This window comes from Mycobacterium scrofulaceum (assembly GCF_002086735.1).
Taxonomy (GTDB): domain Bacteria; phylum Actinomycetota; class Actinomycetes; order Mycobacteriales; family Mycobacteriaceae; genus Mycobacterium; species Mycobacterium scrofulaceum.
The window spans coordinates 1-115343 of record NZ_MVIJ01000005.1; the positions used below are offsets into that span (position 1 = coordinate 1).

Here is a 115343-nt window from a genome sequence, read left to right on the forward strand (position 1 = left end):
GGATAGGGCGGGGGCGGCGGATACCGGTTCTCGGTGTAGCTCCACAGCGTTCCGCGGGTCGACAGCGCGACGGCCTCCAAGGTGTCGCTGGCGCAGCCCGGGTTGGGGCAGTTGTTCTCGCGGGGCGGGAAGACGTAGGTGCCGCACGCGGGGCATTTGCCGCCGATCAGGTGGGGCTTGCCGGCTTCATCGGTGGCGAACCATCCGTCGATCGCGGGTTGTTGACTGGTGACCTCTGGCACTTGGCCAGACTACCCAGCCCCGATGCGAAACTGAAACGTGTTGCAGTTCTGCGGCAGCGCCTGGCTCGTCGGTCGGGGTGCCTAGAGTGATAGCCGTGCCCGCTCCGCCCGCTCCGAAGACCGAGGAACACACCAAGCCGACACTGATGTTGCTCGACGGCAATTCGCTGGCGTTTCGGGCCTTCTACGCGCTGCCCGCCGAGAACTTCAAGACCCGCGGCGGCCTGACCACCAACGCGGTGTACGGCTTCACCGCGATGCTGATCAACCTGCTGCGCGACGAGGCGCCGACCCACGTCGCCGCGGCGTTCGACGTGTCCCGGCAGACGTTCCGCTCCGAGCGGTACCCGGAGTACAAGGCGAACCGCTCCTCGACGCCCGACGAGTTCCACGGCCAGATCGACATCACCAAGGAAGTGCTGAACGCGCTGGGCATCACGGTGCTCGCCGAGCAGGGTTTCGAAGCCGACGACCTCATTGCGACGCTGGCCACCCAGGCCGAACACCAGGGCTTCCGCGTGCTGGTGGTCACCGGGGACCGGGACTCGCTGCAGTTGGTCAGCGACGACGTGACCGTCCTCTACCCGCGCAAGGGCGTCAGCGAGCTCACCCGGTTCACGCCCGAGGCCGTCGTCGAGAAGTACGGGCTGACCCCCACGCAGTACCCCGACTTCGCCGCCCTGCGCGGCGATCCCAGCGACAACCTGCCCGGCATCCCCGGCGTCGGGGAGAAGACCGCGTCCAAGTGGATCGCCGAATACGGCTCGCTGCAGGGGCTGGTCGACAACGTCGACTCGGTCCGCGGCAAGGTCGGCGACGCGCTGCGCGCCAACCTCGCCGGCGTGATCCGCAACCGCGAGCTCACCGATCTCGTCAAGGACGTGCCGCTGGCGCAGACCCCGGACACGCTGCGGATGCAGCCGTGGGATCGCGACCAGATCCACCGGCTCTTCGACGACCTGGAGTTCCGGGTCCTGCGCGACCGGCTGTTCGAGACGCTGGCGGCGGTGGAGCCCGAGGTCGACGCCGGGTTCGACGTGCGCGGCGGCGCGCTGCAGCCCGGCGAGCTGGCGGTGTGGTTGGCCGAGCACAGCTCGGGCAAGCGATTCGGGCTGGCCGTCGTCGGCACCCACCTGGCCTACGACGCCGACGCCACCGCCCTGGCCATCGTGTCGGCTGACGGCGAGGGCCGCTACATCGACACCTCGGCGCTGCAACCCGACGACGAGGCGGCGCTGGCGTCCTGGCTGGCCGACCCCGGCCCGCCCAAGGCGCTGCACGAGGCCAAGCTGGCCATGCACGACCTCGCCGGGCGGGGCTGGACGCTGGCCGGCGTCACCTCCGACACCGCGCTGGCCGCCTACCTGGTGCGCCCCGGGCAGCGCAGCTTCTCCCTCGAGGACTTGTCGTTGCGCTACCTGCGTCGCGAACTCCGCGCGGAAACGGCCGAGCAGCAACAGCTTTCGCTGCTCGACGATGACGAGGGGACCGACGACCAAGCGGTGCAGACGCTGATCCTGCGCGCGGTGGCGGTGCTGGATCTGGCCGACGCGCTCGACGAGGAGCTGGCCCGGATCAACTCCACGTCGCTGCTGGGCGGCATGGAGTTGCCGGTGCAGCGGGTGCTGGCCGGGATGGAACACACCGGCATCGCCGTCGATTTGGAGCTGCTCGGCGAGCTGCAGAGCGATTTCGCCCACCAGATCCGCGACGCGGCCGAAGCGGCCTACGCGGTGATCGGCAAGCAGATCAACCTGGGCTCGCCCAAGCAGCTGCAGACGGTGCTCTTCGACGAGCTGGAGATGCCGAAGACCAAGCGCACCAAGACCGGCTACACCACCGACGCCGACGCCCTGCAGTCGCTGTTCGACAAGACCGGCCACCCGTTCCTGCAGCACCTGCTCACCCACCGCGACGTCACCCGGCTCAAGGTCACCGTCGACGGCCTCCTGGCTTCGGTGGCCTCGGACGGGCGGATCCACACCACCTTCAACCAGACCATCGCGGCGACCGGCCGGCTGTCGTCGACCGAGCCGAACCTGCAGAACATTCCGATTCGCACCGAGGCCGGCCGGCGGATCCGCGACGCGTTCGTGGTCGGCGACGGCTACAGCGAGCTGATGACCGCCGACTACAGCCAGATCGAGATGCGCATCATGGCGCACCTGTCCCGCGACGAGGGGCTCATCGAGGCCTTCAACACGGGGGAGGACCTGCACTCGTTCGTCGCGTCGCGGGCGTTCGGGGTGCCGATCGAGGAGGTCACCGCCGAGCTGCGCCGCCGCGTCAAGGCGATGTCGTACGGGCTGGCCTACGGATTGAGCGCCTACGGCCTGTCGCAACAGCTGAAGATCTCCACCGAGGAGGCGAAGGAGCAGATGGACGCCTACTTCGCCCGCTTCGGCGGGGTGCGCGACTACCTGATGAACATCGTGGACCAGGCCCGCAAGGACGGCTACACCTCGACGGTGCTGGGTCGCCGCCGCTACCTCCCCGAGTTGGACAGCAGCAACCGCCAGGTGCGGGAGGCCGCCGAGCGCGCGGCGCTCAACGCGCCCATCCAGGGCAGCGCCGCCGACATCATCAAGGTGGCGATGATCGAGGTCGACAAGGCGATCAAGGAGGCCGGGCTGAAATCCCGCATGCTGCTGCAGGTGCACGACGAACTCCTGTTCGAGGTGGCGCCCGGCGAGCGGGAGCGGCTCGAGGCGCTGGCGCGCGAGAAGATGGGCGGCGCCTACCCGCTGGACGTCCCGCTGGAGGTGTCCGTCGGGTATGGCCGCAGCTGGGATTCCGCCGCCCACTGAGTCGCTCGGCGGCCCCGCGCCGGGGAGGTTTGCAACGGGGCTGCCGGGTCAACGGCTCCGACGCCGTCGGCTCCCCGGACAAGGAGTACAAGGAGTGCCATGAACGCAGGATGGATCATCCCGTTCGTCATCCTGGGCGGCGCGCTGCAGACCTGCGGAGCGGCGATGAACGGCCAGCTCTACAAGCACCTGATCAACCCGTGGCTGGCGTCGGCGGTCTCGTTCGCCGTCATCACGGTCTTCTTCGTCGCGGCGTTCCTGGTCCTCTCGAAGCCGCTGCCGACCACCAAGGACGTCGCGTCGATGCCGTGGTGGGCCGTCATCGGCGGCCTGGTCGGGGCCGTCCAGGTGTACGCGGGCCTCACGCTGGTCAACCGCATCGGCGCTGGCACCTTCATGGGCCTCACGGTCACGTCGGCACTGATCATGTCGCTGGTCGTCGACCATTTCGGCTGGCTGCGGGTCGATCCTCATCCGATCACCCCGCTGCGGGCGCTCGGCGGCGTCCTGATGGTCGGTGGCGTCGTGCTGATCGCCGCGTTCTGACGATCCGCGGCATTCGACGCGCGGGCGCGCCCGCAAAGGTGACCGCCCGGTGAACAATTGGCCCGAAATCGGCGCCCGCGGCACTTTCATCGTGGACAAACAACCGGACGGCGCAGGTGGCGAGGCGCCCGGGTTTGGCCAGCGTGTATGCAGTCGAGTAGCCTCAATGGGTAAATCCCAGATTTATCCCTACGACCCAACCTGTCCGGAGCAACCCACCACATGCCGAGTCCCACCGTCACCTCGCCCCAAGTAGCCGTCAACGACATTGGCTCCAGCGAGGATTTTCTTGCCGCAATAGACAAAACGATCAAGTACTTCAACGATGGCGACATCGTCGAGGGGACGATCGTCAAAGTGGACCGGGACGAGGTGCTCCTCGACATCGGCTACAAGACCGAGGGCGTCATCCCCGCCCGCGAGCTCTCCATCAAGCACGACGTCGACCCCAACGAGGTCGTTTCCGTGGGCGATGAGGTCGAGGCTCTCGTTCTCACCAAGGAGGACAAAGAGGGCCGGCTGATCCTGTCCAAGAAGCGCGCGCAGTACGAGCGCGCCTGGGGCACCATCGAGGCGCTCAAGGAGAAGGACGAGGCCGTCAAGGGCACCGTCATCGAGGTGGTCAAGGGTGGCCTGATCCTCGACATCGGCCTGCGCGGCTTCCTGCCCGCGTCGCTGGTCGAGATGCGCCGGGTCCGCGATCTGCAGCCGTACATCGGCAAGGAGATCGAGGCCAAGATCATCGAACTGGACAAGAACCGCAACAACGTGGTGCTGTCGCGGCGCGCCTGGCTGGAGCAGACCCAGTCCGAGGTCCGCAGCGAGTTCCTCAACCAGCTGCAGAAGGGCGCCATCCGCAAGGGTGTCGTCTCGTCCATCGTCAACTTCGGCGCGTTCGTCGACCTCGGCGGGGTGGACGGCCTGGTACACGTCTCCGAGCTGAGCTGGAAGCACATCGACCACCCGTCGGAGGTCGTCCAGGTGGGCGACGAGGTCACCGTCGAGGTGCTCGACGTCGACATGGACCGCGAGCGGGTTTCGTTGTCGCTCAAGGCGACTCAGGAAGACCCGTGGCGGCACTTCGCCCGCACGCACGCGATCGGGCAGATCGTGCCCGGCAAGGTCACCAAGCTGGTGCCCTTCGGCGCGTTCGTCCGCGTCGAGGAGGGCATCGAGGGCCTGGTGCACATCTCCGAGCTGGCCGAGCGCCACGTCGAGGTGCCCGACCAGGTGGTCGCCGTCGGCGACGACGCGATGGTCAAGGTCATCGACATCGACCTGGAGCGCCGCCGGATCTCGTTGTCGCTCAAGCAGGCCAACGAGGACTACACCGAGGAATTCGACCCGGCGAAGTACGGCATGGCCGACAGCTACGACGAGCAGGGCAACTACATCTTCCCCGAGGGCTTCGACGCCGAGACCAACGAGTGGCTCGAGGGGTTCGAGACTCAGCGCGCCGAGTGGGAGGCCCGCTACGCCGAGGCCGAGCGCCGGCACAAGATGCACACGGCGCAGATGGAGAAGTTCGCCGCGGCCGAGGCGGCCGGGCACGCCGAGCAGTCGTCGGGGAACGGCGGTGCGCGCGAGGAGAAGGCGGCCGGCGGGTCGCTGGCCAGCGACGCCCAGTTGGCCGCGCTGCGGGAGAAACTCGCCGGCAACGCATAACGGTCCCGCATGCTGCGTATCGGGTTGACCGGTGGCATCGGCGCCGGCAAGTCGGCGCTGTCGGCCACCTTCGCGAAACGCGGTGCGGTCATCGTCGACGGCGACGTCATCGCGCGCGAGGTGGTCCAGCCGGGCACCCCGGGACTGGCGGCGCTGGTCGAGGCGTTCGGTGACGACATCCTGCTGCCCGACGGTTCGCTGGATCGTCCGGCGTTGGCCGCCAAGGCTTTCCGTGATGACGAGGCGCGGCAACGGCTGAACGGCATCGTTCATCCGCTGGTCGGCAAGCGCCGCGCCGAGATCATCGCCTCGGTGCCCGGCGATTCGGTTGTCGTCGAAGACATTCCGCTGCTGGTGGAGTCGGGGATGGCGCCGCTGTTCCCGCTTGTCGTCGTGGTGCACGCCGATGTCGAGGTGCGGGTGCGGCGGCTGGTCGACCAGCGCGGCATGCCCGAGGAGGACGCCCGCGCCCGGATCGCCGCGCAGGCCACCGAGGAGCAGCGCCGGGCCGTCGCCGACGTCTGGGTGGACAACTCGGACAGCCCCGAGGAGCTGGTGAAACGGGCTTACGACCTGTGGGACAACCGGATCCTGCCGTTCGCGCACAACCTTGCCCGACGTCGGCCCGCCGAGCCGGCGGCGCGGCTGGTGCTGCCGGATCCCAGCTGGCCGGATCAGGCGCGGCGGATCGTCAACCGGTTGCAGACCGCCTGCGGTCACCGGGCGATCCGCGTGGACCACATCGGTTCGACCGCCGTGCCGGGCCTCGAGGCCAAGGACGTCATCGACATGCAGATCACCGTCGAATCCCTGGCGGTCGCCGACGAACTCGCCGAGCCCCTACTGGCGGCCGGCTACCCCCGCATCGAGCGGATCACCTCCGATGTCGCCAAACCGGATGCCCGCAGCGTCGTCGACCGGTATGACCACAGCGACGAAGAAGCGTTGTGGGACAAGCGGATTCATGCCTCGGCGGATCCCGGCCGGCCGACGAACGTGCACATCCGGGTGGACGGCTGGCCCAACCAGCAGTTCGCGCTGCTGTTCGTGGACTGGCTGACCGCGGAGTCGGACGTGCGGGCCGAATACGTCGCCGTCAAGCGGTCGGCCGAAGGCCGGGCGGGTGGTGACACCGCGTCCTATGCCGACGCCAAGGAGCCGTGGTTCCCCGACGCCTACCGGCGCGCGTGGGCGTGGGCGGACTCCACAGGGTGGCACCCTCGCGGCCCGGCCTAACCCGGGACGGGCGCGCCGCAGGCCAGGGCACCGTTGTTGGGATCGGCGCTGCCGGGTGCCGGCTTGACCAGCTGGTCGGCCTGGGTGAAAACGCTGTCGTCGACGTCCATCTCGCAGTGCACGTTCGCCGAGTACGGGAAGTGCAGCACAATCCGCAGGCCGGCCTGCTGCGGGTCGGGCAGCACCGTGTTGGCCTCGAAGACGTTGCCGGGCATGGACGGAAGGTTGGTGGTGTTCGTCTGGCCGCCGGTGATGACGAACGTGGCCTGGCTGCCGGTGGTCAGCGCGTCGATCCGGGCGCGGTAGGTGATGTTGTGCAGGTCCGCCCGCGCGGTCGGCGGGCTCACCTGGGAGCCGACGGCGACGATCGTCACGGCGGTGATCGGCAGCAGCCTGCGGCCGGTACAGCTCATAGCCGCTGACATTACGCCCGGCGTGAACCGGGGACCAGGTAATCAGGCCCCGGCCTCCCGTACCACCTCGGCGGCGTCCTTGTCCGTGCGGACGCCCAGGTAACGCGGATGGCGCAGCTTTCCGTCGCGGGTCCACTCGGTGAAACCGATCTGGACCACCAGTTCCGGGCGGGCCCAATGGGCGCCGGTCTCCCGCACCAGGCCGCGGGTGAACGGCGGCGCGTCCCGCGCGATGGCCGACAGCCGCTCGTGGAGGCGACGCAGCGCGGCGTCGTCGAAGCCCGTGCCCACCTTGCCCGCGTAGACCAGGTCGGGGCCGTCGTAATAGCCCAGCAGCAGCGCGCCCAACTCGACGCGGCTGCCCTTGGGGCTGGTGTAACCACCGACCACGAACTCCTGGTCCCGCACGCACTTGAACTTCAGCCAATTCTTCGAGCGCCCGCCGTCGTATCGGGAGTCGGCCAGTTTCGCGATCACCCCTTCGTCGCCGCGCTCGCAGGCCGCGCGGTAGGCGGCCAGTCCGTCGGCGACCCGGTGCGGGGTGTACCGCAGCGGACCGCCGAAATCGATCGCCTTGCGCAGCAGCCGCTTACGCCATCTCAGCGGCGCGTCGACCGTCGACTTGCCGTCCAGGTGCAGCAGGTCGAAGACGTAGTAGAAGACGCGGACCGGCGACGCGCGGGCCAGCTCGGGGTCGGTGATGCCCAGCCGGCCCTGCAGCCGGGCGAAGCTGGTGCGCCGCCCGTCGAACGCCACCACCTCGCCGTCCAGCACGAAGCGGCCGCAGGGTTGCGCGGCCAGCGCGTCGACCAGCTCCGGGTAGGTCCCGTTGAGCGGCTGGCGGTTTCGCGACAACAGCCGCAGCCGGTCGCCGTCCCGGAACGCCAGGCAGCGCATCCCGTCGAACTTGCGCTCGAAGATCCACTGGGGATCGGAGAACCGCTCGTCGGTCAGGGTGGCCAGCGTGGGGGCGCGCCAGTCGGGCACCGCCTCGTCGGGCAGCGCGTCCCGCAGGCCGGCCGTTACCTCGGGCGCCACGTCAGCTCCATCCCGTGGCCGGCCAGCCAGCGGGACAGGTCATAGCCGTTGCGGGCCAACCCCGCCACGGCGTCCACGGCGCGGCGCACCGCCCGCTCGGCGGCCTCGGGGGTCAACAAGCCGTGCCGGACGGCATCCAGCAGCTCGTCGACGTCGGCCAGGTCCGCGCCGTCGCCGGTGCGGACCTCGATGTCGAGGTAATGGTCTTCGGAACGCCAGACGTGGGGCCCGGGCGTGTACTCGCCCACGTCGAGGTAGTAGTCGTGATCGCGTTCATGGCCCGGACTGAAGTGAAAGACCGTGGCGCGCAGGCCCAGCGACGGCAGCAGCCACGACTCGAGGTAGTGGAACTGGTCGCGGCCGGGAGTCGGCCGCGCGACGTAGAGGCCCCAGGGGCGGACCGCGTAGTCGTCCACGGCCCGCACGATGCCCTTGGGATCGGTGTTGGTGCGGGCGATCAGGTCGAACGTCTCGTGCTTGGGCGGATGGATGGACCTACTCTAGTTGCCGGGCCGGCCCATCGGGAGGCCATGTCGAAGTCAAGCGGATCACTTGGGAGGGTCACAGTGGGCGACCTCAGCGGAAAGACGGCGCTCGTCACCGGCGGAAACTCGGGCATCGGGCTGGCGGCCGCGCAGCGGTTGGCCGCCGCAGGCGCCCACGTCGTGCTGACCGGTCGCAATCAGGACACCATCGACGCCGCGGTGGCGTCGATCGGTGCACAGGCAACGGGCGTGCGCGCGGACGTGGCCGACCTCGACGACGTCGCGGCGGTGGCCGACGTCATCGAGTCCCGAGGACGGGGCCTCGACGTGATCTTCGCCAATGCCGGGGGCGGCGAATTCGCTGCGTTAGGGGAGATCTCGGTCGAACACTTCACTTCGACGTTCATGACCAACGTGGGAGGCACGCTGTTCACCGTCCAGGCGATGCTGCCGTTACTCAATCGTGGCGCCTCGATCGTGCTGACCGGTTCGACCGCCGCGTACAACGGAACCCCGGCGTTCAGCGTGTATGCGGCGACCAAGGCGGCGATCCGCTCGTTCGGTCGGACCTGGGCCGCCGAGCTCGTCGGGCGCGACATCCGGGTCAACACCGTCGTTCCCGGACCGGTCGAGACGCCGGGCCTCCTGGGACTGGCGCCCGCGGGGCGGGAACAGGAACTACGCGAGGGCGAGGCGGCCAAGGTCCCGATGGGCCGTCTGGGCAGGCCCGAGGAAGTCGCCGCCGCCGTGCTTTTCCTCGCCTCCGGGGAAAGCAGCTTCATGACCGGCGGCGAGGTGTTCGTCGACGGCGGCGCGGAGCAAATCTAGGGCCGCCGGCCTAGCGGCGCAAGCGGATTCGCCACCGCACGAACCCGGCGTAGAACAGCGACAACGCCGCCAGCATGCCCATGTCGAGCAGCCAGACCTTCGGGGTGTGCTGCCAGAACCGGTCCTGGGACAGCAGCGAATCGGGCACCAGGTGGCGCAGGTCGACCGTGGACGCGGCCGCCGCGTAACCCCAGCGCGCGGGCATCGCGAAGGAGAGCTGGTCCAGCCCGAGCCGGCCGGTCACGGGAACCATCCCCCCGCACAGCACCAGCTGCGCCATCACCGTCACCACGAACAGCGGCATGATCTGCTCGCTCGAGCGGACCAGCGACGAAATCGCCAGGCCGAGAACCGCCGACGCCACGCAGGTGGCCGCGACGGTGGCGAACAACTCGATCGTCGCCCCGAGGGCCGAATGGCCGAGCAGGACGGCGCCGCGGGTCGGCGCGCTCTTGCCGATCACCACGATCGAGGTGACGATCGCCGATTGCAGGATCGCGAAACCGCAGAACACCGCCGTCTTCGCGAGGAGGTAGGCCGTGGTGGACAGTCCGACCGCCTGCTCGCGCTGGAAGACGGCGCGCTCGCCGACCAGGTCACGGATCGTCAGCGCGGTGCCCATGAACGCCGCGGCCGGCATCAGCAGCGCCAGGATCTGCGCCGCCTCGTCGGGCGTCCCGGCGGTCGCGCCGGGCAGGTGGAATCCGTTGCCGCCCGGGACGGTCAGGGAAAGCGAGCCCAGGATGAACGGCAGCAGCGCCAGGAAGACGAAGTAGGCGCGGTCGGCGACCACCAGGCGGATCTGCCGCCGGGCGACCGTCGAAATCTGGCGCCGCACACTGGTATGCACCGGCTCACCGAGGGCGCCCGGCTCGTCGGCCTTGCCCGGCACCAGCTTCGGCTTCTGCGCGTCGCGCCGCTCGACGAAGCGCCGGTTGGCCTCCTCGGGGTCGGCGCCCACCTTGGTGAAGATCTTCGCCCAGTTGGTGGTGCCCATCGCCGCACCGATCTGGTCGGGCGGGCCGCAGTACGCCGTCTTCCCGCCCGGGGCCACCAGCAGCAGCTGGTCGCAGGTCTCCAGGTAGGACAGCATGTGCGTCACCACGATCACCACGCGGCCGGCGTCGGCCAACTGCCGCAGCATCGTCATGACCTGGTGGTCGAGGGCCGGGTCGAGGCCGGACGTCGGCTCGTCGAGGATCAGCAGCGATGGGCCGGTGAGCAGCTCGAGCGCCACCGAGGCGCGCTTGCGCTGGCCGCCGGACAGCTTGTCCACCCGGGTGTCGGCGTGCCTGGTCAGGTCGAGCTCGTCGAGGACCCGCGCGACGACGTTCGCGCGGTCGGGTTTGCTGGTGTCGGGTGGCAGGCGCAGTTCGGCGGCGTAGCCAAGGGCCTGGTTGATCGTCAGCTGGCGGTGCACCACGTCGTCCTGCGGGACCATGCCGATGCGGCTGCGCAGCGACGCGTATTCGGCGTGGATGTCGTGGCCCTCGAACGTGACCGAGCCGGCGCTGGGCGTGGTGTAGCCGGCGATCAGCCGGGCCAGCGTGCTCTTCCCGGCGCCCGACCCGCCGATGACGGCGGTCAGCGTTCCGGGCCGCGCGATCAGCGAGATATCGTCCAACAACTGTTTGCCGTTGTCGACGACGTACTTGACGTTGCGCACCTCGAGCCCGCCGGTGCGCGTCGCGGCCTCGCCGCGTTCGGTCAGGGCGCCGTCGCGGAAGACGAGGTCGACGTTGCCGATGGTGACGACGTCGTCGTCGGACAGGATCGCCGACCCCACCCGGGTGCCGTTGACGAACGTCCCGTTGATGCTGTTGTCCCGGATCTCGGTGCCCAGCGGCGTCCGCAGCAGAGTCGCGTGCCGGCGTGAGGCCAGCACATCGGAGACCACGATGTCGTTCTCCGGCGCGCGGCCGATCGTGATGGCGGCCGCCGTGCCCGCGGCCGCCGACGAGCGCGGTGACAGCAATTTCACGAAGCGGGTCGCCAGGTTCGACACGTCGGCCGTCTTGGCGTCGACCACGGTGAGTTCGGCGGGTGGCGTCCCCCCGGCCCGGGGCGGTGCGCCGGCGTGCACGACGGTCCGCTCGTCCGGCGGCGCCCCGCGGGGCGGCGCAGCCGCCTGGCGGGGCACCGGAATCGGCTGCCGTGCGGGCGAATTCGATGGCCCGGCCGGTACGTGGCGCCGGGTGGGATTCGTCCGCTCGGCGGGCGCGGGCCAAACCAGCGTGGGCGGACCGGCTTCCGGATTCTGCCGCGCCCGGCCCGGGCGGTCCGTGTAACCCTGCCGCGGCCCGACGGCGAATGTCAGCCTGGGCCCCTGCGGGTTCCCGACGTGAATGCTCTGGCCGTCGTGGACGTCGATGACCGGCATCCGATAGCCGTTGAGATAGGTCCCGTTCAGTGAGCCGTTGTCGATGGCCAGCCAACGGCCTTGGTCGAAGCGCAGGATCAGGTGCGCGCGCGAGATCCGCGGATCGGCGATGCGCACGTCGGCCCGGACGTCGCGGCCGACGACCACCTCGTGGCCGGCCGCGAAAGACCGATGGGACCCGTCGTGCCGAATTGTCAGGATGGGCGGGGCGGGTCGAGTCACTATTCAAGTATCGGTGCGTCCCGCGTCGTCTCTATTGGGATCGGCTGTGACTTCGCTATGTTTCGACCCGGGCACTCATAACGGTTTCATAGCTTCGAAAGTCGAACCCCCCAACGGGATCCGGCATGATCGGTACGTGAGGGGAGATGCCGGGCGCATCGTCGTGCCGGCCGCAACGCCGTGGCGAGCCGGGCCGGTTACGAGGGGGTGAGGCGATCGATGCACGAACACAAGGGGGCCACCCGGCGCATCGGCGCCGGGCGACGGCTGCTGAGCAATCCGCGCCAGACCGGTGCGGCGCTGCGTGCGGGCCTTCAGTCGCTGCCCGCGGTCACGGTCGCGCACCTGTTCCGCCGCGTCCCGCCGGTCGGCTCGGCCCCGGAGACTTCGGCGGACGGGTCCCGCCCGTCGGTCACCAGCGGGGCGCCCTTTGCGGGTTACACGATCCTGCGGCAGCTGGGCGCGGGCGGGATGGCCGAAGTGTATCTGGCCCTGCATCCCCGGTTGCCGCGGCGCGACGTCATCAAGGTCCTGGCGGAGGCGGTGACCGCCGATCCCGAGTTTCGCGAAAGGTTCAACCGCGAAGCCGATCTCGCCGCGACGCTGTGGCATCCGCACGTCGTCGGCGTGCACGACCGCGGCGAATTCAATGGTCACCTCTGGATTTCCATGGACTACGTCGAGGGCACCGACGCCTCCCGTCTGGTCAAGGAGCGCTACCACGACGGCATGCCGGTCGGCGAGGTGTGCGCGATCGTCGAGGCCGTCGCGGGCGCCCTCGACTACGCGCACGACCGCGGGCTGCTGCACCGCGACGTCAAACCGGCCAACATCCTGCTCACCCATCCGGAGGACGGACAACGCCGGATCCTGTTGGCGGACTTCGGTGTCGCGCGCCACCTCGGTGACATCAGCGGGATCACCGAGACCAACGTGGCGGTGGGCACGGTGGCCTACGCCGCCCCCGAACAACTGACCGGATCCAACATCGACGGACGGGCGGACCAATACGCCTTGGCCGCAACGGCTTTTCACCTGCTCACCGGGGCGCCGCCGTTCCGGCACTCGAATCCGATTGCCGTGATCGGGCAGCACCTGCACGAGGATCCGCCCCGGCTCAGCGATCACCGCCCGGAGCTGGCGCGTCTCGACGGGGTGTTCCGCCGGGCCCTGGCGAAGAACCCCGACGACAGGTTCGATCGGTGCCGCGCGTTTGCGGCGGCCGTCGGCGAGCGGTTGGGCGACGTCGCCGAGGCCGGCCCGCGCGCCCGTCCCGGCGCCGTTGCGGCGCCGCACCGCCGGTTCTCCGCCAGGACGCGGTGGGCGGTCGGGTTGGTGTGCGCGATGCTCGTCGCGGTGGCAGCCACCTGCTCGGTGCTGTACTCGGTCGAGCCGGACACCCCGCAGGCCAGCCCGGCGCTCGCGTCGAAACCGTCCGTCCCGGCGCCGACCAGATCCGGGGGGCCGGCGCTCAACGGGACCTACAAGCTGGACTACGACCAGAGCAAGCGGACCACCAACGGCGTCGCGATCCGCCACAGCGGGCCGGCCACCGGCTGGTGGGCGTTCCGTTCGGTGTGCACCACCAACGGCTGCGCGGCGACCGGGACCCGGCTGGACGACGCGGCGCACCAGACGGCCGACGGCCGGACGGACACGCTGCACTTCGTCGGCGGCTATTGGCAGGGCGCCCCGCAGCAGGACAGGGTGGGCTGCACCCAGGCCGACGGGCAGGCGGGGGCCGGGGTCACCCAGCAGGAGACCGCCGCGTGGTCGCTGGCGCCGCAGGCCGACGGCACGCTGCGCGGCACCGTGACCGAGACCGTGCTCAGCAACGAATGCGGCGCCCAGGGCGCGGTGGTGCGGGTGCCCGTCGTGGGCACCCGGGTCGGTGACGTCCCGCCCGGCGTCAACCTGGGCGACCCCGCCCAGGCCGTCAGCACGTCCGCGGCGGCGTCGACCCCGGCGCCGCCCGTGCTCGGCGGGCTCTGCGGCGACGTGGGCAAGCTGGCCTACGACCCGACCAACAGCGAGCAGATCGTCTGCGAGGGCAACAGCTGGGCCAAGGCCCCGATCACCATGGGCGTGCACGCCTCCGGCAGCTCGTGCGACCGGCCGGGCACGTCGGTGTTCGCGATGACCACCTCGAACGACGGCTATCTGCTGCAGTGCGATCCGGTGACCCGGAGGTGGACGCGTCCGGTGGGATAGCGCTCTTGCGCCACTGGCGCGATCTGGGCCGAAGTGGCTGGTAGGCTGCAGCAAGCCGAATTAGACTTCCGCCCATGCCGCAGCCGCTGCGCGTGAATTCCGCTGCTCTGCAAGCGATGGCTACCCGCTGGGGCGCTTGGGTGGGCGACCTGCATCTGTCAGCGCCTTCGGCCGCGCTCGGCTTGTCATGTCAGGCTAGTGCGGCCGCGGTGCTGACCGCCCACATCGAAGTCGACGCATTCATGGCGGCGTTGTCCGCACAAGTGCGCGCCCGCGCGGCTCACGTCACCGAAGCCGACAGCCGCTATAACGCTACGGAGGTTGCGTCGGCACAGGAGGAGGCCGCTGTGGTGCCTCCGCAGATCCGTCTTTAGCAATGTCCGCAATCGCAGCGGTTCCTGGCCTATCGCAGCTGTTGACTTGGCCCACTGAACATTTGACGCAGGCTGCCGATCACTGGGAGGCCGTCGGCAGCAGTAGCTACGCGCTGGCCAACCAGGTTTGGCGGGATTCATTGTCGTCGATTGGCAAGGCGAAGCCGCCCAAGCGCTGCGCACGGGAACTCACGCCGACATGATGGCAACGAGCCGCGCCGCCGACCAACTTCTTTTAGCGGCCAAAGTAGCCCGCAACGGAGCAACGGATTTGTATGGTGCCCGCTCCCGGCTGCGGTACGCGGTTGAGGACGCCGATGCGGCGGGATTCGCTGTAGGACAGGACCTTTCGGTCGCGGACCGGTTTTACGGCGCGTCCGCAACATTTCGTGCCGCCCGACAAGCTCAGGCACAGGCCTTCGCCGCCGATATCCGCCAACGCGCGGCCCAGCCCGTCGCGCTGGACCAGCAAGTCGCCGGCAAAGTCACCGCCGCTACGACCGGTATTAGTGACACGTTTCCACCGGACCCCGCCGCTGCCACGTCGCCGCACGAACGCGAAGTCCGAGCCGTCGACAATCACACGTTCAAACGTGACCCTCCGCCGCCAGGGTCCACGGATAACCCATTTGTGGGCTGGACCGAAGAGCAGAAGGCTCAAGTCGCGACGGAAATTGCCCACGGTCACGCGTTGGACCATTTTCCGGGGAAGTCGCCGGAGGACCTGGCCAGGTGGATCTTCGACGCGATGAACGACCCCGACACTCGCGTCGGCACCAGCATTAAGTCAGGCGGGTTAGCGCTGCTGCGGGATGGTCAAGTGGTTTTCATCAACCCGAAGGACGGCGACTATGGAACGGCGTTCGTACCCAAGCCGCGTCCCGGAGACTCCTGGCGAACTCCACTGGAATACTTTGAGCAGACCACGCGGGCGCCCGAGCCGCTACCGCCTCCTGCGCCGGGACGGCTGCCTCCAGTCGCTCCCGGCGAGGTGGCGCCCCCTTCGCCCGGGTCAGCGCCTGCACCTGCGCCGCGGCCTGCACCCCCGCTTGAATCGCCGCCCGCACCGAAGGGGCCGCCACCGGTAAAGCCTGGCGGAGGCTTTGGAGGCGGCCCGGCCGTACCCTTCGGCCCCCGGTTGGAGCCGCCACCCCACGCCGGTCATAACCATCCCCCTGTGATCGGAGACATGGACCCTGACCCATGGGACCATGGCGAATGATTTTTGTCCGCCGCCGCAGCGTGTGGCTTGGGCGAGGGTGTAGTCGTAACTATGGCGGTTTGACACCGCTAGGCCTGCTGATGTGCCTAGAGCCCGGACGGGTATTGCCTGCCTTGCTGCTCGTGCCGCACATCCGCCCAATAACGTCTCTCATCCTCAATTTCCTCGGTAGTACGGATCCTCCCACCGTTCGGAAACAGCAACTTGGCACGCATGCGTCCGCCGATTTTGTGGCGGCGCTGCAGGCCACGTAACAGCCGCACAGCTTCGGTGTCGGAGAACCCGGTGACCGTCGCAAAATCTCGACCAGCGCCGACTAGACCACTGGCCCAGGTGATTTCCGTCAGAAAGAGCACACGTGCCCAGTCGAGGTCCGTCAGCGGCTCGCCGTCGGCGACGGCACGCTCAAGGCGGAGGGTGAGGGCACCGAATTCTTCCCAGGTCGACAGCCCAAGCGCTTGATAAGGGAATGGTGCGTCGGCCGCCGACAACGCCCACTGTTCCAGCGCCTGCTGAATGAACTCGCGCTCCCGCTCACTGAGGTTGACGGTCACCAGCTCAGAAGAACTCGTCATCAATTCGATCTTAAAGTCTGGCCCTGACCAGCCTCAGCGACTCTCGAATTTGATATCGCCGGCGCTATCGAATTCGCGGATCGTTGGGTCCCTCCAACTCGGTACTGATGTGACGGATGGGGCTGTGGCTGCGCTGGCCGAGCCGCAGCGCCACGACACGTGTCGGTGCACGCATCTACCCTGGTGGCATGGCTTTCGCCACGGAACATCCCGTAGTCGCACATTCGGAATACCGCGCGGTCGATGAGGTCGTGCGCGTCGGCGGCCGCTTCGAGGTCGTCAGCCCGCACGCGCCCGCGGGCGACCAGCCGGCCGCGATCGACGAGCTGGAACGCCGCATCAGGGCGGGGGAGCGCGACGTGGTGCTGCTCGGAGCCACCGGTACGGGGAAGTCGGCCACCACGGCCTGGCTCATCGAGCGGCTGCAGCGGCCGACGCTGGTCATGGCGCCGAACAAGACGCTGGCCGCCCAGCTCGCCAACGAGCTGCGAGAGATGTTGCCGCACAACGCCGTCGAGTACTTCGTCTCGTACTACGACTACTACCAGCCGGAGGCGTACATCGCGCAGACGGACACCTACATCGAGAAGGACAGCTCGATCAACGACGACGTGGAGCGGTTGCGGCACTCCGCGACGTCGTCGCTGCTCTCGCGGCGCGACGTGGTCGTGGTGGCCTCGGTGTCGTGCATCTACGGCCTGGGCACGCCGCAGTCCTACCTGGACCGGTCCGTGGAGCTGAGCGTGGGCACCGAGGTGCCCCGCGACGCGCTGCTGCGGCTGCTGGTCGACGTGCAATACACCCGCAACGACCTGTCCTTCACCCGCGGCTCGTTCCGGGTGCGCGGCGACACCGTGGAGATCATCCCGTCCTACGAGGAGCTGGCGGTGCGCATCGAGTTCTTCGGTGACGAGGTCGAGGCGCTGTACTACCTGCACCCGCTGACCGGTGACGTGATCCGTCAGGTCGACTCGCTGCGCATCTTCCCGGCCACCCACTACGTCGCCGGCCCGGAGCGGATGGCCCACGCCATCTCCACGATCGAGGAGGAGCTGGCGGCGCGGCTGGCCGAGCTGGAGGGCCAGGGCAAGCTGCTGGAGGCGCAGCGGCTGCGGATGCGCACCAATTACGACATCGAGATGATGCGCCAGGTCGGGTTCTGCTCGGGCATCGAAAACTACTCAAGGCACATAGATGGGAGGCCGGCCGGGTCAGCTCCCGCGACCCTGCTCGACTACTTCCCGGAAGACTTCCTGATGGTCATCGACGAGTCGCACGTCACGGTGCCGCAGATCGGCGGCATGTACGAGGGCGACATGTCCCGCAAACGCAACCTGGTCGAATACGGGTTCCGGCTGCCGTCCGCCTGCGACAACCGCCCGCTGACCTGGGAGGAGTTCGCCGACCGGATCGGCCAGACGGTGTACCTGTCGGCCACCCCGGGCCCCTACGAGCTCAGCCAGGCCGCCGGCGAGTTCGTCGAGCAGGTGATCCGGCCGACCGGCCTGGTCGACCCGAAGGTGGTGGTCAAGCCGACGAAGGGGCAGATCGATGACCTGATCGGGGAGATCCGCAAGCGCACCGACGCCGACGAGCGGGTGCTCGTCACGACCCTGACCAAGAAGATGGCCGAGGACCTCACCGACTACCTGCTGGAGATGGGCATCCGGGTCCGCTACCTGCACTCGGAGGTCGACACGCTGCGCCGCGTGGAGCTACTGCGCCAGCTGCGGCTGGGTGACTACGACGTGCTCGTCGGCATCAACCTGCTGCGTGAGGGCCTGGACCTGCCCGAGGTGTCGCTGGTGGCGATCCTCGACGCCGACAAGGAGGGCTTCCTGCGGTCCTCGCGCAGCCTGATCCAGACCATCGGCCGTGCCGCCCGCAACGTCTCGGGCGAGGTGCACATGTACGCGGACTCGATCACCGACTCGATGAAAGAGGCGATCGACGAGACCGAACGGCGCCGGGCCAAGCAGATCGCCTACAACGAGGCCCACGGCATCGATCCGCAGCCGCTGCGCAAGAAGATCGCCGACATCCTCGACCAGGTCTATCGCGAGGCCGCCGATACCGGGGCCACCGAGGTCGGGGTTGGCGGGTCCGGCCGCAACGCGTCCCGGGGCCGACGCGCCCAGGGCGAGCCGGGTCGCGCCGTCAGCGCCGGCGTCTTCGAGGGCCGCGACACCGCCAGCATGCCGCGCGCCGAACTGGCCGACCTGATCAAGGACCTCACCGAACAGATGATGGCCGCCGCGCGCGACCTGCAGTTCGAGCTGGCCGCGCGCTTCCGCGACGAGATCGCCGACCTGAAGAAGGAACTGCGGGGGATGGACGCCGCCGGCCTCAAGTGACGCTCGTCACACCGGGGGTACCTCATACGGTGGAGGGGTGACGGACATCGCCACCACTCCAGGCAGCTGGCGCGAACTGCTTGGCGGCAGATACCTGCGCACCTCGATCGTGCTCGCCGGGGGCGTCGCGCTGTACGCGACCAACGAGTTTCTGACCAGCAGCCTGCTGCCGAACACCCTCGCCGAGATCGGCGGCAGCCGCCTCTACGCGTGGGTGACGACGCTGTACCTGGTGGGCTCGGTGGTGGCGGCGACCATGGTCAACCCGATGCTGCTGCGCTTCGGCGCGCGGACCTCCTACCTGGTGGGGCTCGCCGTCTTCGGCGCGGCCAGCCTGGTGTGCGGGGCGGCGCCGAGGATGGAGGTGCTGATCGCGGGCCGCGCCCTACAGGGCGTCGCCGGCGGCCTGCTGGCCGGATTGGGGTACGCGGTCATCAACGCGGCGCTGCCGCGCTCCCTGTGGACCCGGGGATCGGCGCTGGTGTCGGCGATGTGGGGGGTGGCCACGGTGGTCGGGCCGGCGACGGGAGGGCTGTTCGCGCAGTTCGGGCTGTGGCGGTGGGCGTTCGGCGCGATGGCGGTGCTGACCGCACTCATGGCCATGCTGGTGCCCGCCGCGCTGGCTTCGACCAGGGTCGACCCGGATCCGGACGCCAGGGTGACGAGGGTGCCGGTGTGGTCGCTGCTGCTGATCGGCGCGGCGGCCCTGGCGGTCAGCGTCGCCGAGGTCCCGTCGAACTTCCTCGCCACGGTCGGGCTGCTCGCCGGAAGCGTCGTGCTGGTCGGCCTGTTCGTGTTCGTCGACTGGCGCATGCACGCGGCCGTGCTGCCACCCAGCGTGTTCGGTGCGGGGCCCCTGAAGTCGATCTACCTGACCATGGGCGTGCTGATGGGCGCGGCGATGGTAACCACCTACGTGCCGTTCTTCGGTCAGCGACTGGCGCATCTGAGCCCGCTTGCGGCCGGCTTCCTGGGCGCGGCGCTGGCCCTCGGTTGGACGGTCAGCGAGATCGTCAGCGCGTCGGTGACGAGTGAGCGCACGATCGGACGGGTGATCTTGGTCTCCCCGATGGTCGTGGCGTCGGGGCTGGCGCTGGGCGTGGCGGCCCGGCACACCGAGTCGTCACTGTGGACGTCGGCGCTGTGGGCGGTGGCACTGCTGGTGGCGGGGACCGGGATCGGGATGGCCTGGCCGCACCTGTCGGTGCGCGCGATGGCCTCCGTCGACGACCCGGCCGAGGGCGGCGCCGCGGCGGCGGCGATCAACACTGTGCAGCTGATCTCCGCGGCGTTCGGCGCGGGCCTCGCGGGCGTCGTGGTCAATTCCTCGATGGGTGACGACCTGCTGGCGGCGCGCTGGTTGTTCACGGCTTTCACCGCGCTGAGCGTCGTCGGCCTCGCGGCGTCGCACGGCGCGACCCGCGGTGCGCGCGAGGCGCAGCCGGTGCGCTAGGGGTCGGAGGCCCTATACCTTGCCGCCCGGCAGCGGCGCGGCGGCCCAGATCTGCAAACCGGTCAACTAGCCAGCAATTGGCGTTCCACGCCACGGTCCGCGCGGCGAATCACCGCGTCGACTTCACCACCTGCGAGTAATGGAACTGCCAGCGTTCGACAATGTGGAATCCGAGATAACTCGGAAATCGGTAAGCGGGGGCGCGCGCGAATGTCGGTCCCGGCGGCAATGACGCTCCGGATTGGTGATCGGGCAGCGACGAGTCTTTATTGGTAATGGTCCAGATTGCCGGGCACTTGTTGATTTTGGCGGTCGTCAGCCACACGGCGACGTGGCCGTCCCACAACGACCCCACCTTCGGCCCGTACGCCCCGCGTTCCACGTCGATCAGCGACCGGAAGGCCGCCGGCCGGGTGGCCAGCAGCGCACGGATCGGTCCCGGCCGCCACGGGACGGTGTTGTCCACCATCAGGCAGTCACCGGGGGCCGCGTGGGAGCTGATCAGGTCGGCGACCTGGCTGTAATCCCAGCCCTCCTTGGCGTAGGGCCAGCGCTGGACGAACAGGTAGTTCGGCACGGCGGCCAGGGCGCAGAGCAGCATCACACCGGCGATGCGCCGCGGCCCGCGGGCGATCGTGACGACGCAAACGGCCAGCACGACGGCCATCGCGGGAGCGGTGAAGATCAGGTAGCGCGGGTAATAGATCGGTTCGTTGGCGGCCGAATAGACGACCACCAGCGCGGTGGGGATGACCAGCCACGCCGCGCAGACGACCAGGAGCGTGCGCATGTCGCCGGGCGGCGGCCGGACGCCGGCCAGCCGCGCCCCGACGGCCGCCACGATCAGGACCGCGGCCAGGATCGCGAAAGGAACGCTGTGGTCGAAGTACTGGCGCAGGATGATGTCGAACGCGTAGTGCCAGCTGACCGGGTAAATCCAGTTGACCTGCCACACCTGGGCGTGGGCGAACACGATGAACGGCACCATGGCCCCGACCGCGACCGTTGAGCTGACCACCCACCAAATGGCGGGAGACCTACGCGCTTTCTCGGGCGCCAGCAGCGGGACCATGACGGCGTAAACCGGCACCAATAGCACCAGGTTCAAATTGAGCAGAATTGCGAGCATCAACGCGAGCGCATAACACACCCACAATCGCGGTCGGTTGCGTTTGGTGGCGGCGACGAGCAACACGGTGAGCCAGGCCGCCGCGGCGGCCGCGAAGGCGTAGGGTCGCGCCTCCATGCCCGCCCAGGTGGTGCGCGGAAGGATGGCGAACATGACGCCGGCGCAGACCGCGGTCGGCCGGGTCGCGAACTGCCGGGCGAACACCGTGACGCCCGCGGCGGCCGCGCCGACCGCCAGCGCGCTGGGCGCCCGCGACCAGAACTCGGTCGGCGGGAACAGGACGAACCAACCGTGCATCAGCAGGTAGTACAACCCGTGAACCGCGTCGATGTGGCTCAGCAGCCGCCACAACTCGGCCAGGGTCCGGCTCGCCGCGGCCGAGATGGTCGCGCCCTCGTCGAACCACAGGGACGGCCTGCAGGCCCAGGCGCCGCTGACCACGGCCGCGAACACGGCGATCGCCCACGGATCGAGCAACCTGCCGGGCCGACGCTCCGGCGCCGGCTCCTCGACTTCATCCGCGACGCGCTGCGCGACGGTGGGCGTGGACATGATGCTTGTCACTGTAAAGCGGAATCGCGGGGGCGGCTCACAAATCGTCCGCAACCTATTCGGCCGCGGCGCTCGCATTCGGCGAAAAGCTGCGTTATGCAACGCTTTCCGGCCCGGCCCCGAGCATTTGATGGATTAGTCATCGGCGATATTGTCCGTTGACTCGGCGGTGGCCCGCAAATTGTCGACACGCCGCGCCGGGCAGTGTCGCTAATCTGTTCCCTCTGCAACCGGCAAACGCGATAGTGTCTTGAGTTGGCTGACCAACCGAATCAGGGAGGGTAAATGGGCGCCTATCGGACTGTGGTGGTGGGAACCGACGGCTCGGACTCGTCAATGCGTGCGGTAGACAAGGCGGCGCAGATCGCCGGGCCGGACGCCAAGCTGATCGTCGCGTCGGCGTACCTGCCCCAGCATGAGGACTCCCGGGCCGCCGACGCCCTGCGCGACGAGAGCTACAAGGTGTCCGGCACCGCGCCGATTTACGCGATCCTGCAAGACGCCAAGGAGCGGGCCCACAAGGCCGGGGCCAAGAACGTCGAGGAGCGCCCAATCGTCGGCGCCCCGGTCGACGCGCTGGTCAAGCTGGCCGAGGACGAAAAGGCCGACCTGCTGGTCGTCGGCAACGTCGGCCTGAGCACCATCGCGGGCCGGCTGCTGGGATCGGTGCCGGCCAACGTCTCGCGGCGGGCCAAGGTCGACGTGCTGATCGTGCACACCACGTCGTAGCTCGGTGGCGGCGACCCGCCTCGCCCGGCTACGCCGCGCTCGCGATCGCCACGAGCCCGGTGGCGGCGACCCGCCTCGCCCGGCTACGCCGCGCTCGCGATCGCCACGAGCCCGATGGTGGCGACCCGCCTCGCCCGGCTACGCCGCGCTCGCGATCGCCACGAGCCCGATGGTGGCGACCCGCCTCGCCCGGCTACGCCGCGCTCGCGATCGCCACGAGCCCGCGCTACCAGCCCCGTTCGCGCCATTCGGCCAGGTGCGGGCGCTCCGCGCCGAGCACGGTGTCGTCGCCGTGGCCGGGGTAGACGACGGTGGAGTCGTCGTACACGTCGAACACCCTTGTGGTGACGTCGTCGAGCAGCTGGTCGAAATCGCCCGCCTTCCAGGTCTTGCCCACGCCGCCCGGGAAGAGGCAGTCGCCCGTGAACAACTGGGTGGTGCCGCCGGTCGCCGGCCCGTCGAGGGCGAGCGCGATCGACCCGGGCGTGTGGCCGCGCAGGTGAATGACGTCGAACCGCAGCTCGCCGATCCGGACGGTGTCGCCGCCCGCCAGCAAACGATCCGGCTTGACGGGCAGCGCTTCGGCGTCGATCTCGTTGGCGGCGGTCGGGGCGCCGGTGGCCGCGGCCACGGCCTCCAGCGCCTGCCAGTGGTCGAAGTGCTGATGGCTGGTGACGATCAGCGACACCTTCGGCGCGTACTCCCGGACCAGGCCGATCAGCACGTCGGCGTCGTTGGCGGCGTCGATCAACAACGTCTCGCCGGTCGCGGAACAAGTCACCAGATACGCATTGTTGTCCATGGGGCCCACCGACGCCTTTAGGATCGTGGCGCCGGGTAGGGTCCGGCGGGCCGCGGTGCCGGGGTCGACGTGTCCGGTGTAGTTGTCGCTCACCTTGTCGGGGGCAGTCATAGCGGCCACGTTACTGGTCAAACGATGCTTGTCGGTATGGGCACATAGCATGGAATGCGCCGTGCGCATCATCGGCACGAGCACGTCAAAGATTCACTGAGAGAGGGCAGCGTGGCTGACCGCCTGATCGTCAAGGGCGCCCGCGAACACAACCTGCGGGGCGTGGACCTCGACCTGCCGCGGGACGCGTTGATCGTGTTCACCGGGCTGTCGGGCTCGGGCAAATCGTCGCTGGCGTTCGACACGATTTTCGCCGAGGGGCAGCGCCGGTATGTGGAGTCGCTGTCGGCCTACGCGCGTCAGTTCCTGGGGCAGATGGACAAGCCCGACGTCGACTTCATCGAGGGCCTGTCCCCGGCGGTGTCCATCGATCAGAAGTCGACCAACCGCAACCCGCGGTCGACCGTCGGGACCATCACCGAGGTGTACGACTACCTCCGGTTGCTCTACGCCCGGGCGGGCACACCGCACTGCCCGGTCTGCGGCGAGCGGATCGCCCGCCAGACGCCCCAGCAAATCGTGGACCAGGTGCTGGCGATGCCGGAGGGCACCCGTTTCCAGGTGCTGGCCCCGGTGGTGCGCACCCGCAAGGGCGAGTTCGCCGACCTGTTCGAGAAGCTCAACGCCCAGGGGTACAGCCGGGTGCGGGTGGACGGCGTGGTGCACTCGCTGACCGACCCGCCGAAGCTGAAGAAGCAGGAGAAGCACGACATCGAGGTGGTGGTGGACCGCCTCACCGTCAAGGCCAGCGCCAAGCAGCGGCTCACCGACTCGGTGGAGACCGCGCTGAACCTGGCCGACGGCATCGTGGTGCTGGAATTCGTCGACCACGAACACGACGCGCACAACCGCGAGCAGCGGTTCTCCGAGAAGCTGGCCTGCCCCAACGGGCACGCGCTGGCGGTCGACGACCTGGAGCCGCGGTCGTTCTCGTTCAACTCGCCCTACGGCGCGTGCCCCGAGTGCACCGGCCTGGGCATCCGCAAGGAGGTCGACCCGGACCTGGTGGTGCCCGACCCCGAGCGCACCCTGGCCGAGGGCGCGGTGGCGCCGTGGTCGACGGGACACACCGCGGAGTATTTCACCCGCATGATGGCCGGGCTCGGCGACGAGATGGGCTTCGACGTGGATACGCCGTGGCGCAAGCTGCCGGCCAAGGCGCGCAAGGCGATCCTCGAGGGCTCCGACCATCAGGTGCACGTGCGCTACCGCAACCGGTACGGCCGAACCCGTTCGTACTACGCGGATTTCGAGGGGGTGCTGGCGTTCCTGCAACGCAAGATGGCCCAGACCGAATCCGAGCAGATGAAGGAACGCTACGAGGGCTTCATGCGCGACGTGCCCTGCCCGGAGTGCGACGGCACGCGGCTCAAGCCGGAGATCCTGGCGGTGACCCTGTCCGCGGGGGACCGGGGCGCGAAGTCCATCGCCGAGGTGTCCGAGCTGTCGATCGCCGACTGTTCGGACTTCCTGAACGCGCTCACCCTGGGGCCCCGCGAGCAGGCGATCGCCGGGCAGGTGCTCAAGGAGATCCAGTCGCGGCTGGGCTTTTTGCTCGACGTGGGGCTGGACTACCTGTCGTTGTCGCGGGCGGCGGCCACGCTGTCCGGGGGTGAGGCGCAACGCATCCGGCTGGCCACCCAGATCGGGTCCGGCCTGGTGGGCGTGCTCTACGTGCTCGACGAGCCGTCTATCGGCCTGCACCAGCGCGACAACCGCCGGCTCATCGAAACCCTCACCCGCTTAAGGGATTTGGGTAACACGCTGATCGTGGTCGAGCACGACGAGGACACCATCGCCCACGCCGACTGGATCGTCGACATCGGCCCGCGGGCCGGCGAGCACGGCGGCGAGATCGTGCACAGCGGAACGTACGCCGACCTGCTGGCCAACCCGGACTCGATCACCGGCGCCTTCCTGTCGGGCAAGGAGGCCATCGCGATGCCGGCGATCCGGCGTGCGATAGACCGCAAGCGTCAGCTCACCGTCGTCGGCGCGCGCGAGCACAACCTGCGCGGCATCGACGTCTCGTTCCCGCTGGGCGTGCTCACCTCGGTGACCGGCGTGTCCGGCTCCGGCAAGTCCACGCTGGTCAACGACATCCTGGCCACGGTGCTGGCCAACCGGCTCAACGGCGCCCGGCTGGTGCCGGGGCGGCACACCCGGGTGACGGGCCTGGACCACCTGGACAAGCTGGTGCGGGTGGACCAGTCGCCGATCGGCCGCACGCCGCGGTCCAACCCGGCCACCTACACCGGCGTGTTCGACAAGATCCGCACCCTGTTCGCGGCGACCACGGAGGCCAAGGTCCGTGGCTACCAACCGGGCCGGTTCTCCTTCAACGTCAAGGGCGGCCGCTGCGAGGCGTGCACGGGCGACGGCACGATCAAGATCGAGATGAACTTCCTGCCCGACGTGTACGTGCCGTGCGAGGTCTGCCACGGCGCTCGCTACAACCGCGAAACCCTGGAAGTGCACTACAAGGGCAAGACCATCTCCGAAGTGCTGGACATGTCGATCGAGGAGGCGGCGGAGTTCTTCGAGCCGATCACCGGCATCCACCGCTACCTGCGCACGCTGGTCGACGTCGGACTGGGTTACGTCCGGCTGGGCCAGCCCGCCCCGACGCTGTCCGGGGGCGAGGCCCAGCGCGTCAAGCTGGCCGCCGAGCTGCAGAAGCGCTCGACGGGGCGGACGATCTACATCCTCGACGAGCCCACCACGGGCCTGCACTTCGACGACATCCGCAAGCTGCTGACCGTCATCAACGGGCTGGTCGACAAGGGCAACACGGTCATCGTGATCGAGCACAACCTGGACGTCATCAAGACGTCGGACTGGATCGTCGACATGGGGCCCGAGGGCGGCGCGGAGGGCGGGACCGTTGTCGCCGAGGGCACCCCGGAGGACATCGCCGCGGTGCCGGAGAGCTACACCGGGAAGTTCCTGGCCGAGGTCATCGGCCGCGCCACCCCGCCGCCGCGGCGGTCCACCCGGCGGCGCAAAGCCACCGCCTGAACCGGCCTACGGCGCCCCGGCGCCCCACGACACATAAACGGCTGCGCCGACACGCCGAAAGACGCCGCAGCCGTTTATGTTTCGTGACTGTCGCGCCGCATGGATTCGCGGATCTGCGCCAACCGCTCGGCGGCCGCGCGTTCGCGCTCCTCGTACTGTTCCTCGACCGACCGGCCCTCCGCGGAATCGGCATCGAGTTCCGCGGCGCCCTGCGCCGTCGCGTAGCGGCCTTCGATCTTCTCGCGGACCGATTCGAAGGTCGGCACACCCGTGCCGTCGTACCCCGTGTCGGGTGGGGTTGGTTCCTCAGGCATCGCCACGCTCCCGTTCCAGATACCTCACCATCTGCTCCCAATACACCAGCGTCAACGCCATTTGCACCGCGGCGGCGCCCGCCGCGGGCAGCGGCCGGCGCCTGTGGGCGGCGACGACGGCACCGACCGCGGCGGCCGACGTCAGCGCGCTGACCGCCATGGCCGCGTCCCGGGGACGACGGCTGATCCACAACTCCTCGCCGAGCATCGCCCGTGTCGACCACGCCCGCCGGTGCGCCGGCTCGCCGAAGACGAACGGATTCACGGCCAGCCACAGCGCAATCCACGCCGCATGGCTCCAGCGCCGCGTCCACGGCGGCACCAGGATCAGCGGGGTGCTCGCCCAGCGCGTCCAGGCGCTCCACGGATTGCAGTGCCGCGCGAAGACGGCACGCCGAATCCTCGCCACCGAAAGCACCGGCGGCTATCGGGAATGGTTGGCCGGAACGACGACCGGGGTGGCGGCGGGCGGGGCGGCGCCGGGCAGCGCGCTGCGCGGGATCCCCGGGGTGCCCAGCCGGCCGGCCAGCCACGGCAGTGCGGCGGCGAAGACGCGGTCGGCGAACGGCCAGTCGTGCTTGCCGGGCTGCGCCAGCACCGCGCAGTCGATCCCGTTGGCACGCCCGAGGGCGCACAGCGAATACGCGGCCGCCGTCTGGTTGCCGGGGTCGGCGGCCGCCTCCAGGCCGGCCAGCCGGATCGCGCCGCCGTCGGTCGTCGGCGGGTCGTGGCGCGGCGTCCGCGGCCCGTCGGAGGAGATCGCGAACCAGCCGGCCACGTCGCGGTACGGTCCGTGCCTGCTGATCACCGTGGTCGGGTCGAAAGCCGCCCACGCGTCGGCGTTGCCGCCGAATAGCCGGGCGATGGTCTGGGCCTTGTTCCCGGCGTTCGGAAAGAAGTCGCCGGCGACGTCGACGAACGCGCTGAACATGTCCGGGTGCATCACGGTCAGGTCCAGGGCGCAGGTGCCGCCCATGGACCAGCCGGCGACGCCCCAATTGGACCGGTCGGCGCTGACGCCGAACTTGGAAACCAGGTACGGCACCACGTCTTTGGTGAGATGGTCGGCGGCGTTGCCGCGCACGCCGTTGACGCATTCGGTGTCGTTGTTGAACGCCCCGCCGGAGTCGACGAACACCAGCACCGGCGCCTTGCCGTCGTGGGCGGCGGCGAAATCGTCGATCGTCTTGACCGCGTTGCCCGCGCGGGTCCAGTCCGCGGGGGTGTTGAACTGCCCCCCGATCATCATGACCGTCGGCAGCGCCGGCGGCGGGCTGCTGGCGAACCATTCGGGCGGCAGGTAAACCAGCTCGCCGCGGTGCTTGAAATGCGAGGCGTCGGAGGGGATCACGACGGGGACGACGCTGCCGTGCGGCGGTCGCGCCCGCTTGGCGGCCAGCGCGGTGACGGTGGCCTGGTCGGCCTGGTCGGGCAGCGGGCCGGAGGTGAGCTGGCTCCAGGCTTCCTGCACGGTCGGGAAGTAGCCCACCCACAGGTTGAGCACCAGCGCGGCGCACAGCGCGCACAACGGCACCGCGAGCAGCCCGGCGCCGCGCCGCCAGAAGCGGGCCCCGCGCCACCCCAGCACCAGGACCGCCGCCGCCGTGCCGGTCAACGTGATCCACAGCCACAGCGCGGCCGGGGCGGGTTCGTCGGACAGGCCGCGGTCCACGATGTACCAGTGCGTCAGGTAGGCCGCGGCGGCCCCGGCCAGCGCGGCCGCGGGCAGCCACACTGTCCGCCACCGGCGCGACCGCCACCCGACGGCGAGCGTGAGCACCACCGCGGTGACCACCTGGATCGTGGAGGGCAGCCAGCCGTGCATCAGGGACGTGTGACTACTTGCCAGCAACTGCGTCGTGGCATTAGTCGTCGCCGCGGTCACGGCTTTCATTGTGAGCCATTGTTAACCGCCCTGGAACACATTCACCGAATGTTCGCTGTCGGCGGACCACCCCTGCGCGGGCCGGCTAGTGCGGCTTGGCCAGCGGAAACGGCAGGGTCTCGCGGATGCTGCGGCCGGTTATGAGCATGACGAGCCGATCGATGCCCATGCCGAGCCCGCCGGTCGGCGGCATCGCGTATTCCATCGCCTGCAGGAAATCCTCGTCGAGTTCCATCGCCTCCGGATCGCCGCCGGCGGCCAGCAGCGACTGCTCCCGCAACCGGCGCCGCTGCTCCACCGGGTCGGTCAGCTCGCTGTAGGCGGTCCCCAGCTCGACCCCCCACGCCACCAGGTCCCACCGCTCGGCGACGCCGCGCCGGGTGCGGTGCGGCCGGGTCAGCGGCGAGACGGAGGTGGGGAAGTCGATGTAGAAGGTCGGTCGCTCGGTCCGGTCCTCCACCAGGTGCTCGTAGAGCTCCAGCACCACGGCGCCGGCGTCCCACTGCGCCCGGTACGGAATGTGGGCGGCGTCGGAGAATTTGCGCAAGACGGACAGGGGAGTGTCGGGGTCGATGTGCTCGCCGAGCGCCTCGGACACCGCGTCGTGCACGGTCTTGACCGGCCAGTCCCCGGAGATGTCGACCGGTTGGAGGTGGCTGCCGTCGGCGGGCCGCAGCACGGTCTGTTCCCCATGGGCGGCCTGCGCGGCGTTCTGGATGAGCTCCCGGCAGCCGTCGATCCAGACTCGGTAGTCGGCGTGCGCCTGGTAAGCCTCCAGCAGCGTGAACTCCGGGTTGTGGCTGAAGTCCACCCCCTCGTTGCGGAAGGCCCGGCCGAGCTCGAACACCCGCTCCACGCCGCCGACGCACAGCCGTTTGAGGTACAGCTCCGGCGCGATGCGCAGGAACAGGTCCATGTCATAGGTGTTGATGTGGGTCACGAACGGCCGGGCGGTGGCCCCGCCGTGGATCTGCTGCAGGATCGGCGTCTCGACCTCGATGAAACCCTTGGCGAACAACGTTTCCCGGACGGAGCGCAGGACGCTGCTGCGCGCCGTGATCAGCTCGCGGGACTCCGGATTGACCGCCAGGTCGACGTAGCGGGTCCGCACCCGGGCCTCGGGGTCGGTCAGGCCCTTCCACTTGTTCGGCAACGGCCGCAGGCACTTTCCGATCATCCGCCAGTCGCGCACGATCAGCGACCGGGTGCCGTTCTTGGAAAAACCCATGTGCCCGCTCATCTCGACCAGGTCACCGAGGTCGATGGCCGCGGTGAAATCCGCGGTGCGGCTGTGCTCCAGGCGTGAGTTCTCCAGCAGCACCTGCAATTCGCCCGACCAGTCCCGCAGCTGGGCGAACAACACCCCGCCGTAGTCGCGTATGCGCAAGATGCGGCCCGACACCGAGACGGCTTCCTGGTCGTCGGCGTCCAGCGCCCCGGCCACGGTGTGGCTGGGTGGGCTGCCCACCGGATAGGCGTCGACTCCGTTGCGCCGCAGTATCTTCAGCTTGGCCAGGCGCACCCGCACCTGCTCGGGCAGGCGGGCCCTGGACTCTTCGAGCTCCGCGTCGTCGCGTCGTTGTTGCAGCTCGCTGACGTCGGGCGCCGAGCCGTCGTGGTGCAGCAGACCCGACTCCACCAGCTGCGACGGCACCGCGGGGTGATGGCCGGTGTGCACCCGTTCCCGCCGGGTGAACGGGAGCACCAGGAAGCCCTCCGCGATCACCGAGGCGACGCCGACCCGCGGGATCAGCCGCGCATCCTCGTAGCAGGCGTAGCGCGGAACCCACTCGGGCTGGTACTTCATGTTCGAGCGGTACAGCGTCTCCAGCTGCCACCACCGCGAGAAGAACAGGAGCAGGCCCCGCCACAACCGGGCAACGGGGCCGGCGCCGAGTTGGGCGCCCTGCTCGAAGGCCGAGCGGAACATCGCGAAGTTCAGCGAAATACGGCTGATGCCAAGCTTTTCGGCGGTCAGGGCGAGCTCGCTGACCATCAGCTCGATGGTGCCGTTGGGGGACTGCGGGGAGCGGCGCATCAAGTCGAGGGAAACGCCCGTGGTGCCCCACGGGACCAGCGACAGCATCGCCACGACGGCGCCTTCGCGGTCCAGCGCCTCGACCAGCAGGCAGTCCCCGTCGGCGGGGTCGCCGAGCCGGCCCAGCGCCATGGAGAAGCCGCGCTCGGTCTGGGTGTCGCGCCAGGCGTCGGCGCGGCTGATGGTCTCGGCCATCTCGTCGGCCGAGATGTCGCGGTGGCGCCGAATGCGCAAGGTCAGTCCGGCGCGGCGGGCCCGGGTCACGGCCTGGCGCACTCCGCGCATGTCGGGGCCGGACAACCGGAAGTCGGCGGTCCGCAGGATCGCCTCGTCGCCCAACTCCAGCGCGTTGAGCCCGGCTTCCCGATAGACGCGGGCCCCCTGCGTGCTGGCGCCCATCACGCCCGGCGCCCATCCGTAGGTCTGGCACAGCCCGAGCCACGCGTCGATGGCTTGCGGCCACGCGCGCGGGTCGCCGATCGGGTCGCCACTGGCCAGGCAGACCCCGACTTCGACGCGGTAGGTGATGGCGGCGCGGCCACTCTGCGCGAACACCACCGACTTGTCGCGGCGGGTCGCGAAGTACCCGAGCGAGTCGTTCTTGCCCCACAATTCGAGGAGCCCGCGGATCGCCGACTCGTCCTCGCCCGTCAAGGCGTTCTCGGCGCGCTGTGACTGGAAGAGCACGATGGTCGCCATGATCAGCGCCAACGCGCCGAACAGGCCGAAGATCGCGTTGAGGAACACGTGCGGCCTGCCGGTGAACAGGTCCGGGTCGGCCAGGGCGAATCCGACCACCCGGTTGGCCACGTAGGGCAGGCGGTCCGGGCGCGCCAGCGTGCCGGGCCACAGCTCAACCAGGCCCCAGGACAGCAGGATCCCGATCACGTCGCCGGCGACCAGCACCGCGGCGGCTTTGACCAGCGCGCCCCTGCGCACCTTGGCCCAGAACTCCCGGTAGGCCAGCACCAGCAGGACGATCGCGACGATGTGCACCGCGAAGCCCAGGTTCTCGCCGAACGTCTCGGCCGCGGTGTTGTCGCCCGCGGCCATGTCGGCGACGTTCACCCCGGCGGCCAGGATCATCTGGCCCAGCAACACCAGCCAGGCGACCCGCTTCCGCGCGGTCAGCGCCGCGGCCAGCAATGCCAGCACGAACGACCACGCGATGCTGGTGTCCGGGAAGTTGAACAGGTAGTCGTTGATGAACTCGCGGGGAACCTTGATCAGCCACCGGATCGCCGGGGACACGCTGGCCAGCAACGACACGGTGGCGATGACGCCCACGATCCACCCGGCCGCCGCCGGCACCCAGCGATACCGGGAATGCGACCGACCGCGGGATCCCGAACGGGACCCCGACCGAGATGAAGCGAGTGTCACAGACCGCGAGGATATGCCCTCAGTCCGTGAAAAGCTTGACGAAGCGCTAAGAGTGGCCGGCAATAGTTCGGTCCGGTTGCGTCCGCGTGCCTGCGTGCCCGACGGGGCTCGGGGGCGAAGTACGAAAAGCCGCCCCGTGGCTGCTAAACTGGCGTTCGCGACCATCCCGGCGAAGGCCAGGAACAGTTAAGTGGAGTCCCACTCCCACCGCGGGCCACGAGATTTCTCAAGGCTCCGTGGTCCGGTCACAGACATCGCGCGTGTCTGTCCCCGCGAGCGACGCGGGCGGCTTGGCCAATGGCAAGCCGTGATCGGTCGGCATTGGGCCCTGCTATGGCAGGGCTTTTCTGCTGGTGGTGTGGTGTTTCCGCCGCTGAATCCGAATCGGACCCAGGCCCTGGCCGGCGATGCAGGACACGTATAAGCCCAACAAGGGAGGCCCCATCAGCACTGAGACCCGCGTCAATGAGCGCATCCGCGTACCTGAAGTCAGATTGATCGGCCCAGGGGGAGAGCAGGTAGGCATAGTGCGCATCGAAGACGCACTGCGCGTCGCTGCGGACGCCGATCTCGACCTTGTCGAAGTTGCCCCGAACGCCAGACCCCCCGTCTGCAAGATCATGGACTACGGCAAGTTCAAATACGAGGCGGCGCAAAAGGCGCGCGAATCCCGCCGGAACCAGCAGCAGACCGTCGTCAAAGAGCAGAAGCTCCGACCGAAGATCGACGATCACGATTACGAGACCAAGAAGGGCCACGTGATCCGCTTCCTGGAGGCGGGTTCGAAGGTGAAGGTCACCATCATGTTCCGCGGACGTGAGCAGTCGCGGCCTGAACTGGGCTACCGGCTGCTGCAGCGGCTGGGCGCGGACGTGGCCGAATACGGCTTCGTCGAGACGTCCGCCAAGCAGGACGGCCGCAACATGACGATGGTGCTGGCCCCGCACCGCGGCGCGAAGACTCGCGCCAGGGCGCGGCACCCCGAGGGACACGGGGACGGCACCGCGCCGGACACCGAGGCCTCCGCCGAGCCCAACCCTTCACCCAACTGACCGGCACGACACAGAACCGAAGAAGCAGAAGTAGAGGAAACATGCCCAAGGCCAAGACCCATAGCGGGGCTTCGAAGCGGTTCCGGCGCACCGGAACCGGCAAGATCGTCCGCCAGAAAGCCAATCGTCGGCACCTGCTGGAGCACAAGTCGTCGACCCGGACCCGTCGGCTCGAAGGCCGCACCACCGTGTCGGCCAACGACACCAAGCGAATCAACGCGCTGCTGAACGGCTGATCATCGCGCCGGGGCCCGTCGGCGCCGGCACCCACCATTTACTTAGCAACGAGAGTAGGAACTTCCCATGGCACGCGTGAAGCGGGCGGTCAACGCCCACAAGAAGAGGCGCAGCATTCTCAAGGCCTCGAAGGGCTATCGCGGCCAGCGATCACGCCTCTACCGCAAAGCCAAAGAGCAGCAGCTGCATTCGCTGAACTACGCCTACCGTGACCGGCGCGCGCGCAAGGGCGAGTTCCGCAAGCTGTGGATCTCGCGGATCAACGCGGCGGCGCGCGCCAACGACATCACCTACAACCGGCTGATCCAGGGTCTGAAGGCCGCCGGTGTCGAGGTGGACCGCAAGAACCTCGCCGACATCGCGATCACCGATCCCGCGGCCTTCACCGCGCTGGTCGACGTCGCCCGGGCCGCACTGCCCGACGACGTCAACGCCCCGTCGGATTCCGGAGAGGCCGCCTAGCCCGGCTTCCGATGTGCAGGTGCTGACCGAACGTTCGGCCCGGGTCGCCGCGGCGGTCAAACTGCATCGCCACGTCGGTCGCCGGCGGGCGGGGCGATTCCTCGCCGAAGGCGCCAACCTGGTTGAGGCCGCGGCCGCCCGCGGCCTGGTCCGCGACGTCTTCGTCACCGCGGCCGCCGAGCAGCGGTACGCGGCTTTGCTTGGCGCGCAGCGCTGCCCGGTCCATCTGGTCAACGAGCGCGCCGCAAGGGCGCTGTCCGACACCGTCACCCCGGCCGGACTGGTGGCCGTCTGCGACATGCCGGCCACCGGGCTGGCGGACGTGCTGGCCGGTTCGCCGCGGCTGATCGCGGTCGCCGTCGAGATCGGGGAACCGGGCAACGCCGGCACGGTCATTCGCCTCGCCCACGCCCTGGGCGCCCACGGCGTGATCCTCGGCGGCCACACCGTCGATCCGTACAACGGCAAGTGCCTGCGCGCCTCGACCGGCAGCATCTTCTCGATTCCGGTGGTCACCGAGCCCGACGTGCCCGCCGCGCTGGACGCGCTGCGCGGCGCGGGGCTGCAGCTGCTGGCGACCACCGTGGACGGCGAGGCGCGCCTCGACGAGGCCGCGGACCTGCTCGGCCGACCGACGGCGTGGTTGTTCGGGCCCGAATCCCGGGGATTGCCAAGCGACGTCGCGGGGGCTGCCGATCACCGTATGCGCATCCCGATGTCCGGCGGTGCGGAGAGCCTGAACGTGGCCTCCGCGGCGGCCATCTGCCTTTACCAGAGCGCGCAGGCGCTGGGTTTGCTCACGCGGCCCTGACGCGGGCCCGGGCCGGCCGCAGGCCGGCCAGCGACAGCGTCCCGTGCACCAGCGAACCCGCGCGCTCCATCAGCGCCTTCGCCGGGTCGAGGGGCGAACGCGGAGCGTAGCGGGAACGGGGAGGGAAGTAATGCATCGGCAGTCCGCGGCGGTCGCGGGGCGGCGCCATGAACGGCGGCGCCTCCACCAGGGGCGCGTCGCTGGGCAGCCGTCCCTCGGCGCGGCGGTAGGCGGCCAGTGCGCGCGGGTGCAGCCGGATCTCATCGGGAACCGCCAGGAAGGCCAGCTCCACCAGCTTGCCGAACAGCCGCAGCAGCACCTCGTCGCCCGGGGTCCAGCGCATGCCGGCTTTCTCGCGCACCGCGGGCTCGAACAGCCCCGCCGCGATCCAGCGCTGACCGGCGACCAGCGGCTTGAACATCTGGTCCCAGATCGGCGTCGGCATCAGCACGAATTTCGGTTTGGGGATCCGGATTTGGAAGATGTCCAGCGTCGCCTGGTTGACTTCCAGCTGCTCGCGGCAGACCCGATCCCAGTACTCCTGAAACTCCTCCCACGAGCCGGGCACCGGCCGCATGCTCATCCCGTACATCCGGTACCAGCGCACGTGTTCGTCGAACAGTTGCCGCTTCTCGGCCTCCGTGAGGCCCCCGCAGAAATATTCGGCCACCTTGATCACGAGCATGAAGAAGGTGGCGTGCGCCCAGTAGAACGTCTCCGGGTTCAGCGCGTGATAGCGCCGGCCGGACGCGTCGACGCCCTTGATGGTGTGGTGGTAGCTCTTGATCTGCCGCCCGGTCGTCGCGGCGCGGTCCCCGTCGTAGACGACGCCCATGATCGGGTAGACCGAGCGCGCCACCCGCTGCAGCGGCTCGCGCAGCAGAATCGAGTGCTCCTCGACGCCCGCGCCCAGCTCGGGGTACATGTTCTGGATCGCGCCGATCCAGACCCCCATCATCCCCGTGCGCAGATCGCCAAAGTACTTCCAGGTCAGGGAATCTGGTCCGAGCGGATCGTCGGGCGCGGTGGGAATGGCAGTCATCTCGGCCTCCTGGGCTCACGATAAACTTGACAACGAGCGTTGTCTACGATTTCGGCCGCGCGCGCCACCGGTGTTATCGAGCTTCCATTGCGGTGTGGCGCCGCTGTGATCAGCCCGGACGTTGCGAGCTGTGACACAACCGCCGGGGCTTCATTGCCCGCCTCCGGCGGAAGGAAATAACCTGGCCACGTGGAACTCGCGCGTCACGATTCGGATTCGGGCGAGCCCGAACAGCCAACCGTGACGCCATCCGATCCGCCACGGCGGTCCCCGGTTTCGGTTCAGGGCGCCTCGCAGTGGCTGCACAGCCGCAACCACAGCCCCGGTGCCGTCGCCTTCATCCGCCGCGCGCGGCGGCTGCTGCCCGGTGACCCCGAGTTCGGCGACCCGCTCTCCACGGCCGGCGACGGTGGCCCCCGCGCCGCCGCGCGGGCCGCCGATCGGCTGCTGGGCGACCGCGACGCGGTGTCGCGCGAAGTCAGCCTCGGGGTGTTGCAGCTATGGCAGGCGCTGACCGAGTCGGTGTCCCGGCGCCCGGCCAACCCCGAGGTGACGCTGGTGTTCACCGATCTGGTCGGGTTTTCCTCCTGGTCCCTGCAGGCCGGTGACGAGGCGGCGCTCTCGCTGCTGCGCCAGGTCGCACGGGCCGTCGAGCCGCCGCTGCTCGACGCGGGCGGTCACATCGTCAAACGGATGGGCGACGGGCTGATGGCCGTCTTCGGCGATCCCACCGTCGCGGTGCGGGCCGTGCTGGCGGCCAAGGAGGCGTTGAAGGCCGTCGAGGTGGCCGGCTACACGCCGCGGATGCGGGTCGGGATCCACACCGGCCGGCCCCAGCGGTTGGCGGCGGACTGGCTCGGCGTCGACGTGAACATCGCCGCGCGGGTGATGGAACGGGCCACCAAGGGCGGGATCATGGTGTCGAGTTCGACACTCGACCTGATCGCCCAGAGCGAACTGGACGCGATGGGCGTCGTCGCCAAACGCGCACGTAAATCGGTTTTCGCCGGCAAAACCACGGGAGTGCCTGCCGACTTGGCGATATATCGTTTGCGGACTCAAAGGGAGTTGACAGCGCCGGATCACAGCTCCGAAACGAATCAACCGACATAATGGATGCAATGTTTGGGGGCATCCTCGCCCGGCTCGCCCGGGTCCAGTTCACGGTGGGGTACGTGGCGGCGCTGCTTGCCGTCAGCGTGGCCATCTTGGCCCTCGGCCCGCACGCGCACGACGTGTTGGTCGAGCGGGCCAGCACCAACCTGCACAACCTGGCCCACGGCCACGTCGGCACGTTGCTGGGCAGCGCGCTGGTCGTCGACGCCGGCCCGCTCTACTTCTGGTTGCCCTTCCTCACCTGCCTGCTCGCCCTGGGCGAGCTGCACCTGCGCACCATCAGGCTGGTGGTCGCGTTCCTGGTCGGGCACATCGGCGCGACGCTGGTCGTGGCCGCCGCCCTGGCCGCGGCGGTCGAGTTCGGCTGGCTGCCGCTGTCGATCACCCGCGCCAGCGACGTCGGGATGAGCTACGGGGCGCTCGCCGTGCTCGGCGCGATGACGGCGGTGATCCCCCAGCGCTGGCGCGCCGCCTGGGTCGGCTGGTGGGTGTCGGCCGGTTTGGCCTCGGCGATCATCGGCGGCGATTTCACCGACGCCGGTCACACCGTCGCCGTGGTGCTTGGCGTGCTGGTGTCGGCCCGGTTCCGGCAACCCGTCCGGTGGACGCCCGTGCGCTCGTTGATGCTGGCGGCGTCGTCCGGGTTCGGATTCCTGATGCTGGCGCATCACTGGGGAACGATGGCCGCGGCGCCCGCTTTCGGCCTCCTGGGCGCGCTCGCCGCGCACAAGCTCATGCGGTTCGCCACCCGGCGCGGCGCCCTGCCGGCGCTGGACGACGCCGCCCTCGCCGGCGCCCAGCCGGCCGCGGCGGGCTAGGCACCGGGCCGCCCGCACTCCCAAGCGCGCTGCCGGGCCGCGCGCAGCGGATCACTATGATCGGCACTTGCCGCTGGGCAACTTCCACCCCAGCCCCCCTCAGCAAGGAGAGTGTCGCCGCGTGGGTGCTCAGCCCGTCGACCTGTCACCGGACGCCCTGGCCCAGGCCGTCGGCGCCGCCCGCGACGCGATCGCGCGCGCCGGGGATCTGGACGCGCTGGCACGGGTGAAGACCGACCACCTCGGTGACCGTTCGCCCCTGGCGCTGGCGCGGCAGGCGCTGGGCAGCGTCCCCAAGGAGGAGCGCGCCGACGCGGGCAAGCGGGTCAACGCCGCGCGCACCGAGGCCCAGCGCAGCTACGACGAGCGGCTGGCGGCGCTGCGTGCCGAACGCGACGCGGCCGTACTGGTCGCCGAAAGCATCGACGTCACGCTGCCGTCCACCCGGCAGCCACCCGGCGCCCGGCACCCGATCACCATCCTGGCCGAGCACATCGCCGACACCTTCGTCGCGATGGGATGGGAGCTGGCCGAGGGGCCGGAGGTCGAGACCGAGCAGTTCAACTTCGACGCGCTCAACTTCCCCGCGGACCACCCCGCGCGCAGCGAGCAGGACACCTTCTACATCGCGCCGGACGACTCCCGGCAGCTGCTGCGCACCCACACGTCGCCGGTGCAGGTCCGCACCCTGCTGGCGCACGAGCTGCCCGTCTACATCGTGTCGATCGGCCGCACCTTCCGCACCGACGAGCTCGACGCCACCCACACGCCCGTCTTCCACCAGGTCGAGGGGCTGGCCGTGGACCGCGGCCTGTCCATGGCGCACCTGCGGGGCACCCTGGACGCGTTCGCGCGCGCCGAGTTCGGGCCCGAGGCGCGCACCCGGATCCGCCCGCACTTCTTCCCGTTCACCGAACCCTCCGCCGAGGTCGACGTCTGGTTCGTCGGCAAGAAGGGCGGCCCCGGCTGGGTGGAGTGGGGCGGCTGCGGCATGGTCCACCCGAACGTGTTGCGCGCCGCCGGGATCGACCCCGAGCAGTACTCCGGCTTCGCGTTCGGCATGGGCCTGGAACGCACCCTGCAGTTCCGCAACGGCATCCCCGACATGCGTGACATGGTCGAGGGCGACGTCCGGTTCTCGCTGCCGTTCGGGGTGGGTGCCTGATGCGGATCCCCTACAGCTGGTTGCGGGAGGTCGTGAACCTCGGCGCCCCGGACTGGGACGTCGCCCCGGACGATCTCGAGCAGACGCTGATCCGGATCGGCCACGAGGTCGAGGAGGTCGTCACGCTCGGCCCGGTCGACGGGCCGCTGACCGTGGGGCGGGTGAGCAGCATCGAGGAGCTCACCGGTTTCAAGAAGCCGATCCGGGCCTGCCGGGTCGACGTCGGCGACGGCGAGGACCGCGACATCGTCTGCGGGGCGACCAATTTCGCCGTCGGTGACCTGGTGGTCGTGGCGCTGCCGGGCACCACGTTGCCCGGCGGGTTCGCCATCACGGCGCGCAAGACCTATGGCCGCGACTCCGACGGCATGATCTGCTCGGCGGCCGAATTGGGTTTGGGCGCCGACCATTCCGGCATCCTGGTGCTGCCGCCGGGCACCGCCGAGCCGGGCGCCGCCGGCGCGGCGGTGCTGGGGCTGGACGACGTGGTCTTCCACCTGGCGATCACCCCCGACCGCGGCTACTGCATGTCGGTGCGCGGGCTGGCCCGCGAGATCGCGTGCGCCTACGACCTGGACTTCGTCGACCCCGCGGATGTCAAGCCATTGCCGGCCGTGGGGCAGGCCTGGCCGCTGACCGTGCAGCCCGAGACCGGCGTCCGCCGGTTCGCCCTGCGGCCGGTGACCGGCATCGACCCCGCGGCCGTGTCGCCGTGGTGGCTGCAGCGCCGGCTGCTGCTCGCCGGCATCCGCGCGACGTCCCCGGCGGTGGACGTCACCAACTACGTGATGCTCGAGCTCGGCCACCCCATGCACGCGCACGACCGCAACCGCATCTCCGGGGGCCTCGCCGTGCGGTTCGCCCGGCCCGGCGAGACCGTCGTCACCCTCGACGACATCGAGCGCCGCCTCGATCCCGCCGACGTGCTCATCGTCGACGACCGGGCGACCGCCGCGATCGGCGGCGTAATGGGCGCCGCGAGCACCGAGGTGCGGGCCGACTCCGCCGACGTGCTGCTCGAGGCCGCCGTCTGGGACCCCGCCGCCGTCTCGCGCACCCAGCGCCGGCTGCACCTGCCCAGCGAGGCCGCCCGGCGCTACGAGCGCGGGGTGGACCCCGCCGTCTCGGTCGCCGCGCTGGACCGCTGCGCCACCCTGCTCGTCGACATCGCCGGGGGAGCGGTGTCCGATGAACTGACCGACTGGCGGGGCGACCCGCCGCGCGACGACTGGTCGCCCCCGCCGATCCGGATCCCCGCCGACCTGCCCGACCGGGTGGCCGGGGTCGCCTACCCGCCGGGCGCCGCCGCGCGCCGCCTGGCGCAGATCGGCGCGCTGGTCAGCGACGAGGGCGACACCCTGACCGTGACGCCGCCGAGCTGGCGGCCCGACCTGGTGCAGCCCGCCGACCTGGTCGAGGAGGTGCTGCGGTTGGAGGGGCTGGAGGCCATCCCGTCGGTGCTGCCCGCGGCGCCCGCGGGCCGGGGCCTCACGGCCGGGCAGAAGCGTCGCCGCGCCATCGGCATATCGCTCGCCCAGTCCGGGTACGTCGAGATCCTGCCGACGCCGTTCCTGCCCGCGGGCGTGTTCGACCTGTGGGGCCTGCCCGCCGACGACCCGCGGCGCACCACCACCCAAGTGCTCAACCCGCTGGAGGCCGACCGCCCGCACCTGGCCACCACGCTGCTGCCCGCGCTGCTGGAGGCGTTGGTGCGCAACGTGTCCCGCGGGCTGGTGGACGTCGCCCTCTACGCCCAGGCGCAGGTGGTGCAGCCCACCGAGGAGACCCGCGGCGTGCAGCCCATCCCGGTGCACCGCCGGCCGACCGACACCGAGATCGCCCAACTGGACGCCTCGTTGCCGCGGCAGCCGCAGCACGTCGCGGCGGTGCTGGCCGGCCTGCGCGAGCGCCGCGGCCCATGGGGCCCCGGCCGCCGGGCCGAGGCCGCCGACGCGTTCGAGGCGGCCCGCATCATCGCCCGCGCCAGCGGGGTCGAGGTGCGCCTGCGGGCGGCCCAGCACCTGCCCTGGCACCCTGGCCGGTGCGCCGAGGTGCTGGTCGGGGACACCGTCGTCGGGCACGCCGGGCAGCTGCACCCGAGCGTCGTCGAGCGCTCCGGGCTGCCGAAGGGCACCTGCGCCGTCGAGCTCGACCTCGACGCGATTCCCATCGCCACGGCGTTGCCGGCGCCCAGGGTGTCGCCCTTCCCGGCCGTCTTCCAGGACGTCAGCCTGGTGGTGCCCGCGCACGTGCCGGCCCAGGCGGTGGCCGACGCCGTCCGGGAGGGAGCCGGCGAGCTGCTGGAAGATTTGCAGTTGTTCGACGTCTTCACCGGCCCGCAGGTCGGGGAGGGCCGCAAATCGCTGACGTTCGCGCTGCGTTTCCGCGCACCGGACCGCACCCTGACCGAGGACGACGCCAGCGCGGCCCGCGACGCCGCTGTCCGGCGCGCCACCGAGGCGGTCGGCGCCGAGCTGCGCGCCTGACCAGCGTTGGGAATGGATTTGCAAACCAATGCATAACCATGCAGAATCGGCGGAATGGCCGACGTATTGAGGGTGGCGGTTGCCGGCGCCAGCGGATATGCGGGCGGTGAGATCCTGCGGCTGCTGCTGGGGCATCCCGGCTACGCCGACGGCCGGCTCGCCGTCGGGGCGCTGACCGCCGCGGCCAGCGCCGGCAGCACGCTCGGCGAGCACCACCCGCACCTGATGCCGCTGGCCCAGCGGGTGGTCGAGCCCACCGAGCTCGCCGTGCTCGCCGGCCACGACGTGGTCTTTCTCGCACTGCCGCACGGGCATTCGGCGGCGCTGGCCGAACAGCTGGGGCCGGACACCCTGATCGTCGACTGCGGCGCCGACTTCCGGCTCACCGACGCCACCGCCTGGGAAAGGTTCTACGGTTCCGCGCACGCCGGGAGCTGGCCGTACGGGCTGCCGGAGCTGCCCGGCGCGCGCGAGCGGCTGCGCGGCGCGCGGCGCATCGCCGTCCCGGGCTGCTACCCGACAGCGGCGCTGCTGGCGTTGCTGCCCGCGGTGGCCGAGGACCTGGTCGAGCCCGCCGTCACGGTCGTCGCCGTCAGCGGCACCTCGGGGGCGGGACGCGCCGCCAAGACCGACCTGCTCGGCTCCGAGGTCATCGGGTCCGCCCGGGCCTACAACATCGCCGGGGCCCACCGGCACACCCCCGAGATCGCCCAGGGACTGCGGGCCGTCGCCGGGCGTGACGTCACGGTGTCGTTCACCCCGGTGTTGATCCCGACGTCGCGCGGCATCCTGGCCACCTGCACGGCGCGCACCAGCGCCCCGCTGTCGCAGCTGCGGGCGGCCTACGAAAAGGCGTACGACGCCGAGCCGTTCGTCTACCTGCTGCCCGAGGGCCAACTTCCCCGCACCGGTTCGGTGATCGGCAGCAACGCGGCGCACATCGCCGTCGCGGTGGACGAGGCCGCGCACACGTTCGTGGCCGTCGCCGCCATCGACAACCTGGTCAAGGGCACCGGCGGCGCGGCGGTGCAGGCGATGAACCTGGCGCTGGGCTGGCCGGAGACCGAAGGCCTTTCGGTGGTCGGGGTCGCGCCGTGACCCGCACCGGCGCGCGTTTGGTGCGCGAGCAGGGCGTCACCGCGCCGGCCGGGTTCCGCGCCGCGGGCATCGCCGCCGGCATCAAGGCGTCCGGTAACCGCGACCTCGCCCTGGTGTTCAACGAGGGGCCCGACTACGCGGCCGCCGGCCTGTTCACCCGCAACAAGGTCAAGGCCGCGCCGGTGCTGTGGACCCAGCAGGTGCTGACCACCGGCGCCTTGCGCGCGGTGATCCTCAACTCCGGCGGCGCCAACGCCTGCACCGGTCCCGGCGGCTTCCAGGACGCACACGCCACCGCCGAGGCCGTCGCGGCCGCGCTGTCCGACTGGGGGACCGAGACCGGCGCCGTCGAGGTCGCGGTGTGCTCCACCGGCCTGATCGGCGACCGGCTGCCGATGGACACGGTGCTGGCCGGGGTCCGCGCGATCGTGCAGGACATGGCGGGCGGGCTGAGCGGCGGCGACGAGGCCGCGCGCGCGATCATGACCACCGATACCGTGCCCAAACAGGTTGCGCTGCACCACCCGGGCAACTGGACGGTCGGCGGGATGGCCAAGGGCGCGGGCATGCTGGCGCCGTCGCTGGCGACGATGCTCTGCGTGCTCACCACCGACGCGGCCGCCCCCGCCGCCGCGCTCGACAGCGCGCTGCGCCGCGCCGCCGCCCGCACCTTCGACCGGCTCGACATCGACGGCAGCTGCTCGACCAACGACACCGTGCTGCTGCTGGCGTCGGGGGCCAGCGAAATCGCCCCGTCCCAGGCCGATCTCGACGACGCGGTGCTGCGGGTGTGCGACGACCTGTGCGCGCAGCTGCAGGCCGACGCCGAGGGCGTCACCAAGCGCGTCACCGTGACCGTCACCGGGGCCGCTTCCGAGGCCGACGCGCTGACCGCCGCCCGGGTGGTCGCCCGCGACAGCCTGGTCAAGACCGCGGTGTTCGGGTCCGACCCCAACTGGGGGCGGGTGCTGGCGGCGGTCGGCATGGCGCCGGTGGACCTCGATCCGGACCGGATCACGGTGTCCTTCAACGGGTTTGCGGTGTGCGTCGACGGGGTCGGCGCGCCGGGGGCGCGCGAGGTGGACCTGTCCGGCGCCGACATCGACATCACCGTCGACCTCGCTGTGGGGGACGGCGCCGCCGCCGTGCGCACCACCGACCTTTCGCACGCCTACGTCGAAGAGAACTCGGCGTACAGCTCATGACGTTCACGACGGATGAGCTCTCGACCGGGGTCAAGGCGCAGGTGCTGGCCGAAGCGCTGCCCTGGCTGAAGCAGCTGCACGGCAAGATCGTCGTGATCAAGTACGGCGGCAACGCCATGACCGACGACACGCTGCGGCGCGCCTTTGCCGCCGACATGGCCTTCCTGCGCAACTGCGGCATCCACCCCGTCGTCGTGCACGGCGGCGGCCCGCAGATCTCCGCCATGCTGCGGCGCCTGGGGATCGAGGGCGACTTCAAGGGCGGCTTCCGCGTCACCACACCCGAAGTCCTCGACGTGGCGCGGATGGTGCTGTTCGGTCAGGTGGGCCGCGAACTGGTCAACCTGATCAACGCGCACGGACCGTATGCCGTCGGCATCACCGGCGAGGACGCGCAGCTGTTCACCGCCGTGCGGCGCAGCGTCACCGTGGACGGCGTGGCCACCGACATCGGGCTGGTCGGCGACGTCGAACGGGTCAACACCGCGGCGGTACTGGATCTTATTGCGGCGGGCCGCATTCCGGTGGTGTCGACGCTGGCCCCGGACGCCGAGGGCGTGGTGCACAACATCAACGCCGACACCGCCGCGGCCGCGCTCGCCGAGGCGCTGCGGGCCGAAAAGTTGTTGATGCTCACCGATGTCGAGGGCCTCTACACCAGTTGGCCGGATCGTGGTTCGCTGGTCAGCGAAATCGACACGGCCACGCTGTCGCAACTGCTACCCAACCTGGAGGCGGGCATGATTCCCAAGGTCGAGGCGTGCCTGCGGGCCGTCACGGCGGGGGTGCCGAGCGCGCACGTCATCGACGGCAGGGTCGAACACTGCGTGCTGGTGGAGCTTTTCACCGACGCGGGCACCGGCACCAAGGTGGTGCGCGCGTGAGCGAAGGGGAATTGATGCAGCAGCGCTGGGAAGCCGTGATGATGAACAACTACGGCACCCCACCGCTGGCCCTGGCCAGCGGCGACGGCGCCGTGGTCACCGACGTGGACGGCAACACCTACCTGGACCTGCTCGGCGGCATCGCGGTCAACGTCCTCGGGCATCGCCACCCCGCGATCATCGAGGCGGTCACCCACCAGATGGCGACGCTGGGCCACACCTCCAACCTGTACGCCAGCGAACCGGGCATCGCGCTGGCCGAGGAGCTGGTCACCCTGCTGGCGGTCGACGCGAAGGCCCGGGTGTTCTTCTGCAACTCCGGAACCGAGGCCAACGAGGTGGCGTTCAAGCTGTCGCGGCTGACCGGGCGCACGAAACTGGTTGCGGCGCAAGGTGGATTCCATGGCCGCACGATGGGGTCGCTGGCGCTGACCGGTCAGCCGAGTAAGCAGGCGCCGTTCGAGCCGCTCCCGGGGTACGTCACGCACGTGCCCTACGGCGACGCCGACGCGCTGGCCGCCGCGGTCGACGACGCCACCGCCGCGGTGTTCCTGGAACCGATCATGGGGGAGGGCGGCGTCGTCGTCCCACCGGAGGGGTATCTGAGCGCAGCCCGCGACGTCACCTCGCGGCACGGCGCGCTGCTGGTGCTCGACGAGGTGCAGACGGGGATGGGCCGCACCGGGGCCTTTTTCGCCCACCAGCACGACGGCGTCACCCCCGACGTCGTGACCATGGCCAAGGGCCTGGGCGGCGGGCTGCCCATCGGAGCGTGCCTGGCCGTCGGGCCGGCCGCCGAGCTGATGACCCCCGGCCTGCACGGCAGCACCTTCGGCGGCAACCCGGTCTGCGCCGCGGCGGCGCGGGCGGTGCTGCGGGTGATCGCCGACGAGGACCTGGTCCGGCATGCCGAGGTGCTGGGCAAGTCGCTGCGCCACGGCATCGAGTCGCTGAACCACCCGCTGGTCGACCACGTGCGCGGGCGCGGCCTGCTGCAGGGCGTGGCGCTGACCGCGCCGCGGGCCAAGGACGCCGAAAACGCCGCGCGCGCAGCCGGATTCCTGGTCAACGCCGCAGCGCCCGACGTGATCCGCCTGGCGCCGCCGCTGATCGTCACCGAGGCCCAGCTGGAGACCTTCGTCGAAGCCTTGCCCGCCGTCCTGGACAGGGCTGCCGCGTGACCCCCCGCCACTTCCTGCGCGACGACGACCTGTCGCCCTCCGAGCAGGCCGAGGTGCTGCGGCTGGCCGCCGATCTGAAGAAGGACCCGTTCAGCCGCCGGCCGCTGGAGGGACCGCGCGGCGTCGCGGTGCTCTTCGACAAGAACTCCACCCGCACCCGGTTCTCCTTCGAGGTGGGCATCGCCCAGCTCGGCGGGCACGCCGTCGTCGTCGACGCCCGCAGCACCCAGCTGGGCCGCGACGAGACGCTGGGCGACACCGCTCGGGTGCTGTCCCGCTACGTCGAGGCCATCGTCTGGCGCACCTTCGGGCAGGACCGGCTCGAGGCGATGGCCGAAGCGGCGACGGTGCCGGTGGTCAACGCGCTCTCCGACGAGTTCCACCCCTGTCAGGTGCTCGCCGACCTGCAGACCATCGCCGAGCGCAAGGGATCGCTTGCCGGACTGCGGATGTCCTACTTCGGCGACGGCGCCAACAACATGGCTCACTCGCTGCTGCTGGGCGGGGTGACCGCGGGCATCCACGTCACCGTCGCCGCGCCGGACGGCTTCGCCCCGGACCCCGCGTACCTGGCCGCGGCCCGGAGCCGCGCCGAAGCCGCCGGCGGGTCGGTCACCGTCACCGCCGACGCCGACGCCGCCGCCAAGGGCGCCGACGTCCTGGTGACCGACACCTGGGTCTCGATGGGGCAGGAGGGCGACGGGCTGGACCGGGTGGGGCCGTTCCGGCCGTTCCAGGTCAACCAGCGGCTGCTCGGCCTTGCCGACCCGGAAGCCATTGTGCTGCACTGCCTTCCGGCCCACCGCGGCGACGAGATCACCGACGAGGTGATGGACGGGCCGGCCAGCGTGGTGTGGGACGAGGCCGAGAACCGGCTGCACGCCCAGAAGGCGTTGCTGGTGTGGCTCTTGGAGCGCAGCTCGTGACCCGGTCGAAGACCACACCCGAGACCACCCGGGCCGGGCGACAGGACCGCATCGTGGCGATCCTGTCGTCGGCGTCGATCAGCAGCCAAAGCGAGCTGGCGGCCCGGCTGGCCGACGAGGGCATCGAGGTCACCCAGGCCACGCTGTCGCGCGACCTCGAGGAACTCGGCGCCGTCAAGCTGCGCGGCGCCGACGGCGGCGTCGGCGTCTACATCGTCCCCGAGGACGGCAGCCCGGTGCGCGGCGTCTCCGGCGGCACCGCGCGGCTGTCCCGGCTGCTCGGCGAGCTGCTGGTGTCCGTCGACGCCAGCGCCAACCTTGCTGTGCTGCGCACCCCGCCCGGCGGCGCCAACTACCTGGCCAGCGCCATCGACCGCGCGGCGCTACCGTACGTCGTCGGCACCATCGCCGGCGACGACACCGTCTTCGTGGCCGCCCGAGAGCCGATGACCGGCGCCGAGCTGGCCCACACGCTGGAAAGCCTCACCTAGAAGGAGATTGACACATGTCCGAACGCGTCATCCTGGCGTACTCCGGCGGTCTGGACACCTCGGTCGCGATCAGCTGGATCGGCAAGGAGACCGGCCGCGAGGTGGTGGCGGTGGCCATCGACCTCGGCCAGGGCGGCGAGGACATGGAGGTCGTCCGCCAGCGCGCCCTGGACTGCGGCGCGGTGGAGGCCGTCGTCGTCGACGCCCGCGACGAGTTCGCCGAGGGCTTCTGCCTGCCCACCATCTTGAACAACGCCCTCTACATGGACCGCTACCCGCTGGTGTCGGCGATCAGCCGGCCGCTGATCGCCAAGCACCTGGTGGCCGCCGCCCGCGAGCACGGCGGCAGCATCGTCGCGCACGGCTGCACCGGCAAGGGCAACGACCAGGTCCGCTTCGAGGTCGGATTCGCCTCGCTCGCACCGGATTTGGAGGTGCTGGCGCCGGTCCGCGACTACGCGTGGACGCGGGAGAAGGCGATCGCGTTCGCCGAGGAGAACGCCATCCCGATCAACGTCACCAAGCGCTCGCCGTTCTCCATCGACCAGAACGTGTGGGGCCGCGCGGTGGAAACCGGCTTCCTGGAACACCTGTGGAACGCGCCCACCAAGGACATCTACGCCTACACCGAGGATCCCACCATCAACTGGAACACGCCCGACGAGGTGATCGTCGGGTTCGAGCGCGGGGTCCCGGTGTCCATCGACGGCAAACCGGTGTCCGTGCTGGAGGCCATCGAGGAACTCAACCGCCGCGCCGGCAGCCAGGGGGTCGGGCGGCTGGACGTGGTCGAGGACCGGCTGGTGGGCATCAAGAGCCGCGAGATCTACGAGGCCCCCGGGGCGATGGTGCTGATCACCGCCCACACCGAGCTCGAACACGTCACGCTGGAGCGCGAACTGGGCCGCTTCAAGCGGCACACCGACCAGCGCTGGGCCGAGCTGGTCTACGACGGGCTCTGGTACTCGCCGCTGAAGACCGCGCTGGAAGCGTTCGTCGCCAAGACCCAGGAGCACGTCACCGGCGAGATCCGGATGGTGTTGCACGGCGGCCACATCGCCGTCAACGGCCGGCGCAGCGCGCAGTCGCTCTACGACTTCAACCTGGCCACCTACGACGAGGGCGACAGCTTCGACCAGTCGGCCGCCAAGGGCTTCGTCTACGTGCACGGGCTGTCATCGAAGATCGCGTCCCGCCGGGACCTGCGGTGACCTCCTCTGGGCGAGCAGACGCAAAATCGCATAAATTGGTCCGTCTGCGTGCGAGTTTATGTCTGTTCGCGGGGGGAAAGTGAGCACGCGCGAGGGGTCGCTGTGGGGCGGGCGGTTCGCCGACGGCCCGTCGGACGCGTTGGCCGCGCTGAGCAAGTCCACGCACTTCGACTGGGTGCTGGCCCCCTACGACATCGTCGCCTCGCGGGCCCACACCGTGATCCTGTTTCACGCCGGCCTGCTCACCGCCGAGCAGCGCGACGGCCTGCTGGCCGGGCTGGACAGCCTGGCCGAGGACGTGGCCGACGGCAGTTTCACGCCGCTGGTGACCGACGAGGACGTGCACGCCGCGCTGGAGCGCGGCCTGATCGACCGGGTCGGCCCCGACCTGGGCGGCCGGTTGCGGGCCGGGCGGTCGCGCAACGACCAGGTCGCCACCCTGTTCCGGATGTGGCTGCGCGACGCGGTGCGCCGGGTCGCGGACGCGGCGCTTCAGGTGGTGGCCGCGCTGGCCGACCAGGCGGCCGCGCACCCGACGGCGATCATGCCGGGCAAGACGCACCTGCAATCCGCCCAGCCGGTCCTGCTGGCCCACCACCTGCTCGCGCACGCGCACCCGCTGCTGCGCGACGTCGACCGCATCGTCGACTTCGACCGGCGCGCCGCGGTGTCCCCGTACGGGTCCGGCGCGCTGGCCGGCTCGTCGCTCGGGCTCGACCCGGACGCGATCGCCGCCAAGCTGGGTTTCGCCGGGGCCGCCGACAATTCCATCGACGCGACCGCCGCGCGCGATTTCGCCGCCGAGGCCGCGTTCATCTTCGCGATGATCGCCGTGGACACCTCACGGCTGGCCGAGGACATCATCCTGTGGAGTTCGACGGAGTTCGGCTACGTCAGGTTGCACGATTCGTGGTCCACCGGCAGCTCGATCATGCCGCAGAAGAAGAACCCCGACATCGCCGAGCTGGCCCGCGGCAAGTCGGGGCGGCTGATCGGCAACCTGGCCGGGCTGCTCGCGACGCTGAAGGCCCAGCCGCTGGCCTACAACCGCGACCTGCAGGAGGACAAGGAACCGGTGTTCGACTCGGTGGCCCAGCTGGAGCTGGTGTTGCCCGCGATGGCCGGCCTGGTGGCCAGCCTGACGTTCGACGTCGAGCGGATGGCGGCCCTGGCCCCGGCGGGGTACACGCTGGCCACCGACATCGCCGAGTGGCTGGTGCGCCGGGGCGTGCCGTTCCGGTCCGCGCACGAGGCCGCCGGGGCCGCGGTGCGCGCGGCGGAGGGGCGCGCCGTCGGGCTCGACGAGCTGACCGACGACGAGCTGGCCGCCATCAGCCCGGAGCTGACGCCCGAGGTGCGGGAGGTGTTGACCATCGAGGGCTCGGTGTCCTCGCGCGACGGCCGGGGCGGGACGGCGCCGGTCCGGGTCGCCGAGCAGCTCGCAGCCGTCCTGGCGGACTGCGAGGAGCTCAAGGCGCGGCTCCGGCGGGCATGAGATGACGCCGTTTACGTGCCGGTCAATTCCAAGCCGACTAGAATTCCGGCTCAAAGCGATGCGGCTGAACCTGTCGAGCCATATCTTCGTCACCAAGGGGTGGGACCAATGAGCGTCGTCGCGGGCGTATTCGGCGCGTTGCCGCCGCATCGCTACTCCCAGCGAGAGCTCACCGACTTCTTCGTCAGCATCCCGGAGTTCGAGGGCTACGAAGACATCCTCCGGCAGCTGCACGCCAGCGCCAAGGTCAACAGCCGCCACCTGGTGCTGCCGCTCGAGCAATATCCCGCCCTGACCGACTTCGGGCTGGCGAACCGGATCTTCATCGAGAACGCGGTGAACCTGGGCTGTGAGGCGCTGTCGGGCGCGCTCGAGGAGGCCGGCCTGCGCCCACAGGACCTGGACGTGCTGATCACCACGACGGTGACCGGGCTCGCGGCCCCGTCACTCGACGCCCGGATCGCCGGGCGGCTGGGCCTGCGCGACGACGTGCGACGGGTGCCGCTGTTCGGGCTGGGCTGCGTGGCCGGGGCCGCGGGCGTGGCCCGGCTGCACGACTACCTGCGCGGGGCGCCGGACGCCGCCGCGGCGCTCATCTCGGTCGAGCTCTGCTCGTTGACCTACCCCGGATACAAGCCGTCGCTGCCCGGCCTGGTCGGCAGCGCGCTGTTCGCCGACGGCGCCGCGGCGGTGGTGGCCGTCGGCGACCGCCGCGCCGAGCAGCTGGCGGCCGCCGGGCCCACCGTTCTCGACTCGCGCAGCCACCTCTATCCCGACTCGCTGCGCACCATGGGCTATGACGTGGGCGCCGCGGGATTCGAGCTGGTGCTGTCCAAGGACGTGGCCGCTGTGGTCGAGCAATACATCGAAGACGATGTCACCCAGTTCCTCGCTTCGCACGGCCTGACCCCGGATGACATCGGCGCCTTCGTCAGCCACCCGGGGGGTCCCAAGGTGATCGAGGCGATCAATGCCAGCCTGAGCCTGCCTCCCGAGGCCCTCGAACTGACCTGGCGTTCACTGGGCGAGATCGGCAACCTGTCGTCGGCCTCGGTGCTGCACGTGCTGCGCGACACCATCGCCAAACCCCCGCCCAGCGGCAGCCCCGGCCTGATGCTCGCGATGGGTCCCGGTTTTTGTTCCGAACTCGTGTTGCTGCGCTGGCACTGATGCGGAGCGGGTGCAGCAAAGGGCCACGCCGGATGAACAGCACGCAGGACGAGCTCATCGCGGCGCTCCGCGCCGCGCTGAAGGAGAACGACCGGCTCAAGCGGGAGACCCGCGAATACCTCGCCGCGGCAACCGAACCCGTGGCGGTGGTCGGGATGGGCTGCCGGTACCCGGGCGGGATCGATTCGCCGGAGGCCCTGTGGCGGATGGTGGCCGAGGGCCGCGACGTGGTCTCGGATTTCCCGACCGACCGGGGCTGGAACCTGGCGGGCCTGTTCGACCCCGACCCCGACGCGGTGGGAAAGTCCTACGCCCGCTGCGGCGGCTTCCTGCCCGACGCGCCCGACTTCGACGCCGCGTTCTTCGGCATCGCGCCCAGCGAGGCGCTGGCGATGGACCCACAGCAGCGCCTGTTGCTCGAGGTGTCCTGGGAGGCGTTGGAGCGCGCGGGGATCGACCCCGCGGGCCTGCGCGGCTCGGCGACGGGGGTGTTCGCCGGGATCTTTCACGGGTCGTACGGCGGCCAGGGTCGGGTGCCGGGCCACCTGGAGCGCTACGGGCTGCGCGGGTCGACGCTGAGCGTGGCGTCGGGCCGGGTCGCCTACTCGCTGGGTCTGGAGGGTCCGGCCGTTTCGGTCGACACGGCCTGTTCCTCGTCGTTGGTGGCCATGCACCTGGCGCTGCGGTCGCTGCGCGCCGGCGAATGCGACCTGGCGCTGGCCGGCGGGGTGACGGTGATGGCGACCCCGGCGATGTTCGTCGAGTTCAGCCGGCAGCGCGCGCTCGCCGCCGACGGGCGGTGCAAGGCCTACGCCGGCGCCGCCGACGGCACCGGCTTCTCCGAAGGCGTCGGGGTGCTGGTGCTCGAACGGCTTTCCGACGCGCGCCGGCTGGGGCATCCGGTGCTGGCGCTGCTGCGCGGATCGGCGGTGAACCAGGACGGCGCCTCGAACGGCCTGGCGACGCCCAACGGGCCGTCGCAGCAGCGGGTGATCCGCGCCGCGCTGGCCGACGCGCGGCTGACCGCGGCGGACGTGGACCTGGTGGAGGGGCACGGAACGGGCACCACCCTCGGCGATCCCATCGAGGCGCAAGCGGTTCTGGCGACCTACGGGCAGGACCGGCCGGCGGACCGGCCGCTGTGGCTGGGGTCGATCAAGTCCAACATGGGCCACACCTCGGCGGCGGCGGGCGCCGGCGGGGTCATCAAGATGGTGCAGGCGATCCGGCACGGGCTGATGCCCAAGACGCTGCACGTGGATGTGCCCACGCCGCACGTGGATTGGTCGGCGGGCGCGGTGTCGCTGCTGACCGAGGCGCGGCAGTGGCCGGCCCTGGACCGGCCGCGTCGCGCCGGGGTGTCGTCGTTCGGGATCAGCGGCACCAACGCGCACGTCATCGTCGAGCAGCCGCCGCAGCAGCCCGAAACGCCCGCGCCGGCGGGCGAGGACGCGCCCGCGCCGTGGGTGTTGTCGGCGCGGTCGGCCGACGCGCTGGCCAACCAGGCGTCCCGGCTGCTGGCCCGGGTGGGCGCCGACCCGGATCTCCGGGTGGTCGACGTGGCCTGGTCGCTGGCCTCGACGCGGTCGCTGTTCGAGCGCCGCGCCGTGCTGGTGGGCGCCGACCGCGAGCGCCTGCTGGCCGGGCTGGCCGAGGTGGCCGCGGGCGCGCCGGGCGCCGGCGCCGTGCTGGGCCGGGCCCGGCCCGTGGGCAAGACGGTGTTCGTGTTCCCCGGGCAGGGCTCCCAGTGGGTCGGCATGGGCGCCGAATTGCTGGAGACCTCACCGGTTTTCGCCGAACACCTGCAGCGCTGCGAGAAGGCGCTCGCCGAACACGTCGAGTGGTCGTTGGTCGACGTCATCCGCGGCGCGCCCGGGGCCCCCGGGCTGGACCGCGTGGACGTGGTGCAGCCCGCGCTGTGGGCGGTGATGGTGTCGCTGGCCGAGTTGTGGCGCTCGGTGGGCGTGGTCCCGGACGCGGTGATCGGCCATTCCCAAGGCGAGATCGCCGCGGCGTATGTGGCGGGGGCGCTGTCGCTTCAGGACGCCGCGCGGGTGGTGGCGCTGCGCAGCCGGCTGCTGGTGCGCCTGTCGGGCGCGGGCGGCATGGTCTCGCTGGCCTGCGGCCTGGCCCGGGCCGAGGAGTTGCTCGCGCCGTGGGGCGACCGGTTGAACGTCGCCGCCGTCAACGGTGTTTCGGCGGTCGTGGTGTCCGGCGAGGTGGCCGCCCTCGACGAGTTGACGGCCCACTGCGAGGCCGCCGACGTCCGCGCGCGCAGGATCGACGTCGACTACGCCTCACACTCCGCGCACGTGGACGCGATCCGTCCGGCGCTGGCCGGGGCGCTGGCCGGCATCGCGCCGCGGTCGTCCCCGGTCGCGCTGTTCTCCACCGTGACCGGCGAACTGCTGGACACCGCGGACCTGGACGCCGACTACTGGTACCGCAGCATCCGGCGGACCGTCCAGTTCGAACGGGCGGTGCGCACCGCGTGCGGCGCCGGCTATGGCGTGTTCGTCGAATGCAGCCCGCACCCGGTGCTGCTCGCCGCCGTCGAGGAGACGGTGACCGACTGCGGCAGCGACGCGTTCGTGGCCCCCTCGCTGGGCCGCGACGACGGTTCACTGCAGCGGTTCTGGCTTTCCGCGGGCCAGGCCCACGTGGCCGGCCTGCCGGTGGACTGGCGCGCCGCCATCGCGGGCCTGGGCGGGCGGCGCGTGGACCTGCCGACGTACGGCTTTGCGCGGGAGCGGTTCTGGCTGCCGGGCGGGTCGACGGGGTCGGGGGACGTGGCCACCCTGGGGCTGGCGGGCGCGCGGCACGCGCTGCTGGGCGCGGTGGTGGCGCGGCCCGATTCCGGCGGGGTCGTGCTGACGGGCCGGCTGTCGACGGCCGCGCAGCCGTGGCTGGCCGACCACGCGGTGGCCGGCACGGTGTTGTTCCCCGGCGCCGGGTTCGTGGAGCTGGCCATCCGGGCCGGCGACGAGGTCGGCTGCGGCGCCCTCGAGGAGCTGACGTTGTCCGCGCCGTTGGTGCTGCCGGCCGCCGACGGGGTGCGGGTGCAGGTGGTGGTGGGCGCCGCCACCGAGTCCGGGCAGCGCGAGGTGTCGGTGTATTCGGCGGGCGCGCAGTCGGAGTGGGCGCTGCACGCCCAGGGCGTGCTGCGCGCGGCGCCGGTGTCACCGGCCACCGACCTGTCGGTGTGGCCGCCGGTGGGGGCGGAGCCGGCGGACGTGGCCGACGCCTACGCGCGGCTGGCCGGGCGCGGCTACGAGTACGGCCGGGCCTTCCGCGGGCTGCGGGCGATGTGGCGGCGGGGCGAGGAGATCTTCGCCGAGGTCGCGCTGCCCGACGAGGCCGGCGCGCAGGACGGGGGCTTCGGGATCCATCCGGTGTTGTTGGACGCGGCGCTGCATGCGATCGGTGTGGCCGGCGAGCAGGGCCAGACGGTGTTGCCGTTCTCCTGGCAGGGAGTGTCGCTGCACGCGGCGGGCGCGTCGCGGGCGCGGGTCCGGATAGCGCCGTCCGGCGCCGGGTCCGTCTCGGTGGAATTGGCCGACGGTTCCGGGCTGCCGGTGTTGTCGGCGCGCTCGCTGGCGATGCGCCCCGTCTCGGCCGGGCAGTTGTCGGCCGCCGCAGCGCCCGCCGAGGGGTTGTTCGAGGTGGCGTGGTCGCCAATATCGTTCAGCGGCAACGATTGCGAAGCCACGGTGTGGGAGCCGGGCGCGCACGGGGCCGATGCGGTCCGGTCGGTGCACGCGGCCACCACCGAGGCGCTGGGCGTGCTGCAATCGTGGTTGACCGGCCCCGAAGAGACGTTGGTGGTGCAGACGCGCGGGGCCGTCGCGCTCCCCGGTGAGGACGTCGCCGATCTGGCCGGTGCGGCGGTGTGGGGACTGGTGCGGTCGGCACAGGCCGAGCACCCGGGCCGGGTGGTGCTTGTCGACTCCGACGGATCGGTGGATGCGCGGGCCGTGATCGGTTGCGGCGAGCCGCAACTCGCGATCCGCGCGGGCGTGGCCCATGCGGCCCGGATGCGGCCGGCGCGCGGCGGGTCGGTGCTGCGGCTGCCGCCCGGGGGCTGGCGGCTGGACGCCGGCACCGCCGGCACGCTGGAAGACCTGGTGGTGGGCCCGTGCCCGCGGGCGGAACTGGAAGAGGGGCAGGTCCGGGTGGCGGTGGCCGCGGTCGGGGTGAACTTCCGAGACGTGTTGGTGGCCTTGGGCATGTATCCCGGCGGCGGCCGGCTGGGCGCCGAGGGCGCCGGCGTGGTCGTCGAGGTCGGTCCCGGCGTGGCCGCGCTGGCGGTCGGCGACGCGGTGACGGGGCTGCTGGGCGTCGTCGGCTCCGAGGCGGTGGTGGACCAGCGGTTGGTCACGCCGGTGCCGCGGGGCTGGTCGTTCGCCGAGGCGGCGAGCGTGCCGGTGGTATTCCTCACCGCGCTCTACGGTCTGTCGGTGCTGGGCGGGCTGCGCGCCGGCGAGCGGGTGCTGGTGCACGCCGCCACCGGCGGGGTGGGCATGGCCGCGGTCCAGCTGGCGCGGCACTGGGGTGCGGAGGTGTTCGCCACCGCGAGCCGCGGCAAGTGGGACACGTTGCGCGCGATGGGATTCGACGACGATCACATCGGCGACACGCGGACGCTGGATTTCGAGGGCAAATTCGCGGCGGCCACCGGCGGGGCCGGGGTCGACGTGGTGCTCAATTCCCTGGCCGGTGAGTTCACCGACGCGTCGCTGCGGCTGCTGGCGCCCGGCGGGCGGTTCATCGAGATGGGCAAGACCGACATCCGGGAGCCGGACGTCGTCGCCGAACGGTACGGCGGCGCGCAGTACCGGGCCTTCGACCTGCTGGAGGCCGGCGCCGACCGCACCGCGGCGATGCTGGCCCAGATTCAGGGATTGCTGCGGGACGGTGCTGTAAACACGTTGCCGCTCAAGGCTTTCGACGTCCGCTGCGCCGCTGCGGCATACCGGTTCGTCAGCCAGGCCCGCCACATCGGCAAGGTCGTGCTGACCCTGCCGGCCGGGCCGGGCGGCGCGCTCAGCGGGTGCGGCGGGCTGGCCGGCGGCAGCGTGGTGATCACCGGCGGCACCGGCATGGCCGGCTCGGCGCTGGCCCGCCACCTCGTCGACCGCTACGGCGTGGCGCACGTGGTGCTGGCCAGCCGCGCCGGGGCGGCGGCGCCCGGGGTCGCGGAGCTGGTGGATCGCCTGGAGGAGGCCGGCGCCCGCGTGTCGGTGGTGGCCTGCGACGTCGCCGACCGCGACGCGGTCGCCGCGATGCTGGCGCAGATACCGGAGGAATACCCGCTGCGCGGTGTGGTGCACGCCGCGGGCGTCCTCGACGACGGGCTGGTGCTGTCGCTGACCCCGGACCGGGTGGACGCGGTGTTGCGGGCCAAGGTCGACGGGGCGTGGCACCTGCACGAGCTGACGCGGCACCTGGATCTGTCGGCGTTCGTGGTGTTTTCGTCGATGGCCGGCATCGTCGGCACCCCCGGTCAGGCCAATTACGCGGCGGCCAACAGTTTCCTGGACGGGCTGGTCGCCCACCGGCGCGCGCACGGGCTGGCGGGCGTGTCGCTGGCCTGGGGGCTGTGGGAGCAGGCCTCGGCGATGACGGCCCACCTGGGCGAGCGCGACAAGGCGCGGATGAGCCGGCTCGGGATCGCGCCGCTGTCCACCGAGGAGGCGCTGGAGTCGTTCGACGCCGCCATGCTGGTGGACGCCCCGGTGCTGATGGCCGCCCGCGTGGACCGGGTCGCCCTGTCCGACAACGCCGCCGCGCTGCCGCCGCTGTTGAGCGAACTGGCCGCCCGCACCACGCGGCGCGTCGTCGACGACGCCGACACGGCCGCCCTGATGACCGGTCTCACCGCCCGCCTGCACGGCCTGACCCCCGAGGCGCGCCGGCGCGAGCTGGTCGACCTGGTCCGCGCCAACGCGGCGACGGTGCTGGGACTGCCGAACCCCGCAGACATCGACGCCGGCCGCGCGTTCGGTGACCTCGGTTTCGATTCGCTCACCGCCGTCGAGCTGCGCAACCGGCTGAAAATGGCGACGGGTCTGACCCTTTCGCCCACGCTGATCTTCGACTATCCCACCCCGGCGACCCTGGCCGAGCACCTCGACGGCCAGCTGTCCGCCGGTCCGGGCGGCGAGCCGGACCTGATGGCGCGCTTCACCGACATCAGCCGCGAATTACAGGCCCTGCTCGCCCGGCCGGGCTGGGACGCCGGAGACAGGTCGGCGCTGCGGGCCCGCCTGCACGGCCTGCTCGCCACCCTGGGCCCCGCCGACCACCCCGACCTCGAAGGCCTCGACGCCGACCTGGACGCCGCCACCGAAAGCCAACTCTTTGCCATCCTCGATGAAGAACTCGGCCGCTGAGACACCGATGCCGGATACCACGCAGCACGTCGACTACCTGAAGCGCCTGACCGCGGATCTCCGGCGGGCCCGCCGGCGCGTCTCGGAGCTGGAAGGCAAGCTGTCCGAACCGATCGCGGTGGTGGGCATGGCCTGCCGCTACGCGGGCGGGGTGGACTCACCGGAAGCCCTGTGGCAGCTGGTCAACGGCGGCCGCGACACCGTATCGGACTTCCCGGCCGACCGCGGCTGGGACGTCGAGGGGCTCTACGACCCGGACCCCGACGCGGCGGGGAAGATGTACACCCGCCAGGGCAGCTTCCTGCGCGACGCAGGGGATTTCGACGCCGGGTTCTTCGGGATCGGGCCCAGCGAGGCGCTGGCGATGGATCCCCAGCAGCGGGTGATGCTGGAGATCTGCTGGGAGGCGTTGGAGCGGGCGGGGATTGACCCGCTCGGGTTGCGCGGCTCGGCGACCGGGGTGTTCGCCGGCGTCATCCACGCCGGGTACGGCGGCGAGGTGAAGGGCGAGCTGGAGGGGTACGGGCTGACCGGTTCCACCCTGAGCGTGGCATCCGGGCGGGTGTCGTACGTGCTGGGGCTGGAAGGCCCCGCGGTGTCGGTGGACACGGCGTGCTCGTCGTCGCTGGTGGCGATGCACCTGGCGGCGCAATCGCTGCGCTCCGGCGAGTGCGACCTGGCGCTGGCCGGCGGCGTGACGGTGATGGCCACGCCCGCGGCCTTCGTGGAGTTCAGCCGGCAGCGGGCGCTGGCCCCCGACGGCCGGTGCAAGGTGTACGCCGGCGCCGCGGACGGGACGTCGTGGTCGGAGGGCGCGGGTGTGCTGGTGCTGGAGCGGCTGGCCGACGCGCGGCGGCTCGGGCATCCGGTGCTGGCGCTGTTGCGCGGCTCGGCGGTGAACCAGGACGGCGCCTCCAACGGGCTGACCGCGCCCAACGGGCCGTCGCAGCAGCGGGTGATCCGCGCCGCGCTGGCCAACGCCGGGTTGACCGCGGCGGATGTCGACGTGGTCGAGGGGCACGGCACGGGAACGGTTCTGGGCGATCCCATCGAGGCCCAGGCGCTGTTGGCGACCTACGGGCAGGACCGGCCGGCCGGCCGGCCGCTGTGGTTGGGATCGATCAAGTCCAACATCGGTCACACCTCGGCCGCCGCCGGGGTGGCCGGCGTGATCAAGATGGTGCAGGCGATGCGGCACGGGATGATCCCCAGGACCCTGCACGTGGATGTGCCCTCGCCCCACGTGGATTGGTCGGCGGGCGCGGTGTCGTTGCTCACCGAGCCGCAGCCGTGGCCGGCGCGGGAAGGCCATCGCCGGGCGGGTGTGTCGTCGTTCGGGATCAGCGGGACGAACGCCCACGTCATCGTCGAGGAGCCGCCCGCGGAGGCGGAAACCGTTGCCGCGCAGAGCCATGACTCCCAATCCGTGGTGCCCTGGGTGGTGTCGGCGCGCTCGACCGACGCGTTGGCGGCGCAGGCCGGGCGGCTCTCGGCGTACCTCGACACCGAGCTGGGCCTGCGTCCCCTGGACGTGGGCTGGTCGCTGGCCACCACCCGGGCGGCGCTGGAACACCGCGCCGTCCTCGTGGGCGGCGACCGCGACACGCTGCTCGCGGGGCTGTCGGGCGTGGCGTCCGGGGAGCCCGGCCCGGGCGTAGTGGTCGGGCGCAGCCGCCCGACCGGCAAGCGCGCGTTCGTGTTTCCCGGCCAGGGCGCGCAGCGGCTGGGGATGGGACGGGAACTGCACCAGCGCTTTCCGGCCTTCGCCGAGGCGTTCGACGAGGCGGTGGCGGCGGTGGACGCGCACGCCCGGCGGCCGCTGCGCGAGGTGATGTGGGGCGCCGACCCGGAGTTGTTGCAGAGCACGGAGTTCGCCCAGCCGGCGTTGTTCGTGCTGGAGGTTGCCCTGGCTGCGCTGTGGCGGTCCTGGGGGGTGACGCCCGACGTGGTGATCGGCCACTCGGTGGGGGAGATCGCCGCCGCGCACGTGGCGGGGGTGCTGTCGTTGCGGGACGCGGCGCGGCTGGTGGCGGCCCGGGGCCGGTTGATGGCGGCGCTGCCGCCGGGCGGGGTGATGGTGGCGGTCGCCGCCACCGAGGCCGAGGTCGCGCCGCTGCTCGACGGCGGCGTGAGCGTCGCGGCGGTCAATGGTCCCGCCGCGGTGGTGCTCTCGGGCGAGCGGGCCGCGGTGACGGCCGCCGCCGATCGGCTGGCCGACTGCGGGCGGCGGGTGCGGCAGCTGGCCGTCTCGCACGCCTTCCACTCGCCGCTGATGGAGCCGATGATCGGGGAGTTCTCCGCGGTGGCGGCCGGGGTGTCGCCCGGTTCGCCGCGAATCGACCTGGTGTCCAACGTGACCGGGCGGCCGGCCGGCCCGGGATACGGGTCGGCCGACTACTGGGTCGAGCACGTGCGCCGCCCGGTGCGATTCGCCGACGGGGTGCGCTGCGCCGAGGCGCTGGGCGCCGGCGCGTTCGTCGAGGTGGGCCCGGGCGCCGCGTTGGCGGCCGCGGTGGAGCAGTCGTTGGGGACCGAGCCGGCCGTTGCGGCGGTCTCGATGGCCAAGGACCGCCCCGAGGTCGACTCGCTGCTGCTGGCGGCCGGGCAGTTGTTCGCGTCGGGCGCCGACGTGGACTGGGCCGCGGCGTTCGACGGGCTGGCCGCCCACCGCGTCGACCTGCCGACGTATGCCTTTGCGCGGCGCAGGTTCTGGCTGTCGCCCGAGTCCGTGGGTGGCCGCGACACCGCCGGCCTGGGTCTGGCCGCGGCCGAGCACGCGCTGCTGGGCGCGGTGGTCGAGCGGCCCGATTCGGGCGGCGTGGTGTTGACCGGCCGGTTGTCGACGGCGGCCCAGCCCTGGCTGGCCGATCACGCGGTGACCGGGACGGTGCTGTTCCCGGGCGCGGGGTTCGTGGAGCTGATGCTGCGGGCCGGCGACGAGGTGGGCTGTCCGGTGATCGAAGAGCTGACGCTGTCGGCCCCGCTGCCCCTGCCGGCCGCCGGCGCGGTGCGCGTCCAGGTGGTCGTCGACGGCGCCGGCGAGGGCGGATCCCGCGCGGCGGCGGTGTATTCGCAGGCCGGTTCGCAGTGGACGCTGCACGCCCGGGGCGTGCTGGGCGAGGGCTCGCCCGCGCCGGACGCGGACCTGTCGGTGTGGCCGCCCGTGGGCGCGACGGCGGTCGATGTGGCCGGCGCCTACGAGGATCTGGCCGGGCGGGGCTACGGGTACGGCCCGGCGTTTCGGGGCCTGCGCGCGGCGTGGCGGCGGGGCGCCGAGATCTTCGCCGAGGTCGAGGCCCCGCAGGACGCCGGTGTTGTGGTGGGCGGCTTCGGGATTCATCCGGTGGTGCTCGACGCGGCCCTGCACGCCCTCGGGGTGGCCGACGAGGGGGGCGAGACCGTCCTGCCGTTCTCCTGGCAGGGCGTGTGCCTGCATGCGGCCGGGGCGTCGCGCGTCCGGGTCCGGCTGGCGCCGGTGGGCAAGGACGCCGTGTCGGTCGAGCTGACCGATTCGTCGGGCCTGCCGGTGCTTTCGGTGCGCGAGTTGGTGACGCGCCCGGTTTCGGCCGCCCAGCTGTCGGCGGCCGCGGCGGCGCGATCCGGTGGCGGGGAACTCCTCGAGGCCGTGTGGACCCCGGTGACGTCGGCGGACGACCCCGATGGGCCCGCTCCGGAGGTGTGGCAGCCGCCGTCGAACGGCGAAGGCGTGGTCGCGGCGGTCCACGCGGCCACCCATGAGGCGTTGGGCCTGTTGCAGGCCCGCGGTGACGGGTCGGGCCCGCTGGTGGTGCTGACCCGCGGGGCGGTCGCGCTGCCCGGCGAGGACGTCGCCGATCTGGCCGGTGCGGCGGTGTGGGGGCTGGTGCGGTCGGCGCAGGCCGAGAACCCCGGCCGGATCGTGCTGATGGACTCCGACGGATCCCTCGACCCGCATGCGGTCATCGGCTGCGGCGAACCGCAATTGCTGGTGCGCGGCGGCGTCGCCTACCGTGCCCGGCTGGCGCCGGTCAAGGCGCACCCCGTGTTGCGGTTGCCCGAGCCGCCGTCGGTGTGGCGGCTGGCCGCCGGCGACGCCGGGACGCTGGAGGACCTGGCGGTGCAGTCCGGGCCGCCGGCGGAACTGCTCGCCGGCCAGGTGCGGGTGGCGGTGGCCGCGGCCGGGGTGAACTTCCGCGACGTGTTGGTGGCGCTCGGCATGTATCCGGGCGCCGCGCAGCTCGGCGCCGAGGGCGCGGGGCTGGTGACCGAGATCGGCCCCGGGGTCACGGATTTGGCCGTCGGCGACGCGGTCATGGGAATCCTGGGACTGACCGGGTCGGAGGCGGCGGTCGACCGGCGGTTGGTCACCCAGGTGCCGCCGGGCTGGTCGTTCGCCGAGGCCGCGGGTGTGCCGGTGGTGTTCCTGACGGCGTTGTACGGGTTGTCGGTGCTGGGTGGCCTGCGGGCCGGCGAGCGGGTGCTGGTGCATGCCGCCGCGGGCGGGGTGGGCATGGCGGCGGTGCAGCTCGCGCGGCACTGGGGCGCCGAGGTTTTCGCGACCGCCAGCCGCGGCAAGTGGGACACCCTGCGCGCCATGGGTTTCGACGACGGGCACATCGCGGATTCGCGCACGCTGGAGTTCGAGAAGAAGTTCTCCACCGCCACGGGCGGCGCCGGCATGGACGTCGTGCTCAACTCGCTGGCCGGCGAGTTCACCGACGCCTCACTGCGGCTGCTGGCGCCCGGCGGGCGGTTCATCGAGATGGGCAAGACCGACCTGCGTGACCCGGGGTCCCTCGCCGGCATCAGCTACCGCGCGTTCGATCTGATGGAGGCCGGGCCCGACCGCATCGCGGAGATGCTGGCCGGGTTGATGCGGCTGTTCGCGGCCGGCGTGCTGGCGCCGCTGCCGGTGAAGGCCTTCGACATCCGTTGCGCCGCGGACGCTTACCGGTTCGTCAGCCAGGCCCGCCACATCGGCAAGGTCGTCCTGACCATGCCCGGCGGGCCGGCCGGGCTGGCCGGCGGCACCGCGTTGATCACCGGCGGGACCGGGATGGCCGGCTCCGCGGTGGCCCGTCACCTGGTCGACCGCTACCGGGTGCCCCACGTCATGCTGGTCAGCCGCAGAGGTGAGCGGGCCGAGGGCCTGCCCGGCCTGGCGGAGGAGCTGCGCGCGGCCGGCGCCGAGGTGTCGGTGGTGGCCTGCGACGTCGGCGACCCGGACGCCGTGGCGGGGCTGCTGGCGGGGGTCCCCGCGCGCTTCCCGCTGCGCGGGGTGTTCCACGCGGCGGGGGTGCTCGACGACGCGGTGATCGCCTCCCTGACGCCGCAGCGCGTCGACACGGTGCTGCGCTCCAAGGCCGACGGGGCGTGGCACCTGCACGAGCTGACCCGAGGCCTGGATCTCTCGGCGTTCGTGATGTTTTCGTCGATGGCGGGCATCGTGGGCGCCCCGGGCCAGGGCAACTACGCGGCCGCCAACAGCTTCCTCGACGGCCTGGCGGGGTACCGCCGCGCCCACGGGCTGCCCGGCCTGTCGGTCGCGTGGGGCATGTGGGCCGAGGAGTCGGCCATGACCGGGCACCTGGGCGATCGGGACAAGGCGCGGATGAGCCGCGCCGGGCTGGCCGCCCTGTCCACCCGGCAGGCCCTCGACCTGCTCGACGCGGCGCTGCTCGCCGAGCCGCCCGTCGTCGTGGCCACCCGCCTCGACGCCGCGGCGCTGGCGCACGCCGGGGCCGCGCTGCCGCCGCTGCTGAGCCAGCTGGCCGCTCGCCCCGCCCGGCGGGTCCTCGATCCCACCGACATGGTGTCGTTGACGGGCCTGCGGGCGCGGCTGGACGGGCTGGACCCCGAGCGGCGGCGGCGCGAGCTGGTGGAGCTGGTGTGCGGCAACGCCGCCACGGTGCTGGGTCACAGCACCGCGGACGTCGACGCCGAGCAGGCCTTCGCGGACCTCGGCTTCGACTCGCTGACGGCGGTGGAACTGCGCAACCGGCTGAAAATCGCCACCGGGCTGACCCTTTCGCCGACGCTGATCTTCGATCACCCCACGCCGGCCGCCCTGGCCGAGCACCTCGACGGGCAGCTCGCCGCCGGGACCAGTGCCCGGCCGCCCGACCGCATGGCCCGCTTCGGCGACGTGGCCCGCGAATTGCAGGCGCTGCTGGACCAACCGGACTGGAGCCCCGGCGACAAGGCCCAGCTCGTCGCCCGGCTGGAAGGCCTGCTGAGCACCCTGGCCGGCCCGGCCCAACCGCCGCACCCCGACGACCCCGGCGACCCGTTCGACGACGACATCACCACCGCCACCGAAAGCCAGCTCTTCGCGATTCTGGACGAAGAGATCGGCCCCTAGCATGACGGACGTCGCAGTCATCGGTCTGGCATGCCGGTTCCCCGGTGCGGCCGGTCCGGGCGACTTCTGGAGTCTCATCCGCGACGGGCGCGAGGCCACCGAGTTGCCCTGGGACCCCGCGGAATTCGACGCCGACTTCTTCAACGTCTCGCCGCGCGAGGCGTGCGCGATGGACCCCCGGCAACGCCTGGCGCTCGAACTGGCCTGGGAGGCCTTCGAGGACGCGTTCGTGGTGCCGGAAACGGTGCGGGGAACGGCCGTTTCGGTGTACGTCGGCGCGATGGGCGACGACTACGCCGTCCTCGCGCTGCGCGACATCGCCGACCACCTCGACCACCACTCGTTCGCCGGCATCAGCCGGGGGATGATCGCCAACAGGGTCTCGTACGCCCTCGGGTTGCGCGGGCCCAGCCTGACCGTCGACTCGGGCCAGTCGTCGTCGCTGCTCGCCGTGCACCTCGCGTGCGAAAGCCTGCGGTCCGGCGAGTCGGAGCTGGCGGTAGCCGGCGGCGTGCACCTCAACCTGGCCGACGAAACGGCAATCCTGGAGCGCGAATTCGGCGCGCTGTCCACGTCGGGCCACACCTACGCGTTCGACCGGCGCGCCGACGGCTACGTGCGCGGCGAGGGCGGGGGACTGGTGCTGCTCAAGCCGGTGCCGGCGGCGCTGCGCGACGGCGACCGCATCCACGCGGTCATCCGGGGCAGCGCCGCGGGCCATGCCGGGCACACCGCCGCCGGCCAGACGGCGCCCTCGCTGTCCGGCGAGGCCGACGTGATCCGGCGTGCGCTCGCCGCCGCCGGCCTGGGCGTCGGCGACATCGACTACGTCGAGGCCCACGGCACCGGCACGAAGGCGGGCGACGCGGTGGAGGCCCAGGCGCTGGGCGAGGTGTTCGGCGCGCGCGAGCGTCCGGTGGACGTGGGCTCGGTGAAGACCAACATCGGCCACGCCGGCGCCGCCGCGGGAATCGCCGGTCTGCTCAAGGCCCTACTGGCCGTGCGACATTCGGTGCTGCCGCCGAGCCTCAACTACTCCGACGGCAATTCCGGGCCTGCGGGGCTGCGCGTCAACACCGCCGCGCTGCCCTGGCCGGAGGCCGGCCGCCCGCGCCGCGCCGGGGTGTCGTCGTTCGGCATGGGCGGCACCAACGCGCACGTCGTCGTGGAACAGGCCCCGGCGCAACCGGTTCCGTCCGCGGACGTGCGCGACGAGCCGGTCGCCTGGGTGCTGTCGGGCCGCTCGGGGCGGGCGCTGGCCAACCAGGCGCGCCGGCTGGCCGAGCGGGTCGCCGACGCGGAGATGAGCGCGGCGGACATCGGGTGGTCGTTGGTGACGACGCGCTCGGTGTTCGAGCACCGGGCGGTGCTGGTGGGCCGCGATCGCGGGGCGCTGACGCGGGGCCTGGCCGGTCTGGCGGCCGGGGAGCCGACCCCGGGTGTGGTGGTCGGCCGCGCCGGGCCGGCGGGCCAGACGGCGTTCGTGTTCCCCGGCCAGGGCTCGCAGTGGCCGGGAATGGGTCGCGAACTGCATCAACGATTTCCGGCCTTCGCCGACGCCTTCGACGAGGCCGCGGCGGCGATGGACGCCCACCTGCGGTCCCCGTTGCGCGAGGTGATGTGGGGCACCGACGCGGAGTCGCTGCGGCGCACCGAGTTCGCGCAACCGACGCTGTTCGTGCTGGAGGTCGCCCTGGCCTCGCTGTGGCGGTCCTGGGGGGTGACGCCCGACGTGGTGCTGGGCCATTCGGTGGGGGAGATCGCGGCGGCATATCTGGCGGGCGTGTTGTCGCTTCCGGACGCCTCGCGCGTCGTGGCGGCGCGCGGGGAGTTGATGGGCCGGTTGCCGGCGGGCGGAACGATGGTGGCCGTGAGCGCCGGCGAGGCCGAGGTGTCCCCGATGCTGACCGACGGTGTCGGCATCGCGGCCGTCAACGGGCCCAATGCCGTCGTGCTGTCCGGTGAACGAGCCGCGGTGGCCGCGCTGGCGGACCACCTGGCCGGCACCGGTCGGCGCACGCACCGGCTGGCGGTCTCGCACGCGTTCCACTCGTCGCTGATGGAGCCGATGCTCGACGAGTTCGCCCGCCGGATCAGCGACATCGAGCCGCGGCAGCCACGAATCTGTCTGATTTCCAACGTGTCCGGAGATCCGGCCGGTGCCGGTTACGGGTCCGCGCGGTACTGGGTCGAGCACGTGCGCCGGCCCGTGCGCTTCCTCGACGGCGTGCGCGCCGCCGAGGCCGTGGGGGTGACGGCGTTCGTCGAGGTGGGACCGGACGGCGGATTGACTGCGGCGGTGGACCAGTCGCTGACAACCGAGCGGCCGACGTCGACGGTCACCCTGCCCAAAGGGGGGCCCGAGGCCGAGTCGGCGCTGACGGCGGCCGGCCGGCTGTTCGCCTCCGGAAGGGACATCGACTGGCCGGCCGCGTTGGCCGGCTCCGGAGGCCGCCGCGTTGAGCTGCCGACGTACGGCTTTGCCCGCGAACGGTTCTGGCTGGGCGACGCGCGTGATGCGCTGCCCGCCAAAGCGACCCGGTCCCCGCACCTGGCAGAGCAGTTGCACGCCCTGCCGCCCGCCGAGCAACAGCGGCGGCTGGTCGAGCTGGTCTGCGAACACGCGGCCGCCGTCGCGGGGCATGCGGACGGCCGTGCCGTCGGCCGCGACCGCGCGTTCGCCGACCTCGGGTTCGACTCGCTGACCGGCGTCGAGCTGCGCAACCGGCTGACGGCGGCAACCGGGCTCGCCCTGTCGCGGACGATGATCTTCGACTATCCCACCCCGGCGGCCCTGGCCGACCGGCTGCGGCAGCAACTGTTCCGCGTGGACGGCGACGAATCGGACGAGGACAAGCTGTGGTCGTCGCTGCGCAGGATCCCGCTCGCGGAGCTCCGCAGAACCGGGCTGCTGGACAAACTTCTCCTGCTCGCCGGTGAGCCGGAAAGCGTTGCCAATGAACCGGTTACGGGTGACGACGCGATCGACTCGTTGAGCGCCGACGCCCTGATCGCGATGGCCCTGCACTCGACTGAAGAGGAGGGGAGACGATGAAATCCGCAGTCAATACAACACATGTCGAATACGTCAAACTTTTGCCCGCCCACTCCGAAGCGCTTAAACTCCGGGAATTGGCGAAAGTCCCGTTCGGGCCGGGATGCAAGCACGAGGGTTGGGCATGAGCGTCGTCGCGGGTGTGTTCGGAGCGTTGCCACCGCATCGCTATAGCCAGGGCGAGATCACCGACCAACTCGTCGAGTTCCCCGCGCTCAAGGAGCACGAGGCGATCGTTCGCCGGCTGCACGCCGCCGCCAAGGTCAACAGCCGCCACCTCGTCCTGCCGCTCGAGCGGTACCCGTCGCTCACCGATTTCGGCGAGGCCAACGAGATCTTCATCGATCACGCCGTCGAACTCGGCTGCCAAGCGTTGCTGGGCGCGCTCGACGAGGCGGGCCTGCGGCCCCAGGACATCGACATGATCGCCACCACCACGGTCACCGGCGTCGCGGTGCCGTCGCTGGACGCGCGGATCGCCGGACGGCTCGGCCTGCGCCCGGACGTGCGCCGCATGCCGCTGTTCGGGCTGGGCTGCGCCGCGGGCGCGGCGGGGGTGGGCAGGCTGCACGACTACCTGCGCGGCGCCCCGGACGGCGTCGCGGCCCTGGTCTCGGTCGAGCTGTGCTCGCTGACCTTCCCGGCGGTCAAGCCGACCGTCTCCGGCCTGGTGGGGACCGCCATGTTCGGCGACGGCGCCGCGGCCGTGGTCGCCGCCGGCGACCGTCGCGCCGAGCGGCTGAGCCCCGGCGGGCCCGACATCGTCGACTCCCGCAGCCGCCTGTATCCCGAATCGCTGCACATCATGGCCTGGAACGTCAGCCCGGCCGGGCTGCATCTGGTGATGTCCCCGGAGCTGACGAACCTCATCGACCGCCACCTGGCCGACGACGTCAGCCGCTTCCTGGGCGCCCACGGCCTGACGAAGGACGACATCGGTGCCTGGGTGGCGCATCCCGGCGGTCCCAAGGTCATCAACGCGATCGGCGACAGCCTCGAGTTGCCGCCCGACGCCCTCGAGCTGACCTGGCGCTCGCTGGGCGAGATCGCGAACCTCTCGTCGGCGTCCGTGCTGCACATCCTGCGTGACACCATCGCCAAGCCGCCACCCGGCGGCAGCCCCGGACTGATCGTCGCGATGGGCCCGGGCTTCAGCTCGGAGCTGGTGCTGTTGCGCTGGCGCTGAGCCGGCCCCTCATTCCAGCGCCTCCGACAATTGCAGCCAGCGACCCTCGTTTGAGGCGACCTCCTCTTCGAGCTCGCGCAACTCCTGGGTGAGTCGTGTGATCCCGACATGGTCGGACTGGTCGTGCCCGGCCAGTTCGCGGTGTTTGTCGGCGATCCGATCGGCCAGGCGCGCGAGCTGGCGGTCGACACCCGCCAGCTCCTTCTCCGCCGCCCGCCGCCGCGCCCCCGACATCCCCGCGGCCTCGGGGCGTGCCGGCGGGCCGGACGCGGGGGCCTCCGCGCCGGCCTCGCGGTTGGCCGCCAGCCGCAGGTACTCGTCGACGCCGCCGGGCAGGTGCCGCAACCGGCCGTCGAGGATCGCGTGCTGCTGGTCGGTGATTCGCTCGAGCAGGTAGCGGTCGTGGGAGACGACGATCAGGGTGCCCGGCCAGGAGTCGAGCAGGTCCTCCATGGCGGTCAGCATGTCGGTGTCGACGTCGTTGGTCGGCTCGTCCAGGAGCAACACGTTGGGCTCGGACAGCAGCGTGAGCATCAGCTGCAAGCGCCGTCGCTGCCCGCCGGACAGCTCGCCGACGCGCGCGGAGAGCTGGCCACGACCGAACCCCAGCCGCTCCAGCAGCTGGGCGGGCGTCACCTCGCGGCCCTCGACCTGGTACCCGCCGGGCAGCCTGCCCAGCACGTCGGCGATGCGGTCGCCGGCGAGGCCGGCCAGGGCGTCGCCCTGCTGGTCGAGCACCGCGAGCGCAACGGTCTTGCCGCGCTTGACCCGCCCGGTGTCCGGCGCGATGGTTCCGGCGATCAACCCCAGCAGCGTCGACTTTCCGGCCCCGTTGGCACCGACGATGCCGGTGCGCTCGCCCGGCGCGATCCGCCACTCGACGTCGCGCAGCACCGGGCGGCCGTCAAACGCGACCGACACGTCGAGCAGGTCGATGACGTCCTTGCCGAGCCGGGCGGTCGCCAGCTTGGCGAGTTCGACGGTGTTCCGCAGCGGCGGCACGTCGGCGATCAGCTGGTTGGCGGCCTCGATGCGGAACTTCGGCTTCGAGGTGCGCGCCGGCGCGCCGCGTCGCAGCCAGGCCAGCTCCTTGCGCATCAGGTTCTGCCGCTTGGCCTCGCTGGCGGCGGCCATCCGGTCCCGCTCGACGCGCTGCAGCACATAGGCCGCGTAACCGCCCTCGAACGGCTCCACGATCCCGTCGTGCACCTCCCACGTCGTGGTGGCCACCTCGTCGAGAAACCAGCGGTCGTGCGTCACCAGCAGCAGTCCGCCGGTGTTGCGCGCCCAGCGTTGCTTCAGGTGCTCGGCCAGCCAGGTGATGCCCTCGATGTCCAGGTGGTTGGTCGGCTCGTCGAGCGCGATCACGTCCCACTCGCCGACCAGCAACCGGGCCAGCTGGACGCGCCGGCGCTGGCCGCCGCTGAGCGTGGCTATCGTTGCTTCCCAACCGATGTCGGACACCAGCCCGGCGACCACGTCCCGCACCCGCGCGTCGCGTGCCCACTGGTGTTCGGCCGCCTCGCCGACCAGGGTCCAGCCCACGGTGCGGTCGGGCTCCAGGGTGTCCGCCTGGCTCAGCGCGCCGACCCGCAGGCCGCCGCGGCGGGTGACGCGGCCGGAGTCCGGCCGCAGCTGGCCGGTCAGCAGCCGCAGCAGGCTGGACTTGCCGTCGCCGTTGCGCCCCACGATCCCGATGCGCGCGCCGTCGTTCACGCCGAGCGTGACCGATTCGAATACCAGCTGGGTCGGATACTCGAGGCGGACGGCCTCGGCTCCCAATAGGTGCGCCACTGGCCCGACCCTACTGCCGCTATTCCAGGTTCAGCAGCGCCCGGTCGACTTCGCTTCGAGTGTCCGCCGACGCCTTGCTGGCCACCGCGTCCAGGAAGCGGCCGGCGAGGTCGCGCAGCTTCAGGTTGGTTTCCTGGGAGCGCCACACCAGGATGTCGAACGCCCGCCTTGCGGAGATCCCGTAGGCGGCCATCAGGACGCCCTTCGCCTGCTCGATCGTCGCGCGCGCGTCGGCGGCCGCCGACAGCACATTCTTGATGTCGGACTCCAGCGAGTCGGTGACGTCGACGTAGAAGCCGGACGTGCCGATCAGCTCTCCGTCGTCGTCGAGCATCCGGTCGCCCACGACGACCACGCACCGGGTGCGCCCGGCCGTGTCGATGATGCGATGCCGGCTGCTGAACGGCTTGCCCCGCAGGATCTGATCCAGGACGGCCGCCACGTGTTCGCGGTCTTCGGGATGCTTGTGTTGGAGCAGCAGGCCGGTGCTCGGCCGCACTTCTCCCGGCCGGTAGCCGTGCATGCGGGCGACGGCGTCCGACCACTCCCAGCGCTCGCTTTCCATGAAGAACTGGAACCTGCCGACCTTCTGCGGGTCGCCGAGACCGAGGACGAGGTCGACCGCGCTGCGCTCCTCCTCCTCGACGTCGGACATCATCGCCTCGGACGCCTCCGGCGAACCGTCCCGCGCGGAGTCCCCACCGCGTCGTCGCAAAGCCTCGTTTTCAGAGTTCACGGTCATCGCGCGCTGTCCTTCAGATCCGTAACTATTTCCTCCGCATACCAATGCCCACTTTCGCGCGAATCCATTCACGGCTCAGGATTTCCGGTAGCGCTCCGCGTCCGCCGCTTTGAGCTCGAGGCCCAGGCCCGGCCGGTGCTGATCCGGACGCAACGCGCCGCCCTCGGGCGAAAGGGCGCCGTCGAACAGCATGTGCTCGATGCGGTGATGATCGTGGAAGTACTCCAGGTGCCGCAGGTTGGGGATGGCGGTCGCCACGTGGGCGTGCAGGTTCGGCGCGCAGTGACCGGAAACGTCGACGTTGTTGGCGGCGGCCACGGCGGCGGCCCGCAGCCAGTCGGTGATCCCGCCGCAGCGGGTGACGTCGACCTGCAGGCAGTCGACCGCCCCGGCGGCGAGCATCCGGTTGAAGTAGGCCAGGTCGTAGCCGTACTCGCCGGCGGTGACGTCCGGCGTCACCTGGTCGCGGACCTCGTGCAGCCCGGCGAGGTCGTCCGACGAGACCGGTTCTTCGAACCACGTGACGTCATGATCGGCCATGGCATGCGCCACCCGGATCGCCTGTTTGCGCCCGTAGGCGCCGTTGGCGTCGACGTAGAGTTCGACGTCGGGCCCGATTACCCTGCGCGACAGCGCGATTCGATCGAGGTCGCGGCGTTCGTCGGAGCCCCACGATTCACCGATCTTGATCTTGACACGCGGGATCTTCCACTCGTCCACCCAGCGTTCGAGTTGGGTGCGGGTCTGGCGCTCGTCGTAGGTGGTGAAGCCGCCGCTGCCGTAGATCGGTACCGCGTCGTGCGCCATGCCCAGCAACCGGCACACCGGTAGGCCCAGCAGCTTGCCCTTGAGATCCCACAGCGCGGTGTCCACCGCCGAGATGGCGCAGGACACCAGCCCCGGTCTTCCGTTGTTGCGCATCGCCCGGACCATCCCCTGCCACCGCGCGGTGATGTCCAGCGCGCGGTGCCCGGTGAGCGTGCCGGCGAGCTTGCCGGTGATCAACTGCGCGCAGGCGCCGTCGGCGTAGGTGTAGCCGATCCCGCGCCGCCCGCCGCCGCTGACCTCGGCCAGCACCATCGTGGTCGACGACCAGGGCAGCGTGCCATCGGCTTCCGGTGCGTCGGTGGGGATTTCGTAGACCTGCGCGGTGACGTCGTCGATGGGTGCGTCGACGCTCATCGTGCCCACCGGCGCGCGGCGAGCCACGCGCCCAGCCCCGCGGCGCCGAGCGCGCCGGTGCCGCTGACGACCGGGTGCTGCGACGCCCACAGTTGCGGGCTCAGCGTGTGGGATTCGTCGTCGAAGCCGCCGTGCGCGCCGTGGTCGCTGCCGGCCTCCTGGTCGAGCGGGTGCCACAGGTTGTGCGGCCGTCCCGGGCTGACGTGCTCCCCGGTCTGCTGCGAGTCGTATCCGGTGCGGCCCAAGTAGCGGTCCAGCAGCGGCGCGACGAACTTCTGCGCCAGCAGCGTCACCATGGTGCTGTCGCCGACCCAATATTGTTTGCGCTCGGGATGATCGGCGGCATACACGACGCCGCGGGCGGCGACCTCCGGCTGGTAGATCGGCGGTACGGGTTGGGGATGGCGCGGCAGCCGGGACAGCACCCAGGAGAACTGCGGCGTGTTCACCGCGGGCATCTGGGCGACGGTGATCCGCACGTTCGAATGCTCGTGCAGCAGCTCGCAACGCACCGACTCGGTGAAGCCGTTGATCGCGTGCTTGGCGCCGCAGTAGGCGGACTGCAGCGGGATGGATCGCTGGCTGAGCGCGGAACCGACCTGCACGATGGTGCCGCGGTCGCGCGGCCGCATCTTGGCCAGCGCCGCCATGGTGCCGTGCACGTACCCGAGGTAGGAGACCTCGGTCACGCGCTTGAACTCCTCGGCGCTGATCTCGCTGAACGGTGCGAACACCGAAGTGAACGCGACGTTCACCCAGACGTCTATGGGGCCGAACGTCGCCTCGGTCTCGTCGGCGGCGGCGACGACGGCCTCGTGGTCGGCCACGTCGGTGGGGATGGTCAGCGCCTTGCCACCGCCGGATTCGACGTCACGGGCCGCGCCGTCCAGGCCGGCGGCCCCGCGGGCGAGCAGGGCCACGTTCGCCCCGCGCTGCCCGAACAGTTGGGCGGTGGCGCGGCCGATGCCGGCGCTGGCTCCGGTGATTACCACTGTCTGCGTCATCGCGGCTATCTCCTTTCGTTTCAGCAGTGATGGGCGTCGTCGGCGAGGGTGGCCGTGCATTCCAGCATCAGCGCGTGTGTGAAGGCCTGCGGCAGGTTGCCGCGGAGCTGGCGCTGCCTGATGTCGTATTCCTCGCAGAACAGTCCGGGCGGTCCGCACGCCGCGCGGTTGCGTTCGAACCAGCGCATCGCGCAATGGGCATGTCCGAGTTGGTGTTCGGCGAGCGCCATCATGAATCCGCAAAGCAGGAAGGCCCCCTCGGCGTCGCCGAGGTCGCGCTCGTCGTGCCGGAAGCGGTAGACGAACCCGTCGTGGCAGAGCTGATCGCGGACGGCGTCCAACGTGGCCCGGGTGCGCGGATCGTCGACGGGTAGGGCCCCGCGCACGGGCGCCAGCAGCAGCGACGCGTCGACCCCGGTCAGCCGCGGGCTGCGTTGCCAGTAGCCGCCCTGCGGGTGCAGGCTGCTGGCGGCGGTGTCGGCCAGGATGGTGTCGGCCAGCGACGCGCAGGCGGTGATCTCTGGGCCACCGCCGGCAACCTTGGCGATGGCCCGCAGCCCGGCCACACACGCCAGGCGGGACTGCGTCCAGTGTTCGTTGTCGATCTCCCAGATCCCCGCATCCGGCTCGCGCCAACGCTTTTCGATCGCGCCGATGGCGGCCTGCGCGGCGCGCCACCCTTCGACGTCCAGCCGGCCGACGTTGCCTGCCCACGCCAGCAGCTGCAGCGCCTCGCCGAAGACGTCGAGCTGGAATTGCTGGTTGACCCAGTTGCCCACCTTGTCGGTGCCCCCGGGGTAGCCGGGCAGGTCGAGGGTTTCCTCGCTGGGCACGCTGGCGCCGGTGATGGTGTAGGCGGGCTTGAGGTCGGGGCCGTGTTCGAGCAGCCGGGCGCCGACGAATTCGACCGCGCGGTCCAGCAATTCGTTCGCGCCGACGGTGGCGGCGGCGATGCCTGCGTACACCTGGTCGCGGATCCACGCGTAGCGGTAGTCGTAGTTCTGGTTGGTGTGCGCGCGCTCGGGCAGGCTCATCGTGGCGGCGGCGACCATGCCGCCGCCGCTGCTGGTCAGGCCGCGCAGCACCGCGTAGGAGTGCCGCGCGTCGCGGGGCGCGATGGTGCCGTTGAGCTCGGGCATGCTGCGGTGCCAGGAGGCTTCCGTTGCGTCCCAGGTGATGTCGGGATCGGGCGGTTGGCCGGGGAGTCCGCGTTCGGAGAGCTCCAGCACGAAGTCGTGCTGACCGCCCTCGTCGACGGTGACCTCACAGGTGAGCAGGTCACCGTGTCCGTGCGCCGATTTGACGACGCGCGCGTCGCAGCCGCCGCGCCACCGCCACCGCAACCGCCCCGATTTGCCGGTCCATATTCCGTCGTCGAAATTCAGGTCGCCCGCGCCGTGCCGGCCGAACGCGGCGCTCGGCTGCAGCAGCACCCGCACCCGCGCGGTCCCGCGGCAGCCCATGAGGCGGCGCAGCAGCACCACGCGGTCGGGGTCACCGGGGAAGGCCAGCGCCTCGCGACATTCGATGATGCCGTCGCGGGTGATCCACCGGTCGCGCCAGATCAGGCTGCCCGGCTCGTAGAATCCGCCCCACACGTGCCGCACGTCGGTCGGAGTGATCGCGTACACCCCGTCGCCCCCGATGAGATTCGAGAACACGGCGTCGGAATCCCACCGCGGCGCGCACATCCACGCGACGTCGCCCTGCGGCCCGATCAGCGCGCCCCGCTCGCCGTCGGCGAGCAGCGCGTACTCGCGCAGCACCCGGGGCGAGAACGTGGCGTCGAGGTCGATCCTGCGGTCAGCCACGGATCCCGGCCTCCGATCGCCGCGGCGCCGGGACGTCGCTGCGGATCTTCCCGGTCGCCATCCGCTCGGCCAGCCGCGAGGCCAGCGCCATGATCGTCAGCGCCGGGTTCGCCGAGCCCTGCGTGGGGCACACCGAGCCGTCGGCGAGGAACAGGTTCGGCACGCCCCACACCCGGTGGTCGGAGTCGACCACCGAGTTGTCCGGCCGGGTACCCATCCGGGCGCCGCCGATCAGGTGGGCGAACCGCTGGATGGTGAGCACATCCTGGGCGCCGGCGGCGTGCAGGATGTCGCCGATCACCTTGGTGGAGTAGGCCATGTTGGCCTTGTCGTTGTCGCACAGCGTGTAGTCGAACCGGGCGATCGGGAGGCCGTACGGGTCGGTCTCGTCGGCGACGGTGACCCGATTGTCGGGACGCGGCAGCAGCTCGTTGAGCACGCCGATGGTCGCCCAGTGGTTGTAGTCGCGCATGTACTCGCGCAACGCGCGGCCCCAGTGCCCGTCGGCCATCACGTGCTCGGCCCATCCGATGGGCATGGGCGACACGGTCTGGATCGAGAACCCGCGGGCGAACCCCCGCGACGGGTCGGTCTCGTAGAACTGCTCCGAGGACACCTCCGGGGGCGGGGCCTTGTACATGCGGATCTCGTCCGACCACCGGCCCGCGGACTGCGTGGCACCCTGCACCATCACGTAGCGGCCGACCTGATCGTCGTTGTTGCCCAAGCCGTTCGGGAAGCGGTCGTCCGCCGAATTCAACAGCAGGCGCGGCGTTTCGATGGAATACCCCGCGATCGCGACGACCTTCGCCCGTTGCAACCGTTCGGTGCCGCCGATCTCGTCGTAGTAGACGACCCCGCGCGCGGCGCCGCTCTCGTCGAGCTCGACGCGGGCGGCCATGCAGTTGGCGCGGATCTCCACCGCGTGCGCGAGCGCGTCGGGCAGGTGCGTGACGTACGGGCTGGCCTTGGCGTTGACCTTGCAGCCCTGCAGGCAGTAACCGCGGTAGATGCAGTGCGGCCGGTTGCCGAAGGTGCCGTTGACGATGCCGACGGGCCCGACCCGCATCTCGATGCCGAGCTGCATCGCCCCGCGCCACAGCTTGGCGGCGGCGCCGGAAATCGGGTGCGGGGAGAAGGGATAGCGGTGGGGATGGCCCCACGGCCAGTTCTGCCCGGCCACCGGCAACTCGAGCTCGATGCGCTCGTAGTGGGGGCGGACGTCTTCGTAGCGGATCGGCCAGTCCGTTCCGACCCCGTCGAGGGTGTAGGTGTGAAAATCGCTGGGATGGAATCGCGGGGTGTAGCCGGCGTAGTGGACCATCGAGCCCCCCACGCCTCGCCCGGAGTTGTTCTTGCCCAGCTCGATTGGGTCGTCGCCGCCGATGATGCGCTTCTGGGTCCAGTACAGGGAGTGGGAGCCGGCCTCGTCGGACACCCAGTCCTCGTCCGGGTGCCAGAACGGGCCCGCCTCGAGGATCACCACCCGCCAGCCGGCGCGCGCCAGCCGTTGCGCGAGCACCGACCCGCCGGCGCCCGCGCCGACGACCACCAGGTCGACCTCGTCGCCGTCGTCGTAGCGCCGCATGGTCTTTTCACCGGGCAGGTCGCGGGAATGCACGTCGAGCAGGAACCGTGATTCGTTGTCCTTCGGCCCGACCGCACCCTTGAGCAGTCCGCGGAGTCGGTCGCCCATCACAGTTCACCGTTTCGGACCACGCGGACCGGGTCCTCGTCCGTGGCGCCCGGGGTCTCGAACGGTTCGCGCGCGGAGGCGGGGCCGGTGGCGCCGCCGAGGCGCATGAAGCCGCGCGGATAGGCGGGGCCGCCGAACCCGATCTCGTTCCACGCCCAAGGGTGGGAGTAGAAGCCGGACAACGTCATTCGCATGCACACCGACCACGCGCGTTTGACGTTCAGACGCTCCCAGGCGCCGCCGTCCAGGTCGCCCTGCGCGAACTGGTCGACGATCGCCTCGCGGGTCTCGGGGTCGGCGTCGGCGAATGACGACTTCCCGTACCGGCGGGACGCGGTCTCGTCGAGGCCACGCAGCACCAGCCGCCAGGTGTCGCGGTCGTCAGGCATGCCGGCGTACTGGTAGCCGTCGAGGCGCCCGTCGGCGAGCTTGGAGTCGACCGACTCGGGCACGGGCACCCGCGGCTCACGGTCCTGGGCCAGCACCGTGTCGCAGAACGCGCGCAGGCACGGCTCCTCGTCCGGGCCGAAGAACCGCAGCGGGCCGGGCGGTTCCAGCCGCGCCAGCACCACCTTCTTAGTGGCCTCGTCCCACGAGTCGGTGGTTTCCAGAACGTCGTAATCCGGGTAACGGCCGATCATTTGGGGTGTGATGCCCCGGCGTTGCTTGGGAAGCCAGGACGGGTGCGGGGGCTGGCGATCGGGGCGTAGGTTGGGCAGGTGGTCGGGGCGAGAGGTGTCGGCCATCGCGCTCAGCCCCGGAATCGCTCGCGCCGCAGGATCGATGCGAGCAGGCCCATCCCGCCGACCATGCACATCAGCCCGGGCGCCGCGATGGGCGGCCCCATGGGCACGTTGTAGGACGCGTTCTTCCACCCGCCCGGCTTGCGCGCGACCCCGCGGGCGTGCAGGTATTCACCCATCAGGCCGTTGGCGGTGTAGATGCCCGCGGTGATCGGCAGCCAGAGCTTGGCCCAGCGCCGCGAGAACACCCCGCCGATCCCGGCGACCACCACGGGCGGCGTCACCACGATCGGACTCCACATCCACTTGTTGCCGAAGCTGGCCTTGTAGTGCTCGAAATAGATCTCCGCCGTCGTGACGACGGCGGCGATGGCCGTCAGGCCGGACAGCGAGCGTTCGAAGCGGCCGTGGGCCACGTCGTACAGCGCCCGCTCGGTGAGCTGTTGTGCCTCGCCGGTTCGCCGTCCTCCGTTGCCTAACAACAACATTGGTTTCCCTTCCTGGCTCGTTGGTTCACCGAGCTACCGGCTCGGTCTCGATTTCTTCGCGAACTGCCTGGCCGCGGCCATGGGGCCGGGAATGCCTTGATGAGTCGTCCGCACCAAACGGGGCCGGTCCTCGTAGCCCATGCGTCACCTCACTTTTGGACCGAAACACACTCTGGCGACCACCGCGCGATGACGAATCGCGCTGACTGCCCAGAGAACTGGAAGCGCCCAGCTGTGTGTTTCAACCGAGGTGGTCCCGACGACGCGTCGTGACCGAAGCGCATCCGGTGCGTACCCGATTCCCGTCGGGGTAAACAGTCCGATCGGTGTCGGGTCGGGGCGTCGAGGTCTCCGCTCGGTTGGTCGGTGGCGCGTGGCATACTCGAACACATGTTCGAATATGCCGAGGCGTCGCGGTGGTCGCCGGAATCGGCGGTGCTGCTGGATCGGGTGCGCGAGGCCGGGCGTGCGGAGGCGCGGTCGGCCGCGCAGCGTTTGGTGGCGGTCGGGGATTTGTTGGTGTTGCGCTGCCGGGATTCGGGGGAACAGGCGGACTGGGCGGCCGATGCGTGGCAGGCGGTCGCCGCGCAGGTCGGTGCGGCGCTGGGATGCAGTGTGGCGATGGCGCACAGCTATCTGCGGTATGCGATGGCGCTGCGTGAGCGGCTGCCGCGGGTGGGTGAGGTGTTTCGGGCCGGCGATATCGACTATCGGGCGTTTCAGACGATCGTGTTTCGCACCGATCTGATCACCGACGCCGACGCGTTGGCGCGGGTGGATGCGCGGCTTGCGGCGTTGCTGTCGCGGCGCCCGTCGCTGACCCGGGGCGGGTTGAGCGCGGCGGTGGATCGGGTGGTGGCGTTGGTGGACGCCGACGCGGTGCGCCGGGCCAAGGACGCGATCGCCGAGCGGTTTGTGGACGTGCAGGCCAACGAGTCGGGGATGGCCTGGCTGACCGGCAGCGTGTTCGGCGCCGACGGGGAGGCGCTGGATCGGCGCCTCGATGAGCTGGCGCGCGGCGTGTGTGGCGCCGATCCGCGTAACCATCGCCAGCGGCGCGCCGATGCGCTGGCGGCGTTGGCGGCCGGGGCGGACCGGTTGCGCTGCCAGTGCGCCACGCCGGGGTGCGCGGCGGCTGAGCGCGCTCCCGGCCATGTGGTGATCCATGTGGTCGCCGAGCAGGCCACCGTCGCCGGCCACGGCGCGGTCCCGGGCGTGGTGCCCGGCTACGAGGGACTCCTGCCCGCCGAGGTCGTCGCCGAGTTGGCCGGCTCGGCCAAGCTGGTGCCGCTGAACCCGCCGACGCAGGCCGAGCCGCGCTACACCCCTTCGGCCGGGCTCGCCGATTTCGTGCGGTGCCGGGATCTGACGTGTCGGGCGCCGGGGTGTGATCGCCCGGCCGTCGACTGCGATATCGACCATACGATCCCCTATGCCGAGGGTGGTTCGACGCATCCGTCGAACCTGAAAGCCTTGTGCCGCCAACATCATTTGCTCAAGACGTTCTGGGGGTGGCGCGACGAACAGCTGCCCGACGGCACGCTGATCTGGCGGCTGCCCGACGGGCACACCTACGTCACCACCCCGGGCAGCGCGTTGCTGTTCCCCACGCTGTGCGCGCCCACCGGCGACCCGCCGGTCACCCCCGTGCCCGCCGAGCGCTGCGGGCAGCGCACCGCGATGATGCCGCTGCGCACCCGCACCCGCGCCCAGAACCGGGCCCAGCGCATCGCCACCGAACGCCACCACAACCGCCAGGCCCGGCTGGCCACCCCACCCGCAACCACCCAAGCCGCACCCCCCGGACCCGCGCCCCCCGACGACGAACCGCCGCCCTTCTGATCGCGGGTCAGACGGTCTTGGTGACGCCGACGTAGGACAGCACGACGTCGGATTCGTCGGTCATCTGGGTCAGCGTCGCGTAGGACCGGATGAACGACTGGCCCACGCACCCGTCGATCTTGACGTGGAAGCCGGTGACGATGACCCGCGGATTCGCGCCCTTGAAATCCTTCCTGGCCACCGGAACGACGACTACGACGCCGGGCTTGAGGCCCACGGTGACCACCCCGTTGAGGGGCACGGTGACCAATGGCACCGCTATGGGCGTACCGGCGCCCAGGCCCGCGATGCCAATCCCCGGGCTGACGCCGGCGCTGCCCGCGATGGTGACGCCGTTGGACGTGCTCATGTCGATTCCGCAGCCGATCTCGTAACCCACCTCGAGGAGGCCGTGAGGCTCTTCGAGTCCCTCCAGCGAGGCGAAGAAGGTGCCGCGGGAGAGGTATTCGCGGGAGGAGACCGCGGTGGTCAGCGGCGCGATCGGGACCTGCGACTCGTCCCTCGCCCCCAGCGTCAGGTCCCAGCCTTCGGGCGTCGTGTACGTGACCGGATCGGACGAGGGCACCACCCCCTCGTCCGGCGCGGCCGCAGCGGTGGCGGCGGCGTTTTCCGTGTCGGGATCGGCGGCCGCCCGGGGCGCCATGACCGCCGACATGACGGCACACAACGCGAGGATCGAAGCGCGACGAACGACCACTGCTACCGGCCACACGTGCGACACCGTATGTACCGCCCGATTCCGCTCGCGAAATTTGCTGGCCCACTCGGCAAAGTCGTTGTTTGTTCGTAACCGTTACGGGATGTAGGTGCGGAATTCGAGGGATGGCCGCTGCGCTGGTCCTGCCGGTAGAATCGGCGCATCGGTAACCAGAGCCCGGGGAGGGCGGCGATGAAGACCCACCTGCGCGCTCGTGGACTCCTCGCCGGCGCGGTCACTGTCTTTGCCCTCACGGGCGGCACCGGCGTAGCCCACGCGGATCCCGACCCCGTCCTGCCGCCGGCGCCGGGCATCATCAATCAATTGGTGACGTCGACCCCGGCGTTGTCTCCCGACACGGCCGACGAAAACGGTCCCGCAATGGGCTCCAACGCGGTCGGGATGGTCTGCGAGAACCAGTTCGCCCACTGCCGGTAGGCCCGTCTCGCACCCTCGATGATCGTGTCGCTCGTCCGGCCGCGGGCAAATCACCTGGCCAGGACCGCCGGGGCCCCCCGGTGTGCCATGATGTCGGAGCTGTCAAGACATAGGGGAGCGGCCGTGGATCTCAACTTGTCGATTGTCACGCGACCGGTCGAGCGCCTGATCGCTACGGCGCAGAACGGGCTGGAGGTCGTCCGGCTGGGGGGCTTGGAAACGGGCAGCGTCCCATCGCCGTCGCAGATCGTCGAGAGCGTACCGATGTACAAGCTCCGGCGGTACTTCCCGCCGGACGTCCGGGGGGACAAGCCGCCGGTCGGCCCGCCGGTGCTGATGGTGCACCCGATGATGATGTCGGCGAACATGTGGGACGTCACCCGCGAGGAAGGCGCGGTGGGCATCCTGCACGCCAACGGGCTGGACCCCTGGGTCATCGACTTCGGCGAACCCGACAAGGTCGAGGGCGGCATGCGCCGCACCCTGGCCGACCACATCGTCGCGCTCAGCCAGGCCATCGACACGGTCAAAGAGGTCACCGGCAGCGACATCCACCTGGTCGGCTATTCGCAGGGCGGCATGTGGTGCTACCAGGTCGCCGCCTACCGCCGCTCGAAGAGCCTGGCCAGCATCGTCACCTTCGGTTCGCCGGTGGACACCCTGGCCGCCCTGCCCATGGGCATCCCGCCCAACTTCGCCGCTCCCGCCGCCAACTTCATGGCCGACCACGTCTTCAGCCGGCTGGCGATCCCCAGCTGGATGGCGCGCACCGGCTTTCAGATGCTCGACCCGCTCAAGACGGCCAAGGCGCGGGTGGATTTCGTGCGCCAGCTGCACGACCGCGAGGCGCTGCTCCCGCGCGAACAGCAGCGCCGATTCCTCGAGCGCGAGGGCTGGATCGCGTGGTCGGGCCCGGCGATCTCCGAACTGCTCAAACAGTTCATCGCGCACAACCGGATGATGACGGGCGGGTTCGCCGTCAACGGCCAGATGGTCACGCTCACCGACATCACCTGCCCGGTGCTGGCCTTCGTCGGCGAGGTGGACGACATCGGCCAACCGGCCTCGGTGCGCGGCATCCGGCGGGCCGCCCCGGACGCCGAGGTTTACGAATCCACCATCCGCACAGGGCATTTCGGCCTGGTGGTGGGATCGAAAGCGGCGCAACAGAGCTGGCCGACCGTCGCCGCCTGGGTGAAATGGCTGTCGACCGGCGGCGACAAGCCGGACGGCATCGACCTGATGGCCGACCAGCCCGGGGAGCACACCGACAGCGGCGTCGCGCTGAGCTCGCGGATCACCCACGGCATCGGTGAGGTCTCCGAGGCGGCGCTGGGCATGGTGCGTGGCGCCGCCAACACGGTGGTCGCGGCCAACAAGTCGATGCGCACCCTGGCCGTCGAAACGGCCCGCACGCTGCCGCGTCTGGTCCGGCTGGGACAGATCAACGACCACACTCGCATCTCCCTGGGCCGCATCATCGACGAACAGGCCCGCGACGCCCCGCAGGGCGAGTTCCTGCTGTTCGACGGCCGCGTGCACACCTACGAGGCCGTCAACCGCCGCATCAACAACGTCGTCCGCGGCCTGATCGAGGTCGGCGTGAGGCAGGGCGACCGGGTGGGCGTCCTGATGGAGACGCGGCCCAGCGCGCTGGTGGCCATCGCCGCGCTGTCCCGGTTGGGCGCGATCGCGGTCGTGATGCGGCCGGACGCCGACCTGGCCGCGTCGGTCCGGCTCGGGGGAGTGACCGAGTTGCTGACCGACCCCACGAACCTGGGGGCGGTGCTGGCGTCCGACCGCCAGGGGCTGCGGCAAGTGCTGGTCCTCGGCGGCGGCGAGGCGCGGGACCTGCACCTGCCCGACGACAGCGACGTCATCGACATGGAACGGATCGACCCGGACGCCGTCGCGCTGCCCGGGTGGTACCGGCCCAACCCGGGACTGGCCCGGGACCTGGCGTTCATCGCGTTCAGCGCGGCCGGTGGCGAGCTGGTGGCCAGGCAGATCACCAACTACCGCTGGGCGGTGTCGGCCTTCGGGACCGCCTCGACGGCCGCGCTGGACCGGCGGGACACCGTGTACTGCCTGACCCCGCTGCACCACGAGTCGGCGTTGTTGGTGAGCCTGGGCGGCGCGGTGGTCGGCGGCACCCGCATCGCGCTGTCCCGCGGCCTGGACCGCGACCGGTTCGTCCAGGAGGTCCGGCAGTACGGCGTCACGGTGGTGTCCTACACCTGGGCCATGCTGCGCGAGATCGTCGACGACCCCGCGTTCGTGCTGCACGGCAACCACCCGGTGCGGCTGTTCATCGGTTCGGGCATGCCGACGGGGCTGTGGGGCCGGGTCGTGGACGCGTTCGCGCCCGCCCATGTCGTCGAGTTCTTCGCCACCACCGACGGACAGGCGGTGCTGGCCAACGTGTCCGGTGCCAAGGTCGGCAGCAAGGGCCGTCCGCTGCCCGGCGCGGGGCGCATCGAGCTGGGGGCCTACGACGTCGAGCACGACCTGATCCTGGAGAACGAACGCGGCTTCGTCCAGGTCGCCGAGCCGAAGCAGGTCGGGGTGTTGCTCGCGGCGTCCAACGGCCCGATCGACCCGTCGGCGTCGGTCAAGCGGGGGGTCTTCGCCGCCGGCGACACCTGGATCTCCACCGAGTACCTGTTCTACCGAGACGACGACGGCGACTACTGGCTGGCGGGCCGGCGCGGCTCGGTGGTCCACACCGCGCGCGGCCCGGTGTTCGACGAGCCGGTCACCAACGTGCTGGGCGGCATCAACGGCGTCGACCTCGCGGTCACCTACAACGTGCCGCTGGGCGACCGGGAGGTCGCGGTCTCGGCGGTTACGCTGCTTCCCGGGGCCAGCATCACGGCCGCCGACCTGACCGACGCCGTGGCCAAGATCCCGATCGGCGTGGGTCCCGACATCGTCCAAGTCTGTCCGGAGATGACATTGAGCGCGACATACCGTCCGACCGTCAGCGCGCTGCGCGCGGCCGGCATCCCCAAGCCGGGCCGCCAGGTCTGGTACTTCGACGCCGAGGGCAATCAGTTCCGGAAGCTGACCTCCGGCGTCCGGTCCGAGCTGAGCGGTCGCGCCGATGGTTGACGACGCCCTGCTGAGCATCCTGGTCTGCCCGGCCGACCGGGGTCCGTTGCTGCTCGTGGATGACGAGTTGCTGTACAACCCGCGGTTGCGGCGCGCCTACCGCATCGAGGACGGCATCCCGGTGCTGCTCGTCGACGAGGCGCGCGACGTCGACGACGACGAGCACGCGCGGCTCATGGCACGAGGCCGTCCGGCAGATCCCCGGTGAGGTAGCGCTGCAGGTTCGGTGCGATGGTCTGCGCGACCTGCTCGGCGGGCAGCGACGCGAACGGCTCCAACTGCAGGATGTAGCGCGCCATCACCACGCCTACCAACTGCGACGCCACGAACTGGACGCGGATGAACCCGCTGCCGGGTGGATTGTCAACGCGCGGGCCAACTTCAACCGCGATGACGTCCTCGATGAACGTGCGGAACAGGTCGACCTCCGAGCCGGCCAGAATGGACCGCAGGGTGGCGATGAACCCGGTGCCGAGGTCGGAATCCCACAGCGGCAACAACATCGACGGCAGCCGGTAGCCGACCTCCTCGATGGGCACGTCGCGCAGCGGGCCGATGATGTCCATCGGGTCGATCGGGACGTGGACGGCGGCGGCGAACAGTTTCTCCTTGGTGCCGAAGTAGTGATGCACCAAAGCCGAGTCCACGCCGGCGGCCGCCGCCACCGCGCGGATCGACGTGTTGGCGATGCCGTTGGTGGCGAACAGCTCCCGGGCGCTGGCCAGGATGCGGTTGCGGGTGTCGGAGCTGCCGGCGGGGCGCCCGCGCCGCCGCCCGGTGTTGGTCGACGCCACTAGGACCCTCCGTGGCGACCCGCCGCGCCCGGTCCCCCGCAAGCGGGAGGTGCCCCCATCGCCGCGCTTGCGATCGCCACTAGGGAGTCCGTCGCCGCAGCGTGGCGGCGGCCAGGCACAGCGACGCGAGCGCGAACGCCAGCACGACGACGATGTCCCGCACCGCGACGTGGGTCAGCTGCGGGTGCGCGCCCACCTGCTGCAGGGCCTCCAGCGCGTAGCTGGCCGGCATCGCGTTGCTCACCCACTCCAGCCAGTGCGGCATCAGCGCCCGGGGCACGATGATGCCGGCCAACAGCAGCTGCGGCACCATCACCAGCGGGATGAACTGCACGGCCTGGAACTCGGTGCGCGCGAAGGCGCTACACAGCAGGCCGAGGCCCACACCGAGGACGGCGTTGACGATCGCGATCACGAACACCCACGCCGGGCTACCCGCGGTGTCGAAGCCGAGCAACCAAAACGACACGACGCACGCCAGGATGGCCTGTGCCGCGGCGGCCGTCGAGAAGGCGGTGCCGTAGGCGATCAGCAGGTCGAACCGGCGCAGGGGAGTGGTCAGGATGCGCTCCAGCGTGCCGGATGCGCGCTCCCGCTGCATCGTGATCGCCGTGATGATGAACATCACGAACAACGGGAAGAGACCCAGCAGGATCAGGCAGGCGTTGTTGAACGGCGCCGGCGTGCCCGGCCGGTGCGGCGCGTTCTGAAACATGAAGTACATCAACGTGATCACCAGGACCGGGACGAACAAGATCATCGCGACGCTGCGGTGGTCGGCCGCGAGCTGGCGCAGGATCCGCGTCGTGGTGGCGGCGTATCCCTTGAGCCCTAGCCGGCCTGGCGCATGGTGTTGCGCTTGATGATGGACAGAAACGCGTCCTCGAGTGACGTGCATCCGGTGTCCTCTCGTAGTCGGGCCGGGGTGGTATGCGCGAGCAGGTGACCGTCGCGCATCAGCATCAGGTCGGCGCAGTGATCGGCCTCGTCCATGACGTGGCTGGACACCAGCAGCGTGGTTCCGGCGCGGGCGAGGTCGGTGAACTGCTCCCACAGGTCCGCGCGCAACACGGGGTCCAGGCCGACCGTCGGCTCGTCGAGCACCAGCAGGTCGGGGCGGCAGACCAGCGCGCACGCGAGCGACACCCGGGTACGCTGCCCGCCGGAAAGGTTGCCGCAGAAGGCGGTCCGGTGATCGGCCAGCCCGACCCGCTCGATCGCGGCGTCGGCGGCCTGGCGGCCGAAACCGTACAGCGACGCGAAGTACCGAACGTTGTCGACGACGCGCAGGTCGTTGTAGATGGTCGGGTCCTGCGGCAGGTACCCGACCCGGCGGTGCAGCGACGCCGACCCGGCCGGATGGCCGAGCACGCTCACGGTGCCGGAGGTCACGAGCTGAGTCCCGACGATGCACCGCATCAGCGTCGTCTTGCCGCAACCGGACGGGCCGAGCAGGCCGGTGATGCTGCCCCGCCCGATCTGCACCGAGAAGTCGTGCAGGGCGGGGCGTTTACCGCGGATGACACGCAGGTGATCGATCCGGACGGCAGGCGCTGCGATTAATTCATCACACGATGAAGTCATCATGTGATGAATATCGTCCCCCCGGGTGGGCGCTGTCAAGGGGTCTACGGGGAGCGTTCGTCCGGTCCGGGGCGGCGCAACGGCAGGTGTCCGTGCACACCCTCGGCGTAGGCGGTCTCGGCGTGCTGCGTGAGGTCGACGCCGGTGGTCTCGTCCTCCGCGCTGAGCCGGAAGCCCATCACCCGGTCGATCACCTTCGCGAGCACGAACGACACCGTGAACGCGTACACGGCGACGACGACGATCGCGATCGACTGCTTGCCCAGCTGGCCCAGGCCGCCCCCATAGAAAAGGCCCCGCGGACCCGACGTCATGACCGCCGTGGCGAGCAGCCCGATGAGCGACACCCCGACGACGCCGCCGACGAAGTGCACGCCGACCACGTCGAGCGAATCGTCGTAGTTGAGCCGAAACTTGGCGCTGATCGCGAACGAACACACGACGCCGGCCGCCAGTCCGACGACGGCCGCGCCGAGGGTGTTGACGGTCCCGCACGACGGCGTGATGGCGACCAGCCCGGCCACCACGCCCGACGCCGCGCCGAACGTCGTGGGCCTGCCGTCACGGATCTGTTCGACCGTAAGCCAGCCGAGCATGCCGAGGCAGCCGGCGACGAGCGTGTTGAGGAAGATCGCCGCGGCGGTCCCGTTGGCGGCCAGGGCCGAACCGGCGTTGAACCCGAACCAGCCGAACCAGAGCAGGCCGACACCCAGCAAGACCAGCGGCAGGTTGTGCGGCCGCATGGCGTCCTTCTTGAAGCCGATGCGGGGGCCGAGCACCAGCGCCAGGGCCAGCGCGGAGGAGCCGGAGACGATCTCGACGACGAGGCCGCCGGCGTAGTCGAGCACGCCCAATTTGGCCAGCCAACCGGCGGGCCCCCATACCCAGTGGGCGACAACCGAATACACGACGATCGTCCACACCGGGACGAACACCATCCAGGCGGCGAACTTGGCGCGGTCGGCGATGGCGCCGCTGACCAGCGCCGCGGTGATGATCGCGAACGTGACCTGGAACGTCGCGTACAGCAGTTCGGGGACCGCGCCGTGGGCGGTGTCCGGGGTGATGCCCAGCATCCCGACATGCCTGAGGTTGCCCAGGAACCCGCCGGCCCCATCCTCGGAGAACGCGATCGTGTAGCCGACCAGCAGCCACGCGACCGTGACCAGCGGGATGGAGATGAAGCTCATCATGATCATGTTGAGCACCCCGGTGGTGCGGACCATCCCGCCGTAGAAGATCGCCAGGCCCGGGGTCATCAGCAGCACCAACGCGGTGCTGGCCAACAGCCACGCGGTGGCGGCGGGGTCGATCGGATGCATGACGTGCTCCTTTGCTGCTGCCAAGACACCGGGATACTGCCATGAAAGTGCTGCCGGTACGTTCGGTGGGTGGCCGCAAGCCAGCTGCTCGTCGACCCCGTCGCGGCGGCGCATCGGCTACTCGGCGCCACCCTCACCGGGCGCGGCGTGCGCGCCGTCGTCGTCGAGGTCGAGGCGTACGGCGGCGTTCCCGACGGTCCCTGGCCGGACGCGGCGGCCCACTCCTACCGCGGCATCAGCGGCCGCAACGCGGTGATGTTCGGGCCGCCCGGCCGGCTCTACACCTACCGCAGCCACGGGATCCATGTCTGCGCCAACGTCTCGTGCGGGCCGGACGGGACCGCCGCGGCCGTCTTGCTGCGGGCCGCCACCCTCGAGGACGGCACCGACGCGGCGCGCGCCCGGCGCGGCGAGCTGGTTCGCGCCGCCGCGCTGGCGCGCGGCCCGGGCAACCTGTGTTCGGCCCTGGGAATAACGATGGACGACAACGGAATTGACCTCTTCGACCCGGCCAGCCCGGTGACCCTGGAACTCAGCGAGCCCCTGACCGCCGTGTCCGGTCCCCGCGTCGGGGTCAGCCAGGCCGCCGACCGGCCGTGGCGGCTCTGGCTTGCCGGCCGCCCGGAAGTGTCGGCCTACCGGCGCAGCCCGCGCGCGCCCGCCCCCGGGGCCAGCGACTAGCGAGCGGCGACCTACACCCGCGCGGGGGCGACCGCGCGAAACGCGGGGTCCACCCGGCGCGCCAGCAGGATGAAACTCACCGCCAGCAGCGGCGCGACGGCGCTGTAGATGGCTGCCGGCGTGGCCATTTCGACGCTGTTGAGCAGCTGGGGGCTCAACGCGACGCCCATCGCCACCACGGCGTTGTGCATCCCGACCTCCAGGCTGACCGCGACGGCCTGTGGCGGGGCCAGCCGCATCAGGCGCGGCGCCAGATAACCGACGGTCAGGCTCACCGCGCAGAACGCGACCACGGCTCCGCTGAGCACGCCGAGGTTGTGCCACAGCGTCTTTCGTCCCCCAACGACGGCCGCGGCCACGGCGAGCACCAGCAACGTGATCGCGGCGATCCGGACCGGCTTCTGCAGCCGGCGGGCCAGCTCGGGAAAGCGGTGGCGGATGGCCACCCCGATCGCGATCGGAACGAGGATGAGGCCGATCACCGCGAGGAACTTGTCCGGCTGCAGCGGGAGGAACCGCCCCTCGCCGAGGAACCAGGTCATCGCCACCGCCAGGATCGCGGGGATGGCGACGATCGACAGCACGGCGTTGATCGCGGTCAGCGTGAGGTTGAGCGCCAGGTCGCCGTTGAACAGGTGGCTGAGCAGGTTCGACATCGTGCCGCCGGGGGTCGCCGCCATCAGCATCAGCCCGACCGCCAGGTGGGGCTCGAGGTGGAAGGTCTCCGCGATCACCAGGCACAGCGCCGGCAGCAGCAACGCCTGGCAGGCGAGCGCGACGACCAGCGGTTTGCGCAGCGTGGCGGCCCGCTTGAAGTCGTCGACGGTGAGCGTCAGCCCGAGGGCGAGCATGATGACCACGACGACCAGCGGCCAGTATCGGTTGTCCATGACGCTCCGCGTGGTAGGTGCGGGTACGGGGGAAGGCGAGGGCGCGACGATGCGCCGCGCCGTTAGCTTGCCTTATCCGGCGGCGCAGGAGCGAATCGCCGCCGCCCGAGCGACTAAAGTCGGCGGCGATGTCTTCCGGAATCCTTGACGAGCTGGGCTGGCGCGGGCTGATCGCGCAGTCCACCGACCTCGGCGCGCTCGCCGCCGAGGCGCAGCGCGGGCCGGTGACCGTGTACGCCGGCTTCGACCCCACGGCGGCCAGCCTGCACGCCGGCCACCTGGTGCCGCTGCTGGCGCTGCGTCGGTTCCAGCGCGCCGGCCACCGCCCGATCGTGCTCGCCGGCGGCGCCACCGGCATGATCGGGGACCCGCGCGACGTCGGCGAGCGCACCCTGAACGAGGCGGACACCGTCGCCGAATGGACGGAGCGAATCCGCGGCCAGCTGGAGCGCTTCGTCGACTTCGACGAGTCGCCGACCGGCGCGGTCGTCGTCAACAACCTCGACTGGACGGCGCCGTTGTCGGCCATCGAGTTCCTGCGCGACCTCGGCAAGCACTTCTCCGTCAACGTGATGCTGGACCGCGACACCGTCCGGCGGCGGCTGGAGGGCGAGGGCATCTCCTACACGGAGTTCAGCTACATGCTGCTGCAGGCCAACGACTACGTCGAGCTGCACCGCCGGTACGGCTGCGCGCTGCAAATCGGCGGCTCCGACCAGTGGGGCAACATCATCGCCGGCGTGCGCCTGGTCCGCCAGAAGCTGGGTGCGACGGTGCACGCGCTCACCGTTCCGCTGGTGACCGCGGCCGACGGCACCAAGTTCGGCAAGTCCACCGGCGGCGGCAGCCTATGGCTGGACCCGGCGATGACCACCCCGTACGCCTGGTACCAGTACTTCTTCAACACCGCCGACGCCGACGTGATCCGGTACCTGCGCTGGTTCACCTTCCTGTCGGCCGACGAGCTCGGCGAGCTGGAACAGGCCACCCGAGAGCGCCCGCAGCAGCGGGCCGCCCAGCGGCGGCTGGCCCGCGAACTGACCGTCCTGGTGCACGGAGAGGCGGCCACCGAGGCGGTCGAGCACGCCAGCCGGGCGCTGTTCGGGCAGGGCGAACTGGACCGCCTGGACGAGGCCACGCTGGCGGCGGCGCTGCGCGAGGCGTCGGTCGCCGAGCTGAAACCCGGTGGCGCGGACGGGATCGTCGACCTGCTGGTGTCCAGCGGCCTGTCCGAGAGCCGCAAGGCGGCGCGCCGCACCATCGGCGAGGGCGGGGTCTCGGTCAACAACGTCCGGATCGACAGCGAGGAATGGGCGCCGCAGCCCTCGGACTTCCTGCACGGCCGGTGGCTGGTGCTGCGCCGTGGCAAGCGCACCATCGCCGGGATCGAAAAGGTCTAGCGATCGCACCCGCAAAACGCGTTGGTGCGCAAATCTTTACCGCACCGTGCCGCGCCTGTGATCCCCATTGGCCAGGGTGGTCACGGTGATATCCCTGAGGCGTGCGGAATGGGCCCTGCTGCGTGTCCTGGGGGTGAGCGCCTGTCTGGCGGGGTTGGCCGCCCCGCTGGCCGCGCCCGTCCGCGCCGACATGCGGGGGAACGCCTTCCTGATGGCGCTCACCAACGCCGGCGTCAGCTATCCGCATCCGGCCGGCGCCCTGGCGCTGGGCCAGTCGGTGTGCCCGATGCTCGTCGAACCGGGCCAGTCCTTCGATTCGGTCGCCGCCGAAATGGAACAGCGCAGCGGCCTGGGCTACGAGTCGGCCGGCCTGTTCACCATCGTCGCCGTCGCGAACTTCTGCCCGGCGGTGATAGCGCCGCTGCTGCAGAACCGGCTCACGGCGTACTAGCGCTCGGGGTCCCCGTATCCTCGGCTGCGTGGTCGACGACAGGCAGCGGCAGCGGGGCGAACGGCGCCCGCGCCCATCCGGCAGCTGGTCGGGCCCCGGCCGCGCGCGGCCGGCCCAGCCGCAGAAGCCCGTCGACGACGGCCGCCGCACGCCGCAGCCCGGTCCGCCGATACCGCCGGGCGTCGAGGCCCGCCAGCTGGCGCCCGAGATCCGGGGCGAGCTGAGCACGCTGGACCGCGCCACCGCCGACGCGGTGGCCCGCCACCTGGTCGCCGCCGGCGAGCTGCTCGACGAGGACCCTGAGGCGGCGCTGAGCCACGCCCGCGCGGCGCGCGCCCGGTCCAGCAGGATCGCCGCGATCCGTGAGGCGGTCGGCATCGCCGCCTACCACTGCGGCGACTGGACCCAAGCGCTGGCGGAGTTGCGCGCCGCCCGCAGGATGGGCAGCAAGTCCAACCTGCTCGCGCTGATCGCGGATTGCGAACGTGGACTGGGCCGCCCGGAGCGGGCGATCGAGCTGGCGCGCGGGCCGGAGGCGGCCCAGCTCACCGGTGACGACGCCGACGAGCTGCGCATCGTCGCGGCCGGCGCGCGCGCGGACCTGGGACAGCTCGAGCAGGCGCTGACGGTGCTGTCCACGCCGCAGCTGGATCCGGGCCGCCAGGGTTCGACGGCGGCCCGGTTGTACTACGCCTACGCCGACACCCTGTTGGCGCTGGGCCGCAACGACGAAGCGCTGCAATGGTTTTTGCGCTCGGCGGCCGCCGACGTCGAAGGCGTCACCGACGCCGAGGACCGGGTCAGCGAGCTCGGCTGAGATGACCAGCATTGCGCGCCAATATGATTGCCTGCTGCTCGACCTCGACGGGACGTTGTTCCGCGGGCGGCGGCCCACCGAGGGTGCCGTGCAGGCGCTGGCCGAGGTGCGCAGCCGGGCGTTCTTCGTCACCAACAACGCGTCGCGCAGCGCCGCCGAGGTGGCGGCGCACCTGAACGAACTCGGCTTCGCCGCCACCGCCGACGACGTCGCCACCAGCGCCCAGAGCGCGGCCCGCCTACTGGCCGGACAGCTGCCGGCGGGGTCGCCGGTGCTGATCGTCGGCACCGACGCCCTGGCCGACGAGGTCGCCGCCGTCGGGCTGCGCCCGGTGCGGCGGTACGACGACGACCCGGTCGCCGTCGTCCAGGGCCTGTCCATGACCATCGGCTGGCCGGACCTCGCCGAGGCCGCGCTGGCCATCCGGTCCGGCGCGCTGTGGGTGGCGGCCAACGTCGACCCGACGCTGCCGACCGAGCGGGGCCTGCTGCCGGGCAACGGGTCGATGGTCGCGGCGCTGCGCGCGGCCACCAGCGCCGAGCCCCAGGTCGCGGGCAAACCGGCGCCCGCGCTGCTCACGGACGCGGCGGCCCGGGGCGACTTCCGCGCGCCGCTGGTGGTCGGCGACCGGCTGGACACCGACATCGAGGGGGCCAACGCGGCCCAGCTGCCCAGCCTGATGGTGCTCACCGGGGTCAGCTCCGCGCGGGACGCGGTGTACGCCGACCCGGCGCACCGGCCCACCTACATCGGCCACGACCTGCGCGCGCTGCACGCCGACGGCGAGCGCCTCGCGGTCGGGCCCCAGCCGGGCTGGCGCGTCGAGGTCGGGGAGCGGGCCGTGACCGTCAGCGCCGACGGGCCCGACGACGGTGATGGCCTCGCGGTCGTGCGGGCGGTCGCTGGCGCGGTGTGGAACGCCGGTTCGGACGGGGAACCGATCGGCATCGAGGCCGGCGACGCGCGCGCCCGCGAGGCGCTGCAGCGCTGGTCTCTGGGCTAGCGTAGGAGCGCAATGACTATCGATCCAGAACAGATTCGCGGCGAAATCGACGCGCTGCTCGCCCGGCTGCCCGAGCCCGGGACCCCGGAAAGCCCCGACAACCAGCCCTCGCTCGCCGAGCTCGAAGAGATCGCGCGCCGCCTTTCCGAGGCGCACGACGTGCTGCTGGCCGCGCTGGAGTCGGCGGAGAAGGGCTGAGTGCCCGCATGTCACGCCGCGCTCGCGTCGACGCCGAGCTGGTCCGCCGCGGCCTCGCGCGGTCGCGCCAGCAGGCCGCCGAGTTGATCGGCGCCGGGCGGGTCAGCATCGACGGGCTGCCGGCGCGCAAGCCGGGCACCGCCGTCGCCGTCACCGCGGCCCTGACGGTCGCCGACGACGGCGAACGGGGCTGGGTGTCCCGCGGCGCCCACAAGCTCATCGGCGCCCTGGACGCCTTCGGGATTCCGGTCGCCGCCCGGCGCTGCCTGGACGCCGGGGCGTCGACGGGTGGGTTCACCGAGGTGCTGCTGGACCGCGGGGCCGCCGAGGTGGTCGCCGTGGACGTCGGCTACGGCCAGCTGGCGTGGTCGCTGCGCTGCGACCCGCGCGTCGCGGTCGTCGAGCGGACGAACGCCCGCGACCTGTCGCCGGAGGCGATCGGCGGGCCGGTCGACCTCATCGTGGCCGACCTGTCGTTCATTTCGCTCGCCAGCGTGTTGCCCGCGTTGGCTGGATGTGCTTCGCCCACCGCGGATATCGTTCCCATGGTGAAGCCGCAGTTCGAGGTGGGCAAGGGCCTGGTGGGGGCCGGCGGCGTGGTGCACGACCCCGGCCTGCGCGCCGATGCCGTGCTGGCCGTGGCGCGGCGCGCGGGCGAGCTCGGCTGGCACACCGTCGGGGCCACCGCCAGTCCGCTGCCCGGCCCGTCGGGCAACGTCGAATACTTCCTGTGGTTGCGCGCCCAGACCGATCGGGGATTGGCGGATGAGGAGTTGGTGGCGGCCGTGCGGCGCGCGGTGAACGAGGGGCCCCAGTGATCGAACATCGCACGGTGCTGATGGTGGTGCACACCGGTCGGGAAGAGGCCACCGAGACCGCGGCCCGCGTGCAGAAAACGCTGGGCGACAACGACATCGCCCTTCGCGTCCTGTCCGCCGAGGCGGTTGACCGCGGCTCGCTGCACGTGGCCCCCGACGACATCCGGGCGATGGGCGTCGAAATCGAGGTGGTCGACGCGGACCCACAGGCCGCCGACGGCTGCGAGCTGGTCCTGGTGCTCGGCGGGGACGGCACGTTCCTGCGCGCGGCCGAACTGGCCCGCAACGCCGGGATCCCGGTGCTGGGCGTCAACCTGGGCCGCATCGGGTTCCTGGCCGAGGCCGAGGCGGAGCACATCGACCGGGTGCTCGACCACGTCGTCGCGAAGGACTACCGGGTGGAGGACCGCCTGACGCTGGACGTGTCCGTGCGAGCGGGCGGCCGCGAGATCGAACACGGCTGGGCGCTCAACGAAGTCAGCCTGGAGAAGGGCCCGCGGCTGGGCGTGCTGGGCGTGGTCGTCGAGATCGACGGCCGGCCGGTGTCGGCGTTCGGGTGCGACGGGGTGCTGGTCTCGACGCCCACCGGGTCCACCGCCTACGCGTTCTCCGCGGGCGGCCCGGTGTTGTGGCCCGACCTCGAGGCAATCCTGGTGGTGCCCAACAACGCTCACGCGCTGTTCGGCCGGCCGATGGTCACCAGCCCCAACGCCACCATCGCGATCGAGATCGAGGCGGACGGGCACGACGCCCTGGTGTTCTGCGACGGTCGCCGGGAGATGCTGATCCCGGCGGGCAGTCGGATCGAGGTGCGGCGGTGCGACACACCGGTGAAGTGGGCGCGGCTGGACAGCGCGCCGTTCACCGACCGGTTGGTGCGCAAATTCCGGTTGCCGGTCACCGGGTGGCGCGGGAAGTAGATGCTCACCGAAATCCGCATCGAGTCGCTGGGCGCGATCAGCGCGGCGGTCGGTGAGTTCGACCGCGGCCTGACCGTGCTGACCGGGGAGACCGGCACCGGCAAGACCATGGTGGTGACGGGGCTGCACCTGCTCGGCGGTGCCCGCGCCGACGCCACCCGGGTGCGGTCGGGAGCCGACCGCGCCGTCGTCGAAGGTCGTTTCACCACAACCGATCTCGACGACGCTGCGGTGGCGCACCTGGACGAGATGCTGGACGCCTCGGGGGCCGAGCGCGACGAGGACGGCAGCGTCATCGCGTTGCGCTCGGTCAGCCGCGACGGGCCCTCGCGGGCCTACCTCGGCGGCCGCAGCGTGCCCGCCAAGTCGCTGGGCGACTTCACCGCCGAGCTGCTCACCCTGCACGGGCAGAACGACCAGCTGCGGCTAATGCGGCCCGAGGAGCAACGGGGTGCGCTGGACCGGTTCGCCAAGGCGGGCCCCGCCCTCGAGCGCTACCGCAAACTGCGCGACGCCTGGCTCACCGCGCGGCACGACCTCAGCGACCGCCGCAACCGAATGCGGGAACTCGCCCTGGAATCCGATCGACTCACCTTCGCGCTCAACGAGATCGACACCGTCGACCCGCAACCGGGCGAGGACGACGCCCTGGTCGCCGACATCCTGCGGCTCTCCGAATTGGACACGCTGCGCGAGGCCGCGGTCACCGCGCACGCGGGGCTCTCCGGGGCGCCCGATGACGCCGACGCCTCCGGGCACAGCGCCGCCGACAGCCTGGGGCGGGCCCGGGCCGCCCTGGAGTCGACCGACGACCCCAAGCTGCGGGCGCTGGCCGGGCAGGTCGGCGAGGCGCTGACGGTGGTCGCCGACGTGGCCGGCGAACTGAGCGGCTTCCTGGACGACCTGCCGGTCGACGCCAGCGCCCTGGAGGCCAGGCTGGCCCGGCAAGCCGAGCTGCGCACGCTGACCCGCAAGTACGCCGCGGACGTCGACGGGGTGCTGCTGTGGGCCCGCGAGTCGCGGGAACGCCTGGCCCAACTCGACGTCTCCGAGGAGGGCCTGACCGCGCTGGCGGCCCGGGTCGACGAGCTCGCGCGTGAATTGGGCCAAGCCGCAGCCGATCTCAGCGGTATTCGGCGCAAGGCCGCCAAGCGGCTCGCCAAGGAGGTCACCGCCGAGCTGTCCGGGCTGGCGATGGCCGACGCGCAGTTCAGCATCGACGTGAGCAACGACGCCGTCACCGACAACGACCCCGCCGCGCTCGCGCTCGGGTCGGGCGAGCTGGCCCGGGCCGGCGCCGACGGCGTCGACCAGGTCGAGTTCGGGTTCGCGGCGCACCGCGGTATGGACCAGCTGCCGCTGGCGAAGAGCGCCTCGGGCGGCGAGCTGTCCCGGGTGATGCTGGCGCTGGAAGTGGTGCTGTCCGCATCGGCGGCGGGCACCACGATGGTGTTCGACGAGGTCGACGCCGGCGTAGGCGGCCGGGCCGCGGTGCAGATCGGGCGCCGGCTGGCGCGGCTGGCGCGCACGCATCAGGTCATCGTCGTCACGCACCTGCCGCAGGTTGCGGCGTACGCCGACGTGCAACTGGTGGTGCACGGCGCCGGGCCCAAGGGGACCAGCGTGGTGCGGCGGGTCACCGGCGACGAGCGCGTCGCCGAGCTGGCGCGGATGATGGCCGGGCTGGGCGAGTCCGACAGCGGCCGCGCGCACGCCCGCGAGCTGCTCGACGCGGCCCAGCGCGACGAGATCTAGCCCGGCTTCCCTCGCGAGCGACCGTGTTTGCACACCGACACGCCGCATAACCCGTACATATGGGGACCCTCGCGCGACGCGGCCGCAGCCAAGCCGTGACGAGCCTGTTACTGCTGGGACACTAGATAACTTCTGAGGCTGATGTTACGGCGCGCCTCCACCCCTCCTTCGGGCATCACGGACAGAATCGCCCCCATGAAGATGTCAGGCCTGTTAACCCGCAACACCGCCCGGCCGGGTCTTGTCGGCACCGCCAGGGTGGACCGGAACATCGACCGATTGCTGCGCAGGGTGTGCCCCGGCGACATCGTGGTGCTCGACGTCCTGGATCTGGACCGCATCACGGCGGACGCCCTGGTGGAGGCGGATATCGCCGCGGTCGTCAACGCCTCGCCGTCGGTGTCGGGCCGCTACCCGAACATGGGTCCGGAGGTGCTGGTCAACAACGGGGTCACCCTGATCGACGAGACCGGGCCCGACATCTTCAAGAAGGTCAAGGACGGCGCCAAGATCCGGCTGTACGAGGGCGGGGTGTACTCGGGTGACCGCAGGCTGGTCCGCGGCACCGAGCGCACCGACCACGACATCGCGGACCTGATGCGGGAGGCCAAGACCGGGCTGTCCGCGCACCTGGAGGCGTTCGCTGGCAACACGATCGAGTTCATCAAGAGCGAGAGCCCGCTGTTGATCGACGGCATCGGCATCCCCGACATCGACGTCGACCTGCGGCGCCGGCACGTGGTGATCGTCGCCGACGAGCCCAGCGCCGAGGAGGACCTGAAGTCCCTCAAGCCGTTCATCAAGGAGTACCAGCCGGTGCTCTTCGGCGTGGGTAGCGGCGCGGATGTGCTGCGCAAGGCGGGGTATCGGCCCCAAGTCATCGTGGGCGACCCCGACCACATCAGCGCCGACGCCCTCAAGTGCGGCGCCCAGGTCGTCCTGCCCGCCGACGCCGACGGCCACGCCCCCGGCCTGGAGCGCATCCAGGATCTCGGCGTCGGGGCGATGACCTTTCCGGCCGCGGGCTCGGCGATCGACCTGGCCCTGCTGCTGGCCGACCATCACGGCGCCGCTCTGCTGGTGACCGCGGGCCACACCGCCAACATCGAGACGTTCTTCGACCGCACCCGCGCGCACAGCAACCCGTCGACCTTCCTGACCAGGCTGCGGGTGGGGGAGAAGGTGGTGGACGCCAAGGCCGTGGCCACCCTGTACCGCAACCACATCTCCGCGGGCGCCATCGCGCTGCTTGCGCTGACGATGTTGATCGCCGTCATCGTCGCCCTGTGGGTGTCGCGCAGCGACGGCGTGGTTCTGCACTGGGTGAGCGACTACTGGAACCACTTCTCCCTCTGGGTTCAGCACTTGGTGACGTAGGGCCCACGATGATCTCGCTACGTCAACACGCGTTATCGCTGGCCGCCGTCTTCCTGGCGCTGGCCGTGGGGGTCGTGCTCGGTTCCGGCTTGCTGTCCGACACCCTGCTGTCCAGCCTGCGTGACGAGAAGCGGGACCTGCACACCCAGATCGACGGGCTCAACGACCAGAAGAATGTGCTGAACGAAAAGCTCAGTGCAGCAAACAGTTTCGACACCCAACTGGCCGGCCGGATGGTGCACGACGCGCTGGGCGGCAAGTCGGTCGTGGTGTTTCGCACCCCGGACGCCCAAGACGACGACGTCGCCGCGGTGACCAAGGTCATCGGTCAGGCCGGTGGCGCGGTGACCGGGACCGTGTCGCTGACGAACGAGTTCGTCGAGGCCAACTCCGCGGAGAAGCTGCAGACCGTGGTGAACTCCTCGATCCTGCCGGCCGGTCAGCAATTGAGCACCAAGCTCGTCGACCAGGGTTCGCAGGCCGGCGACCTGATGGGCATCGCCCTGCTGATCAACGCCAACCCCGCGGTGCCGCCGGTCGAGGAGGCCCAGCGCGACACGGTGCTGGCCGCGCTGCGCGACACGGGATTCATCACCTATCAGCCCACCGAGCACATGGCCGCGGCCAACGCCGCGCTGGTCGTCACCGGCGGGTCGTTGCCCCAGGACGCCGGCAACCGGGGCGTCAGCGTCGCCCGGTTCGCCGCGGCCATGGCGCCGCACGGTTCGGGCACCCTGCTCGCCGGGCGGGACGGTTCGGCGACGGGGGCCGCGGCCGTCGCCGTGACCCGCGCCGACGCGGCGATGAACTCCGCGGTCAGCACCGTCGACGACGTCGACACCGCGCCCGGGCGGATCACCGCCGTGCTGGGATTGCACGACCTGCTGGGCGGCGGACACGCCGGTCAGTACGGCACCGGTCACGGCGCCACGTCGATCACGGTGCCCCAGTAGCGGGCGTGTTTCCACGGCGCCGCGGTCGTGGATGTTAGGGTGGGTTTCCGTGGGTCGGCAGGCCCAACTAGTTATTCGCTAGCAACATTTGACGCCCTGCCCGTCTTCACGGAGGCCGCCTGTGCGAAAGCACCCGCAAACCGCCACCAAGCACCTCTTCGTCAGCGGGGGCGTCGCCTCCTCCCTGGGTAAGGGTCTCACCGCCAGCAGCCTCGGTCAGCTTCTGACGGCCCGCGGCTTGTACGTGACGATGCAGAAGCTCGACCCGTACCTCAACGTGGACCCGGGCACGATGAACCCGTTCCAGCACGGCGAGGTCTTCGTCACCGAGGACGGCGCCGAGACCGACCTCGACGTCGGCCACTACGAGCGGTTCCTGGATCGCGACCTGTCCGGGTCGGCGAATGTCACGACGGGGCAAGTGTATTCGACCGTCATCGCCAAGGAGCGGCGCGGCGAATACCTCGGCGACACGGTTCAGGTGATCCCGCACATCACCGACGAGATCAAGCGCCGGATCATGGCGATGGCCGAGCCGGACGCGCAGGGCAACCGCCCCGACGTGGTCATCACCGAAATCGGCGGCACCGTCGGCGATATCGAGTCGCAGCCGTTCCTGGAGGCGGCCCGCCAGGTCCGCCACGACCTGGGCCGGGAGAACGTTTTCTTCCTGCACGTCTCGCTGGTGCCCTACCTGGCGCCGTCGGGCGAACTCAAGACCAAGCCCACCCAGCACTCGGTGGCCGCGCTGCGCAGCATCGGTATCACCCCGGACGCGCTGATCCTGCGTTGCGACCGGGACGTCCCCGAGGCGCTGAAGAACAAGATCGCGCTGATGTGTGACGTCGACATCGACGGCGTCATCTCCACCCCGGACGCCCCGTCGATCTATGACATCCCGAAGCGGCTGCATCGCGAGGAACTCGACGCCTATGTGGTGCGCCGGCTCAACCTGCCGTTCCGCGACGTCGACTGGACCGAGTGGGACGACCTGCTGCGCAGGGTGCACGAGCCGCACGAGACCGTGCGAATCGCGTTGGTGGGCAAGTACGTTGAGCTCTCTGACGCCTACCTGTCGGTCACCGAGGCGCTGCGCGCCGGCGGGTTCAAGCACCACGCCAAGGTGGAGATGCAGTGGGTGGCCTCCGACGGCTGCGAGACCGCGGCGGGCGCGGCGGCCGCGCTGGGCGACGTGCACGGCATCCTGATCCCGGGCGGCTTCGGCATCCGCGGGATCGAGGGCAAGATCGGCGCCATCCGGTACGCGCGCTCGCGCGGGCTGCCGGTGCTGGGCCTGTGCCTGGGACTGCAATGCATCGTGATCGAAGCGGCCCGCTCGGCGGGGCTCGACCAGGCGAACTCGGCCGAATTCGATCCGGACACACCGGATCCCGTCATTTCCACGATGGCCGACCAGGTCGACGCGGTGGCGGGGCAGGCCGATCTGGGCGGCACCATGCGGCTGGGCGCGTATCCCGCCGTGCTGCAACCCGATTCGATCGTGGCCCGCGCGTACGACACCACCGGGGTGTCGGAGCGGCACCGGCACCGCTACGAGGTGAACAACGCCTACCGCGACAAGATCGCCGAGAGCGGCCTGCGATTCTCCGGAACGTCGCCCGACGGGCACCTGGTGGAGTTCGTCGAATACCCGCCGGAGGTGCACCCGTTCATCGTGGGGACCCAGGCCCACCCGGAACTCAAGAGCCGGCCCACCCGGCCGCACCCGCTGTTCGTCGCGTTCGTGGGGGCGGCGCTGGACTACCAGTCGGGTGAGCTGCTTCCGGTGGAGATCCCCGAGCACGGCTCCAACGGCAACCAGCAGCGGGACAGCGTCGGCCAGTCGTTCCCTGAGCCCGCGGCCCGTGGCTGAGCACGTTTTCGAGACGGCGTCGTCCGAAACGCTGTACACCGGCAAGATTTTCGCGCTGCGCAGCGACCACGTCCGGATGCCGGGCGGGGCCACCGCGGTTCGCGAGGTCGTCGAGCACTACGGCGCTGTCGCCATCGTGGCCGTGAACGAGCACAACGACATCGCGATGGTCTACCAATACCGCCACGCCTTCGGCCGGCGGTTGTGGGAGCTGCCGGCCGGGCTGCTCGACGTGGCGGGGGAGCCGCCGCAGCAGACGGCGGCCCGCGAGCTGCAGGAGGAGGTCGGGTTGCGGGCCGGCACCTGGCGGGTGCTGGTCGACCTGAACTCCGCCCCGGGCTTCAGCGACGAGTCCGTGCGGGTGTACCTGGCCACCGAGCTGACCGAAGTGGCGCGGCCGGAGGCGCACCACGAGGAAGCCGACATGACGATGCGCTGGATTCCGGTCGCCGAGGCGGTCCGCCGGGTGTTCACCGGCGAGATCGTGAATTCGATTGCCATCGCCGGGATCCTGGCCGCGCACGCCGTCACGGAAGGGGTGGCGGAACCGCGGCCGGTGGACAGCCCCTGGCCCGACAAGCCCACGGCGTTCGCCGCCCGGAAGGCCGCCCGATGACAACGGCGGTCCTGGACACCCAACTGCAGGGCTACCTGGATCACCTCACCATCGAACGGGGCGTCGCGGCGAACACCCTGAGCTCCTATCGCCGCGACCTGCGCCGCTACACCAAGCACCTGTCGGACCGCGGAATTCACGACCTGGCGAAGGTCGGCGAGGACGACGTGAGCGAGTTCCTGGTGGCGCTGCGCCGCGGCGACCCCGACGCGGGAACCGCCGCGCTGTCCGCGGTGTCGGCGGCGCGGGCCCTGATCGCGGTGCGCGGCCTGCACCGGTTCGCCGCCGCCGAGGGGCTCGCCGAGCTGGACGTGGCGCGGGCCGTGCGGCCCCCGGCACCGGGCCGCCGGCTGCCCAAGAGCCTGACCATCGACCAGGTGCTGGCCCTGCTGGAAGGGGCGGGCGGCGACAGCGCGTCGGACGGCCCGCTCACGTTGCGCAACCGGGCGCTGCTCGAGCTGCTGTACTCCACCGGCGCGCGGATCTCCGAGGCGGTCGGCCTCGACGTCGACGACATCGACAGCCGGGCCCGCTCGGTGCTATTGCGCGGCAAGGGCGGCAAGCAGCGACTGGTGCCGATCGGGCGGCCCGCCGTGCAGGCGCTGGACGCCTACCTGGTGCGTGGCCGCCCGGACCTGGCCCGCCGCGGCCGCGGGACACCGGCCATCTTCCTCAACGTGCGCGGCGGGCGGCTGTCGCGGCAGAGCGCCTGGCAGGTGCTGCAGGACGCCGCCGAGCGCGCCGGGATCACGTCGGGCGTCTCGCCGCACATGCTGCGGCACTCGTTCGCCACCCACCTGCTCGAGGGCGGCGCCGACGTCCGGGTGGTGCAGGAGTTGCTGGGACACGCCTCGGTGACGACGACGCAGATCTACACGATGGTCACCGTGCACGCGCTGCGCGAGGTATGGGCCGGCGCCCACCCGCGCGCGCAGTAAGCGCGTCAGCCCACGAACTCGGACACCAGCACGAGGTCGGACACCAGCGACTGGTATTCCAGGTGCGCCTTGTGCTCGACCGTGTTGAATTGCGTGCCCTGCTGCTGTCGCATGTAGGCACGGTACTTCGGCGCGCCCGGCACCCGGACGTTGTCGGCGACCACGATCGCGCCCGGGCGCAACCAGCCGCGCGCCGTGATGCTGTGCAGGTCGTCCAGGTAGGCGTCCTTGTCGTGGTCGAGGAACAGAAAGTCGAGGGCGCCGGCCGCGAACCCGTGCTCGCCGGCCAGCAGGTCCAGCGTGCGTCCGTCGTCGCCGATCGTGCCGACGACGCAGGTCACCCGGTCGGCGACGCCGGCGTGGGCCCAGATCCGCCGGGCGTTGGCGGCGTTGGCCTCGGCGAGTTCGACCGAATACACCTTGGCGTTCGGGGCGGCGCGGGCGATGCGCAGCGCGCCGTATCCCACGTAGGTGCCCAGCTCGAGTGCGACAGCCGGGGCGGCGCGGCGCACCGCTGCGTCGAGGATCTGCCCCTTCTCGTCGCCGACGTTGATCAGCATCGACTTCTCGTAGGCGAACTTGTCGATGGTGGCCAGCACGTCGTCGATGTCGCCGGCCTTGGCGTTGCGCAGTACGTAGTCGACCGCGGCGGCCTCGCGTCCGTCGCCGATCTGACCGGTCGTGGTGATGTTGCGCGCCCCGGTCGCCATCCGCCAGACCGACCAGCGCAGCAGGGGAATCCGTCGCTTGAGATCCATGACGACACAGTAGTGCGGACAGGTGTCGGGCCGCGGGCTCCGAGATGGCCACCAGGGTCGTCGCGGGGCCGGCGACCGCGACCCTCGCGGCAATCTCGGCGCGGCGCCGGCGCCCCGAGATCGCCCGCGGCATCGACTGTGAAACCCGCCCACCAGCTTCCTGGTGATGCTGCTGTGACAGCTGTTAACGATCACCGCCGCCAGCCGCGCTACCAGCGCAAATCCGGCGAAATTGGCTGGTGAATTGCCTGCGGGTCGCCCGGCTTCCGCGCGCGCACCCGTTAGACTTTCGGTCGATGTTCACCTCCCGAACACCCCCGCCATGATGACCGAGCAGCCGGACAGCGGCGTCGAGCTCGGTCTGACCGGGCGGCCGCCGCGGGCGATCCCGGAACCGCAGCCGCGCACCTCGCACGGCCCGGCCAAGGTCGTCGCGATGTGCAACCAGAAGGGTGGCGTCGGGAAGACCACGTCGACCATCAACCTGGGCGCGGCGCTCGCCGAATACGGCCGGCGGGTGTTGCTGGTGGACATGGACCCGCAGGGCGCACTGTCCGCGGGGCTCGGCGTCCCGCACTACGAGTTGGAGAAGACCATCCACAACGTGCTGGTCGAGCCGCGGGTGTCGATCGACGACGTGCTGCTGCAGACCCGGATCAAGCACATGGACCTGGTGCCCAGCAACATCGACCTGTCCGCCGCCGAGATCCAGCTGGTCAACGAGGTCGGGCGGGAACAGACCTTGGGCAGGGCGCTGCACCCGGTGCTGGACCGCTACGACTACGTGCTGATCGACTGCCAGCCGTCGCTCGGCCTGCTCACGGTCAACGGGCTGGCCTGCGCCGACGGCGTGGTGATCCCCACCGAATGCGAGTTCTTCTCGCTGCGCGGCCTGGCGCTGCTGACCGACACCGTCGACAAGGTGCGCGACCGGCTCAACCCGAAGCTGGACATCAGCGGCATCTTGCTCACCCGCTACGACCCGCGCACCGTCAACGCCCGCGAGGTGATGGCCCGGGTGGTGGAGCGGTTCGGCGACCTGGTGTTCGACACCGTGATCACCCGGACCGTCCGCTTCCCGGAGACCAGCGTGGCCGGCGAACCGATCACCACGTGGGCCCCGAAGTCGACGGGCGCCATCGCTTACCGCGCCCTGGCCCGCGAGTTCATCGACCGATTCGGCGCGTGACGGCCAGCGCGAACGGTGAGGCGCCAGCCAAGAACGGTTTTCAAGTCCGCCTGACCAACTTCGAGGGGCCGTTCGATCTGCTGCTGCAGCTGATCTTCGCCCATCGCCTCGACGTCACCGAGGTGGCGCTGCACCAGGTCACCGACGACTTCATCGCCTACACCCGCGAGATCGGCTCGCAGCTCGACCTGGAGGAGACCACGGCGTTCCTGGTGGTCGCCGCGACGCTGCTCGACCTCAAGGCCGCGCGGCTGTTGCCGGCCGGTCAGGTCGACGACGAAGAGGACCTGGCGCTGCTCGAGGTGCGCGACCTGCTGTTCGCCAGGCTGCTGCAGTACCGCGCGTTCAAGCACGTCGCGGAGATGTTCGCCGAGCTGGAGGCCACGGCGCTGCGCAGCTATCCGCGCGCCGTGGCGCTCGAGGACCGGTTCACCGAGCTGCTGCCGGAGGTGATGCTCGGCGTCGACGCCGAGCGGTTCGCCCAGATCGCCGCGATCGCGTTCAGCCCGCGCCCCGTGCCCACGGTGTCCATCGGTCACCTGCACGAGGTGTCGGTCTCGGTCCCCGAGCAGGCCAAGAAGCTGCTGGAGATCCTGGAGGGCCGCGGCAGCGGCCACTGGGCCACGTTCTCCGAGCTGGTCGCCGACTGCCAGGCGCCGATGGAGGTCGTCGGGCGCTTCCTGGCGCTGCTCGAGCTGTATCGGAGCCGGGCGGTAGCATTCGACCAGTCGGAGCCGCTGGGCGTGCTCCAGATTTCATGGACCGGGGAACGTCCGGCCAACGAAGCCTTGGTAGAAGTGCGGGACGAATAATGAGCGACGAGCTGCCCGAGGGAGACCTCGACGTGGGCATCCCGGACATCGCCGAGGCGGCGCCGATGGACGCCGAGGAACTCGGCTCCGTGCTGGAGGCCCTGCTGCTGGTCGTCGACACCCCCGCCACCGCCGAGGCGCTGGGCGCCGCCACGCAGCAACCCGTGTACCGGGTCGCCGCCCGACTGCAGCAGATGGCCGACGAGCTCAACGAGCGCGACAGCGGCATCGACCTGCGCCAGACCGGCGAGGGCTGGCGGCTGTACACCCGCGCCCGGTTCGCGCCGTACGTGGAGAAGCTGTTGCTGGACGGCGCGCGATCCAAACTCACCCGCGCCGCGCTGGAGACGCTGGCCGTGGTCGCCTATCGCCAGCCGGTGACCCGCGCGCGGGTCAGCGCGGTGCGCGGCGTCAACGTGGACGCCGTCATGCGCACGCTCCTGGCGCGCGGCCTGATCACCGAGGCCGGCGTCGACGACGACACCGGTGCGGTGACGTTCGCGACCACCGAGCTGTTCTTGGAGCGGTTGGGGCTGACGTCGCTGGCCGACCTGCCCGACATCGCCCCGCTGCTTCCCGACGTCGACACGATCGAGGACCTGAGCGAATCTTTGGACAACGAACCGCGTTTCATCAAACTCGCGGGCGGCCAGCCGTCCGAGCAGGCGCTGACATTCGACGTGGACCAGGATTGATGGTCGAGACCGAGGGGATCCGCCTGCAAAAGGTGTTGTCCCAGGCCGGAATTGCGTCGCGGCGGGCCGCCGAGAAGTTGATCATCGACGGCCGCGTCGAGGTCGACGGGCAGGTCGTGACGGAGCTGGGCACCCGGGTGGACCCCGACGCGTCGGTGATCCGCGTGGACGGCGCCCGGGTCGTCCTCGACGAGTCGCTGGTGTACCTGGCGCTGAACAAGCCACGGGGCATGCATTCCACCATGTCGGACGACCGGGGCCGGCCGTGCATCGGCGACCTGGTGGAGCGCAAGGTGCGGGGCAACAAGAACCTGTTTCACGTGGGGCGGCTGGACGCCGACACCGAGGGGCTGATCCTGCTGACCAACGACGGCGAGCTGGCGCACCGGCTGATGCATCCCTCCCATGAGGTGCCCAAGACGTACCTGGCGACGGTCACGGGGTCGGTGCCGCGGGGGGTGGGCAAGAAGCTCAAGGCGGGAATCGAATTGGACGACGGCCCGGCTCGCGTCGACGATTTCGCGGTGGTGGACGCCATTCCGGGCAAGACGCTGGTGCGGGTGGTGTTGCACGAGGGGCGCAATCGCATCGTGCGCAGGCTGCTGGGTGCCGCCGGCTTCCCGGTGGAGGCGCTGGTGCGCACCGACATCGGACCGGTGTCGCTGGGCAAGCAGCGGCCGGGCAGCATCCGGGCACTCAACCGGGGTGAAGTCGGGCAGCTGTACAAGGCGGTGGGCCTGTGAGCGGAACGAGCGGAACGAACGCAGTGAGTGACGGGAGTGAAGCGAACCATCGGCCTGTGAGCGGAACGAGCGGAACGAACGCAGTGAGTGACGGGAGTGAAGCGAACCATCGGCCTGTGACCGCGGTGGTGGTGGCCATCGACGGGCCGGCGGGCACCGGAAAGTCCTCGGTGTCAAGGGGATTGGCCCGCGCGCTGGGTGCCCGCTACCTGGACACCGGGGCGATGTACCGGATGGTGACGCTGGCGGTGTTGCGCGCAGGCGTCGACCCGGCGGACGCCGAAGCCGTCGGGCGGATCGGCGCGACCGCGCCGCTTTCGGTCGACTACCACGTCGATGGCGACCGGTATGTCCTTGGTGGAGAAGATGTTTCGACCGAGATTCGCGGTGACGAGGTGACTCGCGCCGTCTCGGCGGTGTCGTCGGTGCCCGCCGTGCGCGCCCGCCTCGTCGGGCTGCAGCGCGAAATGGCCGAGGGGCCCGGCAGCGTCGTCGTCGAGGGTCGCGACATCGGGACCGTCGTCCTGCCCGACGCTCCGCTGAAGATCTTCTTGACCGCCTCGGCCGAAACCCGCGCCCGGCGCCGCAACGACCAGAACGTCGCGGCCGGGCTCACCGACGACTACGACGCGGTGCTGACCGACGTCCGGCGGCGCGACCACCTGGATTCCACCCGGGCGGTGTCGCCGCTGCGCGCCGCGTCGGACGCGGTGGTCGTCGACACCAGCGAGATGACCGAGGCGCAGGTGCTCGACCACCTGCTGGAGCTGGTCGAGCAGCGAAGCGGGGCGGTGCGATGACTTCCGATGGCACCTGGTCCGACGAAAGCGATTGGGAAACAGTCGAATCCGAGCTCGAAGAGCTGGCCGAGGCCGGTCCCGCGCCGGTGGTGGCGGTGGTCGGTCGGCCCAACGTCGGCAAGTCGACCCTGGTCAATCGGATCCTGGGCCGGCGCGAGGCCGTCGTGCAGGACGTTCCCGGGGTGACCCGCGACCGGGTGTCCTACGACGCGCTGTGGACCGGACGCCGGTTCGTGGTGCAGGACACCGGCGGGTGGGAGCCCGACGCCAAGGGCCTGCAACAGTTGGTGGCCGAACAGGCGTCGGTGGCCATGCGCACCGCCGACGCGGTGATCCTGGTGGTCGACGCCACGGTCGGCGCCACCGCCGCCGACGAGGCGGCCGCCCGGATCCTGCTGCGGTCGGGCAAGCCGGTCTTCTTGGCCGCCAACAAGGTTGACAGCGAGAAGGGCGAGGCCGACGCGGCGGCGTTGTGGTCGTTGGGGCTCGGCGAGCCGCATGCCGTCAGCGCGATCCACGGTCGCGGCGTCGCCGACCTGCTCGACCAGGTGCTGGCCGCGGTGCCGGAGGTGTCCGAGGCGGCGCCCGCGCCCGGCGGCCCGCGGCGGGTGGCGCTGGTCGGCAAGCCGAACGTGGGCAAGAGCTCGCTGCTGAACAAGCTGGCCGGCGATCAGCGCTCGGTGGTGCACGACGTCGCGGGGACGACGGTGGACCCGGTGGACTCGCTGATCGAGCTGGGCGGCAAGGTGTGGCGGTTCGTCGACACCGCGGGCCTGCGGCGGAAGGTCGGGCAGGCCAGCGGGCACGAGTTCTACGCGTCCGTGCGCACCCACTCGGCCATCGACTCGGCCGAGGTGGTGGTGGTGCTGATCGACGGCTCGCAGCCGCTGACCGAACAGGATCAGCGGGTGCTGTCCATGGTCACCGAGGCCGGCCGGGCGCTGGTGCTGGCCTTCAACAAGTGGGACCTGGTCGACGAGGACCGACGCGAACTGCTGGAGCGCGAGATCGACCGCGAGCTGGTGCAGCTGCGGTGGGCGCAGCGGGTCAACATCTCCGCCCGGACGGGCCGGGCCGTGCAAAAGCTGGTGCCTGCGATGGAGACGGCCCTGGCGTCGTGGGACATGCGCATCCCGACGGGTCCGCTCAATTCGTGGCTCAAGGAGGTGGTGGCGGCGACGCCGCCGCCGGTGCGCGGGGGCAAGCAGCCGCGCATCCTCTTCGCCACCCAGGCGACCGCTCGGCCGCCGACGTTCGTGCTGTTCACCACGGGGTTTCTGGAAGCCGGCTACCGGCGCTTCCTGGAGCGCCGCCTGCGCGAGGCGTTCGGCTTCGAGGGTTCGCCGATCCGGATCAACGTGCGGGTGCGCGAGAAGCGGGGAGCCAAGCGGCGCTGAGCTGCGGAGCGCCCGGGCGCTTTGAGGGTGAGCTCACGGCTTTCCGTGTGCATCCACGGCGGAAATCCAGCGATTTTGCCGCCCTTATCGCACGCTGCAGGCCCAGGATTCACACTCGACAATCCACGATGCGGGTAATGAAAGCTACATCACAGGCCAGAGCGTTGACTTGCGGCTGCTCCCTCCCTAACGTAACCCGTATCTCGGGTTGGTATACCCGCATCGTAGGAATTACGGAGACAGCGATGAAGCTGTTCAGCGTCGAGGGCAAGTCGATCCTGATCACCGGCGCGACCGGCGCGCTGGGCGGCGTCGCGGCCCGGGCGCTCGCCGACGCGGGGGCGCGGCTGACGCTGGCCGGGGGCAATGCCGCCCGGCTGGACGGCCTCGGCATCGACGGCGCCGCGGTCGTCGCCCGCCGCCCCGACACGCCGGCCGATGCCCGGGCGATGGTGGAAGCGGCGGTCGTCCGGCACGGCCGACTGGACGGGGTTCTGGTGGCCTCCGGGATGAACCGCGTGGCACCCATCACCGAGATGGCGGTCGAGGACTTCGACGACGTGATGGGCGCCAACGCGCGGGGCGCCTGGCTGGTCTGCCAAGCGGCCGGGCGCGTGCTGCTCGAACAGGGGAGCGGCGGCAGCGTCGTGCTGGTCTCGTCGGTGCGCGGCTCGCTTGGCCACCCCGCCGGATACAGCGCCTACTGCCCGTCGAAGGGCGCCACCGACCTGCTGGCCAAAAGCCTGGCGGCCGAATGGGGCCCGGCCGGCATTCGGGTGAACGCGCTCGCCCCAACGGTTTTCCGGTCCGAGCTCACCGAGTGGATGTACGCCGACGACGAGAAGGGTCGCACCACCCGCGAAGCGATGTTCGCCCGAATCCCGTTGCGCCGCTTCGCCGAACCCGAAGATTTCGTCGGCGCGCTGATCTACCTGCTCAGCGACGCGTCGAGCTTCTACACCGGCCAGGTGATGTACCTGGACGGCGGATACACCGCTTGCTGAAAGGAAACACCATGAGCGTCACCTGGCCGCTCGGCGAGGCCGAAGCGGGGTTGGAGTTCTACGACCTGTCCCACCCGTGGGGGCACGGGGTGCCGGCCTGGCCGTACTTCGAGGACGTCAAGATCGAGCGCCTGCACAACATGGCCCGAAGCCGGGTGCTCACCCAAAAGATCACCACCGTCATGCATTCCGGCACCCATATCGACGCGCCCGCGCACGTCGTCGAGGGCACGCCGTTCCTGCACGAGATCCCGCTGAGCGCCTTCTTCGGCACCGGCGTCGTCGTGTCGATCCCCAAAGAGAAGTGGGGAGTGGTCACCGCCGAGGACCTGGAGGAGGCGACCCCCGAAATCCGCCCCGGCGACATCGTCGTCGTCAACACCGGCTGGCACCACAAGTACGCCGACAGCGCCGAGTACTACGCCTACTCCCCGGGCTTCTACAAGGAGGCCGGCGAATGGTTCGCGGCCAGGGGCGTCAAGGCCGTCGGCACCGACACCCAGGCGCTGGACCATCCGCTGGCGACCTCGATCGCGCCCCACGGGCCCGCCGCACACACCGGCGGCCTGTTGCCCTGGGCGGTAAGGGAATACGAGGAGGAGACCGGCCGCCGGGTGCTCGACGACTTCCCGGAGTGGGAGCCGTGCCACCGGGCGATCCTGTCGAAGGGCATCTACGGTTTCGAGAACGTGGGCGGCGACCTGGACAAGGTCACCGGCAAACGCGTCACCTTCGCCGCGTTCCCGTGGCGCTGGGTCGGCGGCGACGGCTGCATCGTGCGGCTGGTGGCGATCGTCGACCCCACCGGGAGTTACCGCATCGAGACGGGCGCATGAGCTCCGACGGCGCCGGCATTCAGGTCATCGCGCGCGCGGCCGAGATCATGCGGCTGCTGCAGGCGCATCCGGGCGGGCTCAGCCAGGCCGAGATCGGCGACCGGCTGGGGTTGGCGCGCTCCACGGTCAGCCGGATCCTGGGAGCACTGGACGACGAGGGACTGGTCGCGTCGCCCCGGGGCCGTGGCGGCTACCGGCTGGGGCCGGAGATCGCGCGCATGGCCGGCACCGTGCGCCTCGGTGTCGTGATGGATGTGCATCCGTTCATGGAGGAGCTGTCGCGGGAGCTGGGGGAGACGGTCGACCTGTCCATCCTGGACGGCGACCGCGCGACCTTCGTCGATCAGGTGGTCTCGCCGCACCGGCTGCGGGCGATCAGCGCGGTGGGCGAGTCGTTTCCGTTGCACTGCTGCGCGAACGGTAAGGCGCTGCTGGCCGGGCTGCCGGCTTCGCAGATGCCGAGCCGGCTCGCCCGGCTGACTCCCAACACCATCACCAGCCCCGCGGCGCTGCGCGAGGAGCTCGAGCGGGTTCGCGCCGAGGGTGTCGCCTATGACCGCGAGGAGCAGACCGAGGGCATCTGCGCGGTGGGCGCGGCGCTCCAGGGCGTGGCCGGGCACGCGGTGGCCGTCAGCGTGCCGGTGCCGGCCCAGCGGTTCTACGGCCGCGAGGGGGAGCTTGCTCAGGCGGTCTTGGCCTGGGTCGACCAGGTCGCCGCCGAGTTGGGGAAGGTCGATTAACGGGGTGGCGGGTCGGCTGCGGTAGGCTTTCGACCTGCTGCCGGTCATCGAGCCGGCACCGGGCTGTGGCGCAGTTTGGTAGCGCACTTGACTGGGGGTCAAGTGGTCGCAGGTTCAAATCCTGTCAGCCCGACCAAGTCGAAACGGCTGGGGTGTTGTCGGCCTCTGCGACTATCACCTCGCCCTCCAGCGGACCCGGCGAGACGTTGAAGCTGCTGACGAGTTCCTGAATCGGCAAGCAGCCGCCCGCATCGCTCACCTGACTGAGAACTTCGACATCGCTCGCGTGATTGCCCATCGACCGAAATGAGCACACCCGGGGGCATAGCCGCCGGCATCGGTGCGGTTGCGAGCGATCCGGATCAGCCGCCCAACGCCAGCTCTGCCGCGACGGCGGCCGCGCACGCCGCCGAGACGATCGAGAGTGCAATCCAATCAGCAATTTTCGGCCGCGATGGGGCCGCCGAGATCTGACCGGCGCCGCCACGAGCGGTGATCGCGTCGCCCATCTCGTCCGCGCGCCGCAGTGTCACGGTGATGACCGCGACGATCAGGTCGATCACGTCTGCGGTCATGCGCCTGAGCTGGGCTCTGCGGGTCCGCACTGCCTGCTTGGGCCGCAACCGGCGGGCGGCGTAGAGCACCCGGAATTCGTCGATGAGCATCGGGAACGTGCGCAGGGCGAGCGCCAACGCGACCGCCCAATCGTCGACGGGTATCCGCAACGGTCGCAGTGGGCGACCCAGACTGGCGACCGCGGGCGCGATTTCGGCGATATTCGTGGTCCACGACACCAGCGCACTCAGACCGAGCAGCACGACCGACAGCGCGGTGAAGCGCAGGAAGTTCAACAGGCCGCCGAGGCCGAGCCAGACCGTACCGATCTGGACGTGCGGACGACCGCCGGCCAATGTCGCGGCGATACCGACGATGACCAGCAGGATCGGAAGCCAGCGTGGCGCTGACGGCAGCGCACCCCGGGGAATGTGTGCCATCCCCGCTCCGGCCAGAACCAGCGCGGCCACCAGCCCGATCGCCGGCCATTCCGGGAAGAGCGTCAACAAAGCCGAAAGGGCAAAAACGACAAGCAGTTTGGTGCCGGCCCACAGCCGGTGGATGGCGGAGCGTCCGGGCACCGGGCGAAGCAGCACAACGGGCCGACGTGGGCGGCGGGTCGGGTGTCTGGCCGGCGAGGTCGCGGTCACGTCGTTCGGCCGGGCCGCCGGTTCCAGCAGACCGTCGCGCAGGTGCAGGGTGCGCGGGCACAGCTCCTCCAGCCCGGCGAAGTCATGCGAGATGACCACCAGGGTCAGACCGGTGTCACGGCGCCGATCCACGAGCAGTCGCACAAGACCGCGCTGGCTGGCGGCGTCCAGCCCGGCCAATGGCTCGTCGAGGATCAATACGCGCGGCGACCGCGCCAGCAATCCGGCCAGCACCACGCGACGCATTTGGCCGCCGCTGAGTTGATCGATGCGCCGCTTCGCCAGTCCCGCGTCCAGCCCCACGACGGCCAGCGCCGCGGTCACCCGGGCATGGTCGTCGGGCGAAAAGCCCGCTGCCGAGGCCACTTCCAGGTCGACACGGCTGCGCATCAACTGCAGCCGGGCCGCCTGGAACTGAAGCGCGACCGCGCCGACCTGCCCAGCGACGGGGCGCTTATCAAGCAGACAGGTGCCGCTGGTCGGTGTCGTCAATCCGGCCATGATCCAGGCCAGCGTCGACTTGCCGGAGCCGTTGCCGCCATGGATCAGCAGCCCGTCGCCCTCACGCACCACGAAGCTGATGCCGCACAGCGCGGTCTTCGCCCACGGGCTGCCGCTGCCGTATTCGTGACCGACACCCGCGAGTTCGAGCACCGGCAGGTGGGATTTGTGGCCGGCCGCAACCGTCGGCGCGGGCGCGGGCGCCGTCTCGACCATCGCCGTGTTATCCAGCGACCCGCTGAGGTTGATGGTGCGCTCGGCGAAATCAGCTTCGTTGGTGTAGTGGGTCATGTGCACCAGGGCAGTTCGATGACGCTCGGTCAAACGCGAGAGCACAGCCAGTAGTGCGTCTCGGCCTTGCTGGTCGACCATGCTGGTGACCTCATCCGCGATGAGCAGAGCCGGTTCCCGGGCCAGCGCCGCGGCCACGGCCAAGCGCTGCAGTTCACCGCCGGACAGGCCGCCGGTGTCGCGTTCGGCGAGGCCCGCCAGCCCGACCTCACAAAGTAGGCGGTCGATATCGGTGGTCTCGCCGGGCGGCAGTCCCCAGACCACGTCGTCGGCGACGCGCGTGCCCAGCACCTGGCTTTCCGGGTGCTGCATGATGACGGCGGTGCCGCCACGCCGACCGAGGCCCACCGCGCCGGGCCGTTCGACGGTGCCCGAGGTCGGTTCGCGGCCGGCCAGTACCAGCATCAGCGTGCTTTTCCCCGAGCCGTTGGCGCCGGTCACCGCGATGTGTTCGCCGGCTCCCACGTCCAGGGTCACCGCGCGCAGCGCGTCGTGATCGGTATGCGGGTAGCGGAGGCGCACCTTGTCCAGCCGCACGGGGACGGGCTGGATCGGCCCGATGTCAGCCGGCGCGTCCAATTTGTGCACATCGGGAACGTCGCGCAGCCGCTTGAGCACCCGCGACAGCGCCCACCCGCCGATCACCGAGACACCCATGATCGCGACGACGGCGTACCCGAGGACGATCCATTGCCAGTAATCCAGTGCATCGGCGAAGAACCGCTGGAGCTCTTGTGCGGCCCCCTGCAGGCTGTCCGCGCGCGCCATGAACGTCACGATTCCGTCGACTGCGGCGGTGATCGTCTGCATAACCAGCAGCCGCAGCGGAGTCAGGACGCTCAGCGCGATGATCACCGCGGCACCGACCAAAATACCGGCGCCAAAGGACGCCGCGACCACGGTCGGCGTGCCGCGGCCACGGCGTCTCACGATTCCAGCCAGCCCGCCTACGTAGGCGCAGAGCACGACCGCCCCTAAGCCGCTGATACCAACTACCAGGAACCCGATCACACCGGCGGCGAATGTCGCGGTGATCACGACGCGGATCCGGTAGCGGTAGGCCAGCAGCGCTATCGGTATCGCGCCCAGCAGTCCTAGTGCCCCGAAGTGGGGGAGGACTACCGCAATAATCGCGATCGCGGCGCACAGAGCGCCCATCACCGATGCCTGCGCCAGTTCGCTGGGTCCTAGCGATCGAGCCCGTTCCGGCGGGATCGCCGCACCGGGCGATGTCACGTCCCGATTATGCCAGTCTCGGCGCACCGCCCCACCGACGACGCGGCCGCTACGAAGCGCGCTTCGCTGTCCGGATTGCCGTCATCGATCACCCTCAACGCAAACAGCCGACGGGGCCCGCGTCGCCTCCGCGCGCGATGATCGGCCCGGCAACGAGACGTCGCCGAGCCGACCCGAACATCGGCAGGGGCCAAATCATGACGCGACCCCAATCTGACTGATATGCCGCGTAATGCGGTGCAGGGTTGATGTTGTTTGCATGCGAAAGACTCCGCGCGACTGCTTGTTTCGTTACCTAAGTCAAAGGATGCAATTCACAATCTCAAACGGCCGCCACCAAGAAAATCTGGGACCGCCCCATTGTGTTCGAGCACCGGCCGCAGAATGCGCGGTGTCCCGGCCTGCCGGGTGCGCGTTCGACGATCTGCCCTCAATACCTGTCCGGTACCGTTCGTAGAGTGCATGGCTTCCGCCTGGACGAAGTCGCTGTGACTCGCGGCCCGGCCACCCTCCTTGCGCGGATCAATGCGTGTATTCCGGCTGGCCGCTGCACCGCGGTCATGGGTGCGAGCGGCGCCGGAAAAACGACAATGCTGCGGCTACTGAACCGGCTCGCCGAACCCACGACCGGACGCGTCTTGCTCGACGGCGTGCCCATTGCCGAGCTGGACGTGCTGGCACTGCGACGGCGCGTCGGACTTGTAGCGCAGGCCCCGGTATTGCTTGCCGATCGGGTACTCGACGAGATCCGTGTCGGCCGCCCCGACCTTCCCGACGACCGAGCGGGCGAGTTGCTCGCGCGGGTGGGACTGGCGCCACGATTCGCCACCCGCAATACCGCCGAGTTGTCCGGGGGAGAGGCGCAACGATTGTGTCTGGCCCGGTCGTTGGCCGTCGAACCGGAGATCTTGCTACTAGATGAGCCGACCTCGGCGCTGGACGGCCCCACGGCCACTGTCATCGGCGCACTAGTCCGCGAGCATGTCAGCACGGGCGGCACTGTGGTGCTCGCCAGCCACGACCACGATTTGGTCGGAAGTGTCGCCGAGCGAGTGTTGCTCCTTGAGCACGGCCATCTCGTCGCGGACGGCACGGCATGACTGCGGGATGTGGCGTCCGGGCTGTGACATGACAATGATGGGAAGAACGATGCGAAGGGAGTGTCCGCGATTATGTGGCATGGACTTTTAGTGAAGGCGGCGCCGACGGTAGTGACCGGCGTGGTGGGCGTTGCCGCATATGAGGCGCTTCGCAAAGCGGTGGCGAAGGCTCCGTTGCGGGAGGCATCCGTTTCGGCTACGGCCTGGGCGCTGCGCGTTGCGCGCGACGCCGAGCGCAGGGCCGAGGAAGGTACCGAGCGGGC

At 70.8% G+C, this 115343-nt stretch carries 91 protein-coding genes, 1 tRNA gene and 3 pseudogenes (1 of these 95 running past the window's edge); 62 read left to right on the plus strand and 33 right to left on the minus strand.

Going from position 1 to position 115343, the window contains the following annotated elements; translation table 11 throughout:
* On the minus strand, positions 1–242 hold a 242-nt coding region (locus BST44_RS05090), incomplete at its 3' end, for a Zn-ribbon domain-containing OB-fold protein (protein ID WP_244184729.1).
* A 146-nt stretch (positions 243–388) separates the two neighbouring features.
* Between BST44_RS05090 and polA the strand changes: the two genes are divergently transcribed.
* The 4 genes from polA to coaE all read left to right on the plus strand — a co-directional run bounded on the left by polA (position 389) and on the right by coaE (position 6496).
* The gene (gene polA, locus BST44_RS05095; protein WP_167380156.1) at positions 389–3049 is read left to right on the plus strand and encodes a DNA polymerase I; all 2661 of its coding nucleotides are present in this window, start codon (positions 389–391) and stop codon (positions 3047–3049) included.
* A gap of 99 nt (positions 3050–3148) precedes the next feature.
* Positions 3149–3595: a DMT family transporter gene (locus BST44_RS05100; protein WP_083175435.1), complete on the plus strand. Its 447-nt coding sequence runs from the start codon at positions 3149–3151 to the stop codon at positions 3593–3595.
* A gap of 222 nt (positions 3596–3817) precedes the next feature.
* Complete coding sequence (gene rpsA / locus BST44_RS05105) at positions 3818–5260, plus strand: 30S ribosomal protein S1 (RefSeq protein ID WP_065446072.1); 1443 nt, start codon at positions 3818–3820, stop codon at positions 5258–5260.
* Positions 5261–5269: 9 nt separating this feature from the next.
* Positions 5270–6496: a dephospho-CoA kinase gene (gene coaE, locus BST44_RS05110; protein WP_083175437.1), complete on the plus strand. Its 1227-nt coding sequence runs from the start codon at positions 5270–5272 to the stop codon at positions 6494–6496.
* On the opposite strand, the gene BST44_RS05115 is transcribed toward coaE, so the two are convergent.
* The 3 genes from BST44_RS05115 to BST44_RS05125 are packed head-to-tail and all read right to left on the minus strand — an operon-like array spanning position 6493 to position 8372.
* Positions 6493–6909 (minus strand): hypothetical protein, encoded by a 417-nt coding sequence (locus BST44_RS05115; protein WP_083175438.1) that lies wholly within the window; start codon positions 6907–6909, stop codon positions 6493–6495. The two genes, coaE and BST44_RS05115, sit on opposite strands and share 4 nt — an antisense overlap.
* Positions 6910–6951: 42 nt before the next feature.
* The gene (gene ligD / locus BST44_RS05120; RefSeq protein ID WP_083175440.1) at positions 6952–7947 is read right to left on the minus strand and encodes a non-homologous end-joining DNA ligase; all 996 of its coding nucleotides are present in this window, start codon (positions 7945–7947) and stop codon (positions 6952–6954) included.
* Positions 7932–8372: a ribonuclease FAU-1 family protein gene (locus tag BST44_RS05125; protein ID WP_142274357.1), complete on the minus strand. Its 441-nt coding sequence runs from the start codon at positions 8370–8372 to the stop codon at positions 7932–7934. The genes ligD and BST44_RS05125 overlap by 16 nt, the downstream gene beginning before the upstream one ends.
* 141 nt (positions 8373–8513) lie before the next feature.
* On the opposite strand from BST44_RS05125, the gene BST44_RS05130 reads away from it, so the two are divergent.
* Entirely contained in the window at positions 8514–9260 is a 747-nt protein-coding gene (locus BST44_RS05130) for an SDR family oxidoreductase (protein WP_083175443.1), read from the plus strand.
* Between the two features lie 10 nt (positions 9261–9270).
* Here BST44_RS05130 and BST44_RS31645 read toward each other — a convergent pair whose 3' ends face one another.
* The 3 genes and pseudogenes from BST44_RS31645 to BST44_RS31655 form a co-directional block, all read right to left on the minus strand.
* Positions 9271–10410: an ABC transporter permease gene (locus BST44_RS31645; protein WP_439330696.1), complete on the minus strand. Its 1140-nt coding sequence runs from the start codon at positions 10408–10410 to the stop codon at positions 9271–9273.
* Between the two features lie 90 nt (positions 10411–10500).
* A pseudogene (locus tag BST44_RS31650) lies at positions 10501–10863 on the minus strand (ATP-binding cassette domain-containing protein); the annotation flags it as partial.
* Positions 10864–10989: 126 nt separating this feature from the next.
* Positions 10990–11862 (minus strand): annotated as a pseudogene (locus tag BST44_RS31655) (FHA domain-containing protein); the annotation flags it as partial.
* A gap of 219 nt (positions 11863–12081) precedes the next feature.
* On the opposite strand from BST44_RS31655, the gene BST44_RS05140 reads away from it, so the two are divergent.
* Positions 12082–14073 carry a serine/threonine-protein kinase gene (locus BST44_RS05140; RefSeq protein ID WP_083175578.1) on the plus strand — a complete coding sequence of 664 codons (1992 nt, stop codon included), beginning with the start codon at positions 12082–12084 and terminating at the stop codon, positions 14071–14073.
* A 74-nt stretch (positions 14074–14147) separates the two neighbouring features.
* Positions 14148–14447, plus strand: a complete 300-nt coding sequence (locus BST44_RS05145) for a hypothetical protein (protein WP_007169720.1) — start codon at positions 14148–14150, stop codon at positions 14445–14447.
* A 235-nt stretch (positions 14448–14682) separates the two neighbouring features.
* Here BST44_RS05145 and BST44_RS05150 read toward each other — a convergent pair whose 3' ends face one another.
* Both BST44_RS05150 and BST44_RS05155 read right to left on the minus strand, forming a co-directional pair.
* Positions 14683–15030, minus strand: a complete 348-nt coding sequence (locus tag BST44_RS05150) for a hypothetical protein (RefSeq protein ID WP_083175444.1) — start codon at positions 15028–15030, stop codon at positions 14683–14685.
* Between the two features lie 725 nt (positions 15031–15755).
* Entirely contained in the window at positions 15756–16244 is a 489-nt protein-coding gene (locus BST44_RS05155; RefSeq protein ID WP_083175446.1) for a hypothetical protein, read from the minus strand.
* A gap of 188 nt (positions 16245–16432) precedes the next feature.
* On the opposite strand from BST44_RS05155, the gene uvrB reads away from it, so the two are divergent.
* Both uvrB and BST44_RS05165 read left to right on the plus strand, forming a co-directional pair.
* On the plus strand, positions 16433–18598 hold the full coding sequence (gene uvrB / locus BST44_RS05160; protein ID WP_083175579.1) for an excinuclease ABC subunit UvrB: 2166 nt from the start codon (positions 16433–16435) through the stop codon (positions 18596–18598).
* Positions 18599–18635: 37 nt separating this feature from the next.
* Positions 18636–20051, plus strand: coding sequence for an MFS transporter (locus BST44_RS05165; RefSeq protein ID WP_083175447.1), 1416 nt, complete (start codon positions 18636–18638; stop codon positions 20049–20051).
* Positions 20052–20160: 109 nt separating this feature from the next.
* On the opposite strand, the gene BST44_RS05170 is transcribed toward BST44_RS05165, so the two are convergent.
* The gene (locus BST44_RS05170; RefSeq protein ID WP_083175582.1) at positions 20161–21732 is read right to left on the minus strand and encodes a mannosyltransferase; all 1572 of its coding nucleotides are present in this window, start codon (positions 21730–21732) and stop codon (positions 20161–20163) included.
* A 285-nt stretch (positions 21733–22017) separates the two neighbouring features.
* On the opposite strand from BST44_RS05170, the gene BST44_RS05180 reads away from it, so the two are divergent.
* Entirely contained in the window at positions 22018–22461 is a 444-nt protein-coding gene (locus BST44_RS05180) for a universal stress protein (RefSeq protein WP_083175449.1), read from the plus strand.
* A 226-nt stretch (positions 22462–22687) separates the two neighbouring features.
* Here the strand turns inward: BST44_RS05180 and BST44_RS05185 are convergent, their stop codons facing one another.
* Positions 22688–23374, minus strand: a complete 687-nt coding sequence (locus BST44_RS05185; protein WP_083175451.1) for an MBL fold metallo-hydrolase — start codon at positions 23372–23374, stop codon at positions 22688–22690.
* Positions 23375–23485: 111 nt separating this feature from the next.
* Here BST44_RS05185 and uvrA point away from each other — a divergent pair, with 111 nt between their 5' ends.
* Entirely contained in the window at positions 23486–26392 is a 2907-nt protein-coding gene (gene uvrA, locus BST44_RS05190) for an excinuclease ABC subunit UvrA (protein WP_083175581.1), read from the plus strand.
* A 74-nt stretch (positions 26393–26466) separates the two neighbouring features.
* On the opposite strand, the gene BST44_RS05195 is transcribed toward uvrA, so the two are convergent.
* The 4 genes from BST44_RS05195 to lysX form a co-directional block, all read right to left on the minus strand.
* Positions 26467–26706: a PspA/IM30 family protein gene (locus BST44_RS05195; protein ID WP_083175584.1), complete on the minus strand. Its 240-nt coding sequence runs from the start codon at positions 26704–26706 to the stop codon at positions 26467–26469.
* The gene (locus tag BST44_RS05200) at positions 26699–27124 is read right to left on the minus strand and encodes a DUF6653 family protein (protein WP_341865312.1); all 426 of its coding nucleotides are present in this window, start codon (positions 27122–27124) and stop codon (positions 26699–26701) included. Before BST44_RS05200 ends, BST44_RS05195 begins: the two co-directional genes overlap by 8 nt.
* A 6-nt stretch (positions 27125–27130) precedes the next feature.
* Entirely contained in the window at positions 27131–28600 is a 1470-nt protein-coding gene (locus tag BST44_RS05205) for an alpha/beta hydrolase (protein ID WP_208619728.1), read from the minus strand.
* A 76-nt stretch (positions 28601–28676) separates the two neighbouring features.
* Positions 28677–32012, minus strand: coding sequence for a bifunctional lysylphosphatidylglycerol synthetase/lysine--tRNA ligase LysX (gene lysX, locus BST44_RS05210; protein WP_083175454.1), 3336 nt, complete (start codon positions 32010–32012; stop codon positions 28677–28679).
* 443 nt (positions 32013–32455) lie between these two features.
* Here lysX and infC point away from each other — a divergent pair, with 443 nt between their 5' ends.
* From infC to BST44_RS05230, 4 genes are all read left to right on the plus strand, one after another.
* Positions 32456–33064, plus strand: coding sequence for a translation initiation factor IF-3 (gene infC, locus BST44_RS05215; RefSeq protein WP_244184733.1), 609 nt, complete (start codon positions 32456–32458; stop codon positions 33062–33064).
* Between the two features lie 41 nt (positions 33065–33105).
* Entirely contained in the window at positions 33106–33300 is a 195-nt protein-coding gene (gene rpmI, locus BST44_RS05220) for a 50S ribosomal protein L35 (RefSeq protein ID WP_083175457.1), read from the plus strand.
* Between the two features lie 67 nt (positions 33301–33367).
* Positions 33368–33763, plus strand: coding sequence for a 50S ribosomal protein L20 (gene rplT, locus BST44_RS05225; RefSeq protein WP_083175458.1), 396 nt, complete (start codon positions 33368–33370; stop codon positions 33761–33763).
* A gap of 19 nt (positions 33764–33782) precedes the next feature.
* Positions 33783–34574, plus strand: coding sequence for a TrmH family RNA methyltransferase (locus BST44_RS05230; protein WP_083175587.1), 792 nt, complete (start codon positions 33783–33785; stop codon positions 34572–34574).
* Here BST44_RS05230 and BST44_RS05235 read toward each other — a convergent pair.
* Positions 34561–35616, minus strand: coding sequence for an oxygenase MpaB family protein (locus BST44_RS05235; RefSeq protein ID WP_083175460.1), 1056 nt, complete (start codon positions 35614–35616; stop codon positions 34561–34563). The two genes, BST44_RS05230 and BST44_RS05235, sit on opposite strands and share 14 nt — an antisense overlap.
* 189 nt (positions 35617–35805) lie before the next feature.
* Between BST44_RS05235 and BST44_RS05240 the strand changes: the two genes are divergently transcribed.
* The 17 genes and pseudogenes from BST44_RS05240 (at position 35806) to BST44_RS05320 (ending at position 67835) form a co-directional block, all read left to right on the plus strand.
* On the plus strand, positions 35806–36729 hold the full coding sequence (locus tag BST44_RS05240) for an adenylate/guanylate cyclase domain-containing protein (RefSeq protein WP_083175461.1): 924 nt from the start codon (positions 35806–35808) through the stop codon (positions 36727–36729).
* A gap of 8 nt (positions 36730–36737) precedes the next feature.
* A complete protein-coding gene (locus BST44_RS05245; protein WP_083175589.1) occupies positions 36738–37550 on the plus strand; it encodes a rhomboid-like protein in 813 nt (270 codons plus the stop codon).
* Between the two features lie 121 nt (positions 37551–37671).
* Positions 37672–38715 carry a phenylalanine--tRNA ligase subunit alpha gene (gene pheS, locus BST44_RS05250; protein WP_083175463.1) on the plus strand — a complete coding sequence of 348 codons (1044 nt, stop codon included), beginning with the start codon at positions 37672–37674 and terminating at the stop codon, positions 38713–38715.
* Complete coding sequence (gene pheT / locus BST44_RS05255) at positions 38715–41201, plus strand: phenylalanine--tRNA ligase subunit beta (RefSeq protein ID WP_083175464.1); 2487 nt, start codon at positions 38715–38717, stop codon at positions 41199–41201. The genes pheS and pheT overlap by 1 nt, the downstream gene beginning before the upstream one ends.
* 38 nt (positions 41202–41239) lie before the next feature.
* Positions 41240–42299, plus strand: a pseudogene (argC, locus tag BST44_RS05260) (N-acetyl-gamma-glutamyl-phosphate reductase).
* The gene (gene argJ, locus BST44_RS05265) at positions 42296–43504 is read left to right on the plus strand and encodes a bifunctional glutamate N-acetyltransferase/amino-acid acetyltransferase ArgJ (RefSeq protein ID WP_083175467.1); all 1209 of its coding nucleotides are present in this window, start codon (positions 42296–42298) and stop codon (positions 43502–43504) included. Before argC ends, argJ begins: the two are co-directional and overlap by 4 nt.
* A complete protein-coding gene (argB, locus tag BST44_RS05270; RefSeq protein ID WP_083175469.1) occupies positions 43501–44388 on the plus strand; it encodes an acetylglutamate kinase in 888 nt (295 codons plus the stop codon). Before argJ ends, argB begins: the two co-directional genes overlap by 4 nt.
* A gap of 14 nt (positions 44389–44402) precedes the next feature.
* Positions 44403–45569: an acetylornithine transaminase gene (locus BST44_RS05275; protein WP_083175590.1), complete on the plus strand. Its 1167-nt coding sequence runs from the start codon at positions 44403–44405 to the stop codon at positions 45567–45569.
* On the plus strand, positions 45566–46495 hold the full coding sequence (gene argF / locus BST44_RS05280) for an ornithine carbamoyltransferase (RefSeq protein ID WP_083175470.1): 930 nt from the start codon (positions 45566–45568) through the stop codon (positions 46493–46495). The genes BST44_RS05275 and argF overlap by 4 nt, the downstream gene beginning before the upstream one ends.
* A complete protein-coding gene (locus BST44_RS05285) occupies positions 46492–46986 on the plus strand; it encodes an arginine repressor (protein ID WP_083175472.1) in 495 nt (164 codons plus the stop codon). Before argF ends, BST44_RS05285 begins: the two co-directional genes overlap by 4 nt.
* A 14-nt stretch (positions 46987–47000) precedes the next feature.
* Positions 47001–48197 (plus strand): argininosuccinate synthase, encoded by a 1197-nt coding sequence (locus tag BST44_RS05290; protein WP_083175473.1) that lies wholly within the window; start codon positions 47001–47003, stop codon positions 48195–48197.
* A 79-nt stretch (positions 48198–48276) separates the two neighbouring features.
* Positions 48277–49692, plus strand: a complete 1416-nt coding sequence (gene argH, locus BST44_RS05295) for an argininosuccinate lyase (RefSeq protein ID WP_083175475.1) — start codon at positions 48277–48279, stop codon at positions 49690–49692.
* A gap of 108 nt (positions 49693–49800) precedes the next feature.
* A complete protein-coding gene (locus BST44_RS05300) occupies positions 49801–50862 on the plus strand; it encodes a type III polyketide synthase (protein ID WP_083175476.1) in 1062 nt (353 codons plus the stop codon).
* Positions 50863–50894: 32 nt separating this feature from the next.
* Complete coding sequence (locus tag BST44_RS05305; RefSeq protein WP_083175478.1) at positions 50895–57254, plus strand: type I polyketide synthase; 6360 nt, start codon at positions 50895–50897, stop codon at positions 57252–57254.
* A 7-nt stretch (positions 57255–57261) separates the two neighbouring features.
* Positions 57262–63594, plus strand: a complete 6333-nt coding sequence (locus tag BST44_RS05310) for an SDR family NAD(P)-dependent oxidoreductase (RefSeq protein WP_439330694.1) — start codon at positions 57262–57264, stop codon at positions 63592–63594.
* Between the two features lies 1 nt (position 63595).
* Positions 63596–66649, plus strand: a complete 3054-nt coding sequence (locus BST44_RS05315; RefSeq protein WP_083175481.1) for a type I polyketide synthase — start codon at positions 63596–63598, stop codon at positions 66647–66649.
* A gap of 124 nt (positions 66650–66773) precedes the next feature.
* Positions 66774–67835, plus strand: a complete 1062-nt coding sequence (locus tag BST44_RS05320; protein ID WP_083175482.1) for a type III polyketide synthase — start codon at positions 66774–66776, stop codon at positions 67833–67835.
* Positions 67836–67844: 9 nt separating this feature from the next.
* Here the strand turns inward: BST44_RS05320 and BST44_RS05325 are convergent, their stop codons facing one another.
* The 8 genes from BST44_RS05325 to BST44_RS05360 all read right to left on the minus strand — a co-directional run bounded on the left by BST44_RS05325 (position 67845) and on the right by BST44_RS05360 (position 77295).
* The gene (locus BST44_RS05325; protein ID WP_083175484.1) at positions 67845–69629 is read right to left on the minus strand and encodes an ABC-F family ATP-binding cassette domain-containing protein; all 1785 of its coding nucleotides are present in this window, start codon (positions 69627–69629) and stop codon (positions 67845–67847) included.
* A gap of 19 nt (positions 69630–69648) precedes the next feature.
* Positions 69649–70371, minus strand: a complete 723-nt coding sequence (locus BST44_RS05330; RefSeq protein ID WP_083175485.1) for a PAS and ANTAR domain-containing protein — start codon at positions 70369–70371, stop codon at positions 69649–69651.
* Positions 70372–70446: 75 nt separating this feature from the next.
* On the minus strand, positions 70447–71553 hold the full coding sequence (locus tag BST44_RS05335) for an enolase C-terminal domain-like protein (RefSeq protein WP_083175592.1): 1107 nt from the start codon (positions 71551–71553) through the stop codon (positions 70447–70449).
* Positions 71550–72557, minus strand: a complete 1008-nt coding sequence (locus BST44_RS05340; RefSeq protein ID WP_083175487.1) for an SDR family oxidoreductase — start codon at positions 72555–72557, stop codon at positions 71550–71552. The genes BST44_RS05335 and BST44_RS05340 overlap by 4 nt, the downstream gene beginning before the upstream one ends.
* A gap of 20 nt (positions 72558–72577) precedes the next feature.
* On the minus strand, positions 72578–74368 hold the full coding sequence (locus BST44_RS05345; RefSeq protein ID WP_083175488.1) for a glycoside hydrolase family 15 protein: 1791 nt from the start codon (positions 74366–74368) through the stop codon (positions 72578–72580).
* Positions 74361–76064 carry a GMC family oxidoreductase gene (locus tag BST44_RS05350; RefSeq protein WP_083175490.1) on the minus strand — a complete coding sequence of 568 codons (1704 nt, stop codon included), beginning with the start codon at positions 76062–76064 and terminating at the stop codon, positions 74361–74363. Before BST44_RS05350 ends, BST44_RS05345 begins: the two co-directional genes overlap by 8 nt.
* A complete protein-coding gene (locus tag BST44_RS05355) occupies positions 76064–76810 on the minus strand; it encodes a gluconate 2-dehydrogenase subunit 3 family protein (protein ID WP_083175491.1) in 747 nt (248 codons plus the stop codon). The genes BST44_RS05350 and BST44_RS05355 overlap by 1 nt, the downstream gene beginning before the upstream one ends.
* Positions 76811–76815: 5 nt before the next feature.
* On the minus strand, positions 76816–77295 hold the full coding sequence (locus BST44_RS05360; protein WP_083175493.1) for a hypothetical protein: 480 nt from the start codon (positions 77293–77295) through the stop codon (positions 76816–76818).
* Between the two features lie 390 nt (positions 77296–77685).
* Here BST44_RS05360 and BST44_RS05365 point away from each other — a divergent pair, with 390 nt between their 5' ends.
* Positions 77686–79137 carry an HNH endonuclease signature motif containing protein gene (locus tag BST44_RS05365; RefSeq protein WP_083175494.1) on the plus strand — a complete coding sequence of 484 codons (1452 nt, stop codon included), beginning with the start codon at positions 77686–77688 and terminating at the stop codon, positions 79135–79137.
* Between the two features lie 7 nt (positions 79138–79144).
* Here BST44_RS05365 and BST44_RS05370 read toward each other — a convergent pair whose 3' ends face one another.
* A complete protein-coding gene (locus tag BST44_RS05370) occupies positions 79145–79834 on the minus strand; it encodes an MspA family porin (RefSeq protein WP_208619732.1) in 690 nt (229 codons plus the stop codon).
* Between the two features lie 192 nt (positions 79835–80026).
* On the opposite strand from BST44_RS05370, the gene BST44_RS05375 reads away from it, so the two are divergent.
* The 3 genes from BST44_RS05375 (at position 80027) to BST44_RS05385 (ending at position 83591) form a co-directional block, all read left to right on the plus strand.
* Positions 80027–80272 carry a hypothetical protein gene (locus BST44_RS05375; RefSeq protein ID WP_083175497.1) on the plus strand — a complete coding sequence of 82 codons (246 nt, stop codon included), beginning with the start codon at positions 80027–80029 and terminating at the stop codon, positions 80270–80272.
* 90 nt (positions 80273–80362) lie between these two features.
* Complete coding sequence (locus tag BST44_RS05380; protein ID WP_142274358.1) at positions 80363–83383, plus strand: acyl-CoA synthetase; 3021 nt, start codon at positions 80363–80365, stop codon at positions 83381–83383.
* Complete coding sequence (locus tag BST44_RS05385; protein WP_083175500.1) at positions 83376–83591, plus strand: Trm112 family protein; 216 nt, start codon at positions 83376–83378, stop codon at positions 83589–83591. Before BST44_RS05380 ends, BST44_RS05385 begins: the two co-directional genes overlap by 8 nt.
* Here BST44_RS05385 and BST44_RS05390 read toward each other — a convergent pair.
* The 4 genes from BST44_RS05390 to BST44_RS05405 form a co-directional block, all read right to left on the minus strand.
* A complete protein-coding gene (locus BST44_RS05390) occupies positions 83557–84177 on the minus strand; it encodes a TetR/AcrR family transcriptional regulator (protein WP_083175502.1) in 621 nt (206 codons plus the stop codon). The two genes, BST44_RS05385 and BST44_RS05390, sit on opposite strands and share 35 nt — an antisense overlap.
* 79 nt (positions 84178–84256) lie before the next feature.
* On the minus strand, positions 84257–85075 hold the full coding sequence (locus tag BST44_RS05395; protein ID WP_083175503.1) for an ABC transporter permease: 819 nt from the start codon (positions 85073–85075) through the stop codon (positions 84257–84259).
* The gene (locus BST44_RS05400) at positions 85009–85764 is read right to left on the minus strand and encodes an ABC transporter ATP-binding protein (protein ID WP_083175505.1); all 756 of its coding nucleotides are present in this window, start codon (positions 85762–85764) and stop codon (positions 85009–85011) included. Before BST44_RS05400 ends, BST44_RS05395 begins: the two co-directional genes overlap by 67 nt.
* A 41-nt stretch (positions 85765–85805) precedes the next feature.
* Positions 85806–87083: an ammonium transporter gene (locus BST44_RS05405; protein ID WP_083175506.1), complete on the minus strand. Its 1278-nt coding sequence runs from the start codon at positions 87081–87083 to the stop codon at positions 85806–85808.
* A 69-nt stretch (positions 87084–87152) separates the two neighbouring features.
* Here BST44_RS05405 and BST44_RS05410 point away from each other — a divergent pair, with 69 nt between their 5' ends.
* A complete protein-coding gene (locus tag BST44_RS05410; protein WP_083175508.1) occupies positions 87153–87764 on the plus strand; it encodes a DNA-3-methyladenine glycosylase in 612 nt (203 codons plus the stop codon).
* 11 nt (positions 87765–87775) lie between these two features.
* On the opposite strand, the gene BST44_RS05415 is transcribed toward BST44_RS05410, so the two are convergent.
* A complete protein-coding gene (locus tag BST44_RS05415) occupies positions 87776–88705 on the minus strand; it encodes a bile acid:sodium symporter family protein (RefSeq protein ID WP_279628968.1) in 930 nt (309 codons plus the stop codon).
* A gap of 77 nt (positions 88706–88782) precedes the next feature.
* On the opposite strand from BST44_RS05415, the gene tyrS reads away from it, so the two are divergent.
* From tyrS to xerD, 13 genes are all read left to right on the plus strand, one after another.
* Positions 88783–90054 carry a tyrosine--tRNA ligase gene (tyrS, locus tag BST44_RS05420; protein ID WP_083175511.1) on the plus strand — a complete coding sequence of 424 codons (1272 nt, stop codon included), beginning with the start codon at positions 88783–88785 and terminating at the stop codon, positions 90052–90054.
* Between the two features lie 76 nt (positions 90055–90130).
* Positions 90131–90505 carry a DUF732 domain-containing protein gene (locus BST44_RS05425; RefSeq protein ID WP_083175513.1) on the plus strand — a complete coding sequence of 125 codons (375 nt, stop codon included), beginning with the start codon at positions 90131–90133 and terminating at the stop codon, positions 90503–90505.
* A gap of 28 nt (positions 90506–90533) precedes the next feature.
* Positions 90534–91322 (plus strand): tetratricopeptide repeat protein, encoded by a 789-nt coding sequence (locus tag BST44_RS05430; RefSeq protein ID WP_083175514.1) that lies wholly within the window; start codon positions 90534–90536, stop codon positions 91320–91322.
* 1 nt (position 91323) lies between these two features.
* Complete coding sequence (locus BST44_RS05435; RefSeq protein ID WP_083175516.1) at positions 91324–92325, plus strand: HAD-IIA family hydrolase; 1002 nt, start codon at positions 91324–91326, stop codon at positions 92323–92325.
* 12 nt (positions 92326–92337) lie between these two features.
* Positions 92338–92523, plus strand: a complete 186-nt coding sequence (locus tag BST44_RS05440) for a hypothetical protein (RefSeq protein WP_083175517.1) — start codon at positions 92338–92340, stop codon at positions 92521–92523.
* 8 nt (positions 92524–92531) lie between these two features.
* Positions 92532–93341 carry a TlyA family RNA methyltransferase gene (locus BST44_RS05445; RefSeq protein ID WP_083175519.1) on the plus strand — a complete coding sequence of 270 codons (810 nt, stop codon included), beginning with the start codon at positions 92532–92534 and terminating at the stop codon, positions 93339–93341.
* Positions 93338–94261, plus strand: coding sequence for an NAD kinase (locus tag BST44_RS05450; protein ID WP_083175521.1), 924 nt, complete (start codon positions 93338–93340; stop codon positions 94259–94261). The genes BST44_RS05445 and BST44_RS05450 overlap by 4 nt, the downstream gene beginning before the upstream one ends.
* Positions 94262–96016 carry a DNA repair protein RecN gene (recN, locus tag BST44_RS05455; protein ID WP_083175522.1) on the plus strand — a complete coding sequence of 585 codons (1755 nt, stop codon included), beginning with the start codon at positions 94262–94264 and terminating at the stop codon, positions 96014–96016. It abuts the gene before it with no gap.
* A gap of 195 nt (positions 96017–96211) precedes the next feature.
* Complete coding sequence (gene steA / locus BST44_RS05460; protein WP_083175524.1) at positions 96212–97393, plus strand: putative cytokinetic ring protein SteA; 1182 nt, start codon at positions 96212–96214, stop codon at positions 97391–97393.
* A gap of 8 nt (positions 97394–97401) precedes the next feature.
* Positions 97402–98346, plus strand: a complete 945-nt coding sequence (locus BST44_RS05465) for a copper transporter (protein WP_083175525.1) — start codon at positions 97402–97404, stop codon at positions 98344–98346.
* Between the two features lie 121 nt (positions 98347–98467).
* Entirely contained in the window at positions 98468–100219 is a 1752-nt protein-coding gene (gene pyrG / locus BST44_RS05470; RefSeq protein WP_083175527.1) for a CTP synthase, read from the plus strand.
* Positions 100212–100835 carry an NUDIX domain-containing protein gene (locus BST44_RS05475; RefSeq protein ID WP_083175528.1) on the plus strand — a complete coding sequence of 208 codons (624 nt, stop codon included), beginning with the start codon at positions 100212–100214 and terminating at the stop codon, positions 100833–100835. The genes pyrG and BST44_RS05475 overlap by 8 nt, the downstream gene beginning before the upstream one ends.
* On the plus strand, positions 100832–101773 hold the full coding sequence (gene xerD / locus BST44_RS05480) for a site-specific tyrosine recombinase XerD (RefSeq protein WP_083175530.1): 942 nt from the start codon (positions 100832–100834) through the stop codon (positions 101771–101773). The genes BST44_RS05475 and xerD overlap by 4 nt, the downstream gene beginning before the upstream one ends.
* 5 nt (positions 101774–101778) lie before the next feature.
* Here xerD and BST44_RS05485 read toward each other — a convergent pair whose 3' ends face one another.
* Positions 101779–102531, minus strand: coding sequence for an O-methyltransferase (locus BST44_RS05485; RefSeq protein ID WP_083175531.1), 753 nt, complete (start codon positions 102529–102531; stop codon positions 101779–101781).
* A 325-nt stretch (positions 102532–102856) separates the two neighbouring features.
* Between BST44_RS05485 and BST44_RS05490 the strand changes: the two genes are divergently transcribed.
* The 10 genes from BST44_RS05490 (at position 102857) to BST44_RS05535 (ending at position 110883) form a co-directional block, all read left to right on the plus strand.
* Positions 102857–103720 carry a ParA family protein gene (locus BST44_RS05490; protein WP_083175593.1) on the plus strand — a complete coding sequence of 288 codons (864 nt, stop codon included), beginning with the start codon at positions 102857–102859 and terminating at the stop codon, positions 103718–103720.
* Positions 103717–104532 carry a segregation/condensation protein A gene (locus BST44_RS05495; protein ID WP_083175533.1) on the plus strand — a complete coding sequence of 272 codons (816 nt, stop codon included), beginning with the start codon at positions 103717–103719 and terminating at the stop codon, positions 104530–104532. Before BST44_RS05490 ends, BST44_RS05495 begins: the two co-directional genes overlap by 4 nt.
* A complete protein-coding gene (scpB, locus tag BST44_RS05500) occupies positions 104532–105227 on the plus strand; it encodes an SMC-Scp complex subunit ScpB (protein WP_083175534.1) in 696 nt (231 codons plus the stop codon). The genes BST44_RS05495 and scpB overlap by 1 nt, the downstream gene beginning before the upstream one ends.
* Complete coding sequence (locus BST44_RS05505) at positions 105227–105970, plus strand: pseudouridine synthase (RefSeq protein ID WP_083175536.1); 744 nt, start codon at positions 105227–105229, stop codon at positions 105968–105970. The genes scpB and BST44_RS05505 overlap by 1 nt, the downstream gene beginning before the upstream one ends.
* Before the next feature lie 116 nt (positions 105971–106086).
* Entirely contained in the window at positions 106087–106770 is a 684-nt protein-coding gene (gene cmk / locus BST44_RS05510) for a (d)CMP kinase (RefSeq protein WP_208619729.1), read from the plus strand.
* On the plus strand, positions 106767–108167 hold the full coding sequence (gene der, locus BST44_RS05515; protein WP_083175537.1) for a ribosome biogenesis GTPase Der: 1401 nt from the start codon (positions 106767–106769) through the stop codon (positions 108165–108167). Before cmk ends, der begins: the two co-directional genes overlap by 4 nt.
* A 245-nt stretch (positions 108168–108412) precedes the next feature.
* A complete protein-coding gene (locus BST44_RS05520; protein WP_083175539.1) occupies positions 108413–109171 on the plus strand; it encodes an SDR family NAD(P)-dependent oxidoreductase in 759 nt (252 codons plus the stop codon).
* A gap of 11 nt (positions 109172–109182) precedes the next feature.
* Positions 109183–110007: a cyclase family protein gene (locus BST44_RS05525; RefSeq protein WP_083175540.1), complete on the plus strand. Its 825-nt coding sequence runs from the start codon at positions 109183–109185 to the stop codon at positions 110005–110007.
* On the plus strand, positions 110004–110747 hold the full coding sequence (locus tag BST44_RS05530; RefSeq protein ID WP_083175542.1) for an IclR family transcriptional regulator: 744 nt from the start codon (positions 110004–110006) through the stop codon (positions 110745–110747). Before BST44_RS05525 ends, BST44_RS05530 begins: the two co-directional genes overlap by 4 nt.
* A gap of 59 nt (positions 110748–110806) precedes the next feature.
* Positions 110807–110883, plus strand: a tRNA-Pro gene (locus tag BST44_RS05535).
* Here BST44_RS05535 and BST44_RS30045 read toward each other — a convergent pair.
* Both BST44_RS30045 and BST44_RS31450 read right to left on the minus strand, forming a co-directional pair.
* On the minus strand, positions 110872–111045 hold the full coding sequence (locus BST44_RS30045) for a hypothetical protein (protein WP_158086637.1): 174 nt from the start codon (positions 111043–111045) through the stop codon (positions 110872–110874). The genes BST44_RS05535 and BST44_RS30045 overlap by 12 nt on opposite strands.
* Before the next feature lie 64 nt (positions 111046–111109).
* Positions 111110–113980: a DUF2232 domain-containing protein gene (locus BST44_RS31450; RefSeq protein ID WP_142274361.1), complete on the minus strand. Its 2871-nt coding sequence runs from the start codon at positions 113978–113980 to the stop codon at positions 111110–111112.
* Positions 113981–114438: 458 nt separating this feature from the next.
* Here BST44_RS31450 and BST44_RS05545 point away from each other — a divergent pair, with 458 nt between their 5' ends.
* Both BST44_RS05545 and BST44_RS05550 read left to right on the plus strand, forming a co-directional pair.
* Entirely contained in the window at positions 114439–115080 is a 642-nt protein-coding gene (locus BST44_RS05545; RefSeq protein ID WP_083175545.1) for an ABC transporter ATP-binding protein, read from the plus strand.
* 69 nt (positions 115081–115149) lie between these two features.
* Positions 115150–115343, plus strand: the 5' portion of a protein-coding gene (locus BST44_RS05550) for a DUF1490 family protein (protein ID WP_083175597.1). The gene runs 157 nt beyond the window's last position; 194 of the gene's 351 nt are visible here — the first part of the coding sequence; the start codon lies at positions 115150–115152; the stop codon falls past the right edge of the window.

Excerpts from the sequence above, each read along its gene's own strand:
- BST44_RS05100 (WP_083175435.1), top strand. The coding sequence starts at position 3,149 with ATGAACGCAGGATGGATCATCCCGTTCGTCATCCTGGGCGGCGCGCTG.
- argB (WP_083175469.1), top strand. The coding sequence starts at position 43,501 with ATGACGTTCACGACGGATGAGCTCTCGACCGGGGTCAAGGCGCAGGTG.
- xerD (WP_083175530.1), top strand. The coding sequence starts at position 100,832 with ATGACAACGGCGGTCCTGGACACCCAACTGCAGGGCTACCTGGATCAC.
- BST44_RS05505 (WP_083175536.1), top strand. The coding sequence starts at position 105,227 with ATGGTCGAGACCGAGGGGATCCGCCTGCAAAAGGTGTTGTCCCAGGCC.
- BST44_RS05355 (WP_083175491.1), bottom strand. The coding sequence starts at position 76,810 with ATGGCCGACACCTCTCGCCCCGACCACCTGCCCAACCTACGCCCCGAT.
- BST44_RS05465 (WP_083175525.1), top strand. The coding sequence starts at position 97,402 with ATGATCTCGCTACGTCAACACGCGTTATCGCTGGCCGCCGTCTTCCTG.
- BST44_RS05525 (WP_083175540.1), top strand. The coding sequence starts at position 109,183 with ATGAGCGTCACCTGGCCGCTCGGCGAGGCCGAAGCGGGGTTGGAGTTC.
- coaE (WP_083175437.1), top strand. The coding sequence starts at position 5,270 with ATGCTGCGTATCGGGTTGACCGGTGGCATCGGCGCCGGCAAGTCGGCG.
- BST44_RS05290 (WP_083175473.1), top strand. The coding sequence starts at position 47,001 with ATGTCCGAACGCGTCATCCTGGCGTACTCCGGCGGTCTGGACACCTCG.
- polA (WP_167380156.1), top strand. The coding sequence starts at position 389 with ATGTTGCTCGACGGCAATTCGCTGGCGTTTCGGGCCTTCTACGCGCTG.
- BST44_RS05145 (WP_007169720.1), top strand. The coding sequence starts at position 14,148 with ATGCCGCAGCCGCTGCGCGTGAATTCCGCTGCTCTGCAAGCGATGGCT.
- BST44_RS05445 (WP_083175519.1), top strand. The coding sequence starts at position 92,532 with ATGTCACGCCGCGCTCGCGTCGACGCCGAGCTGGTCCGCCGCGGCCTC.
- BST44_RS05440 (WP_083175517.1), top strand. The coding sequence starts at position 92,338 with ATGACTATCGATCCAGAACAGATTCGCGGCGAAATCGACGCGCTGCTC.
- BST44_RS05320 (WP_083175482.1), top strand. The coding sequence starts at position 66,774 with ATGAGCGTCGTCGCGGGTGTGTTCGGAGCGTTGCCACCGCATCGCTAT.
- BST44_RS05180 (WP_083175449.1), top strand. The coding sequence starts at position 22,018 with ATGGGCGCCTATCGGACTGTGGTGGTGGGAACCGACGGCTCGGACTCG.
- BST44_RS05245 (WP_083175589.1), top strand. The coding sequence starts at position 36,738 with ATGTTTGGGGGCATCCTCGCCCGGCTCGCCCGGGTCCAGTTCACGGTG.
- BST44_RS05340 (WP_083175487.1), bottom strand. The coding sequence starts at position 72,557 with ATGACGCAGACAGTGGTAATCACCGGAGCCAGCGCCGGCATCGGCCGC.
- BST44_RS05205 (WP_208619728.1), bottom strand. The coding sequence starts at position 28,600 with ATGAAAGCCGTGACCGCGGCGACGACTAATGCCACGACGCAGTTGCTG.
- BST44_RS05305 (WP_083175478.1), top strand. The coding sequence starts at position 50,895 with ATGAACAGCACGCAGGACGAGCTCATCGCGGCGCTCCGCGCCGCGCTG.
- rplT (WP_083175458.1), top strand. The coding sequence starts at position 33,368 with ATGGCACGCGTGAAGCGGGCGGTCAACGCCCACAAGAAGAGGCGCAGC.
- BST44_RS05315 (WP_083175481.1), top strand. The coding sequence starts at position 63,596 with ATGACGGACGTCGCAGTCATCGGTCTGGCATGCCGGTTCCCCGGTGCG.
- BST44_RS05140 (WP_083175578.1), top strand. The coding sequence starts at position 12,082 with ATGCACGAACACAAGGGGGCCACCCGGCGCATCGGCGCCGGGCGACGG.
- rpmI (WP_083175457.1), top strand. The coding sequence starts at position 33,106 with ATGCCCAAGGCCAAGACCCATAGCGGGGCTTCGAAGCGGTTCCGGCGC.
- BST44_RS05375 (WP_083175497.1), top strand. The coding sequence starts at position 80,027 with ATGAAGACCCACCTGCGCGCTCGTGGACTCCTCGCCGGCGCGGTCACT.
- BST44_RS05170 (WP_083175582.1), bottom strand. The coding sequence starts at position 21,732 with ATGTCCACGCCCACCGTCGCGCAGCGCGTCGCGGATGAAGTCGAGGAG.
- BST44_RS05360 (WP_083175493.1), bottom strand. The coding sequence starts at position 77,295 with ATGTTGTTGTTAGGCAACGGAGGACGGCGAACCGGCGAGGCACAACAG.
- der (WP_083175537.1), top strand. The coding sequence starts at position 106,767 with ATGACTTCCGATGGCACCTGGTCCGACGAAAGCGATTGGGAAACAGTC.
- BST44_RS05330 (WP_083175485.1), bottom strand. The coding sequence starts at position 70,371 with ATGACCGTGAACTCTGAAAACGAGGCTTTGCGACGACGCGGTGGGGAC.
- BST44_RS05235 (WP_083175460.1), bottom strand. The coding sequence starts at position 35,616 with ATGACTGCCATTCCCACCGCGCCCGACGATCCGCTCGGACCAGATTCC.
- BST44_RS05385 (WP_083175500.1), top strand. The coding sequence starts at position 83,376 with ATGGTTGACGACGCCCTGCTGAGCATCCTGGTCTGCCCGGCCGACCGG.
- BST44_RS05155 (WP_083175446.1), bottom strand. The coding sequence starts at position 16,244 with ATGACGAGTTCTTCTGAGCTGGTGACCGTCAACCTCAGTGAGCGGGAG.
- BST44_RS05185 (WP_083175451.1), bottom strand. The coding sequence starts at position 23,374 with ATGACTGCCCCCGACAAGGTGAGCGACAACTACACCGGACACGTCGAC.
- BST44_RS05490 (WP_083175593.1), top strand. The coding sequence starts at position 102,857 with ATGACCGAGCAGCCGGACAGCGGCGTCGAGCTCGGTCTGACCGGGCGG.
- BST44_RS05275 (WP_083175590.1), top strand. The coding sequence starts at position 44,403 with ATGCAGCAGCGCTGGGAAGCCGTGATGATGAACAACTACGGCACCCCA.
- BST44_RS05115 (WP_083175438.1), bottom strand. The coding sequence starts at position 6,909 with ATGAGCTGTACCGGCCGCAGGCTGCTGCCGATCACCGCCGTGACGATC.
- BST44_RS05300 (WP_083175476.1), top strand. The coding sequence starts at position 49,801 with ATGAGCGTCGTCGCGGGCGTATTCGGCGCGTTGCCGCCGCATCGCTAC.
- uvrB (WP_083175579.1), top strand. The coding sequence starts at position 16,433 with ATGGCTTTCGCCACGGAACATCCCGTAGTCGCACATTCGGAATACCGC.
- BST44_RS05195 (WP_083175584.1), bottom strand. The coding sequence starts at position 26,706 with ATGCCTGAGGAACCAACCCCACCCGACACGGGGTACGACGGCACGGGT.
- BST44_RS05520 (WP_083175539.1), top strand. The coding sequence starts at position 108,413 with ATGAAGCTGTTCAGCGTCGAGGGCAAGTCGATCCTGATCACCGGCGCG.
- BST44_RS05365 (WP_083175494.1), top strand. The coding sequence starts at position 77,686 with ATGTTCGAATATGCCGAGGCGTCGCGGTGGTCGCCGGAATCGGCGGTG.
- steA (WP_083175524.1), top strand. The coding sequence starts at position 96,212 with ATGAAGATGTCAGGCCTGTTAACCCGCAACACCGCCCGGCCGGGTCTT.
- BST44_RS05380 (WP_142274358.1), top strand. The coding sequence starts at position 80,363 with ATGTCGGAGCTGTCAAGACATAGGGGAGCGGCCGTGGATCTCAACTTG.
- BST44_RS05485 (WP_083175531.1), bottom strand. The coding sequence starts at position 102,531 with ATGGATCTCAAGCGACGGATTCCCCTGCTGCGCTGGTCGGTCTGGCGG.
- rpsA (WP_065446072.1), top strand. The coding sequence starts at position 3,818 with ATGCCGAGTCCCACCGTCACCTCGCCCCAAGTAGCCGTCAACGACATT.
- BST44_RS05350 (WP_083175490.1), bottom strand. The coding sequence starts at position 76,064 with ATGGGCGACCGACTCCGCGGACTGCTCAAGGGTGCGGTCGGGCCGAAG.
- BST44_RS05530 (WP_083175542.1), top strand. The coding sequence starts at position 110,004 with ATGAGCTCCGACGGCGCCGGCATTCAGGTCATCGCGCGCGCGGCCGAG.
- BST44_RS30045 (WP_158086637.1), bottom strand. The coding sequence starts at position 111,045 with ATGGGCAATCACGCGAGCGATGTCGAAGTTCTCAGTCAGGTGAGCGAT.
- scpB (WP_083175534.1), top strand. The coding sequence starts at position 104,532 with ATGAGCGACGAGCTGCCCGAGGGAGACCTCGACGTGGGCATCCCGGAC.
- tyrS (WP_083175511.1), top strand. The coding sequence starts at position 88,783 with ATGTCTTCCGGAATCCTTGACGAGCTGGGCTGGCGCGGGCTGATCGCG.
- BST44_RS05335 (WP_083175592.1), bottom strand. The coding sequence starts at position 71,553 with ATGAGCGTCGACGCACCCATCGACGACGTCACCGCGCAGGTCTACGAA.
- BST44_RS05400 (WP_083175505.1), bottom strand. The coding sequence starts at position 85,764 with ATGATGACTTCATCGTGTGATGAATTAATCGCAGCGCCTGCCGTCCGG.
- recN (WP_083175522.1), top strand. The coding sequence starts at position 94,262 with ATGCTCACCGAAATCCGCATCGAGTCGCTGGGCGCGATCAGCGCGGCG.
- BST44_RS31645 (WP_439330696.1), bottom strand. The coding sequence starts at position 10,410 with ATGACGATGCTGCGGCAGTTGGCCGACGCCGGCCGCGTGGTGATCGTG.
- pheT (WP_083175464.1), top strand. The coding sequence starts at position 38,715 with ATGCGGATCCCCTACAGCTGGTTGCGGGAGGTCGTGAACCTCGGCGCC.
- BST44_RS05395 (WP_083175503.1), bottom strand. The coding sequence starts at position 85,075 with ATGCACGTCACTCGAGGACGCGTTTCTGTCCATCATCAAGCGCAACAC.
- BST44_RS05405 (WP_083175506.1), bottom strand. The coding sequence starts at position 87,083 with ATGCATCCGATCGACCCCGCCGCCACCGCGTGGCTGTTGGCCAGCACC.
- BST44_RS05310 (WP_439330694.1), top strand. The coding sequence starts at position 57,262 with ATGCCGGATACCACGCAGCACGTCGACTACCTGAAGCGCCTGACCGCG.
- BST44_RS05435 (WP_083175516.1), top strand. The coding sequence starts at position 91,324 with ATGACCAGCATTGCGCGCCAATATGATTGCCTGCTGCTCGACCTCGAC.